This window comes from Pseudomonas sp. SDO52101_S400 (assembly GCF_054071635.1).
On record NZ_JBSVWF010000020.1, the window covers coordinates 1 to 95,934 of the forward strand.

The following is a 95,934-nucleotide window of genomic DNA, read 5'->3' on the forward strand; positions in this document are numbered from 1 at the left end:
TTCGTTGTCTGATCCACCGCTTTCGCGAGCAAGCCCGCTCCCACAATTGAATGTGTTTCAGACCATCAATCGTCGCTGATGGTGATGTTCGGCATCGCCGGCGACGCCGCTTCCTGCAACACGATCCGCGCGCCGACGTGGCGGGCCAGTTCCTGGTAAACCATCGCGATCTGGCTGTCCGGCTCGGAAATCACTGTCGGCTTGCCGCCATCGGCCTGTTCGCGGATCAGCATCGACAGCGGCAGCGACGCCAGCAGTTCGACGCCGAACTGGGTCGCCAGTTTCTCGCCCCCGCCCTCACCGAACAGATGCTCGGCGTGTCCGCAGTTCGAGCAGATGTGCACGGCCATGTTCTCCACCACGCCCAGCACCGGAATGTTGACCTTGCGGAACATCTCGACGCCCTTGCGTGCGTCGAGCAGCGCCAGATCCTGTGGCGTGGTGACGATCACGGCGCCAGCCACCGGGACTTTCTGCGCCAGGGTCAGCTGGATGTCGCCGGTGCCTGGCGGCATGTCGATGACCAGATAATCCAGGTCGCCCCAGGCGGTTTGTGTGACCAGTTGCAGCAGCGCGCCGGAGACCATCGGACCACGCCAGACCATCGGCGTGTTGTCGTCGGTCAGGAAGGCCATCGACATGACTTCCACGCCATGGGCCTGCAGCGGCACGAACCACTTCTGATCCTTGACCTGCGGGCGGGTGCCTTCGGGAATGCCGAACATGATGCCTTGGCTAGGGCCGTAGATATCGGCATCAAGGATCCCGACTTTCGCACCTTCACGGGCCAGCGCCAGCGCCAGGTTGGCAGCGGTGGTGGATTTGCCCACGCCGCCCTTGCCCGACGCGACGGCGACCACGTTCTTGACGTTGGCCAGCCCCGGAATCTGCGCCTGGGCCTTGTGCGCGGCGATCACGCTGCTGACCTCGACCTTTGCCGACACCACGCCGTCGAGGTTCTCGATGGCCAGTTGCAGCAATTGCGCCCAGCCGCTCTTGAACAGACCGGCGGCATAACCGATTTCCAGCTGCACGCTGACGCGGTCACCGGTGATTTCGATGTTGCGCACGCAACCGGCGCTGACCGGGTCCTGGTTCAGGTAGGGGTCGGTGTATTGGCTGAGGACGGCTTCCACCGCTGCGCGAGTGACGGCACTCATGGGCAACTCCGATAACAAGACTGGGAAAAGAAAGATGGCGGGTATCCTACCCCTTCTGTCCTCCGGACGGCATGCCCGGCAACGATTTGCAGGGGTGAAATATCTTTCCCGGCGCTTTATAGTGGCCGACCTCCGTTTCATCAAGTAGCGAAGCCCCACATGTCCGAACCACGCAAGATTCTCGTCACCAGCGCCCTGCCCTACGCCAACGGTTCGATCCACCTTGGCCATATGCTGGAATACATCCAGACCGATATGTGGGTGCGCTTCCAGAAGCATCGCGGCAATCAGTGCATCTATGTCTGCGCCGACGACGCCCACGGTTCGGCGATCATGCTGCGCGCGGAAAAGGAAGGCATCACCCCGGAACAACTGATCGCCAACGTGCAGGCTGAACACAGCGCCGACTTTGCCGAGTTCCTGGTCAACTTCGACAACTTCCACTCCACTCACGCCGAAGAAAACCGTGAGCTGTCGAGCCAGATCTACCTGAAGCTGCGTGATGCCGGGCACATCGCCCAACGTTCGATCACCCAGTATTTCGACCCGGAAAAGAAAATGTTCCTGGCCGACCGCTTCATCAAGGGCACCTGCCCGAAATGCGGCACCGAAGACCAGTACGGCGACAACTGCGAAAAATGCGGTGCGACCTACGCGCCGACCGACCTGAAGGATCCGAAGTCGGCAATCTCCGGCGCCACCCCGGTGCTCAAGGATTCCCAGCACTTCTTCTTCAAGTTGCCGGACTTCCAGCAGATGCTGCAGACCTGGACCCGCAGCGGCACCCTGCAGGACGCCGTGGCCAACAAGATCGCCGAATGGCTGGACGCCGGCCTGCAACAGTGGGACATCTCCCGCGATGCGCCGTACTTCGGCTTCGAGATCCCGGGCGAGCCGGGCAAGTATTTCTACGTGTGGCTGGACGCACCGATCGGCTACATGGCCAGCTTCAAGAACCTGTGCAACCGCACGCCGGAGCTGGACTTCGACGCGTTCTGGGGCAAGGACTCCACCGCCGAGCTGTACCACTTCATCGGCAAGGACATCGTCAACTTCCACGCCCTGTTCTGGCCGGCGATGCTCGAAGGTGCGGGTTTCCGCAAGCCGACCGGGATCAACGTGCACGGCTACCTGACCGTCAACGGTCAGAAGATGTCCAAGTCCCGCGGCACCTTCATCAAGGCCCGTACCTACCTGGATCACCTGTCGCCGGAATACCTGCGCTACTACTACGCGGCCAAACTGGGCCGTGGCGTGGACGACCTCGACCTGAACCTCGAAGACTTCGTGCAGAAGGTCAACTCCGATCTGGTCGGCAAAGTCGTCAACATCGCCAGCCGTTGCGCCGGTTTCATCCAGAAAGGCAACGCCGGCCTGCTGGTGAACAGCAACGCCGCACCGGAACTGACCGAAGCGTTCCTGGCCGCAGCACCGAGCATCGCCGACGCCTATGAGGCCCGCGACTTTGCCCGTGCCATGCGCGAAACCATGGCCCTGGCCGACCGCGCCAACGCCTGGATCGCCGACAAAGCACCGTGGTCGCTGAACAAGCAGGAAGGCAAGCAGGATGAAGTCCAGGCGGTTTGCGCCACGGCGATCAACCTGTTCCGCCAGTTGGTGATCTTCCTCAAACCGGTGTTGCCAGTACTGGCTGCCGATGCCGAGGCGTTCCTCAACGTCGCCCCGCTGACCTGGAACGACCACACCACGCTGCTGGCCAACCACCAGTTGAACGAATTCAAGCCGTTGATGACCCGCATCGACCCGGTAAAAGTACAAGCCATGACCGACGCCTCGAAAGAAGACCTTACCGCCAGCCAGACCGACACCGGCACCACCGCGCCTGCCGGCAATGGCGAACTGGCCAAGGATCCGCTGTCGCCGGAAATCGACTTCGACACCTTCGCCGCCGTCGATCTGCGCGTGGCACTGATCGTCAAGGCCGAACACGTTGAGGGCGCAGACAAGCTGCTGCGTCTGACCCTCGACATCGGTGACGAGCAACGCAACGTGTTCTCCGGGATCAAGAGCGCCTACCCGGATCCGTCGAAACTCGACGGGCGTCTGACCATGATGATCGCCAACCTCAAGCCACGGAAAATGAAATTCGGCATCTCCGAAGGCATGGTGATGGCGGCTGGCCCTGGCGGTGAAGAAATCTACCTGCTGAGCCCGGACAGCGGCGCCAAGCCGGGTCAGCGCATCAAGTAAGGTTTTGCACTGATCGATCCCACAGGCGTACCCCGTGCGCCTGTGGGATTTTTCATATCTGGCCCATCCTCCATAGCAGCCGGATAATGCCTAATCTTTAGTAACACCCGCCCGCTCTCACCGGCAGAACCATGACCGAACTCGTGCTTACGCTCTTCAGTGCTGCGCTGATCAACAACTTCGTGTTGCACTGGCCGCTGGGCGTCGATCCGCTGCTGGCCGGTGATCGCCGTCAAGTGCATGCGCTGGGGCTGGCAACGTTATGCCTGATGTTGATTGTTGGTGTGACGGGTTATGCGATCTGGCATTGGCTGCTGGTGCCGTTGCAACTGGAGTTCCTGCGGCTGTTTGTGTTTCTGCCGCTGAGCGTCCTGCTGATCACGCCGTTGCTGAAGCTGTTGGCACATTGGCGACCCACGCTGCCATTCGACGGTTTGTGGCCACTGCTGCTGGGCAATGCCGGTGTGCTGGGACTGACGCTGATCAACGCGCAAGAGGACAAAGGCCTGTTGCATGCGACAGCCCTGAGTCTTGGCGCCGGTCTGGGTTTCTGGCTGGTGTTGAGCCTGTTCAGCGATCTGCGCGAACGCACAGCCGACAACGATATTCCCCTGCCCTTTCGTGGTTTGCCGATCCTGTTGATCGGAGCCGGACTGATGGCGGTGGCTTTTCTCGGATTCAGTGGACTGATCAAAACATGAGTCTGATTCAACGCATCGACGCCTTGCTGCCGCAGACCCAATGCGGCAAGTGCGGTCATCCCGGATGCAAACCCTACGCTGAAGGCATCGCCGAAGGTGAGCCAATCAACAAGTGCCCGCCGGGCGGCGAAGAAACCATCGCGGCGCTGGCCGAACTGTTGAAAATCCCGGTGCTCGAGCTGGACATCAGCCGTGGCTCCGCGCCCCCGCAAGTGGCCTACATCCGCGAAGCCGAATGCATCGGCTGCACCAAGTGCATCCAGGCCTGCCCGATCGACGCCATCGTCGGCGCAGCAAAACTGATGCACACCGTCATCATCGACGAATGCACCGGTTGCGATCTGTGCGTGGCGCCCTGCCCGGTTGACTGCATCGAGATGCACCCGCTGCCTCTGGGCACGCTGCCGGTGGTAGGTGGCCTGGCACACAGCCTTGAAGAACAACAGGCACGCACCGCCAAGCGCGATCATGCCCGGCAACGCTTCGAACGGCGTAACGCCCGGCTGCATAGAGAAGAGCAGCAGAAGCAAGCCGAACGCGAGGCCCGTGCGCAACGTGCGGCGCAGGTTGAAGTCGCAGCCGCCACGCTCGATCCGGTGCAGGCTGCGCTGGAACGGGTACGAGCGCAAAAAGCCGCGACCGCCGACGCCGCGCTGAAAAAGGCCAAGATCGATGTGGCCATGAGCCGCGCTCAGTTGCACAAATCGCTGAAAGCCTTCGGTCATCCACCGACCTTCGAACAACAGTCGCAATTGATCGTGTTGCAGCAGCAATTCGAAGCCGCCGAGCAGGCCTTGGCGAAACTGGAAAGCAGCGCCGCACCTGCGCCGGTCGTGGCAGCCCCGGCAAAAGACGCCGACCTGAAACGGGCGAAAATCCAGCTGGCGATGCGCCGTGCCGAGCTGAAAAAAGCGCAAACCGCAGAGGCTCCGCCGGAGCAGATTGCAGCGCTGGAACAAGCCCTGCGTGAAGCCGAGCAAGCGTTGCATGACGCCGAAGCCGCGAGCGATCAACCGGTTCCCGAGCTTGTGCGCGTGGAGAAACGTCCGATCGACAACCAGCTTCGTCAGCTGAAAACCGAACTGGCCTACGCGCGCGCCGACCTGAACAAACTGCAGCGGCGTGACGGCACGCCAGCCGAAGTCCTCGACAAGGCCCGCACCCGCCTGCAAGAGGCGGAGCGGCAGGTGGAAGCCCATGTCATCCATTGAAACCAGAGACGAACGCCTGCAACAGGCAATGAAGCTGGTTTTGCTGGCGACATTGCCGGGGCTGTTGGCGTTGTTCTGGTTTTACGGTTGGGGCGTGCTGATCAACCTGATCCTGTCCGTTGCCACGGCATTGAGTGTCGAAGCCACCGTGACGCGTTTGCGCCGCCAACCGCTGCAAACCACATTGACCGATGGCAGCGCGGTGGTCAGCGCTACACTGCTGGCAATCGCCCTGCCACCTTATTGCCCGTGGTGGCTGACGGTCACGGCAATCGGCTCTGGCCTGCTATTGGGCAAACACTTGTACGGTGGCGTTGGCCGAAACCCGTTCAATCCGGCCATGCTCGGTTTTGCACTGACGATGGTGATGTTCCCGCAGCCGATGACCCATTGGCCGTCCCATGGTATGGATTTGGCGGCGACCGTGGGCCAGGTGTTCAACCTCGGCGCGGCGCCGGATGCCTGGGTCCAGGCCACAGCACTGGACAGCCTGCGGATCAACAAAAGCCTGACGATCGATGAGCTGTTTGCCAGTAATCCGGCATTCGGCCGTTTCGGCGGTCATGGCGTGGAGTGGGTGAACCTGGCGTTTCTCGCCGGTGGACTGTTTCTGCTACAGCGCAAGGTAATTGGCTGGCACGCACCGGTAGGCATGCTTGCCAGCCTGTTCTTCATCAGTTTGCTTTGCTGGAACGGTTCGGGATCCGACTCCCATGGCTCGCCGCTGTTCCATCTGTTGAGCGGCGCTACCATGGTTGGCGCCTTCTTCATCGTCACGGAGCCGGTATCCGGCGCAAAGAGCCCACTTGCCCGTTTGCTGTTTGGCGTAGGCGTCGGCCTGCTGACTTACCTGATTCGCACCTGGGGCGGTTATCCGGATGGGGTGGCATTTGCGGTGTTGCTGATGAACCTGTGCGTGCCGGCACTGGAACGCTTCGCCGCTGCCCGTCAGGCGCAGGTGATGCCATGAACCGTATAGGCAGCCTGATCACCCTGTTGCTGCTGACAACGGCAGGAATCGGCATGACTTGTCTTGTGCAACGCAGCAATGCGCCGCACATCGCCGCTGAACAGCGCCAGCTCGAAAGTCGCAAGTTGCTGGATGTACTTTCAGTCGACGCCTACGACAATCAGCCTCTGGAACAGCCTCTGGCACTGACCGACACCCACCTGAGCCACAGCGAGTTGCTGGGCGGCTATCGAGCGACCAGAGCCGGCCAACCCGTGGCGGTGCTGCTGCGCACCCGGACCGAGGGTTATGCGGGTCGCATCGAGTTGCTGATTGCCATCGATGCCAACGGCCGATTGCTCGGCGTGAAAACCTTGGAGCAAACTGAAACCCCGGCACTGGGCGGGCATATCGGTGACTGGCCAAATAGTTGGTTGCAGGTGTTTAGCGGCAAATCCAGCAGCCAACCGACGGATGCCGGATGGGCTTTGAAAAAGGATCAGGGGCAATTTGACCAGATCGCTGGCGCAACCATCACGTCCCGCGCGGCCATCAACGCCATCCACGATGCTCTGCGTTACTTCGACGACCACCGGACAACCCTGCTGGGGAGTGCGCCATGAACACGTCAACGCCCCTGTCGAACTCAATGATGCTGGTGCTGTTGATCGGCGCCACTGAATCCGTGGCCGGAGCGCTGGCGATCCTGCTGATGTTCGCCGTTGTGGTGAGTGCTTACGGTTTGTGCATGACACCACTGCGGACTCGACTGAGCTCCGGGAGCCTGTTGCCGGTCAGCCTGGTGCTGGCTGCAACGCTGGCGGGGTGCGCCGATATTCTGCTGCAGCGCGGCGCTGTGCAGTGGCAACAACTGATCAGCCTTTACGCCGGCCTGATCGGTTTGCAGTGCGTCATATTCGAACACAATGGATTCTTTCGACTGCCAGCCAGAGCACGTCTGAAACTGTGCGGTTTGTTTGCCGTACTGATGACCGTGCTGGCGGTGTTGCGTGAGTTGCTCGGTCAGGGCAGCATCGGCCATCACCTGTCGGATCACTGGCAAGGTTTGATTCTGTTCGGCGACGGTCTGCATTTCGCGACGCTGGCTCCCGGCGCCTTCATACTGCTGGGGCTGGTGCTCGCCGCCCGTCAGGCCTGGACTCGCCCTGCCGCCCTACCCGAGGAAACGCATCACCCATGAATGCCGCAAAACGTCTGGAGATCTTCCGCAGGCTTCACGAGGACAATCCCGAACCCAAGACCGAACTCGCCTACTCTTCGCCTTTCGAGTTGTTGATCGCGGTGATTCTGTCCGCACAATCGACTGACGTCGGGGTGAACAAGGCGACGGCGAAGCTTTACCCGGTAGCCAACACGCCGGCCGCCATTCATGCCTTGGGCGTCGAAGGTTTGTCCGAGTACATCAAGACCATCGGCCTCTATAACAGCAAGGCCAAAAACGTGATCGAAACCTGCCGCCTGCTGGTCGAACGCCACAATGGCGAAGTCCCGCAGACGCGCGAAGAACTGGAAGCCCTGCCCGGCGTCGGCCGCAAGACCGCCAACGTCGTGCTCAATACCGCGTTCCGGCAATTGACGATGGCGGTGGACACTCACATTTTCCGGGTCAGCAACCGCACCGGCATCGCACCTGGCAAGAACGTGGTCGAGGTTGAGAACAAACTGATGAAGTTTGTCCCCAAACAATACCTGCTCGATTCGCACCACTGGCTCATTCTTCACGGGCGCTACGTGTGCCTGGCCCGCAAGCCGCGGTGCGGCAGCTGTCGGATCGAAGACTTGTGCGAATACAAGGCCAAAACTTCGGACGATTGAGCGCCTATTAAGTTTATTGATATTGCGATTGAAAAAATCTTTTTTACGATCTGCTGGAATATCGATATAAGGAGCGCCAAAGGCAGCCTTAGCCTGGAGTTAATCTTATGAGCACCAGCAAAGAGCAAGTGGACGTAGAAGACGATTTCGTCGCAGATGCTGACGACGAACCGGTGGTTGAGGTCGCCAAGACCAATCTGAGTAAACGCCGCACCATCGATAACATGCTTGAGGAACGCCGACTGCAGAAGCAATTGGCCGATTACGACTTTGATCTCTGACATTTGAAAGCCTCCCGCAACGGAGGCTTTTTCATTTCTGCTGCAAGCTGATGCCGACCTGCCCAGGATCCCTCAGCGGCTTAAGCGGTCAGACCAGGCCATTGCGCTGTGCCAGTTCGATCAGATCCACCAGTGAACGCGCGTTGAGCTTCAACAGCAACCGTGTCTTGTAGGTGCTGACAGTCTTGTTGCTCAGAAACATGCCATCGGCAATTTCCTTGTTGGTCTTGCCCCGTGCCAGCTGCTGCAACACCATCATCTCGCGCCCGGACAGGCGATCGACCATGTCGGCTTCACTGGCATTGCCCAGGCTGGTACGTACGGTGTGCAATGCCTGATTCGGAAAATAACTGTATCCGGACAGTACAGCCTTGATAGCGCTGAGCAGCTCGGTCAGATCCTGTTGTTTGCAAACATATCCTGCCGCTCCCGACTGCATGCAGCGCATGGAAAAATGGCCCGGAGCCTGGGACGTCAACACCAACACCTTCAAAGGCATCGCACTTGTCGTAAGACGCGCAATGACTTCCAGTCCATCAAGTTTCGGTATACCGATATCCAGAATGACAATATCGGGCATCTGGTCGCGAGCCAGTTGTAATGCGTCCACTCCGTTATCCGTTTCTGCAATGACTTCGTAGCCATGACGTTCCATCAGCATACGCACCGCAAGACGAATGACGGGGTGATCATCCACGATCAGCACTTTATTCATGGGCAAGTCCAGTTTCGCTGTTCGAATTTTTAGAACCGGCACAATAACGTAGTCATTTCATCCATGGCATAGCGAAGTTCCGTTGCACCAGTAGCGAGAGACACTTCCTACAGCCAATAAAGATTTCTCCTACAGAAAAGACTCATAAATGTAGAGACTAGACATCCAGCTCGAGTGGTCACTTGAAAATCATTTGACCTGCAACACTGGCTTATCGAGAAGCGAGTCCTGAAAAGAGGAACTCGGCACGACAAAAAACCGAAACAACATACTTATATCCACCCGACCGTTTTTAATATAAATACCAGGTGTCGGGGACAAAAACATCTCCTCCCCCTTACAACAACTCAAGCGACCCAACATGACGAGAAAGATCATACTCATGAGTAAAGAATATGTTAAAGATCAACAAAAAAATCACCAACCCCATCAGTGTCATCGCCATATTCGCGTTCATCTCCGAAACGTCCGCGGCGGTGTCCCTGCCCTTCCTTGACAATGACGAACGGGAAATCTACATCTGGTTCCTGATCAGCTTTCCATTCTATTTATTGTTCCTGTTCTTCATCACCTTGAATTTCAACTACCGATCCCTTTATGCACCTTCGGACTTTGATGACGACAAGAACTTTCTGAAAGCTTTTGAAGATAACAATGTCGATTTGTCCGGAGTACCGACTGACCAACTGATTACTGGAGTTAAAACTGTAAAACTACCGAAACCACTGAGCACGCTGTGTATCATTGACATTCGGGGCATCAGCGCCGAATCAAAAATAAACACACTCCTGGAAAAAATCCCACAACCCGCCAAGCACTCGCTCAGAATATTCCTCATTTTAACGAATGATATGTCAGAGATTTTACCGAAAGAAAACATCGCTAAATCGCTCAAACGAGGAAGGAAAGCCATAGGGACGACGTATTGTATTATTTACGACGTTCACTTGCTGAACATCACTGTATTGGGAAGAGTTTAAATTGAGGCACAGAGACACGAAGTACATTAATGCAATGCACACAGTACAACAGATGAATTCGGGAACGCTGATCTACAACGATCAGGTAAACAGAAAGGTTTTGCAGCATAGCGGTCTTGTCAGAACGACAAGACCGCTATTTCACGTCTGGCCCGAAGGACTCAGAACAGCTTGCGGCCTTTGTTGGCGGCAATACGCATGCGCAGCGCATTGAGCTTGATGAAACCCGCCGCGTCAGCCTGGTTGTAGGCGCCGCCGTCTTCTTCGAAGGTCGCGATGTTGGCGTCGAACAGCGAATCGTCGGACTTGCGGCCGGTCACGATCACGTTGCCCTTGTACAGCTTCAGGCGTACAACGCCGTTCACGTTGACCTGGGAAGCGTCGATCATCTGTTGCAGCATCAGACGCTCAGGGCTCCACCAGTAGCCGGTGTAGATCAGGCTGGCGTACTTCGGCATCAACTCGTCTTTCAAGTGAGCGACTTCGCGGTCCAGAGTGATCGATTCGATGGCGCGGTGAGCACGCAGCATGATGGTGCCGCCCGGGGTTTCGTAGCAACCACGGGACTTCATGCCGACATAACGGTTCTCGACGATGTCGAGACGGCCGATACCGTGTTGACCACCGATCTTGTTCAGGGTCGCCAGTACAGTGGCCGGGGTCATTTCGACGCCGTCCAGCGCAACGATGTCGCCGTTGCGGTAGGTCAGTTCCAGGTATTGCGGGGTGTCAGGAGCCTTCTCCGGGGAGACGGTCCAGCGCCACATGTCTTCTTCGTGCTCGGTCCAGGTGTCTTCCAGCACGCCGCCCTCATAGGAGATGTGCAGCAGGTTGGCGTCCATCGAGTACGGGGATTTCTTCTTGCCGTGACGCTCGATCGGGATCGCGTGCTTCTCGGCGTAGTCCATCAGCTTCTCGCGGGACAGCAGGTCCCACTCGCGCCAAGGGGCAATCACTTTCACGCCTGGCTTGAGCGCGTAGGCACCCAGTTCGAAACGTACCTGGTCGTTACCCTTGCCGGTCGCGCCGTGGGAAATGGCATCGGCGCCGGTTTCGTTGGCGATTTCGATCAGACGCTTGGCGATCAGCGGACGTGCGATGGAAGTACCCAGCAGGTACTCGCCTTCGTAAACGGTGTTGGCACGGAACATCGGGAACACGAAGTCACGCACGAATTCTTCGCGCAGGTCGTCGATGTAGATTTCTTTGACGCCCATGGCCTGCGCCTTGGCGCGAGCCGGCTCGACCTCTTCGCCCTGACCCAGGTCAGCAGTGAAGGTCACTACTTCACAGTTATAAGTATCCTGCAGCCACTTGAGGATCACCGAAGTGTCCAGGCCGCCGGAATACGCCAGAACGACCTTGTTTACGTCCGCCATGCCATCACTCCACGGGGTTCTACGGAAAGCCGATGAGTCTACCGCTCAAACGCGATAATTTACAGAGGCGCGACAGCTTAAGACGACAAAGCGACAGAATCTGTCGAGAGGGCGACGATGACCGACAGGTCAGGAAGTCGCTGCGGCGTTGGCCGGTGTGCTGGCCTGAGGCGCAGGAGCGGTGGTCGGTGCAACCCGCGCAAGGTGCACATTGACCCGACGGTTCTTCGCCCGGTTGGCAGCACTGGTGTTCGGCACCAACGGGTAACGCTCACCATGGAAGCGCACGGTGATCTGCGATTCCTGGATGCCGTTGGCCTTGAAGAAGTCGACCACCGCCAATGCCCGCCGACGCGACAGCTCACGGTTGGTCAGGCGATTGCCGCTGTTGTCGGAGTGGCCATCGAGCTCGATATGATTGACCGTCGGATCGGCCTTCATATATTCGAGCATTACTTGCAGCTTGGCCTTGGCCGCAGCGTCCAGTTCGATGCCTTCGCCGGGGAATCCGATCTGCGATTGTTTGACCTGCTCGAAATTCTGCGGGAGCAGTTTCGCCACACAGGCCTGATAGTCGTTGAAGGCCTTGCTGAACTTGACCGGCAACAGACGCACTTCCGACACACGGCCATCGCCCGATGCATGGCGAACCACGGGGCTGCGTCCGTCCATCAGGCCGCTGATCAGTTGTCCGGCCTGCGCCTGAGAGCTGTTGAACAGGATATTGCCACTGCCGATCCTGACCGTGCCCAGGTTGATATCGCCACGGCCTGGCTGCCAAGGCGCCGCAGCCGCCATCAAGGTCGCCGAACCACCGCCGAGCATGGCGTTGTAGGCGTTCAGACGGAATGTCGCCTGCTCCCCGGCCTTGCGCACGAACTGGCCCGAGCCGAAATCGGTGATCGGCTGCGTCAGGCGGCATTCGAACTTGTCGCCCTCGACCGTCCACTCAATGTTCTCCAGACGGGTCTGGTAGGTCAGCGCCATCGCCGGAAGGCTGGCAAACACACTGAGCAAGGCTAAATAACGCTGGCGCACGGGAGGCTCCATTGGCTTCTACAACAAAAAGACCGATACATACATGTTTACGGCATACCTATGGGATATCGGACGCTCGTCGCAAAACTTGATAGCGAGTGCCTGCAAGAGTCTTTTCCGGTAGCATTCGCCTCAGTTTGACCCGCCTGGAATCCCCTCATGTCCGACCGCCTGACCCTGCTGCGTCCCGACGACTGGCACATTCATCTTCGCGATGGTGCCGTGTTGACCAATACCGTTGCAGATGTTGCGCGCACCTTTGGTCGCGCCATCATCATGCCCAACCTGGTACCTCCGGTGCGCAACGCCGCTGAAGCCGACGGCTATCGCCAGCGGATTCTCGCTGCCCGCCCGGCCGGCAGTCGTTTCGAGCCGTTGATGGTGCTGTACCTCACTGACCGTACCCAACCCGAAGAAATTCGTGAAGCCAAGGCCAGCGGTTTTGTCCACGCGGCCAAGTTGTACCCGGCCGGCGCCACCACCAACTCCGATTCCGGGGTCACCAGCATCGACAAGATTTTCCCGGCGCTGGAAGCCATGGCCGAAGTCGGTATGCCGCTGCTGATCCACGGTGAAGTCACCCGTGGCGACGTCGACGTGTTCGACCGCGAGAAAATCTTCATCGACGAGCACATGCGCCGCGTGGTCGAGCGTTTCCCGACGCTCAAGGTCGTGTTCGAACACATCACCACCGGCGATGCCGTGCAGTTCGTCAACGAGGCATCGGCCAACGTTGGCGCGACCATCACCGCGCATCACCTGCTGTACAACCGCAACCACATGCTGGTGGGCGGGATCCGGCCGCACTTCTACTGCCTGCCGATCCTCAAGCGCAACACTCACCAGGAAGCCCTGCTCGACGCCGCCACCAGCGGCAGCGCGAAGTTCTTCCTCGGCACCGACTCGGCACCGCACGCCCAGCACGCCAAGGAAGCCGCCTGCGGCTGCGCCGGCTGCTACACCGCGTACGCCGCCATCGAGTTGTATGCCGAAGCCTTTGAACAGCGCAATGCGCTGGACAAGCTCGAAGCGTTCGCCAGCCTCAACGGCCCGCGTTTCTATGGCCTGCCGGCGAATACAGATCGCATTACTCTGGTTCGTGAAGAATGGACCGCCCCGACCAGCCTGCCTTTCGGCGAGCTGACCGTTATCCCGCTGCGCGCCGGTGAAAAACTGCGCTGGCGCCTGCTGGAGGAACACGCGTGAGTGAAGACCATTTCGACGACGAACTGGACGGTCAAGGTGGCGGCGGTTCCCGTCACCCGATGGCAGCACGCTTTCGCGGCTACCTGCCGGTTGTCGTCGACGTAGAGACCGGTGGTTTCAACTCGGCCACCGACGCACTGCTGGAGATTGCCGCGACCACCATCGCCATGGATGAAAAAGGTTTCGTCTACCCGGACCACACCTACTTCTTCCGTGTCGAGCCGTTCGAAGGCGCCAACATCGAAGCGGCTGCGCTGGAGTTCACCGGAATCAAACTCGATCACCCGTTGCGCATGGCGGTCAGCGAAGAGACGGCCCTGACCGATATCTTCCGTGGCGTGCGCAAGGCCTTGAAGGCCAACGGTTGCAAGCGGGCGATCCTGGTCGGCCACAACAGCAGCTTCGACCTGGGCTTCCTCAATGCTGCCGTCGCGCGGCTGGACATGAAGCGCAATCCGTTCCACCCGTTCTCAAGCTTCGACACTGCGACCCTCGCGGGTCTGGCCTACGGTCAAACCGTATTGGCCAAGGCCTGTCAGGCAGCAGACATCGACTTCGATGGCCGTGAAGCGCACTCCGCGCGTTACGACACCGAGAAGACGGCCGAGCTGTTCTGCGGCATCGTCAACCGCTGGAAACAGATGGGCGGCTGGGAAGACTTCGACGACTGATGGTCGCCGGATTAAATCCCGCGCATGAAAAAACCGGCTCAAGAGCCGGTTTTTTTGTACCTCGACGTTGCGCCTTACAGGGCAGCAGCGTTCTCGGTCAGGTAAGCCGCAACGCCTTCTGGCGAAGCGTTCATGCCCTTGTCGCCTTTTTTCCAGTTGGCAGGGCAGACTTCGCCGTGCTCTTCGTGGAATTGCAGAGCGTCGACCAGACGGATCAGCTCTTCCATGTTACGGCCCAGCGGCAGGTCGTTGATGATCTGCGAGCGGACAACGCCTTTGTCGTCGATCAGGAACGCGCCACGGAAAGCCACGCCGCCTTCGGACTCAACGTCGTAGGCCTTGGCGATTTCGTGCTTCATGTCGGCAGCCATGGTGTATTTCACCTGGCCGATGCCGCCATTGTTGACCGGGGTGTTGCGCCAGGCGTTGTGGGTGAAGTGCGAGTCGATCGAAACGGCGACCACTTCAACGTTGCGTGCCTTGAAGTCGGCCATGCGGTTGTCCAGAGCGATCAGCTCGGACGGGCAGACAAAGGTGAAGTCCAGCGGGTAGAAGAACACCAGGCCGTATTTGCCTTTGATGGCCGAGGACAGGGTGAAGCTGTCAACGATCTCGCCATTGCCGAGTACGGCCGGGACGGTGAAGTCAGGGGCTTGTTTGCCTACGAGTACGCTCATTGATATCTCCTGGTGTAGAAACTTGAAGTTCAGGGTTCGCGCCAGCCTGCCACCCTCAGGCGACAGCCCTGTGACACAAACCCCCTTCGCAAGGGCCGACCATCATACACTGCGTTTTTCGACTGTCCTTAACGGTTTTTCGCGAAATCCCGGCTGGCATTCAGCCATGCACCACCGTTCGTCAGCCACAGCCGTTCGCGATGAAAACCGTTGGGAAAGCACTTTGACAATCATTCTCGTTAACATTAAGATCCATCGCAATTGAGCCACAACCAGCGACGGTTCTCACTTATGTATGTTTGCCTCTGCACTGGCGTCACCGACGGACAGATCCGCGAAGCGATCTATGAAGGTTGCTGCAGCTATAAAGAAGTCCGTCAGGCCACCGGCGTAGCCAGCCAATGCGGCAAATGTGCCTGCCTCGCGAAAGAAGTGGTACGCGAAACCCTGACCAAGCTGCAAACCGCCCAGGCCGCGATTCCCTACCCTGCAGAATTTACTGCCGCCTGATTGCACCCATTTCGAAGAACCGGACTTAAGTCCGGTTTTTTTATGCCTGAAAATCAATTGCTTAGCGACTAGACGCGGAACACAAACATTCTTATTCCGATTAATTTTCATATATTATTCAATAACTTAGGTTTGACACTTATAAATACCAAGCTCAAACTCCGCCTTATATACCGCTACTTAGGGCAGGACTCCCATCATGAAAGGCGACGTAACAGTCATCCAGCATCTCAACAAGATCCTTGCCAATGAGCTGGTCGCGATCAATCAGTACTTCCTGCATGCGCGCATGTATGAAGATTGGGGCCTGAACAAGCTCGGCAAGCACGAGTACAAAGAATCCATCGACGAGATGAAGCACGCGGACAAGCTGATCAAGCGCATCCTGTTCCTCGAAGGCCTGCCGAACGTGCAGGACCTGGGCAAGCTGCACATTGGCGAGCACACCAAGGAAATGCTGGAGTGCGACCTGCGTATCGAGAAGACCGGCCACGCGGATCTGAAGGCAGCCATCGCTCACTGCGAATCGGTTGGCGACTTCGGCAGCCGCGAACTGCTCGAAGACATTCTCGAATCCGAAGAAGAACACATCGATTGGCTGGAAACCCAACTGGGCCTGATCGATAAAGTCGGTCTTGAGAACTATCTGCAATCGCAGATGGGCGAAGACGAGTAATCAGCAAGCGCTGAACTCTAGACACTAAAAAGCCCCGCCCTCTTTCGAGAGGCGGGGCTTTTTATTGCCCGGACTTCAGACTCGCCGAAATCCGGGCTGAAACCAGTCAGGCTTCGGACTTGGCCGCAGCAGCCTTGGCGGATGCTTCCTTGACCAGAGTCTGCAGCTCACCGTTGGCGAACATTTCAGCCATGATGTCGCTGCCGCCGACCAGTTCACCGGCTACCCACAGCTGCGGGAAAGTCGGCCAGTTGGCGTACTTCGGCAGGTTGGCACGGATTTCCGGGTTCTGCAGGATGTCGACGTAGGCGAACTTCTCGCCACAGCCCATCACAGCCTGCGCAGCTTTCGCGGAGAAGCCACACTGCGGGGCATTCGGCGAGCCTTTCATGTAAAGCAGAATGGTGTTGTTGGCAATCTGCTCTTTAATCGTTTCGATGATATCCATGGAGCACCTCGGCTGAACTTTCCGACTCATGGGTCGGCACGGTGGCGCATTGTAACGGAATCCCGAGCGCCCTGCTCGGTCTCCCCGACAGACTTGCTCAAGCCGCCGCCACGGTCACCGGTACGCCATTGAGCGCCGCATTGCCCGACAACTCGTCGAGCTGACACTCATCGGTCAGATCGTTGGCGCTGGAACCCGGCTGGCCGCTGGCAATCGACATCCGCACGCCCGGGCGCGCATGGCCCCAACCGTGCGGCAGGCTGACCACGCCCGGCATCATGTCCGCACTGCCCAACACTTCGACCTCGATCTGCCCGACCCGGGAGCTGACGCGCACAAGCTGACCATCAGTGAGCCCGCGACTGGCGAGATCGTCCGGGTTCATCAACAACTGATGACGCGGCTTGCCCTTCACCAATCGATGATAGTTGTGCATCCACGAATTGTTGCTGCGCACATGGCGCCGGCCGATCATCAACAACTCATCGGCGGCCGGTGCCTGCAAGGCAGAAAAGCGCGCCAGGTCGGCCAGAATTTCCGGTGGTGCAGCCTGTACTCGTTGATTGGAAGTCTTCAATCGCGGTGCCAGGTTGGGCTTCAGCGCCCCCAGATCAACGCCGTGCGGATGGTCGAACAGCGCTGCCAGCGACAGCTTGTGCTCCGATGCATCGCCATACAGCCCCATGCGCAGGCCCATGTCGATCATCTTCGCCGGCGGCATCGTCGGTTTCAATTCCTTGTCGGTCTTCGCCGCAAACGCCTTGGCCAGGCCGACGAAGATCTCCCAGTCATGCAGCGCGCCCTCGGGCTTGGCGAGAATCGCCCGGTTGAAACGGGTGACGTTGCGTACTGCGAACAGATTGAACGTGGTGTCGTAGTGATCATTCTCCAGCGCCGAGGTGGACGGCAGGATCAGGTCGGCATAGCGCGTGGTTTCGTTGATATACAGGTCAACGCTGACCATGAACTCCAACCCGTCGAGCGCCTGCTCCAGTTGCCGGCCATTGGGTGTGGACAGCACCGGATTACCGGCCACGGTGATCAGCGCGCGAATCTGGCCCTCTCCTTCCGTGAGCATTTCTTCGGCCAGCGCCGAGACCGGCAGTTCGCCGCCGTATTCCGGACGACCCGAGACACGGCTTTGCCATTTATTGAAGTGCCCGCCAGAAGTGGAAGCCACCAAGTCCACCGCCGGCTCGGTGCACAGCGCACCGCCAACGCGATCGAGGTTGCCGGTCACCAGATTGATCAGTTGCACGACCCAATGGCACAGCGTGCCGAAAGCCTGGGTGGAAACACCCATCCGCCCGTAGCAGACGGCGCTAGGCGCAGCGGCGAAATCCCGGGCCAATTGGCGGATCTGCTCGGCGGGAACCGCGCACAACGGGCTCATGGCTTCGGCCGTGAAAGCCGCCACTGCAGCGCGCACGTCATCCAGACCGTCCACCGGCAGATGGCTGTCCGAGGCCAGCCCCTCGCTGAACAGCGTGTTGAGCACACCAAACAGCAGCGCCGCATCGCCACCAGGGCGCACAAACAGGTGCTGGTCGGCCATCGCCGCCGTCTCGCTGCGCCGCGGATCGACCACCACCACTTTGCCGCCTCGGGCCTGAATCGCCTTCAGACGTTTTTCCACATCCGGCACGGTCATGATGCTGCCGTTGGACGCCAGCGGGTTGCCGCCCAGAATCAGCATGAAGTCGGTGTGATCGATGTCCGGGATCGGCAGCAGCAAGCCGTGGCCGTACATCAAGTAGCTGGTCAGGTGATGGGGCAACTGGTCGACCGAGGTCGCCGAGTATCGATTACGGGTTTTCAACAAACCCAGAAAGTAGTTGCTGTGGGTCATCAGCCCGTAATTGTGAACGCTTGGATTGCCCTGATACACGGCAACCGAGTTCTGCCCATGACGTGCTTGAATGGCCGACAGTTTTTCAGCCACCAGCTCAAAGGCCTCTTCCCACTCGATCGGCAACCATTCACTGCCAACCCGGCGCATGGGCTGGCGCAGGCGATCCGGATCGTTCTGGATGTCTTGCAGCGCCACGGCTTTGGGGCAGATGTGCCCGCGACTGAACGTATCCAGTGCGTCCCCCTTGATCGAGGTAATCTGCACCTGGCCTTCGGTTTCAGTGGTTTCGATGCTCAAGCCGCAGATGGCTTCGCACAGGTGGCACGCACGGTGATGGAGAGTCTTGGTCATGGCCAGTCTCTGTCTTGTTCTGGGCAGGCAATAACGCCTGCGGGAACAAAACTATGGCGCCTGACCGGGCGCTGCGCCAGCGACGTTCGTCTTGTGAATCGGTGACCATCAGGCGAGCCGATAGCCCTTCATCGCGATCAGTTGGAAGGCAACTGGGGCGGCGCTGCCAGCTGGATTTCCTGGATGGTTTCGATCTGCTCGTGGGCGACATGCACCCCGGTGAGTTCGCCGATCAGCCGCCAATGCTCGTCGAGCCCGGTGCTGATGGTGGCCATGCGATCGATCATGTGGCGGCCGGCCGTCTTGACCACTTCGTCTTCGCTGCGCAGCAATTCGAAGGACAATGAGGTGATCGACGCCGTCAGATGTGTCAGTGAGCGTGCCGTGTGGCCCAGTAATTCCATTAACAGTTTTTCTTTCGATTCCATGCGGAGGCTTCCTGCGTCGCTCGTCAGTTATTTATAACCCAGCACTTTGCTTTAGCAAATGTTTCAGGTCTGACATCCGACCAGCGAATCCCCGGCTGACCGGTCGCAAACCGACCAGGCCTGCTCCATCCCCGCCCTGCCTGATTGCCAAGCCCTGCGGCGCCAGTGTACAAAGGTCTCGAAATCCGGCATGAAATCCGCGCTTCGTGTGACGTCATCCCCCCGCAATATCCGCAAGAATCGCAGCCTATTGGAAAAACGCGACATTTAGTGTCAATATCGCGCCTTCCCCTATTTCGTCGCCCCCGTGCGGCTTACGCCGCAGGTCTCGCCCGTTGTTCCGATAAACAAGGCTTTGAGCATCTGCGGTTTGTAGCAAAAAGGTAGTCAATGATGAGCGCAAGGCACTTTCTCTCCCTGATGGATTGCACGCCCGAAGAGCTGGTCAGCGTGATCCGTCGAGGCGTTGAGCTCAAGGACCTGCGTAACCGCGGCGTACTGTTCGAGCCTCTGAAAAACCGCGTCCTGGGGATGATCTTCGAGAAATCCTCGACCCGCACCCGGATCTCCTTCGAGGCCGGCATGATCCAGCTCGGTGGCCAGGCGATCTTCCTTTCGCCGCGCGACACTCAACTGGGCCGTGGCGAGCCCATCGGCGACTGCGCCATCGTCATGTCGAGCATGCTCGATGCGGTGATGATCCGTACCTTTGCCCACAGCACCCTGACCGAATTTGCCGCCAACTCCCGCGTGCCGGTGATCAACGGCCTGTCCGATGACCTGCATCCGTGCCAGCTGCTGGCCGACATGCAGACGTTCCTCGAACACCGTGGGTCGATCCAGGGCAAGACCGTGGCCTGGATCGGCGACGGCAACAACATGTGCAACAGCTATATAGAAGCGGCAATCCAGTTCGACTTCCAGTTGCGCGTCGCCTGCCCTGAAGGCTATGAACCAAACCCTGAATTCCTGGCCAAGGCCGGTGATCGCGTGACCATCGTCCGCGATCCGAAAGACGCCGTGCGCGGCGCGCATCTGGTGAGCACCGACGTCTGGACCTCCATGGGCCAGGAAGAGGAAACCGCCAAGCGCCTCAAGCTGTTCGCGCCGTTCCAGGTCACCCGCGCCCTGCTCGACCTGGCCGCCGAGGACGTACTGTTCCTGCACTGCCTGCCCGCCCACCGCGGCGAAGAAATCAGCCTCGACCTGCTTGATGACCCGCGCTCCGTCGCCTGGGATCAGGCAGAAAACCGTCTCCACGCACAGAAGGCCCTGCTCGAGTTCCTCGTCGAACCGGCATATCACCACGCATGAGTCATGAATTACTGCTGAATCTGCGCAACCTCGCTTGCGGCTACCAAGATCAACGTGTGGTGCAGAACCTCAATCTGCACCTCAACGCCGGCGACATCGGTTGCCTGCTCGGCTCTTCGGGCTGCGGCAAGACCACCACCCTGCGCGCCATCGCCGGTTTCGAACCGGTGCACGAAGGGGAAATTTCTCTCGGCGGTGAAGTGATCTCCAGCGCCGGTTTCACCCTCGCCCCGGAGAAACGCCGGATCGGTATGGTGTTCCAGGACTACGCGCTGTTCCCGCACCTGAGCGTCGCGGACAACATCGCCTTCGGCATTCGCAAGCACCCGAACAGGGAGCGTGTCGTCGAAGAACTGCTGGAGCTGGTCAATCTGAAGAACCTCGGCAAGCGCTTCCCCCATGAGCTGTCCGGCGGCCAGCAGCAACGTGTCGCCCTCGCCCGCGCTTTGGCACCGGAGCCGCAACTGCTGCTGCTCGACGAACCGTTTTCCAACCTCGACGGCGAGCTGCGACGCAAGCTCAGCCATGAGGTGCGTGACATCCTCAAGGCCCGTGGTACCAGTGCGATTCTGGTGACTCACGACCAGGAAGAAGCGTTCGCCGTCAGCGATCACGTCGGCGTGTTCAAGGAAGGCCGGCTGGAGCAGTGGGACACGCCGTACAACCTCTATCACGAGCCGGCGACGCCGTTTGTGGCGAGTTTCATCGGTCAGGGTTACTTCATTCGTGGCCGGCTCGGCAGCCCGGAATCGGTGCAGACCGAGCTCGGCGAACTGCGCGGCAACCGCGCCTACACCTGGCCGATCGGCGGCGCGGTGGATGTGCTCCTGCGTCCGGATGACATCGTTTACGCCCCGGACAGCGCGTTGAAAGCACGGATCGTCGGAAAGACATTCCTCGGCGCCTCGACCCTGTATCGCCTGCAACTGCCGACCGGCGCACAGCTGGAATCGATATTCCCGAGCCATGCCGATCATCAGGTCGGTGCGGATGTCGGGATTCGAGTGGCGGCGGAACACCTGGTGTTGTTCCAGGCCTCGGGCAGCACCGCTGCGCAGATCCCGGCCGTGGAAAACGGCGTTCGCCGTTACAGCACCGCGCACTGATCTGTACCGAAACGATGAGGGAGCCTGATGGCTCCCTTATTTTTTTGGCCTCAGCCCAGCATCAATGTGCCGCTCGCAACGAGTGTGGCATTCCCGCCGATCTTCACCCGATCGCCTTCCAGCCGACAGAACAGCTCCCCACCTCGCGCCGAACGCTGGCACGCGGTCAGGCTCGATTTGCCCAAACGTTTTGACCAATACGGGATCAGGCTGCAATGAGTCGAGCCGGTCACCGGGTCTTCATTGATACCGATGGCCGGAGCGAAGTAGCGGGAGACAAAATCATGCTGATTGCCCCGTGCCGTGACGATCGCACCCAACCACGGCAGCTTGGCCAGGGCGACCATGTCCGGTTGGCAATCGAGCACCGCCTGTTCGGACTCCAGCACCACAAACAACTCGTTGGAACTCAGGACGTCCACTGCCTGAACATTCAGCGCCCTTTCGATTTCGAGGGTGACGCCTTTTTCCACCGCTTCGATGGCCGGGAAATCCAGCCACAGCCTGTCGCCTTCGCGACTGACACTCAACGGCCCGGACTTGCAGGTGAAATCCAGACGTTCGGCGCTTTCCTTATAAATCTCGAACAACACAAAGGCGCTGGCCAGGGTCGCGTGACCACACAGCGGCACCTCGGTGGTCGGCGTGAACCAGCGGATATGCCAGGCCTGGCCTTCGCGCACCAGAAACGCGGTTTCCGCCAGATTGTGTTCGGCGGCGATCTTCTGCATCAAGTCGTCCGCGAGCCACGCATCGAGCCGATAGACCATCGCCGGGTTGCCACTGAACGGCCGATCACTGAATGCGTCGACCTGATGAAACTCGAGCTGCATAACCTTCTCCCTGAATTCGTCAACGGAGCATGCCGCTACGGCTCGCTCATCGCCAGTGACAGAACCGGCCAATTTTCCTCATACAGCCATCAGGACCGACCGATCTCAGCAAATTTGGCCTGAGTGTGCTCGGCGAGTATGGCGGGCGCCAGTTCGACTTCCAGCCCACGCCGCCCGGCACTGACATAAATGGTCGCAAAAGCCACGGCGGAATTATCAATAAAGGTACGCAGGCGTTTTTTCTGTCCCAGCGGACTGATGCCGCCCAACAGGTACCCCGTGGAACGCTGCGCGGCGGCCGGGTCGGCCATCTCCACTTTTTTCACGCCGGCGGCGTGGGCCAGCCCCTTGAGGTCAAGACTTCCGACGACCGGCACCACCGCCACCAGCAATTCACCTTTTTCGCTGGCCGCCAGCAGCGTCTTGAACACCTGTGCCGGCTCCAGCCCCAGTTTTTCCGCGGCCTCCAGCCCATAGGACGCCGCCTTGGGGTCATGTTCGTAACTGTGCACGCGATGTTCGGCACGAACTTTTTTCAACAAGTCCAACGCAGGGGTCATGGCAGCTCCAGGCTCGGCAGTGGCAAAAAAACCTGCGCAGGATTCTAGGCCATCGCTACTTAAAAGGCTCTAACACGCGCCACGTTTCACGGGGCTTGCAGGCCCATAACAGGATCGTCAGGCCAGTGACCCGCAGGATCATTCACATGACTGATAGTTTATTTGTGACTGACGGTTCACTTTCGACCTTTGACAGCTTTGTTTCTTGTCTATATTTTTTCGAATCTGAATAATGTAAGAATTATCATCACCGCAGCACCCAGCAGTAAACCGGGAACAGGATGGGGATCCTGCCCCGGCGAAAATCGCGCCTTGCCTGTCGGCAAACGCGCCAGACAACAACAAAAACCGAGGTTTTCAATGACAACTGCGTTACAGCAACCATCGCTATCGAGCCAGTGCCTGGCCGAGTTTCTGGGTACTGCACTTCTGATCTTTTTCGGTACTGGCTGCGTCGCCGCGCTCAAGGTCGCGGGCGCCAGCTTCGGCCTGTGGGAAATCAGCATCATCTGGGGCGTCGGCGTGAGCATGGCGATCTACCTCACCGCCGGGGTTTCCGGTGCACACCTGAACCCTGCAGTCAGTATCGCCCTGAGCATTTTCGCCGATTTCGAAAAGCGCAAACTGCCGTTCTACATTCTCTCGCAGGTTGCTGGCGCCTTCTGCGGCGCGCTGTTGGTTTACACGCTGTACAGCAACCTGTTCTTCGATTTCGAACAAACTCACCATATGGTTCGTGGCTCGGCCGCCAGCCTGGAACTGGCCTCGGTGTTCTCCACCTTCCCGAACCCTGCGCTGTCGACGGCCCAGGCGTTCCTGGTCGAGGTGATCATCACGGCGATCCTGATGGGCGTGATCATGTCCCTTACCGACGACAACAACGGCCTGCCGAAAGGCCCGCTGGCGCCACTGCTGATCGGTCTGCTGATTGCCGTGATCGGCAGTTCGATGGGCCCGCTGACCGGTTTCGCGATGAACCCGGCCCGTGACTTCGGTCCGAAACTGATGACTTTCTTCGCGGGCTGGGGTGAAATTTCCTTCACCGGCGCACGTGAAATCCCGTACTTCCTGATTCCGATTTTTGCACCGATTGTCGGTGCCTGCCTCGGCGCTGCCGGGTATCGCGGGCTGATTGCCCGTCACCTGACCGGCGCCACACCTGCTACAAAGGATGCAGAACCGGCCATTGACGGCAAACCAAGAACTTCTTGAAACAGTCGGCGCAGGTTCCTGCCCATTCGAACCTGCGCCACGGCCCACTCTCCCTTATTTCGTCCAAGGCAATCGACATGACCGACATTCAGAATAAGAACTACATCATTGCCCTCGATCAGGGTACGACCAGCTCCCGCGCGATCATTTTCGACCGCGATGCGAACGTGGTCTGCACCGCGCAGCGCGAATTCGCCCAGCATTATCCGCAAGCCGGCTGGGTCGAACACGACCCGATGGAAATCTTCGCCACCCAGAGCGCCGTGATGGTCGAAGCGCTGGCCCAGGCTGGTCTGCATCACGACCAGGTGGCCGCCATTGGTATCACCAACCAGCGTGAAACCACTGTGGTCTGGGACAAGACCACCGGCCGCCCGGTCTACAACGCGATCGTCTGGCAATGCCGCCGCAGCACCGAGATCTGCCAGCAGCTCAAGCGCGACGGTCATGAAGACTACATCCGCGACAACACCGGCCTGGTCACCGACCCGTACTTCTCCGGCACCAAACTGAAGTGGATTCTCGACAACGTCGAAGGCAGCCGCGAACGTGCGCGCAATGGCGAACTGCTGTTCGGCACCGTCGACAGCTGGCTGATCTGGAAATTTACCGGCGGCAAGGTCCACGTCACCGACTACACCAACGCTTCGCGCACCATGCTCTTCAACATCCACTCGCTTGAGTGGGACGCGAAGATGCTGGAGATCCTCGACATCCCTCGCGAAATGCTGCCGGAAGTGAAGGCCTCCTCGGAAATCTACGGTCGCACCAAGAGCGGCATCGCCATCGGCGGTATCGCCGGCGACCAGCAGGCTGCGCTCTTCGGCCAGATGTGCGTGGAGCCGGGCCAGGCGAAAAACACCTACGGCACCGGTTGCTTCCTGCTGATGAACACCGGCGACAAAGCGGTGAAATCCCAGCACGGCATGCTTACCACCATCGCCTGCGGCCCGCGTGGCGAAGTGGCTTACGCACTGGAAGGCGCGGTGTTCAACGGTGGCTCCACCGTGCAGTGGCTGCGCGATGAACTGAAGATCATCAACGACGCCCACGACACCGAATACTTCGCCAATAAAGTGAAGGACAGCAACGGCGTCTATCTGGTGCCAGCCTTCACCGGCCTCGGCGCTCCTTACTGGGACCCGTACGCTCGTGGCGCCCTGTTCGGCCTGACTCGCGGCGTGCGTGTGGATCACATCATCCGCGCTGCGCTGGAGTCGATTGCCTATCAGACCCGCGACGTACTGGACGCCATGCAACAGGACTCCGGCGAACGCCTCAGGGCCCTGCGCGTGGATGGTGGCGCGGTAGCCAACAACTTCCTCATGCAGTTCCAGGCCGACATCCTCGGCACGCAAGTCGAGCGTCCGCAAATGCGCGAGACCACTGCACTGGGCGCAGCTTATCTGGCCGGTCTGGCGTGCGGTTTCTGGGGCAGCCTGGAAGAACTGCGCGGCAAGGCAGTGATCGAACGCGAATTCGAACCGAGCCTGGACGAAGTCGAGAAAGAGAAGCTGTATAAAGGCTGGAAAAAAGCTGTCAGCCGTACCCGTGACTGGGCACGTGAAGACGCTGAATAAGCCAACCTGAGTACTCGTATCCGTATGTAACTGGTAGGGAGCGGATTCCTGCGGCATCATGGGCAAATTTTGCACGGCAGCCCAAAGGAAGCCCCATGAATCTGCCTCCCCGTCAGCAGCAAATTCTCGAGCTGGTCCGCGAACGCGGCTATGTGAGCATCGAGGAAATGGCCACGCTGTTCGTTGTTACCCCGCAAACCATCCGCCGCGACATCAATCAGCTCGCGGAAGCCAATCTGCTGCGTCGTTACCACGGCGGTGCGGCCTATGATTCCAGCGTCGAAAACACTGCCTATGCGATGCGCGCCGATCAGATGCGCGATGAAAAACAACGCATCGGCGAAGCCATCGCCGCACAGATTCCCGATCACGCCTCGCTGTTCATCAACATCGGCACCACCACCGAATCCATCGCCCGCGCCCTGCTCAATCACAGCCACCTGAAAATCATCACCAACAACCTGCATGTTGCCTCGATGCTCAGTGCCAAGGATGATTTCGATGTGCTGCTGACCGGCGGCAATGTCCGTCGCGACGGCGGCGTGGTGGGTCAGGCGAGCGTGGACTTCATCAACCAGTTCAAGGTCGACTTTGCGCTGGTAGGCATCAGTGGCATCGACGAAGACGGCAGCCTGCTCGACTTCGATTACCAGGAAGTGCGGGTGTCCCAGGCGATCATCGCCAATGCCCGGCAGGTGATTCTGGCGGCAGACTCCAGCAAATTCGGCCGTAACGCGATGATCCGCCTCGGCCCGATCAGCCTGATCGATTGCCTGGTCACCGACCAGCAGCCGGTGCCGGCACTGGCGCAACTGCTGAGTCAGCACAAGATTCGCCTGGAAGTCGTTTAACCCCTCTTACATCTCAGCGCCTGTTCTGGCGCCTTCGTCGGATCGCCGCCCGGGGCAAGCCCGCTCCCACAGGTGTTGAGTCGGCCACAAGATTTGTGAGCACAGCCAACCACTGTGGGAGCGGGCTTGCCCGCGAAGGCGACTTGCAACTCACCAAACTTCTGGCGTCCTGACGCGCATTTCATGTTCGAATATTTTCCTTTCTCCGCCCTTCGATGAGTTTTTTCAATCGAAGTCGACTGGCTGCGCGCGTCTTTATGGGCTACCATTTTCGCAAATGAACATTCATGTTCGATTTCCAAGACAGAAAATCAAAAGAGCCCGAGGCCAGCCGATGTCCACATCTACCTTGCGTACGCCCCCTATCTCCGAGATCTACGATATCGCCGTCATCGGCGGCGGGATCAATGGCGTGGGGATCGCAGCGGATGCCGCCGGTCGCGGTCTTTCGGTGTTCCTTTGCGAAAAGGACGACCTGGCCAGCCACACCTCGTCGGCCAGCAGCAAGCTGATCCACGGTGGCCTGCGCTACCTCGAACATTATGAATTCCGTCTGGTGCGCGAAGCCCTGGCCGAACGCGAAGTGCTGCTGGCCAAGGCCCCGCACATCGTCAAGCCGATGCGTTTCGTGCTGCCGCACCGTCCACACCTGCGCCCGGCGTGGATGATCCGTGCCGGCCTGTTCCTCTATGACAACCTCGGCAAGCGCGAAAAACTCGCCGGCTCCAAGAGCCTGAAGTTCGGCGCCGACAGCGCGCTGAAAAGCGAAATCACCAAAGGCTTCGAATACTCCGACTGCTGGGTCGATGACGCCCGCCTCGTGGTATTGAACGCCATGGCAGCCCGTGAAAAAGGCGCGCACGTCCACACCCAGACCCGTTGCGTCAGCGCCCGCCGCGCCAAAGGCCTGTGGCACCTGAACCTGGAACGTGCCGACGGCAGCCTGTTTTCGATCACCGCCAAAGCGTTGGTGAACGCCGCCGGCCCTTGGGTCGCCAAGTTCATCCGTGACGACCTGAAGATGGAGTCGCCGTATGGCATCCGCCTGATTCAGGGCAGCCACATCATCGTGCCGAAGCTGTACGAAGGCGATCACGCGCACATCCTGCAAAACGAGGATCAGCGCATCGTTTTCACCATTCCGTACCTGAACAACCTGACGCTGATCGGCACCACCGACCGCGAGTACACCGGCGATCCGGCCAAAGTGGCGATCACCGACGGCGAAACCGATTACCTGCTCAAAGTGGTCAACGCCCACTTCAAAAAGCAGATCAGCCGTGACGACATCCTGCACACCTACTCGGGCGTACGCCCACTGTGCAACGACGAATCCGACAACCCTTCAGCGGTGACTCGCGACTACACCCTGGCGCTGTCCGGCAGCACCGAAGAGGCCCCGTTGCTGTCGGTGTTCGGCGGCAAGCTGACCACCTACCGCAAACTCGCCGAGTCGGCGATGGCACAACTGATGCCGTTCTTCACCCAGATGCGCCCGAGCTGGACGGCTACAGCCACCCTGCCCGGCGGCGAAGACATGACCACGCCGCAGGCCCTGAGTGCGCTGATCCGCGACAAGTTCGACTTCGTGCCGACCGAAATCGCCCGCCGCTGGGCCACCACCTACGGCAGCCGCACCTGGCGCATGCTCGAAGGCGTGGACACCCTCGCCGATATGGGCGAGCACATCGGCGGCGGTCTCTACACCCGTGAAGTCGATTACCTGTGCGCCGAAGAATGGGCCACCACCGCTCACGACATCCTGTGGCGCCGCAGCAAACTGGGGCTGTTCACCACCCCGGCCGAGCAGGAAAAGCTGGCGGCGTACCTGAACAAGGTCGAGCAGAACCGCAAGATCGAAGCGGCCTGATCAAACTTCCCGCAAAACCAAAAGCCCCTGAATCGAGAGATTCAGGGGCTTTTTGCATCTCGACTGAAACACGGGATGACGAATGATGTTCGGTTTTCCGAACGCGACCATTCAGTCGATTCGGATAACCGGATCAGGAACGCAGAAAAACACCATCACAAAACCTTAATAATCAAATAAATCAACAAGTTAACTTGTAGCAACTGGTCTGGCACGACTCATGCTCTACACTCCTTCGACGAATGCTTGTTGCGCCAGCACAACAGGAGCCGTCAGGCATTCGAAGCTCAAAAGGGCCCGCTCAACCGGCTCCATAAAAAAAACAATGTCGAGGAAAATTTGATGCGCATCGTTCCCCATATCCTGGGCGCAGCCATTGCTGCCGCTCTGATCAGCACACCAGTTTTCGCTGCCGAACTCACCGGCACCCTTAAGAAGATCAATGACTCGGGCACCATCACCCTGGGTCACCGTGACAGCTCCATTCCTTTCTCCTACATCGCGGATGCTTCGGGCAAACCGGTGGGCTACTCCCACGACATTCAGATCGCTATCGTCGAAGCCCTGAAAAAAGACCTGAACAAGCCTGATCTGAACGCCAAGTACAACCTGGTCACCTCGCAAACCCGTATTCCTCTGGTACAGAACGGCACCGTGGATATCGAGTGTGGTTCCACCACCAACAACGCCGAACGCGCCCAGCAAGTCGACTTCACCGTCAACATCTTCGAAATCGGCACCCGCCTGCTGGTCAAGAAAGACAAGGAAGGCAAGCCGTCCTACAACGACTTTGCCGATCTGAAAGGCAAGAACGTCGTGACCACCGCCGGCACCACGTCCGAGCGCATCATCAAGGCGATGAACGCTGACAAGCAGATGGGCATGAACGTCATCTCCGCCAAAGACCACGGCGAGTCCTTCCAGATGCTGGAAAGCGGCCGCGCCGTAGCCTTCATGATGGACGACGCCCTGCTGGCCGGCGAAGAAGCCAAGGCCAAGAAGCCGGACGACTGGGTCATCACCGGTACGCCACAGTCCTTCGAAGCCTATGCGTGCATGGTTCGCAAAGACGACCCGGCTTTCAAGAAGGCTGTCGATGACGCCATCGTCGCCCTCTACAAATCCGGCGAGATCAACAAGATCTACAGCAAATGGTTCGAAAGCCCGGTCCCGCCCAAAGGCCTGAACCTGAACTTCCCGATGAGTGAAAAGGTTAAAGAGCTGATCGCCAATCCGAGCGACAAGCCTGCGCCAGACGTAAAAATCTGACACTGATCTAACCTTATCGCCTGAGGGAGCCCGGCTCCCTCAGGCATCTGTTACTACCTGCTGGTTTTAATCTGGAACACTCGAGCGTGCGGTTTTCGAGCCGATCGCGTGTGCCTGACCGTCAAGATCAGGCTGGGAACGGAGCTTCCCCAGGCGGGCACTTGTACATCGATCGAATCGAGGGGAGACCCTAATGAATTACAACTGGGACTGGGGCGTGTTCTTCAAGTCCACCGGCGTGGGCAGCGAGACCTATCTCGACTGGTTCATTTCCGGTCTGGGCTGGACCATCGCCATCGCCATCGTGGCCTGGATCATCGCCCTGCTGCTGGGCTCGCTGCTGGGCATCATGCGCACCGTGCCGAACCGCATCGTATCGGGCATCGCGACCTGCTACGTCGAACTGTTCCGTAACGTACCGCTGCTGGTTCAGCTGTTCATCTGGTACTTCCTGGTGCCGGACCTGCTGCCGCCGGATCTGCAGGAGTGGTACAAGCAGGACCTGAACCCGACCACCTCGGCCTACCTGAGCGTTGTCGTCTGCCTGGGCCTGTTCACCGCCGCCCGTGTCTGCGAACAGGTTCGCACCGGTATCCAGGCGCTGCCACGCGGCCAGGAGTCCGCCGCCCGCGCCATGGGTTTCAAGCTGCCGCAGATCTACTGGAACGTGCTGCTGCCCCAGGCCTACCGGATCATCATTCCACCGCTCACCTCAGAATTCCTGAACGTGTTCAAGAACTCCTCCGTGGCGTCCCTGATCGGTCTGATGGAACTGCTGGCGCAAACCAAACAGACCGCCGAGTTCTCGGCCAACCTGTTTGAAGCCTTCACCCTGGCGACCCTGATCTATTTCACCCTGAACATGAGCCTGATGCTGCTGATGCGCGTGGTCGAGAAGAAAGTCTCCGTGCCCGGCCTGATCTCCGTAGGGGGTAAATGATGGACTTCGATTTCAGTGGCATCGTCCCGGCCATTCCCGGCCTGTGGAACGGCATGCTGATGACCCTCAAGCTGATGGCGCTGGGCGTGGTCGGCGGGATCATTCTCGGCACCCTCCTCGCGTTGTGCCGTCTGTCCCACAACAAACTGCTGTCGAACCTCGCCGGCGCCTACGTCAACTATTTCCGCTCGATCCCGCTGCTGCTGGTCATCACCTGGTTCTACCTGGCGGTGCCGTTCGTGCTGCGCTGGATCACCGGCGAAGACACCCCGATCGGCGCGTTCACCTCGTGCATCGTGGCCTTCATGATGTTCGAAGCGGCGTACTTCTGCGAAATCGTCCGGGCCGGCGTGCAGTCGATTCCAAAAGGCCAGATGGGTGCCGCACAGGCACTGGGCATGACCTACGGCCAGATGATGCGCCTGATCATCCTGCCCCAGGCATTCCGCAAAATGACCCCGCTGCTGCTGCAGCAGAGCATCATCCTGTTCCAGGACACCTCGCTGGTCTACACCGTGGGCCTGGTGGACTTCCTCAACGCCTCGCGCGCCAGTGGCGACATCATTGGCCGCTCGAATGAGTTCCTGATCTTCGCAGGTCTCGTGTACTTCACCATCAGCTTTGCCGCCTCGGTGCTGGTCAAGCGTCTGCAAAAAAGGTTCGCCGTATGATCTCTATCAAGAACATCAACAAGTGGTATGGGGACTTCCAGGTGCTGACCGATTGCAGCACCGAGGTCAAAAAGGGTGAGGTGATCGTGGTCTGCGGTCCGTCCGGTTCGGGCAAGTCGACCCTGATCAAGTGCGTCAACGCACTCGAGCCGTTCCAGAAAGGCGACATCGTGGTCGACGGCACGTCGATTGCCGACCCGAAGACCAACCTGCCGAAACTGCGTTCGCGCGTCGGCATGGTGTTCCAGCATTTCGAACTGTTCCCGCACCTGACCATCACCGAAAACCTGACCATCGCGCAGATCAAGGTGCTGGGCCGCAGCAAGGAAGAGGCGACCAAGAAAGGCCTGCAACTGCTTGATCGCGTCGGTCTGGCTGCCCATGCCCACAAGCACCCGGGCCAACTGTCCGGCGGTCAGCAACAGCGTGTGGCGATTGCCCGTGCGCTGGCGATGGACCCGATCGTCATGCTGTTCGACGAGCCGACCTCGGCGCTGGACCCGGAAATGGTCAACGAAGTGCTCGACGTGATGGTGCAACTGGCCCACGAAGGCATGACCATGATGTGCGTGACCCACGAAATGGGCTTCGCCCGCAAAGTGGCCGACCGGGTGATCTTCATGGATGCCGGCAAGATCATCGAAGACTGCAAGAAAGAAGAGTTCTTCGGCGACATCAAACAACGCTCCGAACGCGCGCAGCATTTCCTCGAGAAAATCCTGCAGCACTAAAAGCCACACACCGCTCCCCAACTGTGGGAGCGGGCTTGCTCGCAAAGAGGCCGGCACTTTCCACATCCTCGTTGACTGCCCCACCGCTTTCGCGAGCAAGCCCGCTCCCACATTGGATCGATGATGATCCTGAAATTTGTGTTGTGGTTGACCCAAGGCATCTGTGATGAAATGCGACCCCGCCCTCTTTCGCGCAACAAAGCCATCACTTGCCGTGAAACCCCGTCTGATCCGCCATTTGTTCCTGCCGCCGCTGATCATCATCCTGATGGTCGGACTGGGTTATGCCGGCTTCTGGATCAGTGAGCACTACGGCATTCGCAGCCTCAGCGAAAACGGCCAGCGTCAGCTCGAACTGAACGCCCGTGCCGTCGAAAGCGAAATCAGCAAATACACCTATCTGCCCAGCCTGCTGGAACTCGAATCGAGCGTTTCGCAGTTGCTGGATGACCCGACCCCGGAACACCGGCAAACGGTCAACGATTACCTTGAAGGCCTGAACCGGCGCAGCCGCAGTCGGGCCATCTACGTCATGGACACCACCGGCCGCGTCATGGCCACCAGCAACTGGCGCGATGTCGACAGCTACCTCGGCGAAGACCTGTCGTTCCGCGCCTATTTCCAGCGTGCCGTCCGCGGCCAGCCCGGACGTTTCTACGGGATCGGCAGCACCAACGGCGAACCCGGCTATTACCTGGCCCACGGCCTGGAAGAACACGGCAAGATCATCGGCGTCGCAGTGGTCAAAGTGCGCATGGAAGCCATGGAGGAGCGCTGGCAGCGGGCGCGCCTGGAGGCCTTCGTCAGTGACGAGAACGGCATCATCATTCTTTCCAGCGATCCGGCCCGACGCCTGAAGTCCGTGGTGCCACTGAGCGACGAGACCAAGGAAAAACTCGCCCGCAGCCTCCAGTACTACTGGTTTCCGCTCAACGAACTGCAACCGCTGGCCCGGGAAACCCTGGCCGAAGGCGTGGAAAAACTCACCTTCCCGGCCAACAGCGAAGTCCAGCCGCAACAGGAGCACGATCAGGAAAACATCAGTTACCTGGCGCAAACCCGTCCGCTGAGCGACACACCGTGGAATTTCACCCTGCTTACGCCGTTGCAGGACCTGCGGCGCGAGGCGATCAATCAGGGGATTCTGGTGGCCGTTGCCTTCGCGCTGGTGGCGTTTCTGCTGATTGCCTGGAACGAGCGCCGCAAGGTCATCGCCACCCGCCTCGCCGCCCGGGAAGCCTTGCAGGAAGCCAACAATCAGCTGGAGCGTCGGATTACCGAACGCACCGCCGACCTGCGCGCCAGCAACGACCGGCTCAAGAGTCAGATCCGCGAACGTCGTCAGGCCGAAGAAACCTTGCGCCGTGCCCAGGACGAACTGGTGCAGGCCGGCAAACTCGCAGCCATCGGCCAGATGTCCACCAGCATCGCCCACGAACTGAACCAGCCATTGGCAGCCATGCGCACCTTGTCCGGCAATACGATTCGTTTTCTGGAACGCGGTCAGCTCGACGTCGCCAGCACCAACCTGAAAACCATCAACGACCTGATCGACCGCATGGGCCGGATTACCGCCAGCCTGCGCTCGTTCGCCCGGCGCGGCGACGACAAGGGCCGGGCCAGCCTCGGCAAAGCCGTGGACGCCGCGCTGCAAGTGCTGGGCGCCCGTGTTGAGCAGGCCTCGCTGCAAGTGCATCGTCAGTTCATTGATGTACAAGTGCAGATCGACCAGACGCGGCTGGAACAGATTCTGGTCAACCTGATCGGCAACGCCCTCGACGCCATGCAGATGCAGCCGCTGCCCGAGCTGTGGCTGGAGGGCGAAGAATTCGACGGCAAATATCGCCTGCGGGTACGCGACAACGGCCACGGCATCGATGCCGAAGCGCGCAAGCATCTGTTCGAGCCGTTCTTCACCACCAAACCCGGCGAACAGGGACTGGGCCTCGGCCTGACCCTTTCGGCCAGCCTGGCTGCCGCCACCGGCGGACATCTGGGTGTCGAACACCCGGCCAGCGGTGGTACCACCTTCGTCCTCAGTTTACCGTTGGTAAGCCCTACTCCTGCCGAGCCAATATGAACAACGACCTTAGTGTGCTGATTGTCGAAGACGATCCCCATGTGCTGCTCGGTTGCCAGCAGGCGCTGACCCTGGAAGACATTCCCTGCATCGGCGTCGGCAGTGCCGAAGAAGCGCTGGAGCGGGTCGGCGACAATTTCGCCGGCATCGTCATCAGTGACATCCGCTTGCCCGGCATCGACGGCCTGGAACTGCTGACCCGTCTCAAGCAACGGGACCGCAGCCTGCCGGTGGTGCTGATCACCGGTCATGGCGACATCTCCATGGCCGTCGGCGCGATGCAGAAAGGCGCCTACGACTTCATGGAAAAGCCGTTCTCCCCGGAACGCCTGGTGGACGTCGCCCGGCGTGCGCTGGAGCAACGCAGCCTGGCTCGCGAAGTCTCGTCCCTGCGCCGGCAACTGGCCGAGCGCGATTCCCTTGAAGGGCGGATCATCGGTCGCTCGCCGGCCATGCAGAACCTGCGCGAACTGATCGCCAACGTTGCCGACACCTCGGCCAACGTGTTGATCGAAGGCGAAACCGGCACCGGCAAGGAACTGGTCGCCCGTTGCCTGCACGACTTCAGCCGCCGCCACACCAAACAGTTCGTCGCGCTGAACTGCGGCGGTCTGCCGGAAAACCTGTTCGAAAGCGAAATCTTCGGCCACGAGGCCAATGCCTTCACCGGCGCCGGCAAACGGCGCATCGGCAAGATCGAACACGCCGACGGCGGCACGCTGTTCCTCGATGAAGTGGAAAGCATGCCGCTGCCGTTGCAGATCAAACTGCTGCGGGTGTTGCAGGAGCGCACCCTCGAACGCCTCGGTTCGAACCAGAGCGTGGCGGTGGATTGCCGGGTGATTGCGGCGACCAAGTCCGACCTCGACGAATCGAGCAAGGCCGGGGAATTTCGCAGCGACTTGTACTACCGCCTCAACGTGGTGACGCTGGAATTGCCGCCCCTGCGCGAACGCCGCGAAGACATCCTGCAACTGTTCGAACACTTCACCCAGCAGTCGGCCCTGCGCTTCGACCGCGCGCTGCCGGCGCTGGACAACCAGACCCTGTCCAGCCTGATGAGCCACGACTGGCCGGGCAACGTGCGTGAACTGCGCAACGTCGCCGAACGCTTCGCCCTCGGTTTGCCGGCATTCAAAAAGTCCGGCGTCGGCAGTGGTGGCCAGGGCCTGGCGTTCGCCGAAGCGGTGGAAGCCTTCGAGCGCAATCTGCTCAGCGATGCCTTGCAACGCAGCGGTGGCAACCTGACCCAGGCCAGCCTGGAACTGGGCATGGCCAAGACAACGCTGTTCGACAAAGTTAAAAAATACGGCCTGAGCCATTAAGCGAGCACGACGTGGATCTGATTTTCAAGGCAATGCTCGGTGCAGCGGTGGTGGTGATTCTCGCCATGCTGGCCAAGACCAAAAACTACTACATTGCCGGCCTGGTGCCGCTGTTTCCGACTTTCGCCCTGATCGCCCATTACATCGTCGGCAAGGGTCGCTCGGTCGACGATCTGAAGACCACCATCGTGTTCGGCATGTGGTCGATCATTCCGTACTTCGTGTACCTGGCGACGCTGTACGTGATGGTCGACCGAATGCGTCTGGAGGCTTCATTGGCAGTGGCCGCTGTCGCGTGGCTGATGGCGGCGACGGTGCTGGTGAGCGTCTGGGTACGCCTGCACGCCTGACGGCTGCCGTGTGACAGAGGGCCTGGCCCGTCCCTTGCATTTACCCCCGAAAGCCCGCCCGGCCGGCGCTCATGTTCGATGAGGCCGGTGTCTGGGAGGGTCTGCCAAGGGTGAATTGCGACCTTGAATATTTTAGATCTCGACCACAGCCTGACCGGTCAGGCGTCCATTGCGCGGCTGCTCGACAGCGGCCGCGCCCAGCGCCTGGACCTGCTCGACCTCGGCCCGAAACTGCGGCTCTGGTCCAGCGAACGGACGTTCCGTCGTTTTACCGAACGCCTGCGTGAGCGGCCCCGACATAACGGCCCGGCACCGGAAATCTTTTTCGTCGGCTCCGGCGACTATCACCATCTGACACCGGCCTTCCTGACTGATTTGCCGGAGCCGGTGAGCCTGATCCACTTCGACAATCATCCCGACTGGGTTCACTTCGCCCCCCGTCGGCATTGCGGCTCGTGGGTCAATCAGGCCCTGAAACTGCCGAACATCGAACGCATCGTCACTCTCGGGCCATGCAGCGACGACCTGCAAAATCCGCAGATCAAGGGCGGCAATCTCGGTGCCCTGAAACGCGGTGTGTTGCAGCTGTTCCCGTGGCAGCACCCGCCGTCGAAAGTCTGGGGCCGGGTCGGCGATGGCGCCGGCCATCAGCAACAGGAAAACCTGCTGCACTGGCGCAATCTGGCCGATCAGGACTGGGCGGCGTTTCTCGACCAGATGATCGCCAGCCTTCCCACTCAAGCCGTGTGGATCACCATCGACAAAGACGTGCTGGCCAGCGAGGACGCCGCGACCAATTGGGATCAGGGGCAGATGCGCCTGAGTCACTTGCTCCAGGCTATCCGTAGCCTGGCCGCTCGCAAGCGCATCATCGGCATCGACATCTGTGGCGAGTTCGCCCGCCCGGCCTTCAGCAACGCGTTCAAACGCTGGGAGGCCAAGTCCGACCAGCCGCCGGCCGAACGCTGGAGCGAAACCGATCTGCTGCGCAACTCGGCGACCAATCAGGCGCTAATCGAGTTGTTCGAGGAGTTGTTCCCATGACCCTGACCGTGATTTTGCTGGTGGCGTTTTCCATCGTGCTCGACGTGATCGGCCAGCTCTGTTTCAAACTCGGCCTGGACCGTTTGCCTGAGCTTGAGGGTGGTTTCAGGCTCGGCGCGTTCTGGGGGCAGGTATTTAACGCACCGCTGTTGTGGTGCGGGATCGGCGCTTACGTGATCGAGTTTTTCGTCTGGCTCGAAGCCTTGTCCCGGGCACCACTGAGCCTGCTGTTTCCCGCCGCCGCGCTGGCGTATTGCGGCGTGGTGCTGGCCGGCAAGCTGTTCCTCGGCGAGACCGTCAGCCGCCGTCGCTGGATGGGCACACTGGTGATTACGGCGGGCGTGATGCTCGTGTGTGTCGGCCATGCCTGACTCTCAACTGATACTGAAAAGGAACGGCTCGATGGATTGGCTCCACGGGCGTCTGGGTACCGTGGTGCTCTGGGCGTTGCTGATCATTCTGGAAAGTGGCGGGCAGATCGCGACCAAGGTCGGCGGCGATCAACTGGGGCAAATGGACTTCACCCTGCAATGGCTGCTCAACGTCGCTCAGGCGCCGGGGGTGCTGCTGGCGATTGCCTGCTACATCGGCGCGTTCTTTGTCTGGATGCTGATTCTGCGGCGCAGCAGCCTGTCCCTGGCGTTCCCGCTCAGTTCGCTGGTGTTCGTCGGCGTGCTGCTGGGGTCGTGGCTGGGGCTGGGTGAGCAGATCAGCGTGCTGCACTGGGTCGGTGTGGCCGTGATCATGGGCGGCATTGCGCTGCTGGCCGAAGGCGAGGAAAACTGATGTGACCGGTCGTGGGAGCCTGCGGGCTCCCACGTTTTGTACGGTTCAATCCTTGCGATGAGCCACCAGAAACCCGAGGCCATGGGCCACCGGAATATCCTTCACCCCCGCTTCCCGCTGCTGCCCGGCGATCTCCCGGTGAAACGCCTTGACCCGGGTCCAGTGCATTTTCGGCCGGTAGTGGTGTTCGGCGTGATAACCGTTGTTCATCCACAACAGGTTGTAGAGCGGGCTGTAGGCGCTGACGCCCCAGGCAATCGGCGAATCCGGATTACCGCCAAAATGCTCGTAATAGCCGTTGAGCGAAGACAGTGCCTGGCCCAGGTACCAGAACGGCAGCAACACCAGCACCGCCCGCCAGTCATAGGCAGCCAGCCCCAGGTAAAACGCCACTGTCACGCCGATCTCCACTTTGACCCAGCGCGCATCGTCGGGACGCTTGCGGCGCATCTCGTCGTAGATCGGCTTGGGGTCGTCGCGAAAGAAACTCAGGAAGGTGTAGGCCCAGGGATTCTCGGGCTGGCCGTCCTTGCCTCGCTGGTAGATCGACAGCGGATCGATGGTCTTGCCATCCGCCCCCGGCCGGTCCGAGTTGCCCCGGTGATGGCGGTTGTGGATATCACGGTAGAGGGTCTGGGAGAAACCGATGGTCACCGACAGCAGCAGGTCAAAGGCGCGGTTGAGCCACGCCGGGGTGAAATAGGCGTTGTGGATCTGGTTGTGGGAGATGCTGTTGATGCTCCACGACAGGCTCACCGCATAGCCCAGCGCCAAGGGCACCAACGCCCACCAGGACAGCGCATGAAAGGCTGTGACCAGCCACACGACAAAGGCGAAATGGACCAGGCCGAGGGCGATGGGAATCAGGTCCCACAGCGAGTGGGCCAGCAGACGATAAACAGGGCGAGCCATGAAGAACATCCTGAAACAATGGGTTCGACACGGCTGTCTGCAAAGGCCAGACCAGTTCCCGCAGGGCTCACTTGAATTTATAGGCGATCGCCATCTGCACCTCGCCCTGATTGGTATCGCCGACGCTTTTGACGATGCTGCTGTCGGCCGCCGAGTTCGTCAGATGAATCCAGCTGGCGCTGGCCACCAGCGACCATTGCGGCGCGATGGGGAACTCGAAACTCTGGGTCAACGCGATGTTCTGCAAGCCGCCGCCGGCGTTGTATGCGCGGATGCCAGAGGCCTGGGATTCTTTGTCGCTGACACCGAAGAACGTGTTGTTCTGCCGGGCATTGGCGAAATGCGCAGTCAGGTTGCTGCTGCCGATCACACCGCCGCCCAGTGGATAACCGATCTCGCCACCGACCCGACCGAGCACGCCACCCTGCCCGCCGCCACCGCCAATGGCCTGGCCAACGGACGCGAACACTCGCCAGAAGTCGGCCGGCGCGTACTGCACGAAACCACCGGCTTCGGCCATGTCCGGCACATCGCGCAACCCGCGCAATTCGCCGTTGGAGGTGCGGCCCGGGAGGTAATTCACATAAGGGCCGGCGCTGAAACCATTGGCCTTCAAGGCGCTCCAGGTCAGGCCGTCATCGGTACTGAGGCTGACGTCGCCCCAGTCCAGATCGAGATAGGGCAACGGCCGGGTTTCATAACGGCTGCCGCTGGGATCGTGAGGCTGATAACCCAGGCCCACGCCCGCCTCCCCGGTAATGCCGTCCGCCATGGCGCTCGCTGAAAAAGCGCTCAGCGCCGCGAGCAACAACAGTGTCTTCCTCTTCATGAGGCCATTCCTTTAATTGAACATGCGCGCATCAATCCCCGGATGCCACCCACCACGCAAGCACTCATGTTGTTTGTAGCAAGCTACAAAAATTGTAGCTTCGAATCGCAAAACCACCTGACCGGCCCTGTCCACAAGGGGCTCGCGGTACTTGGCACAGTCCCTGCTCTACCCCTCGGCAAGCGCACACAGCGCGCTCTGACCAATAGGTAATGCAGATGATTGACTGGCATATCGTGTGTGATTTCGACGGGACCATCACCCGCACCGACGTGATCGACAGCATCCTCGAACGCTTCGCCGACCCGAGTTGGGAAACGATCGAAAACCAGTGGCTGGCCGGTGAAATCGGTTCCCGTGAATGCCTCAGCCGCCAGCTCTCGCTGGTCAAGGCCACGCCCGGACAATTGCTGGAATTCTTCGACAGCATCGAGATCGATCCGGACTTCCCCGACTTCGTCGACCACGCCATCGGCCTGGGCGCTTCGTTCGAAGTAGTCAGCGACGGCATCGAACAAGGCATCGCACGGATTCTTTCGCGCAACTACGTGACCCTGTTGCCGATCCTCGCCAACCGCCTGCGACAGCTGGATCACGAAAGCTGGCGCATCGACTTTCCGCACTCCAGCGATGCCTGCCGCGCAGCGTCCGGCAACTGCAAATGCAAATCCACGCCCGGCAACAAACGGGTACTGGTGATCGGTGACGGCCAGTCCGACATGTGCGTGTCCTCCACCGCCGACTTCGTCTTCGCCAAGGGTCGCCTCGCCGAGTACTGCGAACGCCACGCGATCCCTTACGCCCGTTTCGACAGCTTCGCCGAACTCCCGGCTCTGCTGGCGCTGCTGCCAAAGGCCAGCGCTGCCAACGCCACCTCTTTCAACTCCGACACCTTCAATACCGAAACCCAGGAACTCTTCCACCATGTCTGATATTCGAATTGCTACTGCGGAAGACCAGATTCTTCTGGAAAAAGAAGCCAAGTACTGCTCCTACGGCGACACCGTTCACTACATCGAGCCGCCGCGCATCTTCAGCCGCTGCGAAGGCTCCTATGTCTGGGACACCGAAGACCAGGCCTACCTCGACCTGCAAATGTGGTACTCGGCGGTCAACTTCGGTTACGCCAACCCGCGCCTGAACAACGCGCTGAAACAGCAGATCGACACCCTGCCGCAGATTGCCAGCCAATACCTGCACAAAGGCAAGATCGAGCTCTCGGAAATGATCGCCGTGGACGCCAAGAAGAAGTTCGGCCTCGACGGTCGCGTGCACTTCAACGTTGGCGGTTCGCAGTCCATCGAGGACTCGCTGAAAGTCGTGCGCAACGCCAGCAACGGCAAGAGCCTGATGTTCGCCTTCGAGGGCGGTTACCACGGTCGTACCCTCGGCGCCTCGTCGATCACCTCCAGCTACCGCTATCGCCGCCGCTACGGCCACTTCGGCGAGCGCGCCAACTTCATCCCGTTCCCGTATCACTTCCGCGGCCCGAAAGGCATGACCAAGGAAGAGTACGGCAGCCACTGCGTGCAGCAGTTCGCCCGTCTGTTCGAGACTGAATACAACGGCGTCTGGGACCCGAAAGTCGGCCAGAGCGAATACGCAGCGTTCTACGTCGAGCCGATCCAGGGCACCGGCGGCTACGTGATTCCACCGATGAACTTCTACAGCGAACTCAAGCATGTGCTGGATCAGCACGGCATCCTGATGGTGGTCGACGAAATCCAGATGGGCTTCTATCGCACCGGCAAGCTGTGGTCGATCGAACACTTCGACGTCAAACCGGACGTGATCGTCTTCGGCAAGGCACTGACCAACGGCCTCAACCCGCTGGGCGGCATCTGGGCCAAGGAAGAACTGATCAACCCGAAAGTCTTCCCGCCAGGTTCGACCCACTCCACCTTCGCCTCCAACCCGCTGGGCACTGCCGTGGGCCTGGAAATGTTCAAGATGACCAGCGAAGTCGACTACGGCGCGATGGTCATGGCCAAGGGCAAATACTTCCTCGAAGGCCTGCAGGATCTGCAGAAACGCTACCCGATCATCGGCGACGTCGATGGCCTGGGCCTGGCCCTGCGCTGCGAAATCTGCGGCCCGGACGGTTTCACTCCGGACAAGGCCACCCTGGACTTCATGGTCGAAGAAGGCATGAAGGGCGACATCGAGATCGACGGCCGCAAACTGGGCCTGATCCTCGACGTGGGCGGCTACTACAAGAACGTGATCACCCTCGCGCCGTCGCTTGAAATCAGCTATCCGGAAATCGACCTGGGCATCGCCCTGCTCGACCGTCTGCTGGCCCGGGCGATGAAACGATGAACGCGGCCGGGATCGATCTGGGCGAAGGCGACGCCGGTTTCGTTCTCGGTACAGGGGAGGTCGCGGTGTTGTTGATCCACGGCCTCACCGGCACCCCGACGGAGTTGCGTCGGGTCGCCGTGGGACTGGCCAAGGCCGGTTGCACGGTGTACGTGCCGACCCTGGCCGGGCACTGCGGCGGCAATGCCGACCTGCAGGCCACCGGCTGGCGCGACTGGTACGAAGGCGTGCGCAAGACCTTCGTCGGCATCCGTCGCCAGCACAGCAAAGTGTTTGTCGGCGGCCTGTCGATGGGTGCGGTGATGTCGATGTACGTGGCGTCCGAGCATCCTGGCCAGGTGGCCGGGTTGCTGATGTATTCCACAACGCTCAAGTACGACGGCTGGAGCATCAACAAACTGGCGTTCCTGACGCCGTTGCTGATGAAAATCCCGTTCGGCGTGCACATCTGCAAGTTCGAAGAGAAACCGCCCTACGGCATCAAGAACGAGCGCCTGCGGGCCATCGTCGAACGGCAGATGAAGGAAGGCCACAGCAGTGAGGCCGGCCTGCTGACCATGGAGGGCGTGACCGTGCGCGAACTGCACCGGATGAACGCCGTGGTGCGCAAGCGCATGCCCTCCATCACCGTGCCGGCACTGGTGCTGCATTCCATCGAGGACGACATCACCAGCCGCTGGAACGCCGACTACGTGGAACGCAAGCTCGGTGGCGACGTGGTGAAAATCCTGCTGGACGACTGCTATCACATGATCACTGTCGATCTGCAGTACCGGCGCGTCGTGGAGCTGAGTGTGCAATTCATCAACAGCCACCGCACCGACCTGCCGCTCACCGCTCCCTCCCTGCCGGCCGAGGAATACCGGCAGCGGGCATGAGTCGACTGCAAAACGATATGCCTTGCCGGTTAAGGAAACGACGTGATCACGGCCCAAGCCTTTTCAACCATCGAAGCGATTGATCGCGACGCGTGGAATGCCTGCTTTCCCGAGGAGCTCGAAGACTGGGCCTACTATCGCGCCGTTGAACAGGCTGGCATCGACGGTTTCCAGTGGCGCTACCTGGCGCTGTTTGAAGACAACCACCTGATTGCAGCGGTCGTGGCTTTCACGACCGCCTATTCGCTCGACACCACCCTGCAGGGCACCGGCAAACGCCTGAGCCAATGGCTGCGCAGTTGCTGGCCGGGGCTGTTCGACATTCGCCTGTACGCCCTCGGCTCGCCGGTGGCCGAGCAGTGCCACGTCGGCACCCTCCCGTCTGTCGAACCGTCCCGTTTGCCGGTGCTGTTCGCGCGCCTGCTGAAACTGGCTCGCGAGGATGCCGACCAGGCGGGGGTCGGCCTGCTGGCCGTCAAGGATGCTTCCCACCGTAATCCGCTATGGCTGCAGGCCTGCCGCGAGGCCGGGTTGCAGAGCATGCCGGGGTTGCCCGGGGCCGAGCTGCCGATCACCTTCGGTTCGGTCGACGCCTACCTCGGTACCCTGGGCAAATCCACCCGCAAGGACTTGCGTCGGACCCTGCGCGGCGCAGGACCGCGAATCGAATGGCGGCGTTCGGTGGACGACCTGCTGCCGACCATGATGCGGCTTTACGAAGCCACACTTGCACGCAGCGATCTGACTTTCGAGTGTCTGCCGGCTGCGTATTTTCGCCAGGTGCTGGAACACCTCGACGAGCGTGCCGCGTGCGTCTTGTACTGGGTCGGCGACGACCTGGTGGCGTTCAATCTGGTGCTGCTGGACGAGCAACGGCTGGTGGACAAGTTTTTCGCCCACGATCTGGCGCACACCCGTGAGCACAAGCTGTACATGCGTAGCTGGCTGGCCAATGTCGGCTACTGTATTGAACACCGCATCCCGATCTACGCGTGCGGCCAGGCCGGTTATGCCAGTAAGCTGCGTCTGGGTTGCTCGTTCGTCGGCAACACCGTGTTTTTCCGTCACCGCCATCCCGTGCTCAATCAACTGCTGCGGCTGGTGAAGTTATTCATCCGCCCGGATCGTACCGACCCGGCCATGGCGACTGCGATAAGCGAACAACAATAAGCGAGCATGATGATCAACGACCGACGCGCCACTGCCCGACCTTTCGCCCTCTCCGGCTGGAGCCTGCAACGCAAACTGGTACTGGCGTTCTGGCTGGTCAGCGTGATCCCGACCATGATCGCCGCAGAACTGGCGGCCACCACCCTGTCGCAGATTTTCGACAGCAACGTGCGGATCTGGCTGCAGGAGTCGACCAAGATCGTCGAAGACGAGATCAGCGAGATCCTGCGCGACAACGCCCGGGTCGCGCAGTTGTTCCTGCGCTACACCCGTCCGCCCACGGATCGGCAGTCAGCCAAGCACAACAAGCTGACGGCGGACATCGCAGACTCGATGGGTATCGACGTGGTCGCGCTGATCCGCAACAGCGACCACAAAGTGGTGTTCAGCACTGCCGCCGATGACATCGTGCGGCAAATCAGCACCGCGCCCAAAGCGGTGTTGCAGACCCTGCAAGTCGGCGGCGTGGCGACCGGCACCGTGGTCTCGACTTTCGAGACCGATCAGGGCGGCACTGACTACAAGCTGGTTGTCGCGACCTACCTCGACAACAGTTTCCTGACCAGCGTGGCCGACGTGCACTCCCTGGATTTGCGTCTGTACCTGGCCAAGGGCGCGGACTTCTCGGAGATTTTTTCCACCCAGCGCTTTGAAGATCACCCTGCGGTCGTTCCGGAAAACATCGAACAGCAACTGCGCAGCACCAAGCAACCGATCGAGCAGTCGACCAACCGTTACAGCGGCATCTACCGGCCGATCCTCAATGAAGGCGGCGAGCTGCAAGGCGTGGTCTTCAGCGGTCTGCTGCGCCATACCACACTGGTCGGGCTGGTGAACCAGAGCAACCTGTTCATCCTGATCTTCATCCTCAGCTCGGCGGCGTCGCTGGCGGTGGGCTGGCTGGTCTCCCAGCGCCTGACCCAGCCGCTGCGCGGTCTGGCCAAAGGCGTGCAAGCGGTGATCGCCGGGGATTACCGTCAGCGCCTGCCCGTCACCGGTGGCGATGAACTGGCGGAACTGAGCAGCACCTTCAACCACATGAGCGAACGCCTGGGCGAGTTGCAGCATCTGGAGTCGCAACTGCGCCGCCGCGATCGGTTACATGCGCTGGGCGAAGTCGCGATGGGCCTCGCCCACGAAATCCGCAACCCCCTGGGCATCATCAAGACCGCCACGCAATTGCTGCACCGGCGTGCCGACCTGCCGGAGACCGACAAGCGCCATCTGGAATACGTAGTCAGTGAAGTCAGCCGCATCAACGACCTGATCACCGAATTTCTCGACTTCGCCAAACCCAGTGCGCCGCTGCGTTCGACCCAACTGGCGCGGCCGCTGGTGGATGAGCTGGTCGGGTTCTGCGCCCCGGAACTGGCCAGCCACAATATCGATGTGCGGATCGAAGACCGCGCCCCCGCCGCCACCCTGTATGCCGATGCGCGGCAACTCAAGCAGGCGGGCCTGAATCTGATCGTCAACGCCATCGACGCCATGCCCGACGGCGGGCGCCTGACCCTGGGCATCCACAGCGATCAGCACAACACAGTCATCAGTGTCAGCGACACCGGACAGGGCATCGAAGCCGATATGCTTGAACGGATCTTCACGCCGTTCGTCACCACCAAGGCATCCGGCACCGGGCTCGGCCTGGCCAAGGTATTCTCGATCATGGAAAGTCATGACGGGCGCATCGAATGCGTCAGCGAAAAAGATGCCGGGGCCACGTTCAGCCTGTACATTCCGGCCAACGGTGAAGATTTCGACGAGGACAGCGATGACACATAACGTACTGGTGGTCGACGACGAGCCCAAGCTCTGCGACCTGCTGGCATCGGCCTTGAGTCAGAACGACATTGTGGTGTTCACCGCCGGCAACGGCCTGCATGCGCTCAAGGTGCTGGAGTCCGAAGACATCGATCTGGTGATCAGCGACTGGCGCATGCCCGGTATGGACGGCCCGCAACTGCTGGCGGAAATCAAAAACCGGTTCCCGCAGTTGCCGGTGATTGTCATGACCGCCTACAGCACGGTGAAAAATGCCGTGCAGTCGATGCGCAACGGCGCCTTCGATTACATCGCCAAGCCGTTCGACATCGATGAACTGGACATCACTGTCAGCAAGGCCCTGCAATTTCGCGACATCCTCAAAGACAACCAGCGCATGCGCGCCGAGCTCGACGAGCACCAGCAGATCGACAGCCTGGTCGGCGACAGCCCGAGCTTTCGCCGGGTATTGAGCGCGATCGACTCGGTACGCGAGAGCAACGCAACGATCCTGCTGACCGGCGAAAGCGGCACCGGCAAGGAAATGGTCGCCCGGGCGATCCACAAGCATGGCAATCGCGCCGACAAACCGTTTGTCGCGGTCAACTGCGCGGCGATCCCGGAAGGGCTGCTGGAAAGTGAAATGTTCGGCCACCGCAAAGGCGCGTTCACCGGCGCGGTGGCGGATCGGGTCGGGCGCTTCCAGCAGGCGGACAAGGGCACGCTGTTTCTCGACGAAATCGGCGAAATGCCCCTGGCGTTGCAAGCGAAAATCCTGCGCGCCTTGCAGGAACGCATCATCGAACCGGTGGGCGATCCGCGCGAGCGCAAGGTCGATGTGCGGGTCATCGCCGCAACCAACAAGAACCTGCTGGACGCCGTGGCCAACAAGGAGTTTCGCGAAGACCTGTATTACCGCCTCAACGTATTCCCGATTCCGTTGCCGGCCTTGCGTGAGCGGGTCGAAGACATTGCCCCGCTGGCCCGGCATTTCGCCCATACCCTGGGCGCTGCGGCGGGCAAGCGCTTTAGTGGTTTCAGTGCCGAAGCGTTGCAGGCGATGGCCCGCTATTCGTGGCCGGGGAACATTCGTGAGCTGCAGAACTGCGTCGAACGCGCAACCATCGTTGCCTCCGGCGCAGAGATTGAAGAGCAGGACCTGCCGGCCTATCTGTTTGCCTCACAGCCGACCGAGCCCGGTGCTCTGGTCGCTGAAGGCAGCGTGCCGGCGGACCTTGAAGCGGCACTGGCCGAGGTGGAAAAAGCCTACATCCTCGCCGCGCTGGCGCAGAGCAACGGCGTGCAGGCTGCGGCGGCGCAGTTGATCGGGATTTCCGAGCGCAGCTTCTGGTATCGGTTGAAGAAACTGGGGATACACGTGGACAAGATCGTCCGCTGATCAGGGTGCCCGGACATTGCCCGGGCACCTCGCGGCATCAGTTCACCGTGCCGCCCTTCGCCTCGCTCATGATCTGCCGGATCGCCCCGACAAAGGTCTCGACCGGCTGCCCGCCGCTGACCGCGTATTGCCCGTTGAACACTACGGTCGGCACCGAACTCACCCCACGCGACAGCCACAATTGTTCTTCCTTGCGCACTTCGCTGGCGAATTCGTCGGATGCCAGAATCGCCTCGGCGCGCTGCCGGTCCAGACCGACGCTGTCGGCAATCTGCGCCAGTTGTGAGTGATCGGACGGGTTGCCGCCATCGGTGAAGTAGGCCTTGAACAACGCCTCTTTCAACGGCAACTGCAAACCCTCCTCGCCGGCCCAATGCAGCAGTCGATGCGCATCGAAGGTGTTGTAGATGCGGCTGTTGGAATCGGTGCGAAAACTGAAACCGACATCGGCCCCACGGGAGCGGATCACTTCACGATTCTTCTGCGACTGCTCCGGGGTCGATCCGTATTTTTCCTGGATATGCTCGCCGATGTTCTGCCCTTCCGGTCCCATCTTCGGGTTCAGCTCGAACGGCTGGAAACGGATCTCGGCCTGCACCTCATTGCGCAGGATTTCCAGCGCCTGCAGCAAACCGTACAGACCGACGACGCACCACGGGCAGGAAACGTCGCTGACAAAATCGATTTTCAGGGCAGAACTCATGACTCACCTCGCGCGTTCAATCGTGGTCAAAGACCTGCACGATACACCCGCTAGAGCAAGTTGCGTTCGGCCACCGGTTCGATCTGCGCCCAATGGGAGGTGTCTTCACGATGTTGCTGCAAGTACGGCAACACCGCCGCCAGCAACGGCGCCTTGAACGCCTCCTGGAAGCGATGGGCCAGGCCCGGAATCAACTTCAATTGACTGCCGCGAATGTGTGCCGCCAGGTGCACGCCGTGCATCACCGGCAGCAGCGGATCGGCCGTGCCGTGCACCACCAGGGTCGGGACTCGCAATTGATTGAGCAGCGCTACCCGGCTCGGCTCGGCAAGAATCGCCATGATCTGGCGTTTTACGCCTTCGGGGTTGAACGCCCGGTCATAGGACACCGCCGCCTGATGCAACAACATCTGACGATCATCGGTGACCGTCGGGCTGCCCAGTGCCGCCAGCAGATCGGCCTGTTGCTCCAGCGCCACTTCGCGATTGGGTGCGCCACGCCGCGACAACAACTGCACCAGCGCCGCACTCGGTGCCGGCAGGCCTTCGGCGCCGGAGCTGGTCATGATCAGCGTCAGGCTTTCTACCCGTTGCGGGGCCATGGCCGCCAGATGCTGAGCAATCATGCCGCCCATGCTAGCGCCGAGCACGTGGAATTGCTCGACGTGCAACGCGTCCATCAGGCCCAGTGCATCGTCGGCCATGTCGGTCAGGCTGTAAGGCGCCGCCACCGGCAGGCCGAGTTTGTAGCGCAGCACTTCAAACGTCAGGTTGGCTTCGGCCGGTGCCTGGCGCCAGGTCGAAAGACCGACATCGCGGTTGTCATAGCGGATCACCCGAAAACCCTGCTGACACAGGGCGACCACCACTTCGTCAGGCCAGTGGATCAACTGCCCGCCCAGCCCCATCACCAGCAACAACGCCGGATCCGACGCACGACCGATGCTCTGGTAAGCCAGACTCACCTGCTCCAGATCGACCCGTTCAGTCGGTACATTGACGTCGCAACGCGACGCCGCATAAGACGCCTGCCCGAAAAAAACCGCGGCCAACAACGCCGCGATTGCAAAAAATCCCTTGAACATGAAAAACACCGAAACGCAGAACCCCAGTAGAGCGCGAGTCTGATGAAGTTTGTTCAAGCGCGCTGCCACAGTTCGATGACAGTTTGATGAAGAGTGCCGAGCGGTCAAACCGAGGGGAGCGAAAAGGTCGCTCCCCTCGGTTTTTTTGCGTTATGCCAACTGACTGCGCAGCTGCCTCGCTGCTGCCACCATGTTGACCAGAGCCGCTTCAGTCTCCGGCCAGGCGCGGGTTTTCAGGCCGCAATCGGGATTGACCCACAGGCGTTGCGCTGGAATCCGTTTCACGGCTTTGCTCATCAACTTGACCATCTCGGCCGTGTCCGGTACTCGCGGCGAGTGGATGTCGTAGACGCCCGGGCCGATGTCGTTCGGGTAGTCGAACGCTTCGAAGGCTTCCAGCAGTTCCATGTCCGAGCGCGAGGTTTCGATGGTGATGACGTCGGCGTCCATGTCGGCGATGGCCTTGATCACGTCATTGAATTCGCTGTAGCACATGTGGGTGTGGATCTGGGTTTCATCCTTCACGCCCGAGGCTGTCAGGCGGAATGCTTCCACGGCCCAGTCGAGGTATTCCTGCCATTGCGCACGGCGCAGCGGCAAGCCTTCGCGGAACGCAGCTTCGTCGATCTGCACGATCTTGATCCCGGCATTTTCCAGATCCACCACTTCGTCACGCAGGGCCAGCGCCAACTGCTGTGCCTGGACTTTGCGCGACACGTCTTCGCGGGGGAACGACCACATCAGCATGGTCACCGGGCCGGTCAGCATGCCTTTCATGACCTTGTCGGTCAGGCCCTGGGCGTAGGTGATCCAGTCGATGGTCATGGCTTTCGGACGGCTCAAGTCGCCATAGATCACCGCCGGTTTCACGCAGCGGGAACCGTAGCTCTGGACCCAGCCGAAACGGGTGAACAGGTAACCGTCGAGTTGCTCGGCGAAGTACTCGACCATGTCGTTGCGCTCGGCTTCACCGTGCACCAGCACATCGAGGCCCAGACGCTCCTGGACTTGCACTGCGTGGCGGATTTCGCTGCGCATGGCATCGTGGTAATCGTTGGCCGACAGCTTGCCCTGTTTGAACGCCTGACGGGCCAGACGGATCGAGCCGGTCTGCGGGAACGAACCGATGGTGGTGGTCGGGAATGTCGGCAATTGCAGGCGCGCCTGTTGTGCGGCGATGCGCTTGGCGAACTGTGAATGACGCTGGCTATCGCGGGCGTTGATCGCTTCGATCCGTGCCTGCACCTCGGCTTTGTGAATGCGCGGCGAGCGGGCGCGGCTTTCTTGAATGGCACGGCTTTCGGCCAGCGCGCTTTGCACTTTCGGCGCTTGCGGGTCGTTCAGCGCATCACGCAAAACCGAGATTTCGCTGCACTTCTGCACGGCGAATGCCAGCCAGCTTTTCAGTTCCGGATCGAGCTTGTCTTCACGCTCGACATCCACCGGGCTGTGCAGCAGCGAGCAGGAACTGCTGACCCACAGGTTGTCGCCAAAACGCTCCTGAGCCGGTTGCAGTTGTGCCAGCGCCTGCTCCAGTTCGCAGCGCCAGACGTTGCGACCGTTGACCAGGCCCACCGAAAGAATCTTGTAGGTCGGCAGGCGATCCAGCACCTGACCGAGCTGATCCGGCGCACGTACTGCATCGATGTGCAGGCCTTGTACCGGCAGGCCGACGGCGAGGCCGAGGTTGTCTTGCAGACCACTGAAATAGGTCGCCACCAGTTTCTTCAGCGGCGAGTACTGAAGGATGTGATAGGCGCGTTCGAAGGCGCTTTTCCAGGCTTGCGGAAGGTCGAGGGTGAGGATCGGCTCGTCGATCTGCACCCACTCCACACCCTGCGCGGCGAGACGACCGAGGATTTCGTTGTACACCGGCAGCAGGCGCTCAAGCAGATCAAGCTTGTCGAAGTCGTTGCCTTTTGCCTTGCCCAGCCACAGGTAGGTCAGCGGGCCGATGATCACCGGTTTGACGTTGTGACCTAGGGCTTTGGCTTCTTCGACTTCATCGAACAGCTGTTCCCAGCTCAGCTTGAACGGCTGGTCTGCGGTGAATTCCGGGACCAGGTAATGGTAGTTGGTGTCGAACCACTTGGTCAGCTCTTGGGCGTATTGAGTCTTGCCATGCTCGCCGCCGCAGCAGGACGACGTGGCGCCACGGGCCATGGCGAACAACGTGTCGAGGGTCGGCAGACCGCGCTCGTCACGCACGCCGTCGAAGCGCTCGGGGATCACACCGAAGGTCAGCGAGTGAGTCAGCACCTGGTCGTACCAGGCGAAGTCGCCAACCGGCAGCAGGTCGATCCCGGCATCCTTCTGCAGCTGCCAGTGCTTGGCGCGCAGCTCACGGCCGACCTGATTCAGGGACGCCTGATCGAGATCGCCTTTCCAGTAGGCTTCGAGGGCTTTTTTCAGTTCGCGGTCAGCGCCGATGCGCGGGAAACCAAGGGTGTGAGCCACGGCCATGTCGAGTGTTCTCCATTGCGTAAAAGATGGCGCCATTGTCGACAGCCAACCCAACATGAGACAAACTCAACCTTTTCGTGTTGATCACAAATTTTCCTCATGGAGCCTGCAGTGCTTGAAATCCGTCACCTGAAAACCCTGCATGCCCTGCGCGAAGCCGACAGCCTGGTGGATGCGGCCGACCGCCTGCACCTGACCCAGTCCGCGCTGTCCCACCAGTTCAAGGAACTGGAAGAACGCATGGGCATGCCGTTGTTCGTGCGCAAGACCAAACCCGTGCGTTTCACCAGTGCCGGCCTGCGCCTGCTGCAACTGGCGGACGCGACCCTGCCGCTGCTGCGTGGTGCCGAGCGCGATATCGCGCGCCTGGCCGGTGGCACCGCCGGGCGTCTGCACATGGCCATCGAATGCCACAGCTGCTTCCAGTGGCTGATGCCGACCATCGACCAGTTCCGCGATGCGTGGCCGGAAGTCGAACTCGACCTGGCCTCGGGTTTCTCCTTCGCCCCACTACCGGCGCTGGCCCGGGGCGATCTAGATCTGGTGGTGACATCCGACCCGCTGGAAATCGCCGGCATCACCTACGTGCCGCTGTTCACCTACGAAGCCATGCTCGCGGTCGCCAACCAGCACACGCTGGCGAGCAAACCGTACATCGTGCCCGAAGACCTGCTGACCGAAACCCTGATCACTTATCCGGTGGAACGCGACCGGCTGGACATCTTCACCCGCTTCCTCGAACCGGCCGACATCGAACCTGCGCAAGTGCGCACATCAGAGCTGACGGTAATGATGATGCAACTGGTGGCCAGCGGCCGTGGCGTGTGCGGCATGCCGCACTGGGCGCTGCATGAATACAGCTCGCGGGGCTACGTGAAGGCCAAGCGGCTGGGCGAGAAGGGTCTGTTCGCGACGCTGTATGCGGCGATCCGTGCCGACATGCTGGACGCGCCGTACATGCGCGACTTCCTGCTGACGGCCAAGGACACATCGTTCTCGACCCTGGACGGGGTCAGCGCGGTTCGTTGAGGCTGGCGGTTGGCACGAAAGGCGCGCACCACATGTGGATCTTGTCGAAGTAGTCCTCGCCGACCCGCACGGCCATCGGTTCCAGGCCGAACTGGATGAAGCCGCAGCGCTGATACAAATGAAACGCCGCTTCGTTGCCGGCGGTGACGGTCAGTTGAATGACTTTCAGCGCCGGATGCCGCTGCGCTTCACCCAGCACCGCCTCCATCAATTTCAGGCCCAGGCCGCGCTGACGAAAGTCAGCCGACACATACATGCCGAAGACCGTTGCCTTGTGCCGGGCCTTTTCCCGAGGCTCGAACGCCAGGCCGACGATGCCCGCCAACCGACCGTCTTCGAACGCGCCGAACACCGCGTCAAGCTTGCTGGTCAGGCGCGACTCCCACCAGCTCAAGGGCATCGCCGCCCGTTCACGAACGCTGGAGGTGAAAGCCTGCGGATGACGATCGTAGGCTTCCAGCATCAACTCCCGATAGGCCAGTGCATGGCTGGCATCCAGCCGTTCGATCCACATGTTCAAGCCGTCCTGCGTTGCTCAAGCATCAGTCGCACCGCCAGACCGCCGAGTACAAAACCCATGAAGTAACGCTGCGCCGCCAGCCACGTCGGGTTGCTGACGAACCACGAAGCGATGCCCGCCGCGAACAGCGCGATCAACAGGTTGACGCAGAAACTGACGCTGATTTGGGTCAGACCGAGAATGATGCTCTGGGTGAACACCGAGCCGTGCTCAGGCGAAATGAATTGCGGAAACACCGAAAGGTAGAACACCGCGATTTTCGGATTCAGTGCGCTGGTGAGAAAACCCATGGTGATCAACTTGCGCGATGAATCCGCGGGCAATTGCTGCGCCTCGAACGGCGAGCGCGCACCGGGTTTCACCGCCTGCCAGGCCAGCCACAACAGGTACAGCGCGCCGGCCCACTTCAACACTTCATAGGCCATCGGCACCGCGAGAAACACCGCCGTCAAACCGGCCGCCGCCGCGAACAGATGCACGAAGAACCCCGCCACCACGCCGAGCAGCGAGGTCACCCCGGCCTTGCGTCCCTGGCAGATCGAACGGGAGATCAGGTAGATCATGTTCGGCCCCGGCGTCAGTACCATCAGCAGCGCAGCAGCGGCAAAAATCAGCAGGTCTTGAAGCGGGATCATGGCGAAGTCCTTGGCGTGAATGATCAGGCGATCGCGGTCAGCGAGGCTCGATAAAACGGCAGGATCAGGTCGCGTGTCAATGGGGCGAGAACGACATCGCCATCGGTGGCCGGGTCGATCCAGATCACCTCTTCGATCTCGGCCGCCGGGGAGACTTCGGCATCGATGGTCAGCTGAAAGATCTCGGCCTGCACGACGAACCCCGGCTCATTGGCAGCCGGGGCCGAGAACTGGCCGAGAAAAGTCGCCTGCGCCGTATCGATCACCAGCCCCAGTTCTTCCTCCAGCTCGCGGGCCAGCGCATGCACCGGCAGCTCATGGGCCTCGATCTTGCCGCCCGGTTGCATGAACGCCGTGGTGCCGCGCTTGCGCACCAGCAGGGTCTGGCCGTCGGGGTTGAGCAGCAGCGCGGCGGCAATACGAATGATGCGGGGGGAAACAGCGGATACAGAGGTCATGGGGCAGCCACCGGCCTTGAGAAAACCGCAAGGATCCCATGCCGGTTGCGCCAGCGTCACCTCATACGGTCTCAAGACTGGGCCAGAAGCGCCGCCTCGCCCTCCTCCGGCACTTTCACGAACACCTTGTATTTGCCACCTTCCATGGCTTCGAAACTGATCAGTTTGTCCACCAGCAGTGCACTCAGCACCTTGCCGGCATTGAGCAGCAACATGCCGTTGTCGGCATTGAGGTTGCGCGCAAGAATCATCCCCGCCGCCAGTTCCCGGGTGCCCAGCACCTTGACGCTCGGATCCGTCAGGGTGATGTCGCTGACCATTGCGCACACCTTGATGAAATCCTCGATCAGCTCGGGATCATAGAGTTTGCCCGCGTACTGACGCAGGTACAGCAACGCTTCATCGCTATTCATTTGCCGCTCGAGAATCAGCCCGCGCTGCAACTCGACGAAATCCACCGCCAGTTTCAACAGTCGCGAGCCGAAGGGAATGGCCTCGCCCTTGAGGCGATCGGGAAACCCGCTGCCGTCCCAGCGCTCCTGATGATGCAGGATCAACCGCGCCGCATCTTTCATCGGGTCCAGGGTCATCAACAGCGATTCGCTCTGTTTCGGATAAGCCCGATAGCGGTCGCGGTCAGTGCTGTGCAACAGGTCCGAAGGGGTGGTCATCATGCTGTCGGTCCAGCTCATCTTGCCGATGTTGTACAGCGCGGCAGCCATTGCCAGGTCACGGCTGGCGGCTTCGTCCAGCTGGTGCACCCTGCAGTAGGCACGCACCAGTTCGATGATCTGCCGGTTGGTCTGTTTGGCCGGGGGCAGGCGCAGGTTGGCGAGCAACGAGAACACTTCGGTGCCGGTCACATAGCTGTGCTTGAGCTCCTCGTAGGCCAGGTCGAGCATGTCGGCGGTCTGCTGCAGCTCGGCGGTGCGGGCGCTGACGTGTTTTTCCAGAGTGCTGTTGAGCAATTTCAACTGATCATTCTGCACCCGGGTCAGTTGCTCCAGACGCTCGCGCTCACGGGCCAGATGCTGATGGTCCAGCGCCTGGCGCAGGATCAGGAGCATTTCCTCGTCGTTCCAGGGTTTGCTGATATAGCGGTCGATCTGCCCTTCGTTGACAGCCTTGATGATCGCCGAGGGGTCGGCATACCCCGTCAGCATGATCCGCGTGGTCGCCGGATACAGCTGACGAACGCTGGCCAGCAAGGTGGCGCCGTCCATGTTGGGCATCCGCGCATCACTCATCACCAGATCGACCGGACGTTGCGCCAGCACTTCCAGCGCCTGGGCACCGCTGGTGGCGAGCAACACGTCATAGGGCTGGCCACGCAGCAGGCGACGCAGGCTGTTGAGGATCGGCTCCTCGTCATCGACGAGCAAAACGGCAGGCCGGTGGGCCGGAGTCGGGGCGGATTGCTCTTCCATGGCGAGGCCTCGCGCAAACGGTGGACGTGGCAGGCGTGTCGACAGACCTCCTCCCTTGCCGCGCCTGAGTGACAGGCTAGATGATTTTTTCGCGGGGACCGTGCAAATCATCGGGTAAGGCGAAGTGCCGAAGAGGCAACTATGCTCAAGTCGCTGGACGACACCATCGGCCTGCGCGCAGGCATGTGATGAGGGGAAAAGGATGCTCCCGATGACGAACGTGCGTGAATTTGCGGGTATTGCGCCATGAGCGCACAGCCCGGGCACATCAATCGCCGTGTACTGATCGTCGACGATACTGTGTCGATCCACGACGATTTCGCAAAAATCCTCAAGCCCTCCACGGTCGCAGACGACAATCTGGACGAAACGGAGAGCCTGCTGTTCGGCACCCCGTGCACGGCCTCCGCCCCCCTCAAGCAACAGTTTGAGCTGGATTCGGCCTTCCAGGGGCGCGAAGCCCTGGACAAAGTCGAGGCCGCGCTGGCCGCCGGGCGCCCCTACGCCATGGCCTTCATCGACATGCGCATGCCGCCGGGCTGGGATGGCCTGGAAACCATCGAACGGCTCTGGCAGGTCGATCCCAAGCTGCAAGTCGCCCTGTGCACGGCCTACTCCGACTATTCCTGGGAAGACATCGACGAGCGGTTGCCGCAGAACGATCGCCTGCTGATCCTGAAAAAACCCTTCGATGCGATCGAAATCCGTCAGCTGGCCAGCGCCCTGACCGTCAAATGGCAAATGACCGAAGACGCGGCGCTGAAGATGAACCTGCTGGAACAAGCGGTTCAGGAACGGACACGGGAGCTGTCCGACGCCAACATCATCGTGCAGAACAGCCCGACCATCCTTTATCGGTTGCGCGGCGAGCCGTCGTTTCCCTTGATGTACATCTCCCACAACATCACCCGCTACGGGCATGTCGCGGCCGATCTGGTGGGGGCGGCCAACTGGGCACAGCTGCTGATTCACCCGGACGATCAGGCCAGTGTCGATGCCGCCATGGCGCGGGTGCTGGATCGGCATGCCCTGGGCGCCTCGATCGAGTTTCGCCTGCGCACCGGCCAGGGCACCTGGCGCTGGGTGGAAAACCGCTACGTCCCGGTGCGCGACCACGACGGCCGGTTGCTGGAAGTCGAAGGAATCATCCTCGACATCACCGAACGCCGGGTGGCCGAGGAAAAAGTGGCCCTGCTGGCCCGCACGGATGGTCTCACCGGCCTGGCCAATCGCACCACGCTGATCGAACGCCTGCATCAGGCCTTTGCCGCCGCACGTCGGGGGGCGGCGCCCTTCGCGGTGTTCTACCTGGATCTGGATCACTTCAAGCGGATCAACGACACCCTCGGTCATCCGGTCGGCGACCTGCTGTTGCAGCAAGTGGCACAACGGATCAAGACCGGGGTTCGGGAAAACGACGTGGTAGCGCGCCTGGGTGGCGATGAATTCGCGATCCTGCAACTGGACGTCAGCGAACCGACCCAATCCGCCGCCGTGGCCACCAAGATTCTTGAAGCACTGCTGGCGCCCTATCAACTGGGCGGCAACGCCGTGCGCATTTCGGTCAGCATCGGCATCAGCAGCTATAGCCCCGCCAGCTTCGATGCCGACAGCCTGTTGGGGCAAGCCGACATGGCGCTGTACCGCGCCAAGGAGTCCGGGCGCAACCAGTATCACTTCCACTCCGAGGACATCACCCGTGAGGTGGCCGAACGCATGGTCCTTGCCGAGGAGCTGACGACGGCCCTCACACAGGGAGGGCTGAAGCTCGATTACTTGCCGGAAGTGGATCTGCACAGCGGCAAGATTCTGGGCATGGCCGCGCAGGTCAGTTGGCAACATCCCAGGCTTGGTCTGCTGCCGGCGTCGGCCTTCGTACCGGCAGCGGAAAAGACCGGTGCAATCATTCCACTCGGGCGCTGGATTCTGGATCACGCCTGCTGGCAGATGCGCCAGTGGCAAAACGATGGGGTAGCGCCACCGGTGATGGCGATCAAGATTTCCCTGGCGCAGCTCAAGTCAGGTCCCGAGCTGATCTACGACGTGTTGCGCATCACTGCCCGCTGGGAGCTGGCGCCATGGGACCTGCGTTTCGATGTCACCGAAGCCACGCTGGCCCAGACCCAATGGACTCACAACGATGCGTTGCCGCGCCTGCGTGAGTTGGGCGTGACCATCGCCATCGATGATTTCGGCAACGAATACTCATCGTTCGATTACCTGAAAACCTACCGGGTCAATCACCTCAAACTCGCCCAGTCCCTGATCGACAATGCGGCTCAGGATGAAGATGGCGCCAACCGGCTGCGGGCGATCGTCAATTTCGCCCGGGATCTGGCGATCGACATCAGCGCCGAAGGCGTCACGCCTGAGGATCAAGGCAGTGCCCTCGTGCCCTGCGCACCATTGAAAAACGTGCAGGGCTTTTGCCTGAGCGAAGCGGTCAGCCCTGAGCAGGCAGGCAGACTGCTGAAGGACGGGAGTGCAGCCGCCATGCTGCCCAAGGAGGATGAAGGATGAAAACGCCTTTTCCCCAGACCAACCGGCGCATTCTGATCGTCGACGATACGCCGGCGATCCATGCCGACTTTCGCAAGATTCTCGCCCCCGAGACCGGTGGCGAAGCGGATCTGAGTGGTCTTGAACAGACACTGTTCGGCACCCGCCAGTCGCCGCACCTGACCTTCCAGCTCGACTCCGCCTACCAGGGCCAGGAAGCGTTGAAGCTGGTGAAAGACGCGCTCAAGGAGGGTCGCCCGTATGCCCTCGCCTTTACCGATATGCGGATGCCGCCCGGTTGGGACGGTCTGGAAACCATTGAAAAACTGTGGGAGGTCGATCCGAACCTGCAAATTGCGCTGTGCACCGCCTACTCCGACTACAGCTGGGAAGCCATGGCCGAGCGGCTGGAGTTCGGCGATCAGTTGCTGATCCTGAAAAAACCGTTCGACACCCTGGAAATCCGTCAGATGGCCAATGCCCTGACCTGGAAATGGCAACTGGCCCAGGACGCGGCGCTGAAGATGATCAGCCTTGAGCAAACCATCGAGGCGCGGGTACACGAGTTGCTCAAGGTCTCGCGCCTGCTGCAATACGACAGCCTCACAGGCCTGCCCAACAGTACTTTGCTCGGCGACCGTCTGACTCAGTCACTGGCCGCGTGCCGGCGCCATGACAAACAACTGGTGGTGATGTTTCTCGGGCTGGATCGCTTCAAGCGCATCAACAATGCCCTGGGCCATCCGGCGGGCGACGAAATGCTCAAGCGGGTCGGCCAGCAACTGTTGACCTGTGTGCGCGAATCGGACTCGGTCTTTCGCTATGGTTCCGACGAGTTCGTGGTGATGCTCAGCGACATCAACCACCCGCAACAGACTCGCAGCATCGCCGAGAAACTGCTGGCAAGCATTCGCGAGCCACAGACAATTGTCGGCCACGACGTCAGTGTCACCGCCAGTGTGGGCATCAGTATTTATCCGGACGACGGGCTGGAGGCGATCGACCTGATCAAAAAAGCCGAGACGGCCATGCGCAATGCCAAGGAAAGCGGCCCGAACGAGATCGGCTTTTTCATCGAAGCCATGAACCAGCGCGCCCGGGAACAGCAAGGTATCGAGTCGGGCATTCGCCAGGCCCTGCAACGGCACGAATTCGTCCTGCACTACCAGCCGAAAATCGATCTGGCCAGCGGTCGGGTGGTGGGCGCCGAGGCGCTGGTACGCTGGCAGAAACCGGGACATGGCTGGGTGTACCCATCGGAGTTTATCCCGGTGGCCGAAGACAGTGGCCTGATCGTGCCTCTGAGCAAATGGGTGCTGGGCGAAGCCTGCCGTCAGATGAAAGACTGGCAAAAAGCCGGTCTGCCGCCGATCCGCATGTCGGTCAACACCTCGGCCATCGACTTCCGTCAGCGCCTCTTTGTCGAGGGCATCGAACAGGTGCTGCGAGAGACCGGGCTGGATCCCGTCCTGCTGGAACTGGAGATCACCGAGGGCGTACTGATGCAGAACGTCGACGCGACCATGAGCGCGTTGAACCGGTTGAAGGCGCTGGGGGTCAAGCTGGCCATCGATGATTTCGGGACCGGGTATTCCAGCCTGAGTTACCTGCGGCGGTTCCCTATCGATGTGTTGAAAATCGATCAGTCGTTCATTCGCGGCCTTAGCCATGACAGCAGTGACGCCGCGCTGGTCGGCGCGATCATCAGTCTGGGCAAGAGCCTACACCTGCACGTCATCGCCGAAGGCGTGGAGACCGCACAACAACTGGCGTTTCTCAGGGCCCACGACTGCGAGGAAGGCCAGGGCTTCTACTTCAGCAAAGCCCTGCCGGCGGACGCGTTCGCCCGCCTGCTGGTGGCCGGGTTGCCTGGCCCCTGGAGCGTTACATGAACACACCGCCGACGTGCCCGTCCCGCAGCGTTTTGTTCATTCTGCTGTTCGCTTCCTGCGCCAATACTGTTGCCGCGCCGCTGGACGAGCCGCTGAAACCCTTGCCCGAGATTCCGAAACAGGACCCGAAGCGCGTCGAGCTGGGCCGTCGGCTTTTCCACGATCCGCAGCTCTCGGTCAACAACACCCTGTCCTGCGCCAGTTGCCATCAGCTGGATAAAAACGGCGCTGACAGCCGCGCCTTTTCCCCGGGCTTCGATGGACAACCGGTGGCGGTCAACACGCCCACCGTGCTCAACGCCAGCCTCAATTTCCGCCAGTTCTGGGATGGTCGTGTGGAAACGCTGGAAGAGCAGACCAACGTCGTCATCACCAGCCCCCACGAAATGGGCAGCGACTGGAGCAGCGTGGTGCAACGAATCGCCGACGATTCCGGTTATCGCCAGTCTTTCAGTGCCGCCTACCCGGATGCCGTGACGAAAGCCAATATCCAGAACGCCCTGGCGACCTACGAACGCACGCTGCTGACACCCGGTTCCCGTTTCGACCAGTACCTGCTGGGCAACACGGACATCCTGACCCTCGATGAAAAATACGGATACCAGCGTTTCAAGGATTACGGGTGTATCGCCTGCCATCAGGGGGTGAACATCGGCGGCAACATGTTCCAGAAGTTCGGGGTGTTCGGCGACTACATCGCCGATCGCGGCAACCCGACGCTGGCTGACCAGGGCCGGTTCAACGTGACCGGCGACGAAGACGATCGCGCCGTGTTCAAGGTGCCGAGCCTGCGTAACGTCGCGCTGACCGCGCCGTACTTCCATGACGGCTCGGCGCCCACCCTCGAACGGGCCGTGGACGTGATGTTCCAGTATCAGTTGGGACGCATGCCCAGCGAGGAGGACAAGGCGCTGATCATCATGTTTCTCAAGACCCTGACCGGGCACTGGGAGGGCAAGCCATGATGAATGTCTCACGCCGGTTCAGCCTGCTGTTGATCAGCCTCCTGGCCGTCTTGCTGGCCTCGATCCTGGTGTTTCTGTACCTCAAGTCCAGTTCCGAGCAGACCGCCACCTACACCGATTCCCGGGACCTGATCCGTCAGATCAAGCAACAGGATTCGCAGTGGGAAAGCGAAGTGCTCAAGGCCCGGGTGGCGATCACCCACAATTACGATCCGCTGGTCTCGCCGATGAACGAGATGAATCGCCTTTGGGCACGCTTCGACAGCATGGAGTCCGGGCATGGACGCAGCGACTCCCGACAATGGGACCATGCCCACGAACGCTTCCTGGAAGCCATGCAGGAAAAGACCCGCCTGGTGGAGCAATTCAAGTCGCACAACGCGTTGTTGCGCAATTCCCTGGCCTTTCTGCCGAGCGCCGAGGATGACATTCAGGCGCAACTTGCCAATCTGTCCGACCTCGACAAGATTCAGTTACAGAACATCGTCACCGACACCTATGACCTGTTGCTCAGTGCACTCGAGTTTGCCCAGGTCGCCTCCGACGACAAGGCCTCCGACATCGAGGTGGGGTTGAACAAACTGGCGGTGAACGCGCAACGCCTGCCAGCGGATTTCCAGACGCCGATCAGGATCCTGAGCAATCACATTGCGCTGATCCTGCGTGAGCAGCCGATCGTCAATCGCCTGCTCGATCAGATCGAAGCGATTCCCGTGGCCGAGCGTCTCGACACCATCACCAACATGCTCGACCAGGATCAGCAGCGTGCCGAAAAGATCGATCAGCGATATCACTTCTACCTGCTGCAGTTTTCCGTCCTGCTGATGTTGTCGCTGTTGTGGCTGGCCATCCGGCTGATCCGCAGTTTTGCCGAGATCAACCGGGTCAACGCGGCCCTGCAAACCGCCAACGATGTGCTGGAACAAAGGGTCGAGGAACGGACCCGCGAGCTCAAGAACGTGCAGAGTGAATTGCTCGACGCCGCGCGCCAGGCCGGCATGGCCGAAATCGCGACCAACGTGTTGCACAACGTCGGCAACGTGCTCAACAGCGTGAACATTTCCTCCGACCTGATCTCGCGAAAATTGCGCAGCAGCAAAGCCCTGGGGCTGGGCAAGGCCATGCAACTGATCAACGAACACCCGGATGACCTCGGGCCGTTCCTGACCGAGGACGCCAAGGGCAAGCTGCTGCCCGGCTACCTCAATCAACTGGTGGGCGCCATCGCCCAGGAACAGCAGGAAATGGCCGACGAACTGGCCCAGATGAACAAGAGCGTCGATCACATCAAGGACATCGTCGCCACCCAGCAATCCTATGCCGGGGCCAACAGCATGACCGAGCCGCTGTACATCAACGAACTGCTCGAAGACGCCCTGCGCATGAATGCCGGCGCACTCACCCGGCACCACGTCACGGTGGTCAAGGAGTACGGTGACGTGCCCCAGGTGATGGGCGACAAGCACCGTTTGCTGCTGATCCTGATCAACCTGATCAGCAACGCCAAGTACGCGATGTCCGACCTCAGCAACCGCCCACGGACCATGACATTGGGGGTGAAGATCGTCGACGGGAGTTTTCTGGAAATCAGTGTCAGGGACGATGGCGAAGGCATCGCGCCGGAAAACATGACGCGGATCTTTGCCCACGGTTTCACGACCCGCAAGGAGGGCCATGGCTTCGGCCTGCACAGCTGCGCCCTGGCGGCCATCGAGATGAACGGCCATCTCACCGCCCACAGTGACGGGCCGGGGCTGGGCGCCCTGTTCACCCTGCAGATTCCGCTGATCACGGTAACGGAGAACGCATGAGCGAACTGTCGAACCGCCGCATTCTGCTGATCGACGACATGCCGTCGATCCACGAAGACTTTCGCAAGATCCTCGCCCCGACCCAGGCGCAGTCGGCGGAGCTGGACGAGATGGAAGCGGCCCTGTTCGGCGCACCTGCCAAGCCCCGGCGGGCAACGTTCGAACTGGACTCGGCCTATGGCGGTGAAGAAGGCCTGGCCAAACTCAACCTGGCGTTGCAGGAGCAATGCCCCTACGCCCTGGCCTTTGTCGACATGCGCATGCCCGACGGTTGGGACGGGGCGAAAACCATCGAGCAGTTGTGGCTGCAGGATCCGCAATTGCAGGTGGTGGTGTGCACGGCTTATTCCGACTATTCCTGGGACGAATTGCTGGATCGGCTGCACGCTCACGACCGGCTGCTGATCCTGAAAAAACCCTTCGACAACATCGAAGTCCAGCAAATGGCCAACACCCTGCTGACCAAATGGCAGATGACCGAACGTGCATCATTACAAATGCATCACCTGGAACATCTGGTGGACCAGCGCACCGCCCAGTTCAAGCAGGCCAGCGAAGCCTTGCAGCGAGAGATCGATGAGCGCAAGCAACTGGAAGGCCAGTTGGTGCAGTCGGAAAAACTCGCTTCGCTGGGGCAACTGGCCGCCGGGGTCGCCCACGAAATCAACAACCCGATCGGCTTCATTTCCTCCAACCTCGGCACCCTCGACGGCTACTTCCAGCAGTTGCTGGCCATGCTCGGCGCCTATCACACCGCCGGGCAGGACTTGCCCGCCGAAGCCGCTGCGCAGTTGCAGCAATTGCGCGAGCACCTGGAACTGGACTATTTGCTGGAAGACATCCCGACGCTGATCCGGGAATCCAAGGAAGGCATCGGCCGGGTCGGGCAGATCGTCAAGGACCTCAAGGACTTTTCCCGGGTCGATACCCAGCAGCAATGGCAGTGGGCGAACCTGCAACAGGGCATCGAGTCGACCCTGAACATTGTCGCCAGCGAACTCAAGTACAAGGCCGATGTGGTCAAGGAATATCAGGACCTTCCGGAGATCGAGTGCCTGCCCTCGCAGATCAATCAGGTCATCATGAACCTGGTGGTCAACGCGGCGCAGGCCATGGGGGCCGAACGCGGCACCATCACCCTGCGCACCGCGGTGCAGGGCGAGTCGGCGATAATCGAAGTCGCCGACAACGGCTCGGGCATCGCGCCCGAGACCCTGCAGAAAATCTTCGACCCGTTTTTCACCACCAAACCGGTGGGCCAAGGGACAGGGCTCGGCCTGTCCCTGTCTTATGGCATCGTGAAAAAACACGGCGGGGATATTTCAGTCAGCAGCACATTGGGCGCTGGCACAACGTTTCGCGTGCAACTGCCATTGCGCCAGACTCGCCCTGCGGCCTGATGTCAGGTCCGTTCAGGTCGCTTCCTGGAAATCCATTTCCGGTGGCTGGCGACGGAAGCCGCCAGTGAGCACCGCCAGATACACCACGCCGATCGCCAGCCAGCTCAGGCCCAGGTACACCGCCAGGTGATCGAGGCTGACCATCAGCCACAAGTCCGCCACCAGGCCAATGAACGGGAAGACCAGAAACAGGATCAACTCGCGCAGGCCTTTTTTCTCGCCGCCAATCCAGTAGTGAAAAATCACCGACAGGTTGACCAGACTGAACGCCAGAAACGCGCCGAAGTTGATGAACGAGGTCGAGGTGGTCACGTCGAGTTTCAGCGCCAGCAACGCCACCACCGCGCAGAGCAGGATGCTGTTGACCGGCGTGCCGAAGCGCTCGTGCAAAGTGCCGAAGAACGACTTGGGCAACACACCGTCACGGCCCATTGCAAACAGCAGCCGCGAACCGCTGGCCTGGGCGGACAGACCCGAAGCGAACTGACCGACGATCAGGCCGATCAGGAAGATCGAGACGAACAGGTCACCACCGATGTTGCGTGCGATCTCGTAGGCCGCCGAGTCGACGTTGTCGAACTGGAACGACGGATGGGCGATCTGCACGAAGTACGACACACCGACGAAAATCAGCCCGCCGATCAAGGTGATCAACATGATTGCCCGAGGAATGGTGCGGCGCGGGTCGCGGGTTTCTTCGGTGAGGGTACTGACTGCATCGAAACCGAGGAACGAGTAGCAGGCGATGGCCGCGCCGCTCATGATCAGCGGCATCTGCATGTCGCCGTTGAAAAACGGTTTGATCGACCACAACGGCGTGCTGGCATCGCCGCCGACGTAATGCACGCACAGCGCAACGAAGGCGATCAGCACCAGAAATTGCACCAGCATCAGCAAGGCGTTGATGCCGTTGGCCAGTTTCAGGCCGATGATGTTGATCGCGCTGGTGATGCCGATGAACGCCAGTACCCAGATCCACTGCGGGATCGACGGGAACGCCGAAGCCAGATACGCGGCGCCGATCAGCCAGATCGCCATCGGCAAAAACAGATAATCGAGCAGCACCGCCCAACCGGCGATGAAACCGAGTTTCGGGCTGATCGCCTTGCGCACGTAGCTGTAGGCCGAACCGGCCACCGGGAACGCGGCGGCCATGCGCCCGTAACTCATGGCGGTGAAGAACATCGCCACCAGCGCCGCCAGATACGCGGCGGGCACCATGCCGGCGGTGGATTGGGCGAGGATGCCGAACGTGCCGAGGACAATGATCGGCGTCATGTAGGCGATGCCGAACAGCACCACCGACCCTAGCGAAAGGGTGCGTTGCAAACGAGCCATGGGCGACTTACTCCGGATTTTATTGGATTTATGGCAGAGGCCGAGTTCGGCGAATGTTTCGGGTGTTTTGTTATTGTTCTGGTGTCATCTGAATACTGGTATGACTTGAGATCCATCCCCCTCACCCCAGCCCTCCCGAAACGTCGGACCGCCCCCAAGGGGGCGAGGGGGAAAGGGAGCTGATCTCCATGCTTTTCAAAACCTGAGTTCAACTCGATAGATCACGTCGGCGTAACTTGAGAGAACAACTCGGTCAGTCCCCTCTCCCTTCGGGCGGTCCGACGTTTCGGGAGGGTTAGGGTGAGGGCAGCGGTTCAACGGACAGGAATCAAAAGCTCCCGAACACCGCCATCCCGCTCCACCACCTCCCCCGGCAACCTCAACCGCTGATCATCCAGATAGCGGTAATCCTTGCGCGCCAGCTCCAGCTGACCGAAATCCAGCTCGACGCTGAACCGCCCCTCCTCACGCCCGGCCTCGAACAGCACCGTACCCAGCGGATCCACCAGCGCACTGCCGCCGGCAAACATCAACCCGTCATCCCCGGCTTCCACGCGGTTGACCATCAGCGCAAACGCCTGGTTTTCCTGAGCCCGGGCCATGATCGCGGTGCGGTGGGTCGGGCCGTAGGGGTCCATGTTGCCGTTGGTGACGATCAGCAACTCGGCGCCCAGTTGCGCCAGGGCACGGGCAGATTCCGGGAACTCGATGTCGTAGCAGATCAGCAGACCGACCCGCACGCCGTTCCAAAGGCACGTGGCGTAACAGTCGCCGGCCTCGAACACACCGCGATCCGACGCCCAGAGGTGGGTCTTGCGATATTTCAGAGCGATGCCTTCGGGGGTGATCAGCAGCGTGGTGTTGTAGAAACGGCCGTTATCGTTCTCGGCCATGCCGATCACCACGGCGATGTTGCGTTCGCGGGCAGCGACCTGGACCGCGCTGACGGTCGGGCCATCTATCGACTCGGCGATCTGCGCCACGGTTTCAGCGGTCGGGAAGCCCATCAGGTGGGTCTCGGGGAACACGATCAGTTGCGTGTCAGCCGGGCTCGCGGCAATCGCCGCCAGAGCGCGTTCGAGGTTGTACGCCGTGTCTTTGTCACGGCCCGCCAGTTGGGCGAGTTCGACTTTCATGGGGAGTCCTTGTTATGAGCGCCGGGCGCCGAAAGATTGCCCGGCGGCTGTCTGTGGGCCAGTATGCTTCGCATTCGACTGGCCAGGGAATTACGCGGCCGGGGTAACCCGATAGGGGTAGAGGCATGACTGTTTCGTTTGACGACATCACCTGGCACCGCGCCGTCGGGCAGTTGATCGACGCCCTCGACAGGCCGAATTTCTGGGCGCAACTGGTGCGTCTGCTCGACCAGTACGTCCCGTTCGATAGCTGGGTGGCGCTGCTGTTCAGCGCCGACCGTCACCCGCAAGTGTTCGCCGAATGCCCGGGCGAGGACGGCAGTCCCGATCAGTTGTTTCAGGATTACCTGCGCGGGTTGTATCTGCTCGACCCGTTCTACATCGCCTGCCGCGAACAATCGCGCACCGGTTTGTATCGCCTGTCGGAGGTCGCGCCGGAGCATTTCGAGCTGACCGAGTATTACCAGCGATACTTTCGTCTGAATGTGGTGGCCGACGAAATCCAGTTCAATTGCCAGCTCGAAGGCGACCGCACGCTGTGCCTGTCACTGGGCAGCAAGCAGCGTTTCAGTGGCGAGCAGATTGCCCTGCTGTCGCTGATCCAGCCGTGGGTGCTCGGCCTGTTGCGCCAGCGCCTGCCTTACGAAATCAATGAAATCGTCGCCCTCGCCCCGTCGCCGGCGCAACCGGACTGGCGGGTGCAGCTCGAAGCGTCGGTGCAGCAACTCAAGGGCGCGCAACTGACTGCCCGGGAACTGGATGTCGGGCGTTTGATGCTCAGCGGTTGCTCCAGTAAAGAAATCGCCCGTAAGCTGGAAATCTCTGTTGAAACCGTGAAAGTCCATAAGAAACACATGTACAGCAAGCTGGGGATCAAATCCCAGTCGGAGCTGTTTTCGATCTTCCTGCAGGCGCAGAACGCCTGACTGCCGCAAAAAAATCTGTCCGAACCAAGGAAACCGTATGAGCCTGTCACTCCTGAGCCGCTACGCCTTCTTTGCCGTCTGCGTGATTTTCACCCTCGCCAGCCTGCCCTTCCTCGAACACGACTGGCTGTGGCCGATCACCGCCGTCACCGGGGTGCTGAGCCTGATCGGTCTGTTCGACCTGATGCAGAGCCCCCACGCGGTGCGCCGCAACTACCCGATCCTGGGCAACATCCGTTATCTGGTCGAGGGGATTCGCCCGGAAATCCGCCAGTACCTGCTGGAGTCCGACAGCGACGCCCTGCCCTTCTCCCGCGCCCAGCGTTCGCTGGTGTATTCGCGGGCCAAGAATGAAAGCGCCGACAAACCGTTCGGCACCCTGATCGATGTGTATCAGTCCGGTTTCGAATTCATCGGCCACTCGATGCGCCCGGCTCCGTTGAGCGACCCGAACAGCTTTCGCGTCACGGTCGGCGGCCCGCAATGCACCCAGCCGTACTCGGCGTCGGTGTTCAACATTTCGGCCATGAGTTTTGGCTCCCTCAGCGCCAACGCGATCCGCGCGCTGAACCAGGGCGCCAAGCTGGGCAACTTCGCCCACGACACCGGCGAAGGCAGCATCAGCCCCTATCACCGCGAACACGGCGGCGACCTGACCTGGGAACTGGGCAGCGGCTATTTCGGCTGCCGCACCAGCGATGGCCGCTTCGACCCCGAACGCTTCGCCGCGCAAGCGCAGACTCCGCAAGTGCGGATGATCGAAATCAAGATGAGCCAGGGTGCCAAACCCGGCCACGGCGGGATTTTGCCCAAGCACAAAGTCACCCAGGAAATCGCCGACACCCGGGGCATTTCCATGGGCGAAGACTGCATCTCGCCGTCCCGCCACAGCGCATTTTCCACGCCGATCGAGATGATGCATTTCATCCAGCAACTGCGTGAACTGTCCGGCGGCAAACCGGTGGGCTTCAAGTTCTGCCTCGGCCATCCGTGGGAGTTCATGGGCATCGCCAAGGCCATGCTGGAAACCGGCATCCTCCCGGACTTCATCGTGGTCGACGGCAAGGAAGGCGGCACCGGCGCCGCCCCGGTAGAGTTCACCGACCACATCGGCGTGCCGATGCGCGAGGGTCTGTTGTTCGTCCACAACACCCTGGTAGGCTTGAATCTGCGGGACAAGATCAAGCTCGGCGCCAGCGGCAAGATCGTCAGCGCCTTCGACATCGCCAGCGTGCTGGCCATCGGCGCAGACTGGGCCAACTCGGCGCGCGGCTTCATGTTCGCCATCGGCTGCATCCAGTCGCAAAGCTGCCACACCAACAAATGCCCGACCGGCGTCGCCACCCAGGACAATCTGCGCCAGCGCGCGCTGGTGGTGCCGGACAAGGCCCAGCGGGTCTACAACTTCCACCGCAATACGTTGAAGGCGCTGGCAGAAATGCTCGCCGCCGCAGGTCTGGAACATCCGTCGCAACTGTCGGCCAAGCATCTGGTGCGACGGATGTCAGCCACCGAAATCAAACTGTTCTCGCAGCTGCACGTGTTCCTGAAACCGGGGGAGTTGCTCACCGGGGAAGTGAACGGCGAGTTCTATTCGCGGATGTGGCAGATGGCTAGGGCGGACAGTTTTGAACCGCAGGAGATCGCGGCCGCCTAGCAGTAACGCTCAGGGCATAGCACCTCGGATACTCACCAACTCAAGAGCCGACCATGGGGCGGCTCTTTCATGACGATGAAACCGTAATCGCCGATCAGATAGATGCGGTAATAGAGGCGATCCACCAAGGCTGGAAACCCCTGATAGCCGACGCGGGTGGCGTTGCGCCGTTCGCGCTCTGCAACCACGTTGGTGACGCCGGCCGACGGCAGGTTTTCGGCGAGCATGAAGTAGTCGATATTCAGCAGGTAGCGCAGCACCGGTAGCTGTTTGAAGGTGCCCTCCGCACCCGCCAGCCAACGGTCGGAGTAAGTGACCGACAGGTAAATACGTTTGGCTTCGCGCAGTTCGCGATGAGAGGAAATGTCCTGACTGAGGCTGAACAGGGCGCTATTGGCAAAGGTTTTTTCCATCATCAGCACCCGCCCGTAAGCGAAGGAAAGCGACAAGGTTGCCAGAAGCGGAATTGCCAACAACAGGGGCAATCGCGAGTGCAGCGACGTCAATCCGACATAGGCCAGATAGAACAGCAACATCAGCAATACGCCGAACCCCATCAGGGTTCGCGCACCTTCATTGAAGTCGCGAAACAACAGCGTCATGCCCGGCACCAGCAGCACAATCAACGGCAGCGTCAGCAGGCAGATAAAGCTCAGGAGCAAACCTTGTGCGGTGGGCTCATTGCGCAGGCGAATCTGCCGTCCCAACCGCACACCACCGATCAGTGCACACCCCACCAACACAACGAAAACCGTCGTGTAGCCGCCGTGAAACAGCAGCGCAACTTTCTCCATCACCCGACCGATATTGATACCGATCTGCAACCGCGGATCAGCGCTACCGTTGAGCAACTCCGTGCGCCCGGATTCCGTGAACGGATAGGCCGTGACCGCGTAGACCGACACGCCCAGCACCAGTTGCGCCAGCCTCAAGCCCGCAAGTCGCCAGAGCTCCGCCCACGGCACTCGACGGTGAACATTTCTCAGCAACTCCACACAACACAACCCGAGAAACACATTGAGACTGACCTGATACAGCCCGATCGCCAGCGCCAGCAAGAACGAAGGCACCAGCCATCGTTGTATCCGGGAAGTACCGCAAAAAGTGATCGCGTAAATCACCGCCACCAGGCTCAGGGCCATGCCGGCCCCGTCATATTGATAGGACAGGTTCTGCAACAGGAACGGGTTGTACCAGAGCGGTAACGGCACCAGGCAACAGGCCAGGGTCGGCTCGGGGAAATAATGAAAGGTCAGTCGGGTCAGGGCCAATGACATGGCCAGCGTGGCGAGCAACAGCGGCAAGGGAAAGATGTTCGGCGCAGCGCCGGTGAACGTCAGTGCCTGATACAGCCAGTCCATGAACAACCGCCCCTGCCCCGCCCAGACATTGCCGGCAGCCAGAGTGCGCCAATTGTCATCGATGTAGGGGAAGTCAGCGAGGATCAGCGGCAGGATGTACAGAGTCGTGGCGAGCAGGAAAAACAGCACGACCTGACGGCGGCCGAGTTCTCGAACGAGAAAATCGCTCATCCTCATACCTGCGCCTCTGTGCACTGCTGCGCTGGAAACAACGTTTATAAAGCTTGGAACATGGCACGAGGTCAGAGGTCGTTTTTTACGGCGGTTTCAGACAAGCGGCTCCAACCTCGCACCCACAAAAAAGCCCCGGCCAATCGACCGGGGCTTTCAGTTTTCAGCGTTAACGTTTTACGACGCCGAACGCACCGCGCCCTGAGACACATCGGTCGGTTGCAACTTGAACACATAGAACAGAACCGTCAGCAGCACCAGGAACGCCGGGCCGACATACAGCGCCACACGAGTGTCCGGGAAGTAAGCCATCAGACCCACCACCAGCACCAGGAACGCCAGCGCCAGATAGGAGCTGATCGGGAACAGCCACATCTTGTACTTCAGGCCCGCACGTTCGCTGGCGCTCAGGCCTTTGCGGAACTTGAGCTGGGCCAGCAGGATCATCACCCAGGTCCAGATCGCACCGAAGGTGGCAATGGAAGTTACCCAGACGAAGACTTTTTCCGGCACCAGATAATTCAGCAACACACCCAGCAGCAGGGCGAAGATCGACAGCAGCAACGCCCGACGCGGCACACCGTTGCTCGAAGTGCGGGCGAAACCGGCCGGTGCCTGACCGTTCTGCGCCAGGCTGTAGAGCATGCGTCCGGTGCTGAAGATGCCGCCGTTGCACGACGACAGCGCGGCGGTGATCACCACGAAGTTGATGATGCCGGCGGCCGTCTTGATGCCCAGACGTTCGAAAGTCATGACGAACGGACTGCCCTGGGTGCCGATTTCATTCCACGGGTAGATCGACAGGATCACGAACAGCGCGCCGACGTAGAACAGCAGGATCCGCCAGAACACCGAGCCGATCGCATTGGGAATGGTCTTCTGCGGGTTCTTCGCTTCACCGGCGGTCAGGCCGATCATTTCCACGCCGAGGTAAGCGAACATCACCATTTGCAGGGACATCAACACGCCCGTCACACCGTTGGGCATGAAACCGCCGTGGGCCCACAGGTTGGAAATCCCCAGCGCCACACCGTCGTTGCCGAAACCGAAGGCAATGATGCCGATGCCGCCGAGCACCATGGCGATGATGGTGACGATTTTGATCAGGGCGAACCAGAACTCGAATTCACCGAAGGCCTTCACCGCGATCAGGTTGATCGAGCCCATGCTGACCAGCGCCGCCAGCGCCCAGATCCAGCGCGGGACATCGGGGAACCAGATGCCCATGTACACCGCCACCGCCGTGATTTCCGCGACGCAGGTCACCAGCCACAGGAACCAGTAGTTCCAGCCAGTCAGAAAGCCCGCCAGCGGGCCGAGATAATCCTGTGCGTAACGGCTGAAGGAGCCGGCCACCGGGTTGTGCACGGCCATCTCGCCGAGGGCGCGCATGATCACCAGGATCGCCAGACCACCGATGATGTAGGACAGCATGATCGCCGGGCCGGCCATTTCGATGGCCTTGGCCGAACCGAGAAACAGACCGACACCAATACAGGCGCCGAGCGCCATCAGGCGAATGTGCCGTTCGCCGAGTTCGCGTTTGAGCGGGCCGCCTTGAGCGGTCTCGCCATGAGGCAGGTGATTGCCTGTTGGCATTTGGGGACATCCTCGTCTTGTTATTGGATAGACCACTGTGTGTCGAAGCGTCGACCGATAGGCCTTGGCTTCCCGACACCGCGCCTGCCTCGTGGGCAAGTGCGTCCTGCAGGGCCAGGCCTGGAGGATCAGCGGGGCTGGCAGTATAAAAAGCTTCCAGCAGGAAATTTCACTCTAAAAGCCGCAATATTCAGCGACATACATCGCCATCAGTCGGACTTTCGAGACAAAGACTCCTGAAAAAGCCGGATTATTCACTGCCGAAATGGGCGCCGAGTATTGCACAGCAATGGTGCAGCGTCATGCCCCCACCCAAGTCGCATTGACCTTGCGACCGCTCTGGTCCGGCCCTCTCTGCCTGGTGAACGTGTGCCGCAGCGTTGCCGCCGGATTTGCAGATTTGTTCAGGGTCCAGGCTTCACAATTTTTTCACCCGCGCCAACCACCGACTAAGCTTCAGACAAGTCCGATCAATCTGCGTGAATGGATCAATCGACTATGGGCGCTTTGTGGCAAACCGATTCGAGTGAAAAAGTGGTTCCGACTGAACGTGTGGATGAAGCGCCTGTCCCTGAGAAACCCCGTCGTAACCGGCATGGGTGGAAGGCTTTCTGGCTATTGCTGGTGATCATTGCGATTGTGGTGGGCCTGGCCGCGATGAAGGAAATGCGCACTTCGCGTTTTCAATCCCGCGAGGTCAGCCAGTACGCCGCCAAACTGACCTATGAACTGCAACCGGGCCCCAGCGAAGCCATTCGTTATCCGGGCAACGGGCCGTTCGATCTGCGTCTGGGTTACAGCTCGCTGGACGAGTTCTTGCCTCGATTGCTCAAGCGCAACTACGTGATCACTGAACAGACGCGTTTCTCACCGGCTCTGCTCGGCTACACCGACAAGGGCCTGTTCGTGCCCTACTCCGAGAAAATCCAGGCCGGGCTGTCGATCACCGATTGCCGGGCCGCGCCGCTGTATCAGTACAACTATCCACAGCAGCTGTATTCGAGCTTCGAGTCGATCCCACCGGTGGTGGTCAACAGCCTGCTGTTCATCGAAAACCGCTTTTTGCTCGATCCAAAACAGCCGATGGCCAATCCGGCGGTGGACTGGCCGCGCTTCGGCATGGCCGCGTGGTCGCAAGTCGCCAAATTGCTGCACCTGCCGGGGCAGTCGGCTGGCGGCAGTACCCTGGCCACGCAGCTGGAAAAGTATCGCCACTCGCCTGATGGGCTGACCGTCAACGGTGCCGAGAAAATCCGCCAGATGATTTCCGCCAGCGTGCGCGCCTATCAGGCCGGCCCGGATACCCTGCCGGCGCGGCGCAACATCATTCGTGACTACCTCAACAGCGTCCCGTTGTCGGCAGTGCCGGGCCATGGCGAAGTCCACGGTATGGCTGAAGGTTTGCGGGTCTGGTACGGCGCTGACTTCAACCAAGCCAATGCCACACTGGCGAGCACCGCGACTGATCCGAAGACAATGGCGGACAAGGGCCTGGCCCTGCGCGAAATGCTTTCGCTGATGATCGCTCAGCGTCGCCCGTCTCATTACCTGACCAAGGGCCGCGAAGAACTGGCCGACCTCACCGACAGCCACCTGCGTCTGCTCAAACAGAATGGCGTGATCGACGCGGCGCTGGCCGATGCGTCCCTGGCAAGCAAGGTCACCTACCGCGACTGGCAAACTCAGCCGACCATCCAGCCGATCGAGACCAACAAAGGCATCAGCGTCGCCCGGAGCCGTCTGGCCTCGATGCTCAATCGTCCGCTGTACGACCTCGACCGCCTCGACCTCTCGGCCACCAGCACTCTGCAAGGCGAGCTGCAAACCCAGGCCACTGCCTATCTGAAAAAACTCGCCGACCCCGCCTACGCCGCCGAAATCGGCCTGCTCGGCGAACGTCTGCTGACGCCTACCAGCACCACGCAGGTGCGTTACAGCTTCACCCTGTTCGAGCTGACCCCGGACGGCTCACGCGTGCGGGTGCAGACCGACAGCACCGACCAACCGTTCGACATCAACGAGGGCAGCAAGCTGGAACTGGGCTCCACGGCGAAGATGCGGGTGCTGACCACCTACCTGCAAATCATCTCGGAACTGCATGACAAGTACGGCGCCATGACCGTGCCGGAACTGAAGAAAGTCGAGGTGCCGGATCAGGATCGCCTGACCCAGTGGGTGATCGATTACCTGATCCAGAACAAGGATCACGACCTGTCGAAAATGCTCGGTGCAGCCCTCGACCGCAAGTATTCCGCCAGCCCCGGCGAGGCGTTTTTCACCGGTGGCGGCCTGCACGTGTTCCACAACTTCCGCAAGGAAGACAACGGCCGCATGCCGACCTTGCGCGATGCCCTGCGCGAGTCGATCAACCTGCCGTTCATTCGCCTGATGCGCGACCTGGTGCGCTACACCACCTATTCCGGCCCCAACAACAGCGCCGAGTTGCTCAAGGACGACCGCGACCCACGGCGTCAGGAATACCTGGCCTCCTTCGCCGACCGCGAAGGCACTTCGTTCCTGCTCAAGTTCTGGAAGAAGTACAAGAACAAGGACACCCAGGCCCGCCTCGACACCTTCCTCGACAGCATGCGCCCGACGCCGATCCGCATGGCCGCCGTACACCGTTACCTGCTGCCGAACGCCAGTCAGGAAGACTTCAACACCTTTGTGCGCTCGCACCTCAAGGGCGTCAAAATCACCGAAAAACTCAACGACGAGCGTCTCGAACGGCTCTATCTCGCCTACGGCCCCGGCACCTATGACCTGCCGGATCAAGGCTTCATTGCCAAGGTCCACCCGCTGGACCTGTGGCTGATCGGCTACCTGCTCAACCACCCGGACGCGACCTGGGGACAGATCGTCAAGTCCAGCCAGTTCGAACGTCAGGAAGTCTACAGCTGGCTGTTCAAGAGCAAGCACAAGGGCGCCCGCGACAGCCGCATCCGCACGATGCTGGAAATCGAAGCATTCCTCGACATCCATCAGCGCTGGCAGAAAGTCGGCTATCCGTTCGACCACCTGGTGCCCTCGCTGGCCACCGCCATCGGCAGCTCCGGCGACCGCCCCGCCGCACTGGCCGAGCTGATCGGCACCATCCTCAACGACGGCGTACGCATGCCGACCCTGCGCATCGACAGTCTGCATTTTGCCGCCGGCACGCCTTACGAAACCAAACTGGTCAACGACCCCCATGTGGGCAAACGGGTGATGCCATCGGAAGTGGCCACAGCGATGCGCGAAGCGTTGTCGCAAGTGGTGGACTCGGGGACGGCCAAACGTGTTTCCGGCAGTTTCAAACTGGCCGATGGAACACCATTGACCATGGGCGGAAAGACCGGGACCGGCGACAACCGGATCGAAGCCATCGGTTCCGGCGGACGGATTTTGAGTTCCAAGTCGATCAACCGCACGGCCACCTTCGTGTTCTACATCGGCGATCACCATTTCGGCACGCTCACCGCATTCGTCCCGGGGCGCTCGGCAGAGAACTTCAAATTCACTTCGGCCCTGCCGGTACAGGTGCTCAAGGGCATGGCGCCGATTCTGATGCCGTACCTGCAACCGGGTAGCGACTCGCAATGTCTGGCACCTGAAGCGCCGGCGGTGGCGTCCTTGAAAACAGGTACCTGACCCGGATTGAGATGCCCATGGTGTTATTTATTTGTTTTATACATTCCAATATTCAATCGACCGACTATTAAAAACGGCACGACTGAAACAAGCTTTTAAACTAATCATTCACCGCACTGAACGTTAGCCTTGAAACTCATGACTGACTCAAGGCTTTAGCGATGACTGCAACAAATGAATACAAAGGGCAACATTACGACTTGATTAAGTCGCACATCGACTCCGTTTTTCTCGATATGCAATTGCATCGAAGTCACGCACTGAGGCGAGCCTCTCTGCGCCGTGAACCTTGGATGAGCGAGGCACCGACCAGTCAAGTCGAACGCATGGGAAACGCCAACAAAAAGGCCTGGAACGCGCAGAACAAGGTTGACAGGATGCTGGCGCGACTGCAGGACAGTTATGCCTTCGCCGAACCGTTACTTAAAAAAAAGTTACTGGAAAAGTTCAACATCAGCGTCGATGTAAAGAATACTTTTCTCCGTTTGTACGTACCTAAAAAAAGCAGCTGGTGGGCGATTCAGACTTTAGAAGGACATACCGCAAGAACAGTGTCATTACTGGATGCTGCATTGCACAACTTCTCCTATGACGAAGCATTTGAAAAAGACTCCGCCTTCATTATCAGGACGGACCCTGTACGTGAACTGTTCGATATTTCACCGATCGACAAGATAATCAGCGTCGGCCAGTTTCAGGCACTGTGTCGGGACCTGGACATCGGCGCGCAATACAGGGCACACCTCGAAGACTACTTGCTCAACAAGGAGCCGGTCGCCCAGGCCTATCTGCAATTGCAAGTCCAGCGTAACCAGCAAGCCGCGCTCAAGGCGGCGGCGCACATCGCGCTGGCGAAAAAAGATCTGAGCCGTCAGGCCCACGGGCTCATCCGTGAACTGCTCGAGGGTCGGCAACACCTGAAGCTGGGCGAGCAAGCGATGCGGGTGTGTGAGCTGGGCATGATGGACCTGAACCTCACCGGTATCCTGATCATCCGGCCGGACCCCGAGCAAAAACAGCACTCGCAGACAATGATCGCCTACGTGCCACACGATCCCGATCACCCGCTCAAGGAATACCCCTCGACTCTCGACTTCATGAAAGAACTGAGCCGTCAGTTGAGAGACAACCGTGCCGCACCGTCCACCGGCATCACCTACCGCCAGTTCTTCAGCCAGTTCGTCGATCACGAGCAGCGCGGCCACTTCTTCGCCGACTTTCAACAACGGCTTACCTACATCAAATGGTATCCAAAGGAACGGGGGGATCCGCGCCCGTCCTGGCGGGAAACGCCCGTGGACAAACCGCAGCTGCAATTCAGCGCGCCCCCGATCACCCAGCCTCTGTGGGCTTATCTCTACCAGCAGCAGCTCAACAAGATCCTCAATGACGCCCGCGTCATCGCGGTATCGACGGCCGACGCAGACAGCCGCGCGCGCTGGGCCTGGTGGGAGAACTTCAAGAAGATCGCTTCTGACATATTCAACGTGGCGTTGCTGGTGCTGACGCCTTTCGTGCCGTTTCTGGGCGAACTCATGCTGGCCTACACCGCGTACCAGATCGTCAACGAGGCAGTCGAGGGCGTGTGGGATCTTATTGAAGGGCACTTGGCCGAAGCCGGCGAGCATGTGCTGGGGGTGGTCACCGATGTTCTGCAACTGGCGGCATTTGCCAGTGGTGCGCAAATCGGCAATGCCTTCCGGCTCAAACTGTCGCCTCTCGTCGAAGGCATGAAACCGGTGCGGTCAATCGACGGCAAGACACGCCTCTGGCATCCGGACCTCACGCCCTACGAGCAACCGGCCCTGGCGTTGCCACAGACGTCAAAACCCGATGCGCTTGGGTTGCATCGTCACTCAGGCAAGATTGTCCTGCCCATCGAGGGCAAATACTTCGAAGTGCAGCGCGACCCGCAAAGCGATATGCACCGCATCCGCCATCCCGAACGGGCCCAGGCCTACTCCCCCGAGCTGCGCCACAACGGCCAGGGCGCCTGGGTCCTGGAGGGTGAAACGCCGCAAGACTGGGAAGGACCGAGATTGATGCAGCGTCTGGGACACTCCGTGGAGGGCCATACCCCGAGCGAACTGGAAAAGCTGCGCAGCATCAGCGGCACCCCGCAAGATTCCCTGCGTCGCATGCATGTCGAAAACACCGCCCCGCCTGCGTTGCTGACAGACACCCTCACCCGCTCGAAGGTCTGGGAGCGAACCCGCGCCATGAGCCGACTGGTGCGCACCGGGCAGCCGCTGCCTCCCGATGCGTACTGGTTCGAAAGCATTGCCCCGAGCCTGCCGGGATGGCCCGCCGACAAAGGCTTGAAAGTATATGAAAAGGCTGACCTGACGGGGAGTTTTCACCAGCACGGAAATGCAGCCGCCGCGCCTGAGAAGACGCTGAACATCAGCCTTGAGGACATGCTGAGCGGTAATCTGCCGGAACGTCTGGCGGCATTCCTGAGCGAACCGGACATGGCTGCCCTGCTGGGCAGGCAGTATCCCCGTCGCCAGCAAATCCAGGCTTTGCGCGAAGCACTTGCGCAAGCCGTGGAGAGGCGAACGCCCGAGATTTTCAACTACGAGTACCGACTCAAGGACCGCTCCGAAAACCCGCAGGTGCAATTGCTGCAAAATGCCGTTCCGGAACTGCCGTCCTCGGTGGCTCGTCCGCTGCTGGAACAGGCAACGGACGGCGAACAACGGGTCATGTCCGAACAACAGCGCATCCCGCTGCGACTGAAGAATCTGGCCCGTGAAAGCGCCTTTGAGTCCCGGGCCGCACGTGCCGTTGAAGGTCTGCACGAACCGGCGCTGCTGTCGCCGGATACCGAACGACTCATCCTCGATACCCTGAAGATTCACACCGATACCTTCGGCGATCTGCGCATCGATGTGCGGGATGGAACCCCTGACGGGCCTCTGCGCTCCAGCACCGGCCCCAAGGACGCCGACACCGTGCGAACGTTGATCAGGGATGAACATGGCCGCTACGAAGTGTTTGACGAAGCCCACAGAAAATTGCGTGACGCCGATGATGTCTACGAGGCAGTCCTGCTTGCCCTGCCTGAGGAAAAACGCACGGCTCTGGGTTATCGCTCCGGCCAGGGGCAGATGTTCAGACAATGGGTAATGGCCAGAACCGGGCAACCTGCGGAGCGTCGGACTCTGCTGGCCCGGCCGCCCTTGCGCGCCGTTGCGCCACGCCAGACCGAACTGCTGGTGCGAGGCCCGGGCATGTCAAAAATTCTCTGGCCGTTCGCGGAAAAAACCGTCGAAACCAAAGTGCAGGAGATGTACCCGCACTTCGATCAAAGCGAGGTGGCTGCATTCACCCGCTCTCTGCACGCCAAAGGCGACCCCCATCAGGAAATCGAGCGCCTGAAACAGGAACGCAAAGTCCTCGGACAGAAACTGGAGGATTGGCGCAAAAGCTACCTGCGTGACTATGACCCGGACGACGCCGGACGCCTGCCTGACGCCTATTGGGATTTCGAGCGCAAGGGCGGCAAGTTGATCTCAGAGCGCCTGATGGATTGTTTCGACAGAAAATCCGAGGCATTCGGCGAGCGCAGTACCAGCCTGGAAGGGGGTTATACCCTTGACCTGTCCACCGAGACGATGCCTCGTAATCTGGAGCGCTGGTGGAAGCAGATGCCGAATGATCTCAAACCTTTTCTGGAGCAGGTCACCAGCGTGAATCTGGACCTGCAGCAGTTCTCGCCCGGGCCGCACGGCCTGCTCAAGGACTTCCCCAATCTGCAACAGCTCAGCGCCAGGAACTGCGGCTTGAGAACGCTGCCCGAGAGCATCGGCCAACAGCGTCAGCTCAGGACCCTGCGCCTGAGTGACAACATGATCGAGCTGACGCCGCCCGCCATCGAGCAACTGCAAAACCTCGACCGCCTGGAAACCCTGAGGCTGGACAACAACCCGCTGGGCGATCCGCCGCCTGTCCACCGCATGCCGAAACTCAAGGTGTTGAACCTGGCCAATACGGATCTGCACGACTGGCCCCTTGGGCTGTTCAACCACCCGAGGCCAGAGGGCTTTTTCCTGGATCTGCGCAGGAACTGGATCCGCTCGATCCCGGACGTTGCGCCAGGCTCGGACAAGGCATTTATCATCGCCCGCACACGACTGGACCGGGAAAAGCTGTCCCCGACATTGCTCAGATCTTACGAGCTGTACCGCGAGTCCGTGGGAATCAGCCCCACAGTGACTTATCAACGCCCCGCCGAAGATTTGATGAGGCGGTGGACACCGCCCGATGATGCGTCCCTGTACAGCGAATCTCCCGGTACCGGTGTCTATCGACCGGAAGCCTGGCATGACCTGGTGGACGAACCGGACTCCGTCGGCTTCTTCACCGTCCTGGAAGGACTCACCCGATCGGCCGACTACCAGCAAGGAGGACGTGCGAAAGCACAGCTCACTGATCGTGTCTGGCGCATGGTCAATGCCATCGATATCGACACCCCGCTGCGCGAAGAACTGTTCCTCATGTCTACCGAGCCTGAAGGTTGCGAGGATGCCGGCACGCAGCTTTTCAATAACATGGGTGTGAAAGTACTGGCTTCGGAAGCCCGACATTTTTCAACCAGTGCGGCGGAAGTCGAAGGCAAACTGGTAACGCTGGCCAAAGGTTCCGCGCGTCTTGCGAAAGTGGGTGAACTGGCCCGGGCCGATATCAGGGCTCGACGTGGCAATCCCGATCAGGTCGAGGTCCACCTGGCCTATGAAACCGGACTGGCCAAGCGCCTGGAACTGCCGTGGCAATCCGAAGACATGAGATTCCGTCCGACTGCCGGGGTCACGGAGAACGCCGTCAACCAGGCATACGCGACCATCCTCGGCGCCGAGGCCGGCGACGGACTGGTCAACCAGATGCTCGAACAATCTTTCTGGGAGCAATACCTGCGCAAGCACTACCCGAGCGAGCTCGCCCGAAACACCGACTTTCATCAGGACAAACTGGAACTGCTGTCCTTGACGAAAGAGTGGCAGGAAGCACAAAGCCAGGGCCAGGAACCTGTGGGCCTGCTCAAGCGGCTGGTGAAACTTGCCGAGAAACTTTCCGTCCCGCTGGAGGACGTCCTGGAGGGCGAGGAAATGAGCCAGGAGAGGTATGAAAGCCTGCAACGGGACATCGGTTATCAGGAGAAGGAACTGAGCAGACGCTTGACCCGTGAAGCCATGGCTCGGGCTGGAATCTGACACCCGACAACCTGCCCTGCGCACGGAAGGCAGACATTGTCGCTGCCTTGCGCGCGCAGTTTCCGGCTCTACGCTTCCGAATCCCAGATCACCGTGATGTTGCCCCTGAGTGTGTCATTGACACCGGGGCGCACCACATAAGCGATGGCGTCCGGGGGCATTTCGAACCTCAGGTTGCCTGACTTGCGATCCACATAATGCCCGGGCTGGAACGGGCCAACCCACGCGTTGTTCATTAGCAGAACATCCTTGACCGGCGCCCCGTCGGGCCCTGTGATGCCGCCGGGCAAACTGAGTTTCGTGTGCACCCAGGTCGTACTCGACTGCCCGTTCAATCGGCATTCGGGACCGGAGGGCTGGAACGAATCGCACAGCATCATGACCTTGAATCCAGCGGACGCGGAGATGTTGAACGCCTGATCGCGATAAATCCGCGCCGGAGGTGTACCGCTGGCAATCCAGCGCTGCCAGCCGCCCTCGGGCTCAAGGGAAACCTTGTTCCCGCCGGGTGGCAAGTCGACCTTGAGCGTGTGTTGCACGTCCAGCACCAGGTCCAGGGTCAGGTTGTTGTCGAGCGGCCTCATCATTGAACCGAAATCGATATGCCCACCCGAACCGAGGAGGTAAGGCATCGAGCCGGTGTATTGCCCGGTCGACATCGTCAGGGGATTGGGCGTGCGCAACTCGTAGGCAAAATCGAGCGTGGAAAACGCCATCGACGGAATCATGTAGGCCGCCGTCTTTGTACAGGTGGCCTCGACCGGCGCTTTCCAGAAAAACCGATAGGTCGTGGGGGTGTGGTATCCGACACCGGCGTACTGACAAGGTGGCGGCGCATAGACCCAGCCACTGCCCCAGAGCAGGCTATGGGCTTGCGCCTGGTCCGACACCCCGACCAGACTGGTCGCCGGCGCGCTGAGGTGGTATTGGGAGCCGACACCCGTGATCCGCACTTCGACGATTGCGGTTTCCTGGGTGTCCTTGTTGGTCACCACCAATGGTCGCCAGTTGGAAGGCACGCGCACCGGCACGCTGTCGCCGGGCATCACCGCACGAACGGACTGGAACACCAACGGTGTGCGGATACTGAACATATTGTTGTCTGCACACTGCGCCGGATAATCCGCGCAATAGCCGCTGTTCGGGGTCACGTTGATAAACATGTTTTTGCCGGGTTTGGCAGGATCGGGCTGGAACACCGCCCGGATTTCCTGATTCGCGGCTTGCGTCGCCGACAGGCTCAGAGCCGCCAGTACGCCCATCCAGGTTGTAGCGCTTTTCATCGTTGCAAATCGCCTGCTGATCGATAAAGGGGAGCGGTCGGCTTTCATGCGCCCGGCGCCCTGGCGTTGAACAGCAACATCACATTGCCGCTGTAGTCTCCCGGGCGATACCCACCGGCGGGCTTCATCGGTTCGATTTCCAGCAGGACCCGTTTACCGATTGCTGCGTCTTCCTTCGACACCACTTCTCGCGGCGGCACTTCGGGTCCCAATACCACGCCATTGAAACTGACCTTCAGCCAGATCTCTTCACCCGACCGGCCGTTCGACAGGTAGGCAGGGCTGTCCAGACGTGCTTCGATTGCACTGGTGTCATGCCGCACGTCGAAATCCTTGCGCAGGCTGCTCAAGGTTGATGATGGGTAATCCCAGAACAGTTGCTGTGTGCGATGCACCCAGTCCGGTTCGACGGGAACGACGTAGAACGGCCGGCTCGGAATCGTCAGCGACACTTCGAAGACGTGTTCTTCCCTGGCAGCCCCGGCCAGAGCACTCATCAGTCCGCCGGCCACCATCATCGCCAGGCGAGCGCATTGCTTGATCATGTCTTGTTACCTGCTGCGTCAATGGAGAACGGGATCAACGACTCACGACCTTGAGGGTTTTCTTGCTGTCGCCCTCGATCAGAAAGAAGCGGTATTCGCGGCCCTTCTCCTTGTCGAAGGCAAAGGACTTGCCGGCCAGCACGTGGTGCTTGGTGACTGCCCCGCAATCGCTGTCGTTGCTCACCGAACAGCTTTTGAACTCATCGACGATGACTACGGAGTTACCGTTGTTACGCAGTTCGTAACGGCGGTCGCTTTCCTCGACGGCTGTCTGGAAGCGAGTGTCCTTGGGCCGGACAAACAGGATGGTGCCGAAGCCCGTCATCAGGTTGACCCCCGCCGACAAGCTCTTGGCGTAGTCCTCGCGCTCCTCTTCCCCCACCACAAACGCATCTTCCTTTTCCGGCACCACCGGTACGAAACGCACACGGAAGTAACGCTCTCGTGTCCGCTCGCCCATGTACAACAGCCGCGTTCCCTGCATGCCTTCGGCTGGTACGATCAAACGTGCCGGGCTGGCCATCACGCCATCGCGAGCGGCTCCGCCGGCAACGTTCTCCAACGGGATTTCCTGCGGTTTGCCATCGGCGTCGTACACGATTTCCAACACGTTTACCTTGACGAAGGCCGTGCTGTCGCCGCTGTTGAACACGCGTTTGAGGTAGGTACTCTTGTCGCCGTCCAGGTAGTCATACACCGTGCCGACATTGATCTGTGGCCCGGCCAGCGCAGGCCCGCCAAGCAGACCGAGCAGTGAAAGCAGAAACAGGCGTTTCATCGTCTTCAACCTTTTTGAAAAATGGAAAGGGGCGGCCCGGATCGTCAGACTTCCGAGTCCCAGATAATGGTGATATGGCCCGTGAGCGTGTCGTTGACGCCCGGTTGCAGAAAACTGTCGATGTACCTCTGAGGTATCTCGAAGCGCAGGTTGCCGGGCTTGCGATCGACATAGTGAGTAGGCTGGAACGGGCCGATCCAGAGGTTGTGGGCCAGTGTGCCGCTCCAGCCATCGGCACCACCGGGGCCGACGATTCCCGGGGGGACAGTGAGTTTCGTTTCCACCCTGGCACTTCGGCCCGTCGGGCTGCCCATTTGGCACTCGCTACCGCCCAGCGAATCGCACTGCATCGTCACCTTGAAGCGTGAGGAAGCCGACAGGTAATACGGCTGGTCGCGGTAGAACCGGGTCGGTTTGCGACCGTTGTCGAGCCAGGTCTGCCAGCCCCCCGCAGGTTCCAGAGTCACCTTGTTGCCGCCCGGCGGCAGATCGATCTTCAGGGTGTGTTGCACGTCCAGGACGAAGTCGAGACTCACGCTGCCATCGTCCGGACTCATCAACGGCCCCAGGTCGAAATCACCGCCCGAGCCGAGGCTGTAAGCCAGTGAACCGGTGTACAGCCCGGACGACATGCCCAATGGATTGGGTGTTCGCAACTCGTAGGTAAAGTCCAGCGTGTTGAACGTGATCGCCGGGATGGCATACGCGGCATATTTGGCGCAGGGCGCTTCGACCGGCGCCTTCCAGAAAAAACGGTAGGTATTGGGCGTGTACGCACCTACACCGCTGTACTGACAGGGAGACGGTGCGTAGACCCAACTGCTGGTGGTCCACAGTTTCTGATGGCCCTCGAGCGCGTCCGTCACCCCCACCAGATTGGCGGCCGTATCACTGAGTATGAAATCCGACCCGACCCCGATAATGCGCACCTCGACGGTTTCCGTCTCTTGCGTATCTCTGTTGGTGACCGTCAGGCGACGCCAGTTCGAAGGGGCCTTGGGCGCGATGGCATCCCCTGCCCGCAAGGCCCGGTTCGAGTTGAAACGAACGGGGATCTGGATGCTGAACATCTTGTGATCGGCGCACTGATCCGGATAAGTCGCGCAGTACCCGCTGTCGGGCGTCTGATTGACGAACTCATTCTTGTTCGGGTGAGCAGGATCGGGCTGGAACAACGCTCGTATTTCCTGACTGGCCGCCTGTACCGGCGAAACGCCCAGCGCCATTGACAGTCCCAGCCACCACGTAGACCTTGTCATGGGTTCAACCCGCCTTCTGATCGGTTGCGTTGACATCGGCCAATGTATCGGGGGTGCAGCGCAGATCACCGATCATCAACACGTTGTTCTCACTGCGATGACGATCGGCATCGAGGCGGAACTGGCACAACAGCTGTTGCCCCTGACGCACCTCCAGCGTTGGCGAACCGGCGTTCATTTCCATCGAAAAGAAACCATCGACCTCCGTCACCCCGCGACTGGCGTGGTTGATCACGTGGTGCCCCTTGAGCGGCCGGCCCTGCGCGTCGACCAGCCGTCCGAGCACGGTCATGGTTTTCATCACGCGCACCTTGCGGTACTCCACGCCACCCTTGTTCATGTGATATCGGGTCCGTGCCGGCTCGATGGTGGCGGCCGGAACGGTATTGCCCTCGAAGTCGAAGCTCACCGAACTGTTCTGATAGGCCGTGATCGGGATGAAGTTGCGGCCCGGTCGCAACGGCGCACTCGCACCGCTGTAATCGTCGGCACGCAGCGCGATGTCATCGATGTCGGATTCGACGTCGACAATCATTCCGGCGCCGCGCATCTCGTGCTGACTGGTCAGCACCATTTGCTCGCCCCCCATCACCAGCGTGCTGTCCAGGTTCAGGCCACCGGTGAAGTTGCCGTTGTACGACGAGCGCTGGACGAAGCCGTCGCCATTGAGCGAGTCGGTGCGAAAGCTCGCCAGGCTGGACATCCCGACGCCATAGGTGTCGGTCAGCGCGGTCACCGAGACGTTTTGCAGCACATGGTCCTGCAGATTCTTGCGCCAGCCGAGGGAGGCATTGTTGTCGCGTCCGCCTTCGCGTGCCGTGCGTGAGCCGATGCTGCCGGTGATCTGCTGGCCCGGACCGCCGAGCGCCAGATTGACGCTCAGATCGACCCCGCGATTGCGCGCATCACCGCTGCTGAAACTGCCGGGCCGGTCGAAAAGTGAAAGCCGCCAGTTGGCATCGCTGCCGAGCAACACGGCGCGCTGATTCCAGCCCAGATCCACACCGATACCTTCGGTGTTGCCTTCACTGTGGGAGACACGGGCATTGATCGAGCTTTTGCTGCTGACCCGGTGATTGAGCGCCAGCGACGAATTGCTGGTCTGCCCGACGAACACATTGCGCTGACGCACCCGGGTGCCATCGGGCAGCGTGTCGTAAATGTCCGTGGTATCCAGCCAGCTGCGGCTATGACTCATCACCAGGCTGCCGGCGCCATAGTTGTAAAGCCCTTGCAGGTCCAGACCGGTGCCATGGTCCTCGGTCTGATAAACGTTGGCGAACAGGCTGAAGCTGTTGGCCAGTGTCCAGTCGATGGAACTGCCGTATTGCAGCTTTTCGCGGATCTGTCGTGCCGAAAGCCCCAGAATCACCCGTGGATGCCACAGATAATTGATCGACGCGCCGGCCGTGGGGTCGCCGCTGGCCTGACGGTCCCAGTTGCTGAGCAGTTTGGCTTCCTGCCCCGCGAACAGGTTGTAGCGCCAGCGCTCGTCGAGGTTGCGCCAGTTGTTCGGCTTGTACACCAGTTCCTGAGTGGTCGACGTGGTCTGGCCATCCTCGATCAGGCGCACCTCGACTTCATAGATACCGCCAGGCAACGGCCGGGTATCAAGGGTTTGCAGCCCCGCCGGCACCGATTGCGTATTGATCAACAGCCCGTCGCGATAGACCTCCACCGATGCCTGGCGGTTGGCCGTGACATAGATCGGATAGATGCTGGGCTTGGGCGAGTTGATCGCCAGATTGTCGGAACTGCCGTACATCAAGCCCACGGTGGTATCCGGGCTGGTGCCGAAGGTGCGGGGCTGACGGGTCAGGCCCTCGGACGCCGGCGTAAAGTAGCCCAGGCGCACGAAACTCCCGTGCAATTCGCGTTGCGTATGCAGTTCATGCACGGCGTGATACAGCTGATCATCCGGCCCGCCAAGACGGGCCAGTTGCATGTTGAATGTCTGGCTCCAGTTGCCCAGGCTACCGCTGGCTTCCAGGCCGAAACGCCCGCCCAGATCCTGTTCCTGGCCACCATTTAGGTTGAGCTGGTTACGTACGATGAGGCCGCTGCTGCCGCCTTCGGGCTGATCATGAAAGCGCTTGGCCTCGGTGTCGCGCTCGGCGTTTTCGGTGACGATCGATACCAGTGAGCTTTCCAGGTTGTAGTGCACCGCCAGCATTTGCTCGGGGCATTGCCCGGTACAGGCGCCGAGGGCAACGCCCGGTTTGAGATAGCTTGCCCAGACGTCCCGCTCTGCGGCACTGAAGCGGCTGTCATGGGTATCGGTGAATTCCAGCAATGTCAGGCGATCGTCACGGGACAAGACCACCATGGCCTCACCCAGCGGTTGTTGATCGAGCTCCACCCGCACGGCCAATGGAACATCAAAAAAGTGCTCTTCAAAATCCGTCGGCAAACCTTTGGCCTGAGCCAACAAGCTTCGCGGTGTCGTACCGGAAGCCGCAGGTGCCGCCACAGCTGCGGCACAAAACAGCAACGCAAGCGCAGCCGCGATGGGCGTCATCGGGAACATGAACAGTTACTCTGATTACAAACAGACAAGAAGTCCGACTGACAGAAAGTTCTGTCAGTCGGCTTTCGTTACTTTCGGAAGTCAGAGCTTGACACTGTCCACCGGAGTAACAGCATCAAACATCATGGTCACCGCGCCGGTATAGTCGCCCGGCGTAAAGTTGGTGCCCTTGGCAGTAATGGTGACCGGTGCGCGATAGTTCACATCGGACTCGGATTCACCGACCACCATCTGCGGGGTTTGCGTGAGCACCACATTATTGAACTTGACTTCCAGATCGATAATGCTCGAACCGCCGATCAGTTTCGGTACGCCTTCCAGAGAACCGTGTACCGACCCGTTGTTGTTGCGCACATCGAAGAAGCCATTGACCGGTTTCATGGTGCCGGTGATCGGGCTGAAGCTCATGTCCTGATCCTTGCTGACCAGGTCAGGGTCAACCGGTACCACGTAGAAACCGTTGGTTGGCACATGGGCCACCAGGCTGATGGAGTGACGCGCTTCGCCGGCAGCAAACACCATGGAAGAACCCAGTGCCAGTGCAGCCAGTGGAGCAGCCATTGCGATTTTCTTGAACATCATTCATACCCTGTCTTTTTAAAGGATGGAGCATTGAAAGTTCAAAACAACACTTGCCCGGACGGTTCGTGCCGGTTTGAACTTTCAACGCCGGGGCATGATCGACGGTTATCAATCGAAAGTAAGCAGGCAACTTCCCACGAACGTGTAGTTAAAGATGCTCATAACCAGAAAGAAAAAACGCCAGTTTTCAAATATCAACAACAATGCCTGTAAGTCATACCCTACATACACTTTCAGATAAAAAACCATACAGCACTTACAACTAACAAACTCGGCAATAATGACACTTTTTAGAGTACATACTCAATCAATTCTAGAGTTACGACTTTAACTTTACGGTCATCCATCCCAAAAGAAAGCCACTCTCTCAAGGGGCTTGCGAAAGAGGTCTTCAGGTTCCTCGACCATTCGTCAGGGCAGAGGCGAGCTCAGGGAAAAATCGCTTGCCGGTCGTCAAAGATATATCTTAAGTTGTATCTAAACACGACGAGAGAAGACTGAAATGAGAGACCATCATTCCCCCCACCGCGAGCACGGCGACAGCCGGGACGGCTTCGAAAAACGCCACGGACGCGAGCGCGGCGGGCGCGGCCCCCGGGTATTCGCACCGGGCGATCTGAAATTGCTGCTGCTGGCATTGATCGCCGAACAGCCGTGCCACGGCTACGACCTGATCCGCCAGATCGAAACCATGTTCGACGGCGCCTACAGCCCAAGCCCCGGCGTGATCTACCCGACCCTGACGTTTCTCGAAGAGAGCGAAATGATCAGCGGCGATGCCGAGGGCGGCAAAAAGCGCTACGCAATCACCGATGCCGGCCGCCAATCACTGAGCGAACAAGCTGTAGCGCTGGACGGCGTGCGCATGCGCATCGATGTCAGCAAGCGCTCATTGCGCGGCCACGACCGGCCACCGGAAATCCATGAAGCGGTGCACAACCTGCGCCACGCCTTGCAGATGCACCACGGGCGCTGGAGCCCGGAAGAAATCCTGCGGGTGCGCGACCTGCTCAATGACACCGCAAAAGCCATCGTCGACGGCCCCGCCGTTCAATCTGCCCCGGAGAAAGCCGAATGACCGCAGTCGATACCCAGACCATTCACCGCGTCATGCATGAAATCAAACGTCGCCGACTGGAAGTGTTGCGGGTGGTAGACCTGACCCCGCGCATGCGCCGCATAACCCTTGGCGGGCCGGAACTGGCCGGGTTCATCAGCCTCGGTACCGACGATCACGTCAAACTGCTGTTCCCGCAGAACGCCGAGCAGGCTGCCGCGCTGGAAACCCTGGTGCTCGGCGCCGGCAAGAGCGATGTGCCGATGCCCGAAATGCGTGACTACACCCCACGCCGCTACGACCTCGACAAGCTTGAACTGGACATCGATTTCGTCCTGCACGGCGACGGCCCTGCCTCGACCTGGGCCGAACAGGCCCAACCTGGGCAGTTCCTGCACATCGGCGGCCCGCGTGGCTCGATGATCGTGCCGGACATTTTCGACAGCTACCTGCTGATCGGCGACGAAACCGCCCTGCCCGCCATTGCCCGTCGCCTCGAAGGCCTAGCGGCCAATCGCAAGGCGCTGGTGGTGATCGAAGTGGAGAACGGCAAGGAGCAGCAAACGCTGGAAAGTGCGGCGCAGGTCAACGTGATCTGGGTGCTGCGCGAGGGCGGCAAGGACAACCTGCTGACCACTGTCAAACAATTGCAGGTGCCCAAGGGCAATCTGTATGCGTGGGTGGCGACAGAAACGAAAGTCTCGCGGCAGATTCGCCGGGTACTGCTCGATGATCACGGGCTGGACGAGCAGTTCGTCAAAGCCGTCGGCTACTGGCGTGCCGAGGGCTCCGAAGAAGAGTGACTACAAGTGGCGGCGCTATTTGCGCCGCCCTTGCCAGCGGTCGATGCCAATCACCAGCAACGCAATCAGCACAAACCCCACCAGAATCCCGCCGGCATTGACGAACACCTGTGGATAACCCAGCAACGCCACGTCAATGAACGGATAGGCGTAAGCCCCCAACAGATGCCCGCGCAGCAGCGCATAGGCGAAGTACACCAGCGGATAGATCAGCCACAACGGCAGATGCTTCAGATGCAAGGTGCCTTTCGGCACGCACACCCACCAATAAACCAGGAACAGCAGCGGCATCAGGTCGTGGAGCAATTCGTCAGCAATAAACTGCCAGCCCTGCGGATGCCACAGATGCCGCAGAAGAATGCTGTAAGCCAGGCCCACCACCGCAATGCTGACGGCAATTCCACTGCTGACCCAGGGTTGCAGAAACCAGCGCCGCGCAGCGGATTCACGATCTGTCACCGCACAGGTCAGCACCACCGCCACCAGGGTGTTGGTGATCACCGTGAAGTAACTGAAGAAACTCACCAGCCCGCCCAACAGACTGGCGCCGACGCTCAGGCGTGCGAAGAAAATCAGGTACAGCTGAATTCCCAGACCCGCCCAGCCCAGCACCGCAACCGAAGTGATCAGGCGTCGCCGCAGCACGGCGTTCATCTCAGAGTGGACGCTTGGTGCGCATCAGTTTCACGTACAGGCGCTCGACCTTTTCCCGGGCCCACGGCGTCTTGCGCAAAAAGGTCAGGCTCGACTTGATGGTCGGATCGCTCTTGAAGCAACGGATGTCGATGCGCTCGGCCAGGCCCGACCATTCGTAGTGGGTCACCAGTGCATTGAGGATCTGTTCGAGGGTCACGCCGTGCAGCGGATCGGGGTTGTGGTCGTTCATGCCGGGCCTTTGGGCGAAGTAAAAATGCAGAAGCCGCGCACCTTAGCCGAGGGGCTGAGCCGGTGGAAGGCCTTCCTTCAAATGTAGGTGAACCGCGCAAGATCGCAGGCTCCGTCAACCCCGGCAATGTGATCGATTGACGCACTGTTACCGAATCCGAAAGGGTTCATGTCTGCAAAAGCACTTTGTGTTTTTGTAACAGGACATTATCCTGCCGCCCTTCTGCTGAATCGCTTCACTGCCTGCGTCAAATCGTAGCGGTCAGTTCATCCCCCAAAAAAGATCAAGAAAGACCATTTCATGCCCGATTTTCCGTTCTCCCGAGACAGCGCTATCTCAACCCTGCGCCTGATCGGCGGCTGCACCGCCCTTGGCCTCGCCACCTGCACCCAGGCCGCTCCGGCCTTCGACAGTGAATCACCGTATATGCTCGGTGACTGGAACGGCACCCGCAGCGAACTCTCGGCGAAAGGCATCGACTTCAAGCTCGACTACACCGGCGAAATGGGCAGCAACCTGCACGGCGGCTATGACCATGACCGCACCGCACGCTACAGCGACCAGTGGGGCCTCGGCACCCATCTGGACCTGCAAAAACTGCTGGGCTGGAACGATGCCGAATTCCAGTTGACCGTGACCAAACGCAACGGCAACAACATCAGCAACGACCGCATCAACGACCCGCGCGTCGGTGGCTTCACCTCGGCCCAGGAAGTCTGGGGCCGTGGCCAGACCACGCGCCTGACGCAGATGTGGTACCAGCAGAAATTCTTCGATCAGAAGCTCGACATCAAGGTCGGCCGTTTCGGCGAAGGCGAAGACTTCAACAGCTTCCCGTGCGACTTCCAGAACCTGGCGTTCTGCGGCTCCCAGGTCGGCAACTGGGTCGGCGGCATCTGGTACAACTGGCCGGTCAGCCAATGGGCGCTACGCGTCAAATATCACCTGACGCCGGAACTGTACGCACAAGTCGGCGCCTACGAGCAGAACCCGTCAAACCTCGATCGCGGCAACGGCTTCAAACTCAGCGGCAGCGGCACCCAGGGCGCGATCCTGCCGATCGAATTGGTCTGGAAGCCCAAGCTCAACGGCCTGCCGGGCGAATACCGCGCCGGTTACTACTACAGCAACGCCAAGGCCACCGACGCCTATAAAGACAGCAACGGCCAGCCGGCTGCCTTGAGCGGCGAGGCCTATCGCAGCGCTTCGAGCAAGCACGGCGTGTGGCTCGGCGTGCAGCAGCAGATCACCAGCGTCGCCAGCGACAACTCCCGTGGTCTGAGCGTGTTCGCCAACGGCACGATGCACGACAAGAAGACCAACGCCATCGACAACTACGTCCAGGCCGGCCTGGTCTACAAAGGCCTGTTCGACGCCCGCGCCAAGGACGACATCGGTTTCGCCCTGGCCCGCGTCCACGTCAACCCGGCGTATCGCAAGAACGCCGAGGCGACCAACCAGGCCCGCGCCGTCTATGACTACGACGATCCGTCCTTCCTGCCACCGCAGGACACCGAATACAGCGCCGAACTCTATTACGGCGTGCACGTCACGAACTGGCTGACCGTGCGCCCGAACCTGCAATACATCCGCCACCCCGGTGGCGTGGACAAGGTCGATGACGCACTGATCGGCGGGATCAAGATCCAGTCGTCGTTCTGATTTCAGTTTTGCAATGAACCATGCCCGCGCCCAATCGTCATCTAAAGTGACTACAGCGCGGGACTACATAAACGTCACGGAGAATCACACTATGAGCACCGAAAGTGCTTCGAGTCGAGGCCGCCTGCTACCGGGCCTGCTCGGTATTCTGCTTCTACTGATGGGCCTGGCCATGCTGGCCGGGGGAATCAAGCTGAGTACGCTCGGCGGCTCGCTGTACTACCTGCTGGCCGGTATCGGCATCACGCTGACCGGCATTCTGATGCTGATGCGTCGCCGCGCAGCACTGGGCCTGTACGCCATCGTGCTGTTTGCCAGCACCGTCTGGGCGCTGTGGGAAGTCGGTCTGGACTGGTGGCAACTGGTGCCGCGCTTGGCACTGTGGTTTGTCCTCGGTTTCGTGATGCTGCTGCCGTGGTTCCGTCGCCCGCTGCTGATCAACGGCCCGGCGCCGATGGGCACTGGCGGCCTGACCGTGGCTGTGATTCTGGCCGGTGTCACCGCGCTGGCCAGCCTGTTCACCCACCCGGGCGAAACCTTCGGCGAACTGGGTCGCGACACTGCCGACACCACCAGCACCGCGCCAGCCATACCCGATGGCGACTGGCAGGCTTACGGCCGCACCGAATTCGGTGACCGTTACTCGCCCCTGAAGCAGATCACCCCGGCCAACGTCGGCAAGCTGCAGGAAGCCTGGCGCATCCAGACCGGCGACCTGCCGACCGCCGATGACCCGGTGGAACTGACCAACGAAAACACCCCGCTCAAAGCCAACGGCATGCTCTACGCCTGCACCGCCCACAGCAAAGTGTTGGCGCTGGACCCGGACACCGGCAAGGAACTGTGGCGCTTCGACCCGCAAATCAAGAGCCCGGTCGGCTTCAAGGGCTTCGCGCACATGACCTGCCGTGGCGTGTCGTACTACGACGAAGCCGCCTACGCCAAGTCTGAAAACGCAGCCTCCGCCGTCATCTCCGAGGCCGGCAAAGCCGTCGCTCAGGCGTGCCCGCGTCGCCTGTACCTGCCAACTGCCGATGCACGCCTGATCGCGTTGAACGCCGACACCGGCAAGATCTGCGAAGGTTTCGGCAACAAAGGTGTGGTTGACCTGACCCAGGGCATCGGCCCGTTCACCCCGGGTGGCTACTACTCCACCTCGCCAGCCGCGATCACTCGCGATCTGGTGATCATGGGCGGTCACGTTACCGATAACGAATCGACCAACGAACCGTCCGGCGTGATCCGCGCCTACGACGTGCGCGACGGTCATCTGGTATGGAACTGGGACAGCAACAACCCGGACGCCACCGAACCCTTGGCTCCAGGCCAGATTTACAGCCGCAACTCGGCGAACATGTGGTCGCTGGCCAGTGTTGATGAAAAACTCAACATGGTTTACCTGCCACTGGGCAACCAGACCCCAGACCAGTGGGGCGCCGACCGCACCCCGGGCGCCGAGAAATTCAGCGCCGGTATCGTCGCGCTGGACCTGGCCACCGGTAAAGTGCGCTGGAACTACCAGTTCACCCACCACGACCTGTGGGACATGGACGTCGGCAGCCAGCCAACCCTGCTGGACATGAAAACCGCCGACGGCATCAAACCTGCGCTGATCGCCCCGACCAAACAGGGCAGCCTGTACGTCCTCGACCGTCGTGACGGCACGCCGATCATCCCGATCAAGGAAATCCCGGTTCCGCAAGGCGCCGTGAAAGGCGACCACACCGCACCGACCCAGGCCCGCTCGGACCTGAACCTGCTGGCCCCGGAACTCACCGAAAAAGCCATGTGGGGCGCCAGCCCGTTCGACCAGATGCTGTGCCGCATCCAGTTCAAGGAACTGCGCTATGAAGGTCAATACACGCCTCCGTCGGAACAGGGCAGCCTGATCTACCCGGGTAACGTCGGCGTGTTCAACTGGGGCGGTGTTTCTGTCGACCCGGTTCGCCAGATGCTGTTCACCAGCCCGAACTACATGGCCTTCGTCTCGAAAATGGTGCCACGCGAAAAAGTCGCCGCCGGCAGCAAACGCGAGAGCGAAACCGCTGGCGTGCAGCCAAACACCGGCGCGCCATACGCGGTGATCATGCACCCGTTCATGTCGCCACTGGGCGTACCGTGCCAGGCCCCGGCCTGGGGCTACGTCGCCGGTATCGACCTGACCACCGGCAAAATCGTCTGGAAACGCAAAAACGGCACCAGCCGCGACAGCTCGCCAATCCCGATCGGCTTCACCCTGGGCGTACCAAGCATGGGCGGCTCGATCGTTACGGCTGGCGGCGTCGGCTTCCTCAGCGGCACCCTCGACCAGTACCTGCGCGCCTACGACGTGAACACCGGCAAGGAACTGTGGAAATCGCGTCTGCCTGCTGGCGGCCAAGCGACCCCGATGACCTACACCGGCAAGGACGGCAAGCAATACGTCCTGCTCGTGGTGGGTGGTCACGGTTCGCTGGGCACCAAGATGGGTGACTATGTGATTGCTTACAAACTGCCGGAATAAGCTTCAGCGGCGGTAAAAGGAAAGGCGATGCCCTGTGAGGGGTGTCGCCTTTTTTGTGGGCTGCGTTTTTTACACGGGTGTTTATGTCCTACAGACGGGGTGTTTGCAGGGAATGTTTCTGACATGCCGCGTCGGTTGTGGCTCGGAAATGGGGTGGATAGGCTTTGGGGGTCGCTGCAAATTCAGCGAACGGGCTTGGTCGTCCGGGTTTAGAATGGCGCACTTTTCAGCATGCTTAATGGCGAACTGTGCGTGGGAGGGCTAACGGCCCTGCCGGGTATCCATTCCCTGGTCGACCAACCTGCGTACGGTTCGCCACCCTATTGCTTGGTCGCAGTGAGCGGCGAACTCCACATCCCGAATGGAGTTCCATCATGAAAAAGCCAACACCGAATCCACCCGAAACCGACGACACCTCTCCCTACGAATCCGCCGATTCAAAGAAACTCCACGAAGCCGCCGAGCGCGCGCTCGACCATCACTTCAATCCCATTCCGAAAAAATGCCCCGGTCGCCGACCGAGCCAGATGTTCCAGATCTCGCCAGACATGGACGATGAAAGCCTGTTGGCCCATGCCTGTGAGTCCCTGGCTACCGCAAGTGTCATGGCCAGTGATGTAGCGGCTTTTGTCGATACGCCGCAGCGGCACCGGATCCTGGGAATCCAGCAGGTGATCATGCTGGCGGAACTGGCGGTGAATCGGGTGCTGGATAATGTCGAGGTCAGTCGATATCCGGCGTAAATGCTGATGAGGTCTCTGCGGGAGTCAGGCTTGCGGTGAGTCAGTCAGGACGCTGCCCTCACCCTAGCCCTCTCCCGGAGGGAGAGGGGACTGACCGCGTTGTCTGGGAGAGGTACGCCGACGTGAGATACCGAGTCGAACTCAGGTTTTAGAGCCCCAATCGGCTCCCTCCTCCTCTCACCATCACCTTCTCCCTCTGCTCTTCCCTGCTCTTCCCTGCTCTTCACCACTCAACACGATGAGCGTTAGCTCGAGTAAAGCTCTTGACGTGCCGGCCCCATCGGAAGGCTGAGTGGAGGGATTTATCCGGGGGTGGGA

The 95,934-nt window shown here is 60.3% G+C and carries 80 protein-coding genes and 1 pseudogene; 50 read left to right on the top strand and 31 right to left on the bottom strand.

Annotation, left to right across the window (positions count from 1 at the left end; all coding sequences use genetic code 11):
• Positions 1-65: 65 nt before the first annotated feature.
• The gene (apbC, locus tag ACW9HX_RS12415) at positions 66-1,160 is read right to left on the bottom strand and encodes an iron-sulfur cluster carrier protein ApbC (protein WP_457380844.1); all 1,095 of its coding nucleotides are present in this window, start codon (positions 1,158-1,160) and stop codon (positions 66-68) included.
• A gap of 159 nt (positions 1,161-1,319) precedes the next feature.
• On the opposite strand from apbC, the gene metG reads away from it, so the two are divergent.
• From metG to ACW9HX_RS12455, 8 genes and pseudogenes are all read left to right on the top strand, one after another.
• On the top strand, positions 1,320-3,371 hold the full coding sequence (metG, locus tag ACW9HX_RS12420; RefSeq protein WP_457380845.1) for a methionine--tRNA ligase: 2,052 nt from the start codon (positions 1,320-1,322) through the stop codon (positions 3,369-3,371).
• Between the two features lie 131 nt (positions 3,372-3,502).
• On the top strand, positions 3,503-4,072 hold the full coding sequence (locus tag ACW9HX_RS12425) for an electron transport complex protein RnfA (RefSeq protein ID WP_457380846.1): 570 nt from the start codon (positions 3,503-3,505) through the stop codon (positions 4,070-4,072).
• 17 nt (positions 4,073-4,089) lie between these two features.
• Positions 4,090-4,464, top strand: a pseudogene (gene rsxB / locus ACW9HX_RS12430) (electron transport complex subunit RsxB); the annotation flags it as partial.
• 805 nt (positions 4,465-5,269) lie between these two features.
• Positions 5,270-6,253, top strand: coding sequence for an RnfABCDGE type electron transport complex subunit D (locus tag ACW9HX_RS12435; RefSeq protein WP_457380847.1), 984 nt, complete (start codon positions 5,270-5,272; stop codon positions 6,251-6,253).
• Positions 6,250-6,855 (top strand): RnfABCDGE type electron transport complex subunit G, encoded by a 606-nt coding sequence (locus ACW9HX_RS12440; RefSeq protein ID WP_457380848.1) that lies wholly within the window; start codon positions 6,250-6,252, stop codon positions 6,853-6,855. Before ACW9HX_RS12435 ends, ACW9HX_RS12440 begins: the two co-directional genes overlap by 4 nt.
• Complete coding sequence (locus tag ACW9HX_RS12445; RefSeq protein WP_457380849.1) at positions 6,852-7,433, top strand: Rnf-Nqr domain containing protein; 582 nt, start codon at positions 6,852-6,854, stop codon at positions 7,431-7,433. Before ACW9HX_RS12440 ends, ACW9HX_RS12445 begins: the two co-directional genes overlap by 4 nt.
• Positions 7,430-8,068: an endonuclease III gene (nth, locus tag ACW9HX_RS12450; protein WP_457380850.1), complete on the top strand. Its 639-nt coding sequence runs from the start codon at positions 7,430-7,432 to the stop codon at positions 8,066-8,068. The genes ACW9HX_RS12445 and nth overlap by 4 nt, the downstream gene beginning before the upstream one ends.
• A 107-nt stretch (positions 8,069-8,175) precedes the next feature.
• Positions 8,176-8,349, top strand: coding sequence for a PA3496 family putative envelope integrity protein (locus tag ACW9HX_RS12455; RefSeq protein ID WP_167443787.1), 174 nt, complete (start codon positions 8,176-8,178; stop codon positions 8,347-8,349).
• Between the two features lie 88 nt (positions 8,350-8,437).
• Here the strand turns inward: ACW9HX_RS12455 and ACW9HX_RS12460 are convergent, their stop codons facing one another.
• Entirely contained in the window at positions 8,438-9,064 is a 627-nt protein-coding gene (locus ACW9HX_RS12460) for a response regulator transcription factor (RefSeq protein WP_085730184.1), read from the bottom strand.
• A 395-nt stretch (positions 9,065-9,459) separates the two neighbouring features.
• Between ACW9HX_RS12460 and ACW9HX_RS12465 the strand changes: the two genes are divergently transcribed.
• Positions 9,460-10,044, top strand: a complete 585-nt coding sequence (locus ACW9HX_RS12465) for a hypothetical protein (RefSeq protein ID WP_457380851.1) — start codon at positions 9,460-9,462, stop codon at positions 10,042-10,044.
• Between the two features lie 161 nt (positions 10,045-10,205).
• Here ACW9HX_RS12465 and ACW9HX_RS12470 read toward each other — a convergent pair whose 3' ends face one another.
• On the bottom strand, positions 10,206-11,423 hold the full coding sequence (locus tag ACW9HX_RS12470) for an argininosuccinate synthase (RefSeq protein WP_007963976.1): 1,218 nt from the start codon (positions 11,421-11,423) through the stop codon (positions 10,206-10,208).
• Positions 11,424-11,552: 129 nt separating this feature from the next.
• Positions 11,553-12,461 (bottom strand): flagellar protein MotY, encoded by a 909-nt coding sequence (locus ACW9HX_RS12475; protein WP_457380852.1) that lies wholly within the window; start codon positions 12,459-12,461, stop codon positions 11,553-11,555.
• A gap of 159 nt (positions 12,462-12,620) precedes the next feature.
• Between ACW9HX_RS12475 and pyrC the strand changes: the two genes are divergently transcribed.
• Together pyrC and rnt are read left to right on the top strand one after the other, a co-directional pair.
• A complete protein-coding gene (gene pyrC / locus ACW9HX_RS12480) occupies positions 12,621-13,667 on the top strand; it encodes a dihydroorotase (protein WP_095190451.1) in 1,047 nt (348 codons plus the stop codon).
• Entirely contained in the window at positions 13,664-14,338 is a 675-nt protein-coding gene (gene rnt / locus ACW9HX_RS12485; RefSeq protein WP_085709496.1) for a ribonuclease T, read from the top strand. Before pyrC ends, rnt begins: the two co-directional genes overlap by 4 nt.
• 74 nt (positions 14,339-14,412) lie before the next feature.
• Here the strand turns inward: rnt and ACW9HX_RS12490 are convergent, their stop codons facing one another.
• Entirely contained in the window at positions 14,413-15,015 is a 603-nt protein-coding gene (locus ACW9HX_RS12490) for a peroxiredoxin (protein ID WP_007963972.1), read from the bottom strand.
• A gap of 291 nt (positions 15,016-15,306) precedes the next feature.
• On the opposite strand from ACW9HX_RS12490, the gene ACW9HX_RS12495 reads away from it, so the two are divergent.
• The gene (locus ACW9HX_RS12495; RefSeq protein ID WP_007953193.1) at positions 15,307-15,525 is read left to right on the top strand and encodes a bacterioferritin-associated ferredoxin; all 219 of its coding nucleotides are present in this window, start codon (positions 15,307-15,309) and stop codon (positions 15,523-15,525) included.
• A 199-nt stretch (positions 15,526-15,724) separates the two neighbouring features.
• Positions 15,725-16,201, top strand: coding sequence for a bacterioferritin (gene bfr, locus ACW9HX_RS12500; protein WP_085606754.1), 477 nt, complete (start codon positions 15,725-15,727; stop codon positions 16,199-16,201).
• 106 nt (positions 16,202-16,307) lie between these two features.
• Here bfr and grxD read toward each other — a convergent pair whose 3' ends face one another.
• The 3 genes from grxD to ACW9HX_RS12515 form a co-directional block, all read right to left on the bottom strand.
• On the bottom strand, positions 16,308-16,649 hold the full coding sequence (gene grxD / locus ACW9HX_RS12505) for a Grx4 family monothiol glutaredoxin (RefSeq protein ID WP_039765841.1): 342 nt from the start codon (positions 16,647-16,649) through the stop codon (positions 16,308-16,310).
• A 97-nt stretch (positions 16,650-16,746) separates the two neighbouring features.
• Entirely contained in the window at positions 16,747-18,852 is a 2,106-nt protein-coding gene (locus ACW9HX_RS12510) for a molybdopterin oxidoreductase family protein (RefSeq protein WP_457380853.1), read from the bottom strand.
• A 137-nt stretch (positions 18,853-18,989) separates the two neighbouring features.
• Positions 18,990-19,280 carry a hypothetical protein gene (locus ACW9HX_RS12515; protein ID WP_457380854.1) on the bottom strand — a complete coding sequence of 97 codons (291 nt, stop codon included), beginning with the start codon at positions 19,278-19,280 and terminating at the stop codon, positions 18,990-18,992.
• Positions 19,281-19,673: 393 nt separating this feature from the next.
• Here ACW9HX_RS12515 and argF point away from each other — a divergent pair, with 393 nt between their 5' ends.
• Both argF and ACW9HX_RS12525 read left to right on the top strand, forming a co-directional pair.
• On the top strand, positions 19,674-20,594 hold the full coding sequence (argF, locus tag ACW9HX_RS12520; protein ID WP_096818463.1) for an ornithine carbamoyltransferase: 921 nt from the start codon (positions 19,674-19,676) through the stop codon (positions 20,592-20,594).
• Positions 20,591-21,700: an ABC transporter ATP-binding protein gene (locus ACW9HX_RS12525; RefSeq protein ID WP_457380855.1), complete on the top strand. Its 1,110-nt coding sequence runs from the start codon at positions 20,591-20,593 to the stop codon at positions 21,698-21,700. Before argF ends, ACW9HX_RS12525 begins: the two co-directional genes overlap by 4 nt.
• A 50-nt stretch (positions 21,701-21,750) precedes the next feature.
• On the opposite strand, the gene ACW9HX_RS12530 is transcribed toward ACW9HX_RS12525, so the two are convergent.
• Both ACW9HX_RS12530 and ybaK read right to left on the bottom strand, forming a co-directional pair.
• A complete protein-coding gene (locus ACW9HX_RS12530; RefSeq protein WP_457380856.1) occupies positions 21,751-22,533 on the bottom strand; it encodes a PhzF family phenazine biosynthesis protein in 783 nt (260 codons plus the stop codon).
• Positions 22,534-22,622: 89 nt separating this feature from the next.
• On the bottom strand, positions 22,623-23,093 hold the full coding sequence (gene ybaK, locus ACW9HX_RS12535; RefSeq protein WP_457380857.1) for a Cys-tRNA(Pro) deacylase: 471 nt from the start codon (positions 23,091-23,093) through the stop codon (positions 22,623-22,625).
• A gap of 360 nt (positions 23,094-23,453) precedes the next feature.
• Here ybaK and ACW9HX_RS12540 point away from each other — a divergent pair, with 360 nt between their 5' ends.
• From ACW9HX_RS12540 to ACW9HX_RS12605, 14 genes are all read left to right on the top strand, one after another.
• Entirely contained in the window at positions 23,454-24,305 is an 852-nt protein-coding gene (locus ACW9HX_RS12540; protein WP_134827960.1) for an MIP/aquaporin family protein, read from the top strand.
• 77 nt (positions 24,306-24,382) lie between these two features.
• Complete coding sequence (gene glpK, locus ACW9HX_RS12545; protein WP_457380858.1) at positions 24,383-25,885, top strand: glycerol kinase GlpK; 1,503 nt, start codon at positions 24,383-24,385, stop codon at positions 25,883-25,885.
• A 95-nt stretch (positions 25,886-25,980) separates the two neighbouring features.
• Positions 25,981-26,736, top strand: a complete 756-nt coding sequence (locus ACW9HX_RS12550) for a DeoR/GlpR family transcriptional regulator (RefSeq protein ID WP_007953179.1) — start codon at positions 25,981-25,983, stop codon at positions 26,734-26,736.
• Positions 26,737-27,070: 334 nt separating this feature from the next.
• Complete coding sequence (gene glpD, locus ACW9HX_RS12555) at positions 27,071-28,606, top strand: glycerol-3-phosphate dehydrogenase (RefSeq protein ID WP_457380859.1); 1,536 nt, start codon at positions 27,071-27,073, stop codon at positions 28,604-28,606.
• Between the two features lie 342 nt (positions 28,607-28,948).
• The gene (locus ACW9HX_RS12560) at positions 28,949-29,875 is read left to right on the top strand and encodes a glutamate/aspartate ABC transporter substrate-binding protein (RefSeq protein ID WP_457380860.1); all 927 of its coding nucleotides are present in this window, start codon (positions 28,949-28,951) and stop codon (positions 29,873-29,875) included.
• 193 nt (positions 29,876-30,068) lie between these two features.
• A complete protein-coding gene (locus ACW9HX_RS12565; protein ID WP_273540485.1) occupies positions 30,069-30,815 on the top strand; it encodes an amino acid ABC transporter permease in 747 nt (248 codons plus the stop codon).
• Positions 30,815-31,486, top strand: coding sequence for an amino acid ABC transporter permease (locus ACW9HX_RS12570; RefSeq protein ID WP_457380861.1), 672 nt, complete (start codon positions 30,815-30,817; stop codon positions 31,484-31,486). Before ACW9HX_RS12565 ends, ACW9HX_RS12570 begins: the two co-directional genes overlap by 1 nt.
• Entirely contained in the window at positions 31,483-32,217 is a 735-nt protein-coding gene (locus ACW9HX_RS12575) for an amino acid ABC transporter ATP-binding protein (RefSeq protein WP_457380862.1), read from the top strand. Before ACW9HX_RS12570 ends, ACW9HX_RS12575 begins: the two co-directional genes overlap by 4 nt.
• A gap of 166 nt (positions 32,218-32,383) precedes the next feature.
• Positions 32,384-34,297 (top strand): two-component sensor histidine kinase AauS, encoded by a 1,914-nt coding sequence (gene aauS / locus ACW9HX_RS12580; protein WP_457380863.1) that lies wholly within the window; start codon positions 32,384-32,386, stop codon positions 34,295-34,297.
• On the top strand, positions 34,294-35,622 hold the full coding sequence (gene aauR / locus ACW9HX_RS12585; RefSeq protein ID WP_457380864.1) for a two-component response regulator AauR: 1,329 nt from the start codon (positions 34,294-34,296) through the stop codon (positions 35,620-35,622). Before aauS ends, aauR begins: the two co-directional genes overlap by 4 nt.
• 20 nt (positions 35,623-35,642) lie before the next feature.
• The gene (locus ACW9HX_RS12590; protein WP_192565048.1) at positions 35,643-35,972 is read left to right on the top strand and encodes a GlpM family protein; all 330 of its coding nucleotides are present in this window, start codon (positions 35,643-35,645) and stop codon (positions 35,970-35,972) included.
• Positions 35,973-36,095: 123 nt separating this feature from the next.
• Positions 36,096-37,016, top strand: a complete 921-nt coding sequence (locus ACW9HX_RS12595) for an arginase (RefSeq protein WP_457380865.1) — start codon at positions 36,096-36,098, stop codon at positions 37,014-37,016.
• Positions 37,013-37,387, top strand: a complete 375-nt coding sequence (locus ACW9HX_RS12600) for a DMT family transporter (protein WP_085730163.1) — start codon at positions 37,013-37,015, stop codon at positions 37,385-37,387. The genes ACW9HX_RS12595 and ACW9HX_RS12600 overlap by 4 nt, the downstream gene beginning before the upstream one ends.
• Positions 37,388-37,418: 31 nt before the next feature.
• On the top strand, positions 37,419-37,802 hold the full coding sequence (locus ACW9HX_RS12605) for a DMT family transporter (RefSeq protein WP_373874115.1): 384 nt from the start codon (positions 37,419-37,421) through the stop codon (positions 37,800-37,802).
• Between the two features lie 45 nt (positions 37,803-37,847).
• On the opposite strand, the gene ACW9HX_RS12610 is transcribed toward ACW9HX_RS12605, so the two are convergent.
• Positions 37,848-38,714, bottom strand: coding sequence for a fatty acid desaturase family protein (locus tag ACW9HX_RS12610; protein ID WP_457380866.1), 867 nt, complete (start codon positions 38,712-38,714; stop codon positions 37,848-37,850).
• A gap of 67 nt (positions 38,715-38,781) precedes the next feature.
• Positions 38,782-39,543 (bottom strand): MipA/OmpV family protein, encoded by a 762-nt coding sequence (locus ACW9HX_RS12615; RefSeq protein WP_457380867.1) that lies wholly within the window; start codon positions 39,541-39,543, stop codon positions 38,782-38,784.
• 218 nt (positions 39,544-39,761) lie between these two features.
• Between ACW9HX_RS12615 and ACW9HX_RS12620 the strand changes: the two genes are divergently transcribed.
• The 6 genes from ACW9HX_RS12620 to ACW9HX_RS12645 are packed head-to-tail and all read left to right on the top strand — an operon-like array spanning position 39,762 to position 47,070.
• Positions 39,762-40,475, top strand: coding sequence for an HAD-IB family phosphatase (locus tag ACW9HX_RS12620; protein ID WP_457380868.1), 714 nt, complete (start codon positions 39,762-39,764; stop codon positions 40,473-40,475).
• On the top strand, positions 40,468-41,862 hold the full coding sequence (locus tag ACW9HX_RS12625; RefSeq protein WP_096818493.1) for an aspartate aminotransferase family protein: 1,395 nt from the start codon (positions 40,468-40,470) through the stop codon (positions 41,860-41,862). Before ACW9HX_RS12620 ends, ACW9HX_RS12625 begins: the two co-directional genes overlap by 8 nt.
• Positions 41,859-42,740, top strand: coding sequence for an alpha/beta hydrolase (locus ACW9HX_RS12630; protein ID WP_457380869.1), 882 nt, complete (start codon positions 41,859-41,861; stop codon positions 42,738-42,740). The genes ACW9HX_RS12625 and ACW9HX_RS12630 overlap by 4 nt, the downstream gene beginning before the upstream one ends.
• 42 nt (positions 42,741-42,782) lie before the next feature.
• Positions 42,783-43,910: a GNAT family N-acetyltransferase gene (locus tag ACW9HX_RS12635; RefSeq protein WP_457380870.1), complete on the top strand. Its 1,128-nt coding sequence runs from the start codon at positions 42,783-42,785 to the stop codon at positions 43,908-43,910.
• 9 nt (positions 43,911-43,919) lie between these two features.
• Positions 43,920-45,692 (top strand): ATP-binding protein, encoded by a 1,773-nt coding sequence (locus ACW9HX_RS12640; RefSeq protein WP_457380904.1) that lies wholly within the window; start codon positions 43,920-43,922, stop codon positions 45,690-45,692.
• Positions 45,682-47,070, top strand: coding sequence for a sigma-54-dependent transcriptional regulator (locus ACW9HX_RS12645; RefSeq protein ID WP_197868494.1), 1,389 nt, complete (start codon positions 45,682-45,684; stop codon positions 47,068-47,070). Before ACW9HX_RS12640 ends, ACW9HX_RS12645 begins: the two co-directional genes overlap by 11 nt.
• 37 nt (positions 47,071-47,107) lie before the next feature.
• Here the strand turns inward: ACW9HX_RS12645 and ACW9HX_RS12650 are convergent, their stop codons facing one another.
• The 3 genes from ACW9HX_RS12650 to metE form a co-directional block, all read right to left on the bottom strand.
• The gene (locus ACW9HX_RS12650) at positions 47,108-47,773 is read right to left on the bottom strand and encodes a DsbA family oxidoreductase (RefSeq protein WP_457380871.1); all 666 of its coding nucleotides are present in this window, start codon (positions 47,771-47,773) and stop codon (positions 47,108-47,110) included.
• 50 nt (positions 47,774-47,823) lie between these two features.
• A complete protein-coding gene (locus tag ACW9HX_RS12655; protein WP_457380872.1) occupies positions 47,824-48,858 on the bottom strand; it encodes an alpha/beta fold hydrolase in 1,035 nt (344 codons plus the stop codon).
• Between the two features lie 150 nt (positions 48,859-49,008).
• Positions 49,009-51,321, bottom strand: coding sequence for a 5-methyltetrahydropteroyltriglutamate--homocysteine S-methyltransferase (gene metE, locus ACW9HX_RS12660; protein ID WP_457380873.1), 2,313 nt, complete (start codon positions 51,319-51,321; stop codon positions 49,009-49,011).
• A 111-nt stretch (positions 51,322-51,432) separates the two neighbouring features.
• Between metE and metR the strand changes: the two genes are divergently transcribed.
• A complete protein-coding gene (metR, locus tag ACW9HX_RS12665; RefSeq protein ID WP_457380874.1) occupies positions 51,433-52,350 on the top strand; it encodes a transcriptional regulator MetR in 918 nt (305 codons plus the stop codon).
• Here metR and ACW9HX_RS12670 read toward each other — a convergent pair.
• The 4 genes from ACW9HX_RS12670 to ACW9HX_RS12685 all read right to left on the bottom strand — a co-directional run bounded on the left by ACW9HX_RS12670 (position 52,334) and on the right by ACW9HX_RS12685 (position 55,390).
• Complete coding sequence (locus ACW9HX_RS12670) at positions 52,334-52,864, bottom strand: N-acetyltransferase family protein (RefSeq protein ID WP_457380875.1); 531 nt, start codon at positions 52,862-52,864, stop codon at positions 52,334-52,336. The two genes, metR and ACW9HX_RS12670, sit on opposite strands and share 17 nt — an antisense overlap.
• A gap of 2 nt (positions 52,865-52,866) precedes the next feature.
• Positions 52,867-53,505 (bottom strand): LysE family translocator, encoded by a 639-nt coding sequence (locus ACW9HX_RS12675; protein ID WP_457380876.1) that lies wholly within the window; start codon positions 53,503-53,505, stop codon positions 52,867-52,869.
• 23 nt (positions 53,506-53,528) lie between these two features.
• The gene (locus ACW9HX_RS12680) at positions 53,529-53,963 is read right to left on the bottom strand and encodes an NUDIX hydrolase (RefSeq protein ID WP_457380877.1); all 435 of its coding nucleotides are present in this window, start codon (positions 53,961-53,963) and stop codon (positions 53,529-53,531) included.
• Between the two features lie 71 nt (positions 53,964-54,034).
• A complete protein-coding gene (locus ACW9HX_RS12685) occupies positions 54,035-55,390 on the bottom strand; it encodes an HD domain-containing phosphohydrolase (RefSeq protein WP_457380878.1) in 1,356 nt (451 codons plus the stop codon).
• Between the two features lie 246 nt (positions 55,391-55,636).
• Here ACW9HX_RS12685 and ACW9HX_RS12690 point away from each other — a divergent pair, with 246 nt between their 5' ends.
• From ACW9HX_RS12690 to ACW9HX_RS12710, 5 genes are read left to right on the top strand one after another with little or no spacing between them, the layout of a single operon-like run.
• Positions 55,637-57,910, top strand: coding sequence for a GGDEF/EAL domain-containing response regulator (locus tag ACW9HX_RS12690; RefSeq protein ID WP_457380879.1), 2,274 nt, complete (start codon positions 55,637-55,639; stop codon positions 57,908-57,910).
• On the top strand, positions 57,907-59,781 hold the full coding sequence (locus ACW9HX_RS12695; protein ID WP_457380880.1) for a putative bifunctional diguanylate cyclase/phosphodiesterase: 1,875 nt from the start codon (positions 57,907-57,909) through the stop codon (positions 59,779-59,781). Before ACW9HX_RS12690 ends, ACW9HX_RS12695 begins: the two co-directional genes overlap by 4 nt.
• Positions 59,778-60,746, top strand: coding sequence for a cytochrome-c peroxidase (locus tag ACW9HX_RS12700; RefSeq protein WP_457380881.1), 969 nt, complete (start codon positions 59,778-59,780; stop codon positions 60,744-60,746). Before ACW9HX_RS12695 ends, ACW9HX_RS12700 begins: the two co-directional genes overlap by 4 nt.
• Positions 60,743-62,557, top strand: a complete 1,815-nt coding sequence (locus ACW9HX_RS12705) for a DAHL domain-containing protein (protein ID WP_457380882.1) — start codon at positions 60,743-60,745, stop codon at positions 62,555-62,557. Before ACW9HX_RS12700 ends, ACW9HX_RS12705 begins: the two co-directional genes overlap by 4 nt.
• Positions 62,554-63,957 (top strand): ATP-binding protein, encoded by a 1,404-nt coding sequence (locus ACW9HX_RS12710; RefSeq protein WP_457380883.1) that lies wholly within the window; start codon positions 62,554-62,556, stop codon positions 63,955-63,957. Before ACW9HX_RS12705 ends, ACW9HX_RS12710 begins: the two co-directional genes overlap by 4 nt.
• Positions 63,958-63,969: 12 nt before the next feature.
• Here the strand turns inward: ACW9HX_RS12710 and ACW9HX_RS12715 are convergent, their stop codons facing one another.
• Positions 63,970-65,295 (bottom strand): APC family permease, encoded by a 1,326-nt coding sequence (locus ACW9HX_RS12715; RefSeq protein ID WP_457380884.1) that lies wholly within the window; start codon positions 65,293-65,295, stop codon positions 63,970-63,972.
• 314 nt (positions 65,296-65,609) lie between these two features.
• On the bottom strand, positions 65,610-66,431 hold the full coding sequence (locus tag ACW9HX_RS12720) for a carbon-nitrogen hydrolase family protein (RefSeq protein ID WP_457380885.1): 822 nt from the start codon (positions 66,429-66,431) through the stop codon (positions 65,610-65,612).
• Between the two features lie 125 nt (positions 66,432-66,556).
• Between ACW9HX_RS12720 and ACW9HX_RS12725 the strand changes: the two genes are divergently transcribed.
• A complete protein-coding gene (locus tag ACW9HX_RS12725; protein WP_457380886.1) occupies positions 66,557-67,357 on the top strand; it encodes a response regulator transcription factor in 801 nt (266 codons plus the stop codon).
• A 37-nt stretch (positions 67,358-67,394) separates the two neighbouring features.
• Positions 67,395-69,014: an FMN-binding glutamate synthase family protein gene (locus ACW9HX_RS12730; RefSeq protein WP_457380887.1), complete on the top strand. Its 1,620-nt coding sequence runs from the start codon at positions 67,395-67,397 to the stop codon at positions 69,012-69,014.
• Between the two features lie 32 nt (positions 69,015-69,046).
• Here ACW9HX_RS12730 and ACW9HX_RS12735 read toward each other — a convergent pair whose 3' ends face one another.
• Together ACW9HX_RS12735 and ACW9HX_RS12740 are read right to left on the bottom strand one after the other, a co-directional pair.
• Positions 69,047-70,552 (bottom strand): glucosyltransferase domain-containing protein, encoded by a 1,506-nt coding sequence (locus ACW9HX_RS12735; protein WP_457380888.1) that lies wholly within the window; start codon positions 70,550-70,552, stop codon positions 69,047-69,049.
• A 171-nt stretch (positions 70,553-70,723) separates the two neighbouring features.
• Positions 70,724-72,145: an amino acid permease gene (locus tag ACW9HX_RS12740; RefSeq protein WP_457380889.1), complete on the bottom strand. Its 1,422-nt coding sequence runs from the start codon at positions 72,143-72,145 to the stop codon at positions 70,724-70,726.
• Positions 72,146-72,643: 498 nt separating this feature from the next.
• Here ACW9HX_RS12740 and ACW9HX_RS12745 point away from each other — a divergent pair, with 498 nt between their 5' ends.
• Together ACW9HX_RS12745 and ACW9HX_RS12750 are read left to right on the top strand one after the other, a co-directional pair.
• The gene (locus ACW9HX_RS12745; protein ID WP_457380890.1) at positions 72,644-75,775 is read left to right on the top strand and encodes a transglycosylase domain-containing protein; all 3,132 of its coding nucleotides are present in this window, start codon (positions 72,644-72,646) and stop codon (positions 75,773-75,775) included.
• 161 nt (positions 75,776-75,936) lie between these two features.
• The gene (locus tag ACW9HX_RS12750) at positions 75,937-80,988 is read left to right on the top strand and encodes an NEL-type E3 ubiquitin ligase domain-containing protein (RefSeq protein WP_457380891.1); all 5,052 of its coding nucleotides are present in this window, start codon (positions 75,937-75,939) and stop codon (positions 80,986-80,988) included.
• Positions 80,989-81,056: 68 nt separating this feature from the next.
• Here ACW9HX_RS12750 and ACW9HX_RS12755 read toward each other — a convergent pair whose 3' ends face one another.
• From ACW9HX_RS12755 to ACW9HX_RS12780, 6 genes are all read right to left on the bottom strand, one after another.
• Positions 81,057-82,319: a hypothetical protein gene (locus tag ACW9HX_RS12755; protein ID WP_457380892.1), complete on the bottom strand. Its 1,263-nt coding sequence runs from the start codon at positions 82,317-82,319 to the stop codon at positions 81,057-81,059.
• Complete coding sequence (locus ACW9HX_RS12760) at positions 82,316-82,816, bottom strand: CS1 type fimbrial major subunit (RefSeq protein ID WP_457380893.1); 501 nt, start codon at positions 82,814-82,816, stop codon at positions 82,316-82,318. Before ACW9HX_RS12760 ends, ACW9HX_RS12755 begins: the two co-directional genes overlap by 4 nt.
• A 34-nt stretch (positions 82,817-82,850) precedes the next feature.
• The gene (locus ACW9HX_RS12765; protein WP_457380894.1) at positions 82,851-83,594 is read right to left on the bottom strand and encodes a molecular chaperone; all 744 of its coding nucleotides are present in this window, start codon (positions 83,592-83,594) and stop codon (positions 82,851-82,853) included.
• A 44-nt stretch (positions 83,595-83,638) separates the two neighbouring features.
• On the bottom strand, positions 83,639-84,853 hold the full coding sequence (locus ACW9HX_RS12770; protein WP_457380895.1) for a hypothetical protein: 1,215 nt from the start codon (positions 84,851-84,853) through the stop codon (positions 83,639-83,641).
• 4 nt (positions 84,854-84,857) lie between these two features.
• A complete protein-coding gene (locus tag ACW9HX_RS12775) occupies positions 84,858-87,380 on the bottom strand; it encodes a CS1-pili formation C-terminal domain-containing protein (RefSeq protein ID WP_457380896.1) in 2,523 nt (840 codons plus the stop codon).
• A gap of 81 nt (positions 87,381-87,461) precedes the next feature.
• On the bottom strand, positions 87,462-87,962 hold the full coding sequence (locus tag ACW9HX_RS12780; RefSeq protein ID WP_457380897.1) for a CS1 type fimbrial major subunit: 501 nt from the start codon (positions 87,960-87,962) through the stop codon (positions 87,462-87,464).
• A 502-nt stretch (positions 87,963-88,464) separates the two neighbouring features.
• Here ACW9HX_RS12780 and ACW9HX_RS12785 point away from each other — a divergent pair.
• The gene (locus ACW9HX_RS12785; protein WP_457380898.1) at positions 88,465-89,040 is read left to right on the top strand and encodes a PadR family transcriptional regulator; all 576 of its coding nucleotides are present in this window, start codon (positions 88,465-88,467) and stop codon (positions 89,038-89,040) included.
• A complete protein-coding gene (locus ACW9HX_RS12790) occupies positions 89,037-89,822 on the top strand; it encodes a siderophore-interacting protein (RefSeq protein ID WP_457380899.1) in 786 nt (261 codons plus the stop codon). Before ACW9HX_RS12785 ends, ACW9HX_RS12790 begins: the two co-directional genes overlap by 4 nt.
• A 15-nt stretch (positions 89,823-89,837) precedes the next feature.
• On the opposite strand, the gene ACW9HX_RS12795 is transcribed toward ACW9HX_RS12790, so the two are convergent.
• Positions 89,838-90,476 carry a Pr6Pr family membrane protein gene (locus tag ACW9HX_RS12795; protein WP_457380900.1) on the bottom strand — a complete coding sequence of 213 codons (639 nt, stop codon included), beginning with the start codon at positions 90,474-90,476 and terminating at the stop codon, positions 89,838-89,840.
• 1 nt (position 90,477) lies between these two features.
• Entirely contained in the window at positions 90,478-90,708 is a 231-nt protein-coding gene (locus ACW9HX_RS12800; protein ID WP_007956650.1) for a VF530 family protein, read from the bottom strand.
• Between the two features lie 300 nt (positions 90,709-91,008).
• On the opposite strand from ACW9HX_RS12800, the gene ACW9HX_RS12805 reads away from it, so the two are divergent.
• The 3 genes from ACW9HX_RS12805 (at position 91,009) to ACW9HX_RS12815 (ending at position 95,616) form a co-directional block, all read left to right on the top strand.
• Positions 91,009-92,370, top strand: a complete 1,362-nt coding sequence (locus ACW9HX_RS12805) for a carbohydrate porin (protein ID WP_457380901.1) — start codon at positions 91,009-91,011, stop codon at positions 92,368-92,370.
• Between the two features lie 91 nt (positions 92,371-92,461).
• Positions 92,462-94,873, top strand: a complete 2,412-nt coding sequence (locus tag ACW9HX_RS12810) for a glucose/quinate/shikimate family membrane-bound PQQ-dependent dehydrogenase (RefSeq protein WP_457380902.1) — start codon at positions 92,462-92,464, stop codon at positions 94,871-94,873.
• 374 nt (positions 94,874-95,247) lie between these two features.
• Positions 95,248-95,616: a DUF6124 family protein gene (locus ACW9HX_RS12815; protein WP_457380903.1), complete on the top strand. Its 369-nt coding sequence runs from the start codon at positions 95,248-95,250 to the stop codon at positions 95,614-95,616.
• Positions 95,617-95,934 lie beyond the last annotated feature (318 nt).

Coding starts and splice junctions, on each gene's coding strand:
- glpD (WP_457380859.1), top strand. CDS start 27,071: ATGTCCACATCTACCTTGCGTACGCCCCCTATCTCCGAGATCTACGAT.
- ACW9HX_RS12735 (WP_457380888.1), bottom strand. CDS start 70,552: ATGAGGATGAGCGATTTTCTCGTTCGAGAACTCGGCCGCCGTCAGGTC.
- ACW9HX_RS12525 (WP_457380855.1), top strand. CDS start 20,591: ATGAGTCATGAATTACTGCTGAATCTGCGCAACCTCGCTTGCGGCTAC.
- ACW9HX_RS12680 (WP_457380877.1), bottom strand. CDS start 53,963: ATGACCTCTGTATCCGCTGTTTCCCCCCGCATCATTCGTATTGCCGCC.
- ACW9HX_RS12650 (WP_457380871.1), bottom strand. CDS start 47,773: ATGAGTTCTGCCCTGAAAATCGATTTTGTCAGCGACGTTTCCTGCCCG.
- ACW9HX_RS12600 (WP_085730163.1), top strand. CDS start 37,013: ATGACCCTGACCGTGATTTTGCTGGTGGCGTTTTCCATCGTGCTCGAC.
- ACW9HX_RS12690 (WP_457380879.1), top strand. CDS start 55,637: ATGAGCGCACAGCCCGGGCACATCAATCGCCGTGTACTGATCGTCGAC.
- ACW9HX_RS12530 (WP_457380856.1), bottom strand. CDS start 22,533: ATGCAGCTCGAGTTTCATCAGGTCGACGCATTCAGTGATCGGCCGTTC.
- ACW9HX_RS12700 (WP_457380881.1), top strand. CDS start 59,778: ATGAACACACCGCCGACGTGCCCGTCCCGCAGCGTTTTGTTCATTCTG.
- ACW9HX_RS12785 (WP_457380898.1), top strand. CDS start 88,465: ATGAGAGACCATCATTCCCCCCACCGCGAGCACGGCGACAGCCGGGAC.
- ACW9HX_RS12670 (WP_457380875.1), bottom strand. CDS start 52,864: ATGTGGATCGAACGGCTGGATGCCAGCCATGCACTGGCCTATCGGGAG.
- ACW9HX_RS12655 (WP_457380872.1), bottom strand. CDS start 48,858: ATGTTCAAGGGATTTTTTGCAATCGCGGCGTTGTTGGCCGCGGTTTTT.
- ACW9HX_RS12695 (WP_457380880.1), top strand. CDS start 57,907: ATGAAAACGCCTTTTCCCCAGACCAACCGGCGCATTCTGATCGTCGAC.
- ACW9HX_RS12615 (WP_457380867.1), bottom strand. CDS start 39,543: ATGAAGAGGAAGACACTGTTGTTGCTCGCGGCGCTGAGCGCTTTTTCA.
- ACW9HX_RS12715 (WP_457380884.1), bottom strand. CDS start 65,295: ATGGCTCGTTTGCAACGCACCCTTTCGCTAGGGTCGGTGGTGCTGTTC.
- metE (WP_457380873.1), bottom strand. CDS start 51,321: ATGGCCGTGGCTCACACCCTTGGTTTCCCGCGCATCGGCGCTGACCGC.
- ACW9HX_RS12810 (WP_457380902.1), top strand. CDS start 92,462: ATGAGCACCGAAAGTGCTTCGAGTCGAGGCCGCCTGCTACCGGGCCTG.
- ACW9HX_RS12740 (WP_457380889.1), bottom strand. CDS start 72,145: ATGCCAACAGGCAATCACCTGCCTCATGGCGAGACCGCTCAAGGCGGC.
- ACW9HX_RS12815 (WP_457380903.1), top strand. CDS start 95,248: ATGAAAAAGCCAACACCGAATCCACCCGAAACCGACGACACCTCTCCC.
- ybaK (WP_457380857.1), bottom strand. CDS start 23,093: ATGACCCCTGCGTTGGACTTGTTGAAAAAAGTTCGTGCCGAACATCGC.
- ACW9HX_RS12805 (WP_457380901.1), top strand. CDS start 91,009: ATGCCCGATTTTCCGTTCTCCCGAGACAGCGCTATCTCAACCCTGCGC.
- ACW9HX_RS12620 (WP_457380868.1), top strand. CDS start 39,762: ATGATTGACTGGCATATCGTGTGTGATTTCGACGGGACCATCACCCGC.
- pyrC (WP_095190451.1), top strand. CDS start 12,621: ATGTCCGACCGCCTGACCCTGCTGCGTCCCGACGACTGGCACATTCAT.
- ACW9HX_RS12705 (WP_457380882.1), top strand. CDS start 60,743: ATGATGAATGTCTCACGCCGGTTCAGCCTGCTGTTGATCAGCCTCCTG.
- ACW9HX_RS12675 (WP_457380876.1), bottom strand. CDS start 53,505: ATGATCCCGCTTCAAGACCTGCTGATTTTTGCCGCTGCTGCGCTGCTG.
- ACW9HX_RS12605 (WP_373874115.1), top strand. CDS start 37,419: ATGGATTGGCTCCACGGGCGTCTGGGTACCGTGGTGCTCTGGGCGTTG.
- ACW9HX_RS12720 (WP_457380885.1), bottom strand. CDS start 66,431: ATGAAAGTCGAACTCGCCCAACTGGCGGGCCGTGACAAAGACACGGCG.
- ACW9HX_RS12795 (WP_457380900.1), bottom strand. CDS start 90,476: ATGAACGCCGTGCTGCGGCGACGCCTGATCACTTCGGTTGCGGTGCTG.
- ACW9HX_RS12765 (WP_457380894.1), bottom strand. CDS start 83,594: ATGAAACGCCTGTTTCTGCTTTCACTGCTCGGTCTGCTTGGCGGGCCT.
- ACW9HX_RS12730 (WP_457380887.1), top strand. CDS start 67,395: ATGAGCCTGTCACTCCTGAGCCGCTACGCCTTCTTTGCCGTCTGCGTG.
- ACW9HX_RS12645 (WP_197868494.1), top strand. CDS start 45,682: ATGACACATAACGTACTGGTGGTCGACGACGAGCCCAAGCTCTGCGAC.
- ACW9HX_RS12800 (WP_007956650.1), bottom strand. CDS start 90,708: ATGAACGACCACAACCCCGATCCGCTGCACGGCGTGACCCTCGAACAG.
- ACW9HX_RS12780 (WP_457380897.1), bottom strand. CDS start 87,962: ATGATGTTCAAGAAAATCGCAATGGCTGCTCCACTGGCTGCACTGGCA.
- ACW9HX_RS12625 (WP_096818493.1), top strand. CDS start 40,468: ATGTCTGATATTCGAATTGCTACTGCGGAAGACCAGATTCTTCTGGAA.
- ACW9HX_RS12465 (WP_457380851.1), top strand. CDS start 9,460: ATGTTAAAGATCAACAAAAAAATCACCAACCCCATCAGTGTCATCGCC.
- ACW9HX_RS12750 (WP_457380891.1), top strand. CDS start 75,937: ATGACTGCAACAAATGAATACAAAGGGCAACATTACGACTTGATTAAG.
- ACW9HX_RS12515 (WP_457380854.1), bottom strand. CDS start 19,280: ATGGAATCGAAAGAAAAACTGTTAATGGAATTACTGGGCCACACGGCA.
- ACW9HX_RS12760 (WP_457380893.1), bottom strand. CDS start 82,816: ATGATCAAGCAATGCGCTCGCCTGGCGATGATGGTGGCCGGCGGACTG.
- ACW9HX_RS12490 (WP_007963972.1), bottom strand. CDS start 15,015: ATGAGCGTACTCGTAGGCAAACAAGCCCCTGACTTCACCGTCCCGGCC.
- ACW9HX_RS12565 (WP_273540485.1), top strand. CDS start 30,069: ATGAATTACAACTGGGACTGGGGCGTGTTCTTCAAGTCCACCGGCGTG.
- ACW9HX_RS12725 (WP_457380886.1), top strand. CDS start 66,557: ATGACTGTTTCGTTTGACGACATCACCTGGCACCGCGCCGTCGGGCAG.
- bfr (WP_085606754.1), top strand. CDS start 15,725: ATGAAAGGCGACGTAACAGTCATCCAGCATCTCAACAAGATCCTTGCC.
- ACW9HX_RS12460 (WP_085730184.1), bottom strand. CDS start 9,064: ATGAATAAAGTGCTGATCGTGGATGATCACCCCGTCATTCGTCTTGCG.
- ACW9HX_RS12455 (WP_167443787.1), top strand. CDS start 8,176: ATGAGCACCAGCAAAGAGCAAGTGGACGTAGAAGACGATTTCGTCGCA.
- ACW9HX_RS12630 (WP_457380869.1), top strand. CDS start 41,859: ATGAACGCGGCCGGGATCGATCTGGGCGAAGGCGACGCCGGTTTCGTT.
- aauR (WP_457380864.1), top strand. CDS start 34,294: ATGAACAACGACCTTAGTGTGCTGATTGTCGAAGACGATCCCCATGTG.
- nth (WP_457380850.1), top strand. CDS start 7,430: ATGAATGCCGCAAAACGTCTGGAGATCTTCCGCAGGCTTCACGAGGAC.
- ACW9HX_RS12755 (WP_457380892.1), bottom strand. CDS start 82,319: ATGAAAGCCGACCGCTCCCCTTTATCGATCAGCAGGCGATTTGCAACG.
- ACW9HX_RS12470 (WP_007963976.1), bottom strand. CDS start 11,423: ATGGCGGACGTAAACAAGGTCGTTCTGGCGTATTCCGGCGGCCTGGAC.
- ACW9HX_RS12610 (WP_457380866.1), bottom strand. CDS start 38,714: ATGGCTCGCCCTGTTTATCGTCTGCTGGCCCACTCGCTGTGGGACCTG.
- ACW9HX_RS12775 (WP_457380896.1), bottom strand. CDS start 87,380: ATGTTCCCGATGACGCCCATCGCGGCTGCGCTTGCGTTGCTGTTTTGT.
- argF (WP_096818463.1), top strand. CDS start 19,674: ATGAGCGCAAGGCACTTTCTCTCCCTGATGGATTGCACGCCCGAAGAG.
- ACW9HX_RS12435 (WP_457380847.1), top strand. CDS start 5,270: ATGTCATCCATTGAAACCAGAGACGAACGCCTGCAACAGGCAATGAAG.
- ACW9HX_RS12640 (WP_457380904.1), top strand. CDS start 43,920: ATGATCAACGACCGACGCGCCACTGCCCGACCTTTCGCCCTCTCCGGC.
- ACW9HX_RS12745 (WP_457380890.1), top strand. CDS start 72,644: ATGGGCGCTTTGTGGCAAACCGATTCGAGTGAAAAAGTGGTTCCGACT.
- apbC (WP_457380844.1), bottom strand. CDS start 1,160: ATGAGTGCCGTCACTCGCGCAGCGGTGGAAGCCGTCCTCAGCCAATAC.
- ACW9HX_RS12495 (WP_007953193.1), top strand. CDS start 15,307: ATGTATGTTTGCCTCTGCACTGGCGTCACCGACGGACAGATCCGCGAA.
- ACW9HX_RS12770 (WP_457380895.1), bottom strand. CDS start 84,853: ATGACAAGGTCTACGTGGTGGCTGGGACTGTCAATGGCGCTGGGCGTT.
- metG (WP_457380845.1), top strand. CDS start 1,320: ATGTCCGAACCACGCAAGATTCTCGTCACCAGCGCCCTGCCCTACGCC.
- ACW9HX_RS12445 (WP_457380849.1), top strand. CDS start 6,852: ATGAACACGTCAACGCCCCTGTCGAACTCAATGATGCTGGTGCTGTTG.
- ACW9HX_RS12540 (WP_134827960.1), top strand. CDS start 23,454: ATGACAACTGCGTTACAGCAACCATCGCTATCGAGCCAGTGCCTGGCC.
- ACW9HX_RS12550 (WP_007953179.1), top strand. CDS start 25,981: ATGAATCTGCCTCCCCGTCAGCAGCAAATTCTCGAGCTGGTCCGCGAA.
- ACW9HX_RS12440 (WP_457380848.1), top strand. CDS start 6,250: ATGAACCGTATAGGCAGCCTGATCACCCTGTTGCTGCTGACAACGGCA.
- ACW9HX_RS12510 (WP_457380853.1), bottom strand. CDS start 18,852: ATGACCAAGACTCTCCATCACCGTGCGTGCCACCTGTGCGAAGCCATC.
- ACW9HX_RS12425 (WP_457380846.1), top strand. CDS start 3,503: ATGACCGAACTCGTGCTTACGCTCTTCAGTGCTGCGCTGATCAACAAC.
- ACW9HX_RS12790 (WP_457380899.1), top strand. CDS start 89,037: ATGACCGCAGTCGATACCCAGACCATTCACCGCGTCATGCATGAAATC.
- ACW9HX_RS12710 (WP_457380883.1), top strand. CDS start 62,554: ATGAGCGAACTGTCGAACCGCCGCATTCTGCTGATCGACGACATGCCG.
- ACW9HX_RS12570 (WP_457380861.1), top strand. CDS start 30,815: ATGGACTTCGATTTCAGTGGCATCGTCCCGGCCATTCCCGGCCTGTGG.
- ACW9HX_RS12560 (WP_457380860.1), top strand. CDS start 28,949: ATGCGCATCGTTCCCCATATCCTGGGCGCAGCCATTGCTGCCGCTCTG.
- aauS (WP_457380863.1), top strand. CDS start 32,384: ATGAAATGCGACCCCGCCCTCTTTCGCGCAACAAAGCCATCACTTGCC.
- ACW9HX_RS12685 (WP_457380878.1), bottom strand. CDS start 55,390: ATGGAAGAGCAATCCGCCCCGACTCCGGCCCACCGGCCTGCCGTTTTG.
- glpK (WP_457380858.1), top strand. CDS start 24,383: ATGACCGACATTCAGAATAAGAACTACATCATTGCCCTCGATCAGGGT.
- ACW9HX_RS12575 (WP_457380862.1), top strand. CDS start 31,483: ATGATCTCTATCAAGAACATCAACAAGTGGTATGGGGACTTCCAGGTG.
- grxD (WP_039765841.1), bottom strand. CDS start 16,649: ATGGATATCATCGAAACGATTAAAGAGCAGATTGCCAACAACACCATT.